Source organism: Streptomyces sp. NBC_01116 (assembly GCF_041435495.1).
Classification (GTDB): Bacteria; Actinomycetota; Actinomycetes; order Streptomycetales; family Streptomycetaceae; genus Streptomyces.
This window is the reverse complement of sequence record NZ_CP108644.1, coordinates 1947097-2062439: the sequence shown is the minus strand read 5'-3', so window position 1 is coordinate 2062439 and position 115343 is coordinate 1947097. Positions and strand designations below refer to the sequence as shown.

General features: G+C 72.6%; 109 protein-coding genes and 1 riboswitch (2 of these 110 only partly in view). Of the genes, 73 read left to right on the top strand and 36 right to left on the bottom strand.

The window, feature by feature from the left end; all coding sequences use genetic code 11:
- Window positions 1-1287, bottom strand: partial view of a long-chain fatty acid--CoA ligase gene (locus OG245_RS08995; protein ID WP_371622995.1) — the 5' portion only. It extends 510 nt beyond the left edge of the window; only the first 1287 of its 1797 coding nucleotides appear in the window; the start codon lies at window positions 1285-1287; the stop codon falls past the left edge of the window.
- 278 nt (window positions 1288-1565) lie between these two features.
- Here OG245_RS08995 and OG245_RS08990 point away from each other — a divergent pair, with 278 nt between their 5' ends.
- From OG245_RS08990 to OG245_RS08965, 6 genes are all read left to right on the top strand, one after another.
- Window positions 1566-2372 carry a metallophosphoesterase gene (locus OG245_RS08990; RefSeq protein WP_371622994.1) on the top strand — a complete coding sequence of 269 codons (807 nt, stop codon included), beginning with the start codon at window positions 1566-1568 and terminating at the stop codon, window positions 2370-2372.
- A 109-nt stretch (window positions 2373-2481) separates the two neighbouring features.
- A complete protein-coding gene (locus tag OG245_RS08985; protein WP_371622993.1) occupies window positions 2482-2931 on the top strand; it encodes an SRPBCC family protein in 450 nt (149 codons plus the stop codon).
- 5 nt (window positions 2932-2936) lie between these two features.
- Window positions 2937-4124, top strand: coding sequence for an ArsA-related P-loop ATPase (locus OG245_RS08980; protein ID WP_371622992.1), 1188 nt, complete (start codon window positions 2937-2939; stop codon window positions 4122-4124).
- 71 nt (window positions 4125-4195) lie between these two features.
- Window positions 4196-4675: a DUF5304 domain-containing protein gene (locus OG245_RS08975; protein WP_018957441.1), complete on the top strand. Its 480-nt coding sequence runs from the start codon at window positions 4196-4198 to the stop codon at window positions 4673-4675.
- Window positions 4676-4794: 119 nt separating this feature from the next.
- Entirely contained in the window at window positions 4795-5736 is a 942-nt protein-coding gene (locus tag OG245_RS08970; RefSeq protein ID WP_371622991.1) for an ROK family glucokinase, read from the top strand.
- Window positions 5737-5913: 177 nt separating this feature from the next.
- Window positions 5914-6666 carry an endonuclease/exonuclease/phosphatase family protein gene (locus OG245_RS08965; protein ID WP_371622990.1) on the top strand — a complete coding sequence of 251 codons (753 nt, stop codon included), beginning with the start codon at window positions 5914-5916 and terminating at the stop codon, window positions 6664-6666.
- Window positions 6667-6669: 3 nt separating this feature from the next.
- Here the strand turns inward: OG245_RS08965 and OG245_RS08960 are convergent, their stop codons facing one another.
- The gene (locus tag OG245_RS08960; protein ID WP_371622989.1) at window positions 6670-7365 is read right to left on the bottom strand and encodes a hypothetical protein; all 696 of its coding nucleotides are present in this window, start codon (window positions 7363-7365) and stop codon (window positions 6670-6672) included.
- Entirely contained in the window at window positions 7358-8137 is a 780-nt protein-coding gene (locus OG245_RS08955; RefSeq protein ID WP_371622988.1) for an alpha/beta hydrolase, read from the bottom strand. The genes OG245_RS08960 and OG245_RS08955 overlap by 8 nt, the downstream gene beginning before the upstream one ends.
- A 220-nt stretch (window positions 8138-8357) precedes the next feature.
- On the opposite strand from OG245_RS08955, the gene OG245_RS08950 reads away from it, so the two are divergent.
- The 4 genes from OG245_RS08950 to OG245_RS08935 all read left to right on the top strand — a co-directional run bounded on the left by OG245_RS08950 (window position 8358) and on the right by OG245_RS08935 (window position 12253).
- Window positions 8358-9149 (top strand): lysophospholipid acyltransferase family protein, encoded by a 792-nt coding sequence (locus OG245_RS08950; RefSeq protein ID WP_371622987.1) that lies wholly within the window; start codon window positions 8358-8360, stop codon window positions 9147-9149.
- Window positions 9150-9182: 33 nt separating this feature from the next.
- Window positions 9183-10436, top strand: coding sequence for a MacS family sensor histidine kinase (gene macS / locus OG245_RS08945; protein WP_371622986.1), 1254 nt, complete (start codon window positions 9183-9185; stop codon window positions 10434-10436).
- An 83-nt stretch (window positions 10437-10519) separates the two neighbouring features.
- Complete coding sequence (locus OG245_RS08940; protein ID WP_371627843.1) at window positions 10520-11164, top strand: response regulator; 645 nt, start codon at window positions 10520-10522, stop codon at window positions 11162-11164.
- 93 nt (window positions 11165-11257) lie between these two features.
- Window positions 11258-12253 (top strand): 2-hydroxyacid dehydrogenase, encoded by a 996-nt coding sequence (locus OG245_RS08935; RefSeq protein ID WP_371622985.1) that lies wholly within the window; start codon window positions 11258-11260, stop codon window positions 12251-12253.
- Between the two features lie 46 nt (window positions 12254-12299).
- On the opposite strand, the gene OG245_RS08930 is transcribed toward OG245_RS08935, so the two are convergent.
- On the bottom strand, window positions 12300-14201 hold the full coding sequence (locus tag OG245_RS08930; protein WP_371622984.1) for an anthranilate synthase family protein: 1902 nt from the start codon (window positions 14199-14201) through the stop codon (window positions 12300-12302).
- Window positions 14202-14325: 124 nt separating this feature from the next.
- On the bottom strand, window positions 14326-14394 hold the full coding sequence (locus tag OG245_RS08925) for a trp operon leader peptide (RefSeq protein ID WP_215104550.1): 69 nt from the start codon (window positions 14392-14394) through the stop codon (window positions 14326-14328).
- 103 nt (window positions 14395-14497) lie between these two features.
- Here OG245_RS08925 and OG245_RS08920 point away from each other — a divergent pair, with 103 nt between their 5' ends.
- On the top strand, window positions 14498-15844 hold the full coding sequence (locus tag OG245_RS08920; RefSeq protein WP_371622983.1) for a class II 3-deoxy-7-phosphoheptulonate synthase: 1347 nt from the start codon (window positions 14498-14500) through the stop codon (window positions 15842-15844).
- Window positions 15845-16005: 161 nt separating this feature from the next.
- The gene (locus tag OG245_RS08915) at window positions 16006-16251 is read left to right on the top strand and encodes a bacterioferritin-associated ferredoxin (protein WP_371622982.1); all 246 of its coding nucleotides are present in this window, start codon (window positions 16006-16008) and stop codon (window positions 16249-16251) included.
- Window positions 16252-16269: 18 nt separating this feature from the next.
- Here OG245_RS08915 and bfr read toward each other — a convergent pair whose 3' ends face one another.
- Window positions 16270-16749 carry a bacterioferritin gene (bfr, locus tag OG245_RS08910; RefSeq protein WP_215104479.1) on the bottom strand — a complete coding sequence of 160 codons (480 nt, stop codon included), beginning with the start codon at window positions 16747-16749 and terminating at the stop codon, window positions 16270-16272.
- A 157-nt stretch (window positions 16750-16906) separates the two neighbouring features.
- On the opposite strand from bfr, the gene OG245_RS08905 reads away from it, so the two are divergent.
- Window positions 16907-17539, top strand: coding sequence for a sulfite oxidase-like oxidoreductase (locus OG245_RS08905; protein WP_371622981.1), 633 nt, complete (start codon window positions 16907-16909; stop codon window positions 17537-17539).
- Here the strand turns inward: OG245_RS08905 and OG245_RS08900 are convergent.
- From OG245_RS08900 to thiO, 5 genes are all read right to left on the bottom strand, one after another.
- A complete protein-coding gene (locus tag OG245_RS08900) occupies window positions 17506-18402 on the bottom strand; it encodes a deoxyribonuclease IV (protein ID WP_371622980.1) in 897 nt (298 codons plus the stop codon). The two genes, OG245_RS08905 and OG245_RS08900, sit on opposite strands and share 34 nt — an antisense overlap.
- 6 nt (window positions 18403-18408) lie before the next feature.
- Window positions 18409-20334: a Stk1 family PASTA domain-containing Ser/Thr kinase gene (gene pknB / locus OG245_RS08895; protein ID WP_371622979.1), complete on the bottom strand. Its 1926-nt coding sequence runs from the start codon at window positions 20332-20334 to the stop codon at window positions 18409-18411.
- Between the two features lie 178 nt (window positions 20335-20512).
- Window positions 20513-21307, bottom strand: a complete 795-nt coding sequence (locus OG245_RS08890; RefSeq protein ID WP_371622978.1) for a thiazole synthase — start codon at window positions 21305-21307, stop codon at window positions 20513-20515.
- 2 nt (window positions 21308-21309) lie between these two features.
- Entirely contained in the window at window positions 21310-21582 is a 273-nt protein-coding gene (gene thiS, locus OG245_RS08885) for a sulfur carrier protein ThiS (protein WP_371622977.1), read from the bottom strand.
- Window positions 21579-22763 carry a glycine oxidase ThiO gene (gene thiO / locus OG245_RS08880; RefSeq protein WP_371622976.1) on the bottom strand — a complete coding sequence of 395 codons (1185 nt, stop codon included), beginning with the start codon at window positions 22761-22763 and terminating at the stop codon, window positions 21579-21581. The genes thiS and thiO overlap by 4 nt, the downstream gene beginning before the upstream one ends.
- A riboswitch (TPP riboswitch) is annotated at window positions 22761-22873 on the bottom strand. (Overlaps the previous gene by 3 nt.)
- Window positions 22874-22924: 51 nt before the next feature.
- On the opposite strand from thiO, the gene OG245_RS08875 reads away from it, so the two are divergent.
- From OG245_RS08875 to OG245_RS08850, 6 genes are all read left to right on the top strand, one after another.
- On the top strand, window positions 22925-23266 hold the full coding sequence (locus tag OG245_RS08875; protein WP_371622975.1) for a hypothetical protein: 342 nt from the start codon (window positions 22925-22927) through the stop codon (window positions 23264-23266).
- A gap of 90 nt (window positions 23267-23356) precedes the next feature.
- Window positions 23357-24598, top strand: coding sequence for an NAD(P)/FAD-dependent oxidoreductase (locus tag OG245_RS08870; protein ID WP_371622974.1), 1242 nt, complete (start codon window positions 23357-23359; stop codon window positions 24596-24598).
- An 81-nt stretch (window positions 24599-24679) separates the two neighbouring features.
- A complete protein-coding gene (locus tag OG245_RS08865; RefSeq protein WP_371622973.1) occupies window positions 24680-25045 on the top strand; it encodes an Rv2175c family DNA-binding protein in 366 nt (121 codons plus the stop codon).
- A 75-nt stretch (window positions 25046-25120) separates the two neighbouring features.
- Window positions 25121-25771 carry a thiamine phosphate synthase gene (gene thiE / locus OG245_RS08860; RefSeq protein ID WP_371622972.1) on the top strand — a complete coding sequence of 217 codons (651 nt, stop codon included), beginning with the start codon at window positions 25121-25123 and terminating at the stop codon, window positions 25769-25771.
- A 125-nt stretch (window positions 25772-25896) separates the two neighbouring features.
- Window positions 25897-26814 carry a methylenetetrahydrofolate reductase [NAD(P)H] gene (metF, locus tag OG245_RS08855; RefSeq protein WP_371622971.1) on the top strand — a complete coding sequence of 306 codons (918 nt, stop codon included), beginning with the start codon at window positions 25897-25899 and terminating at the stop codon, window positions 26812-26814.
- A gap of 49 nt (window positions 26815-26863) precedes the next feature.
- Entirely contained in the window at window positions 26864-27793 is a 930-nt protein-coding gene (locus OG245_RS08850; RefSeq protein WP_371622970.1) for a hypothetical protein, read from the top strand.
- 69 nt (window positions 27794-27862) lie between these two features.
- Here the strand turns inward: OG245_RS08850 and OG245_RS08845 are convergent, their stop codons facing one another.
- The 5 genes from OG245_RS08845 to OG245_RS08825 form a co-directional block, all read right to left on the bottom strand.
- Entirely contained in the window at window positions 27863-29377 is a 1515-nt protein-coding gene (locus OG245_RS08845) for a phytoene desaturase family protein (protein WP_371622969.1), read from the bottom strand.
- Between the two features lie 31 nt (window positions 29378-29408).
- Window positions 29409-30026 carry a DUF4126 domain-containing protein gene (locus tag OG245_RS08840; RefSeq protein WP_371622968.1) on the bottom strand — a complete coding sequence of 206 codons (618 nt, stop codon included), beginning with the start codon at window positions 30024-30026 and terminating at the stop codon, window positions 29409-29411.
- Between the two features lie 391 nt (window positions 30027-30417).
- A complete protein-coding gene (locus OG245_RS08835; protein WP_371622967.1) occupies window positions 30418-31029 on the bottom strand; it encodes a TetR/AcrR family transcriptional regulator in 612 nt (203 codons plus the stop codon).
- A 41-nt stretch (window positions 31030-31070) separates the two neighbouring features.
- Window positions 31071-33158 carry a YhgE/Pip family protein gene (locus tag OG245_RS08830; protein WP_371622966.1) on the bottom strand — a complete coding sequence of 696 codons (2088 nt, stop codon included), beginning with the start codon at window positions 33156-33158 and terminating at the stop codon, window positions 31071-31073.
- Window positions 33151-33888 carry an ATP-binding cassette domain-containing protein gene (locus OG245_RS08825; RefSeq protein ID WP_371622965.1) on the bottom strand — a complete coding sequence of 246 codons (738 nt, stop codon included), beginning with the start codon at window positions 33886-33888 and terminating at the stop codon, window positions 33151-33153. The genes OG245_RS08830 and OG245_RS08825 overlap by 8 nt, the downstream gene beginning before the upstream one ends.
- Before the next feature lie 166 nt (window positions 33889-34054).
- Here OG245_RS08825 and OG245_RS08820 point away from each other — a divergent pair, with 166 nt between their 5' ends.
- From OG245_RS08820 to OG245_RS08810, 3 genes are all read left to right on the top strand, one after another.
- Window positions 34055-34582 carry an SAV_6107 family HEPN domain-containing protein gene (locus OG245_RS08820; RefSeq protein ID WP_371622964.1) on the top strand — a complete coding sequence of 176 codons (528 nt, stop codon included), beginning with the start codon at window positions 34055-34057 and terminating at the stop codon, window positions 34580-34582.
- 164 nt (window positions 34583-34746) lie between these two features.
- Window positions 34747-35505, top strand: coding sequence for a methyltransferase (locus OG245_RS08815; RefSeq protein WP_371622963.1), 759 nt, complete (start codon window positions 34747-34749; stop codon window positions 35503-35505).
- Window positions 35506-35752: 247 nt separating this feature from the next.
- Window positions 35753-36157 (top strand): DUF3040 domain-containing protein, encoded by a 405-nt coding sequence (locus OG245_RS08810; protein WP_032791794.1) that lies wholly within the window; start codon window positions 35753-35755, stop codon window positions 36155-36157.
- 229 nt (window positions 36158-36386) lie between these two features.
- On the opposite strand, the gene OG245_RS08805 is transcribed toward OG245_RS08810, so the two are convergent.
- The 4 genes from OG245_RS08805 to OG245_RS08790 form a co-directional block, all read right to left on the bottom strand.
- Complete coding sequence (locus tag OG245_RS08805; protein WP_371622962.1) at window positions 36387-38807, bottom strand: DUF3488 and DUF4129 domain-containing transglutaminase family protein; 2421 nt, start codon at window positions 38805-38807, stop codon at window positions 36387-36389.
- On the bottom strand, window positions 38804-40171 hold the full coding sequence (locus OG245_RS08800) for a DUF58 domain-containing protein (RefSeq protein ID WP_371622961.1): 1368 nt from the start codon (window positions 40169-40171) through the stop codon (window positions 38804-38806). Before OG245_RS08800 ends, OG245_RS08805 begins: the two co-directional genes overlap by 4 nt.
- Window positions 40171-41223 carry an AAA family ATPase gene (locus OG245_RS08795; RefSeq protein ID WP_371622960.1) on the bottom strand — a complete coding sequence of 351 codons (1053 nt, stop codon included), beginning with the start codon at window positions 41221-41223 and terminating at the stop codon, window positions 40171-40173. The genes OG245_RS08800 and OG245_RS08795 overlap by 1 nt, the downstream gene beginning before the upstream one ends.
- A 251-nt stretch (window positions 41224-41474) precedes the next feature.
- A complete protein-coding gene (locus tag OG245_RS08790; protein WP_351054498.1) occupies window positions 41475-42038 on the bottom strand; it encodes a carbonic anhydrase in 564 nt (187 codons plus the stop codon).
- A 428-nt stretch (window positions 42039-42466) separates the two neighbouring features.
- Between OG245_RS08790 and rsmH the strand changes: the two genes are divergently transcribed.
- The 16 genes from rsmH to OG245_RS08710 all read left to right on the top strand — a co-directional run bounded on the left by rsmH (window position 42467) and on the right by OG245_RS08710 (window position 60453).
- A complete protein-coding gene (rsmH, locus tag OG245_RS08785) occupies window positions 42467-43432 on the top strand; it encodes a 16S rRNA (cytosine(1402)-N(4))-methyltransferase RsmH (protein ID WP_371622959.1) in 966 nt (321 codons plus the stop codon).
- A gap of 64 nt (window positions 43433-43496) precedes the next feature.
- Window positions 43497-44030: a septum formation initiator family protein gene (locus OG245_RS08780; protein ID WP_371622958.1), complete on the top strand. Its 534-nt coding sequence runs from the start codon at window positions 43497-43499 to the stop codon at window positions 44028-44030.
- Window positions 44031-44034: 4 nt separating this feature from the next.
- Window positions 44035-46023, top strand: coding sequence for a peptidoglycan D,D-transpeptidase FtsI family protein (locus OG245_RS08775; protein ID WP_371622957.1), 1989 nt, complete (start codon window positions 44035-44037; stop codon window positions 46021-46023).
- Window positions 46024-46063: 40 nt separating this feature from the next.
- Entirely contained in the window at window positions 46064-47782 is a 1719-nt protein-coding gene (locus OG245_RS08770) for a UDP-N-acetylmuramoyl-L-alanyl-D-glutamate--2,6-diaminopimelate ligase (protein ID WP_371622956.1), read from the top strand.
- A gap of 4 nt (window positions 47783-47786) precedes the next feature.
- Window positions 47787-49208, top strand: coding sequence for a UDP-N-acetylmuramoyl-tripeptide--D-alanyl-D-alanine ligase (gene murF / locus OG245_RS08765; RefSeq protein ID WP_371622955.1), 1422 nt, complete (start codon window positions 47787-47789; stop codon window positions 49206-49208).
- Complete coding sequence (gene mraY, locus OG245_RS08760; RefSeq protein WP_371622954.1) at window positions 49205-50275, top strand: phospho-N-acetylmuramoyl-pentapeptide-transferase; 1071 nt, start codon at window positions 49205-49207, stop codon at window positions 50273-50275. The genes murF and mraY overlap by 4 nt, the downstream gene beginning before the upstream one ends.
- Entirely contained in the window at window positions 50257-51702 is a 1446-nt protein-coding gene (gene murD, locus OG245_RS08755) for a UDP-N-acetylmuramoyl-L-alanine--D-glutamate ligase (RefSeq protein WP_371622953.1), read from the top strand. Before mraY ends, murD begins: the two co-directional genes overlap by 19 nt.
- Window positions 51703-51766: 64 nt before the next feature.
- The gene (ftsW, locus tag OG245_RS08750) at window positions 51767-53203 is read left to right on the top strand and encodes a putative lipid II flippase FtsW (RefSeq protein WP_371622952.1); all 1437 of its coding nucleotides are present in this window, start codon (window positions 51767-51769) and stop codon (window positions 53201-53203) included.
- 6 nt (window positions 53204-53209) lie between these two features.
- Entirely contained in the window at window positions 53210-54298 is a 1089-nt protein-coding gene (murG, locus tag OG245_RS08745) for an undecaprenyldiphospho-muramoylpentapeptide beta-N-acetylglucosaminyltransferase (RefSeq protein ID WP_007451369.1), read from the top strand.
- A 62-nt stretch (window positions 54299-54360) separates the two neighbouring features.
- On the top strand, window positions 54361-55155 hold the full coding sequence (locus OG245_RS08740) for a cell division protein FtsQ/DivIB (protein ID WP_371622951.1): 795 nt from the start codon (window positions 54361-54363) through the stop codon (window positions 55153-55155).
- A 276-nt stretch (window positions 55156-55431) separates the two neighbouring features.
- Window positions 55432-56655 (top strand): cell division protein FtsZ, encoded by a 1224-nt coding sequence (ftsZ, locus tag OG245_RS08735; protein ID WP_371622950.1) that lies wholly within the window; start codon window positions 55432-55434, stop codon window positions 56653-56655.
- Window positions 56652-57392 (top strand): peptidoglycan editing factor PgeF, encoded by a 741-nt coding sequence (gene pgeF, locus OG245_RS08730; RefSeq protein ID WP_371622949.1) that lies wholly within the window; start codon window positions 56652-56654, stop codon window positions 57390-57392. Before ftsZ ends, pgeF begins: the two co-directional genes overlap by 4 nt.
- A gap of 6 nt (window positions 57393-57398) precedes the next feature.
- Entirely contained in the window at window positions 57399-58118 is a 720-nt protein-coding gene (locus OG245_RS08725) for a YggS family pyridoxal phosphate-dependent enzyme (protein ID WP_371622948.1), read from the top strand.
- A 125-nt stretch (window positions 58119-58243) separates the two neighbouring features.
- Window positions 58244-58867, top strand: coding sequence for a cell division protein SepF (locus OG245_RS08720; RefSeq protein WP_371622947.1), 624 nt, complete (start codon window positions 58244-58246; stop codon window positions 58865-58867).
- 91 nt (window positions 58868-58958) lie between these two features.
- Window positions 58959-59243, top strand: a complete 285-nt coding sequence (locus tag OG245_RS08715) for a YggT family protein (RefSeq protein WP_006123846.1) — start codon at window positions 58959-58961, stop codon at window positions 59241-59243.
- 49 nt (window positions 59244-59292) lie between these two features.
- Complete coding sequence (locus tag OG245_RS08710) at window positions 59293-60453, top strand: DivIVA domain-containing protein (protein ID WP_371622946.1); 1161 nt, start codon at window positions 59293-59295, stop codon at window positions 60451-60453.
- A gap of 365 nt (window positions 60454-60818) precedes the next feature.
- On the opposite strand, the gene ileS is transcribed toward OG245_RS08710, so the two are convergent.
- Window positions 60819-63962, bottom strand: a complete 3144-nt coding sequence (gene ileS / locus OG245_RS08705) for an isoleucine--tRNA ligase (RefSeq protein WP_371622945.1) — start codon at window positions 63960-63962, stop codon at window positions 60819-60821.
- Between the two features lie 561 nt (window positions 63963-64523).
- On the opposite strand from ileS, the gene OG245_RS08700 reads away from it, so the two are divergent.
- The 5 genes from OG245_RS08700 (at window position 64524) to OG245_RS08680 (ending at window position 69172) form a co-directional block, all read left to right on the top strand.
- The gene (locus tag OG245_RS08700; protein ID WP_371622944.1) at window positions 64524-65360 is read left to right on the top strand and encodes a TraR/DksA C4-type zinc finger protein; all 837 of its coding nucleotides are present in this window, start codon (window positions 64524-64526) and stop codon (window positions 65358-65360) included.
- 58 nt (window positions 65361-65418) lie between these two features.
- Window positions 65419-66009 (top strand): signal peptidase II, encoded by a 591-nt coding sequence (lspA, locus tag OG245_RS08695; RefSeq protein ID WP_371622943.1) that lies wholly within the window; start codon window positions 65419-65421, stop codon window positions 66007-66009.
- A 43-nt stretch (window positions 66010-66052) separates the two neighbouring features.
- A complete protein-coding gene (locus OG245_RS08690; RefSeq protein WP_030583383.1) occupies window positions 66053-66994 on the top strand; it encodes an RluA family pseudouridine synthase in 942 nt (313 codons plus the stop codon).
- The gene (locus OG245_RS08685) at window positions 66991-67476 is read left to right on the top strand and encodes a GNAT family N-acetyltransferase (RefSeq protein ID WP_371622942.1); all 486 of its coding nucleotides are present in this window, start codon (window positions 66991-66993) and stop codon (window positions 67474-67476) included. The genes OG245_RS08690 and OG245_RS08685 overlap by 4 nt, the downstream gene beginning before the upstream one ends.
- 109 nt (window positions 67477-67585) lie before the next feature.
- Window positions 67586-69172, top strand: a complete 1587-nt coding sequence (locus tag OG245_RS08680) for a Na+/H+ antiporter (protein ID WP_371622941.1) — start codon at window positions 67586-67588, stop codon at window positions 69170-69172.
- 18 nt (window positions 69173-69190) lie between these two features.
- Here the strand turns inward: OG245_RS08680 and OG245_RS08675 are convergent, their stop codons facing one another.
- Window positions 69191-70339 carry a mechanosensitive ion channel family protein gene (locus OG245_RS08675; RefSeq protein ID WP_371622940.1) on the bottom strand — a complete coding sequence of 383 codons (1149 nt, stop codon included), beginning with the start codon at window positions 70337-70339 and terminating at the stop codon, window positions 69191-69193.
- A 49-nt stretch (window positions 70340-70388) separates the two neighbouring features.
- Between OG245_RS08675 and OG245_RS08670 the strand changes: the two genes are divergently transcribed.
- Window positions 70389-70967, top strand: coding sequence for a dienelactone hydrolase family protein (locus OG245_RS08670; protein ID WP_371622939.1), 579 nt, complete (start codon window positions 70389-70391; stop codon window positions 70965-70967).
- 70 nt (window positions 70968-71037) lie between these two features.
- Here the strand turns inward: OG245_RS08670 and OG245_RS08665 are convergent, their stop codons facing one another.
- From OG245_RS08665 to OG245_RS08655, 3 genes are all read right to left on the bottom strand, one after another.
- On the bottom strand, window positions 71038-71853 hold the full coding sequence (locus tag OG245_RS08665) for a DsbA family protein (RefSeq protein WP_371622938.1): 816 nt from the start codon (window positions 71851-71853) through the stop codon (window positions 71038-71040).
- A gap of 65 nt (window positions 71854-71918) precedes the next feature.
- On the bottom strand, window positions 71919-72647 hold the full coding sequence (locus OG245_RS08660) for a hypothetical protein (protein ID WP_371622937.1): 729 nt from the start codon (window positions 72645-72647) through the stop codon (window positions 71919-71921).
- Window positions 72648-72733: 86 nt separating this feature from the next.
- Entirely contained in the window at window positions 72734-74059 is a 1326-nt protein-coding gene (locus tag OG245_RS08655) for a DUF2252 domain-containing protein (protein ID WP_371622936.1), read from the bottom strand.
- A gap of 214 nt (window positions 74060-74273) precedes the next feature.
- Here OG245_RS08655 and dnaE point away from each other — a divergent pair, with 214 nt between their 5' ends.
- A complete protein-coding gene (dnaE, locus tag OG245_RS08650; RefSeq protein ID WP_371622935.1) occupies window positions 74274-77810 on the top strand; it encodes a DNA polymerase III subunit alpha in 3537 nt (1178 codons plus the stop codon).
- A gap of 104 nt (window positions 77811-77914) precedes the next feature.
- Here the strand turns inward: dnaE and OG245_RS08645 are convergent, their stop codons facing one another.
- Window positions 77915-78094 (bottom strand): hypothetical protein, encoded by a 180-nt coding sequence (locus OG245_RS08645; protein WP_007456121.1) that lies wholly within the window; start codon window positions 78092-78094, stop codon window positions 77915-77917.
- Window positions 78095-78461: 367 nt separating this feature from the next.
- Between OG245_RS08645 and OG245_RS08640 the strand changes: the two genes are divergently transcribed.
- The 4 genes from OG245_RS08640 to OG245_RS08625 all read left to right on the top strand — a co-directional run bounded on the left by OG245_RS08640 (window position 78462) and on the right by OG245_RS08625 (window position 82576).
- Window positions 78462-79727: an NYN domain-containing protein gene (locus OG245_RS08640; RefSeq protein WP_371622934.1), complete on the top strand. Its 1266-nt coding sequence runs from the start codon at window positions 78462-78464 to the stop codon at window positions 79725-79727.
- Between the two features lie 117 nt (window positions 79728-79844).
- Window positions 79845-80828 carry an ABC transporter ATP-binding protein gene (locus OG245_RS08635; protein ID WP_371627842.1) on the top strand — a complete coding sequence of 328 codons (984 nt, stop codon included), beginning with the start codon at window positions 79845-79847 and terminating at the stop codon, window positions 80826-80828.
- A gap of 124 nt (window positions 80829-80952) precedes the next feature.
- A complete protein-coding gene (locus OG245_RS08630; RefSeq protein ID WP_371622933.1) occupies window positions 80953-81795 on the top strand; it encodes an ABC transporter permease in 843 nt (280 codons plus the stop codon).
- 67 nt (window positions 81796-81862) lie between these two features.
- Entirely contained in the window at window positions 81863-82576 is a 714-nt protein-coding gene (locus OG245_RS08625; RefSeq protein ID WP_371622932.1) for an ABC transporter permease, read from the top strand.
- Window positions 82577-82925: 349 nt separating this feature from the next.
- Here the strand turns inward: OG245_RS08625 and ybaK are convergent, their stop codons facing one another.
- The 4 genes from ybaK to OG245_RS08605 all read right to left on the bottom strand — a co-directional run bounded on the left by ybaK (window position 82926) and on the right by OG245_RS08605 (window position 87070).
- Window positions 82926-83423, bottom strand: coding sequence for a Cys-tRNA(Pro) deacylase (gene ybaK / locus OG245_RS08620; RefSeq protein ID WP_371622931.1), 498 nt, complete (start codon window positions 83421-83423; stop codon window positions 82926-82928).
- A 16-nt stretch (window positions 83424-83439) separates the two neighbouring features.
- The gene (locus tag OG245_RS08615) at window positions 83440-84204 is read right to left on the bottom strand and encodes an LON peptidase substrate-binding domain-containing protein (protein WP_371622930.1); all 765 of its coding nucleotides are present in this window, start codon (window positions 84202-84204) and stop codon (window positions 83440-83442) included.
- Between the two features lie 5 nt (window positions 84205-84209).
- Window positions 84210-85250, bottom strand: a complete 1041-nt coding sequence (locus tag OG245_RS08610; protein ID WP_371622929.1) for a hypothetical protein — start codon at window positions 85248-85250, stop codon at window positions 84210-84212.
- 218 nt (window positions 85251-85468) lie between these two features.
- Complete coding sequence (locus tag OG245_RS08605) at window positions 85469-87070, bottom strand: oxidoreductase (protein WP_371622928.1); 1602 nt, start codon at window positions 87068-87070, stop codon at window positions 85469-85471.
- A 185-nt stretch (window positions 87071-87255) separates the two neighbouring features.
- Between OG245_RS08605 and hisD the strand changes: the two genes are divergently transcribed.
- The 13 genes from hisD (at window position 87256) to OG245_RS08540 (ending at window position 100673) form a co-directional block, all read left to right on the top strand.
- A complete protein-coding gene (hisD, locus tag OG245_RS08600) occupies window positions 87256-88578 on the top strand; it encodes a histidinol dehydrogenase (RefSeq protein WP_371622927.1) in 1323 nt (440 codons plus the stop codon).
- Window positions 88575-89705, top strand: coding sequence for a histidinol-phosphate transaminase (locus OG245_RS08595; RefSeq protein WP_371622926.1), 1131 nt, complete (start codon window positions 88575-88577; stop codon window positions 89703-89705). The genes hisD and OG245_RS08595 overlap by 4 nt, the downstream gene beginning before the upstream one ends.
- The gene (gene hisB / locus OG245_RS08590; RefSeq protein ID WP_371622925.1) at window positions 89702-90298 is read left to right on the top strand and encodes an imidazoleglycerol-phosphate dehydratase HisB; all 597 of its coding nucleotides are present in this window, start codon (window positions 89702-89704) and stop codon (window positions 90296-90298) included. The genes OG245_RS08595 and hisB overlap by 4 nt, the downstream gene beginning before the upstream one ends.
- Window positions 90295-90462: a hypothetical protein gene (locus OG245_RS08585; RefSeq protein WP_003969742.1), complete on the top strand. Its 168-nt coding sequence runs from the start codon at window positions 90295-90297 to the stop codon at window positions 90460-90462. Before hisB ends, OG245_RS08585 begins: the two co-directional genes overlap by 4 nt.
- Before the next feature lie 13 nt (window positions 90463-90475).
- On the top strand, window positions 90476-91120 hold the full coding sequence (gene hisH / locus OG245_RS08580) for an imidazole glycerol phosphate synthase subunit HisH (RefSeq protein ID WP_371622924.1): 645 nt from the start codon (window positions 90476-90478) through the stop codon (window positions 91118-91120).
- Window positions 91120-91845 (top strand): bifunctional 1-(5-phosphoribosyl)-5-((5-phosphoribosylamino)methylideneamino)imidazole-4-carboxamide isomerase/phosphoribosylanthranilate isomerase PriA, encoded by a 726-nt coding sequence (gene priA, locus OG245_RS08575; protein ID WP_018957513.1) that lies wholly within the window; start codon window positions 91120-91122, stop codon window positions 91843-91845. Before hisH ends, priA begins: the two co-directional genes overlap by 1 nt.
- Window positions 91842-92264, top strand: a complete 423-nt coding sequence (locus OG245_RS08570) for a RidA family protein (protein WP_371622923.1) — start codon at window positions 91842-91844, stop codon at window positions 92262-92264. The genes priA and OG245_RS08570 overlap by 4 nt, the downstream gene beginning before the upstream one ends.
- Window positions 92261-93016: an imidazole glycerol phosphate synthase subunit HisF gene (gene hisF, locus OG245_RS08565; RefSeq protein ID WP_371622922.1), complete on the top strand. Its 756-nt coding sequence runs from the start codon at window positions 92261-92263 to the stop codon at window positions 93014-93016. Before OG245_RS08570 ends, hisF begins: the two co-directional genes overlap by 4 nt.
- Window positions 93017-93216: 200 nt before the next feature.
- A complete protein-coding gene (locus OG245_RS08560) occupies window positions 93217-94161 on the top strand; it encodes an alpha/beta hydrolase (RefSeq protein ID WP_371622921.1) in 945 nt (314 codons plus the stop codon).
- A 145-nt stretch (window positions 94162-94306) separates the two neighbouring features.
- On the top strand, window positions 94307-97240 hold the full coding sequence (locus tag OG245_RS08555) for a LuxR C-terminal-related transcriptional regulator (RefSeq protein WP_371622920.1): 2934 nt from the start codon (window positions 94307-94309) through the stop codon (window positions 97238-97240).
- Between the two features lie 182 nt (window positions 97241-97422).
- Window positions 97423-98694 carry a PucR family transcriptional regulator gene (locus OG245_RS08550; RefSeq protein ID WP_371622919.1) on the top strand — a complete coding sequence of 424 codons (1272 nt, stop codon included), beginning with the start codon at window positions 97423-97425 and terminating at the stop codon, window positions 98692-98694.
- Between the two features lie 89 nt (window positions 98695-98783).
- A complete protein-coding gene (locus OG245_RS08545) occupies window positions 98784-99371 on the top strand; it encodes a helix-turn-helix domain-containing protein (protein WP_371622918.1) in 588 nt (195 codons plus the stop codon).
- A gap of 27 nt (window positions 99372-99398) precedes the next feature.
- Entirely contained in the window at window positions 99399-100673 is a 1275-nt protein-coding gene (locus tag OG245_RS08540) for an MFS transporter (RefSeq protein ID WP_371622917.1), read from the top strand.
- A gap of 42 nt (window positions 100674-100715) precedes the next feature.
- Here OG245_RS08540 and OG245_RS08535 read toward each other — a convergent pair whose 3' ends face one another.
- Complete coding sequence (locus OG245_RS08535) at window positions 100716-101348, bottom strand: TIGR03085 family metal-binding protein (RefSeq protein WP_371622916.1); 633 nt, start codon at window positions 101346-101348, stop codon at window positions 100716-100718.
- A gap of 84 nt (window positions 101349-101432) precedes the next feature.
- Here OG245_RS08535 and hisI point away from each other — a divergent pair, with 84 nt between their 5' ends.
- From hisI to lgt, 11 genes are all read left to right on the top strand, one after another.
- Entirely contained in the window at window positions 101433-101813 is a 381-nt protein-coding gene (gene hisI / locus OG245_RS08530) for a phosphoribosyl-AMP cyclohydrolase (RefSeq protein WP_361867406.1), read from the top strand.
- 9 nt (window positions 101814-101822) lie between these two features.
- The gene (locus OG245_RS08525) at window positions 101823-103316 is read left to right on the top strand and encodes an anthranilate synthase component I (protein ID WP_371622915.1); all 1494 of its coding nucleotides are present in this window, start codon (window positions 101823-101825) and stop codon (window positions 103314-103316) included.
- A 104-nt stretch (window positions 103317-103420) separates the two neighbouring features.
- On the top strand, window positions 103421-104095 hold the full coding sequence (locus OG245_RS08520) for a TIGR02234 family membrane protein (protein ID WP_371622914.1): 675 nt from the start codon (window positions 103421-103423) through the stop codon (window positions 104093-104095).
- Window positions 104096-104207: 112 nt separating this feature from the next.
- Window positions 104208-104459 carry an HGxxPAAW family protein gene (locus OG245_RS08515; RefSeq protein WP_018957525.1) on the top strand — a complete coding sequence of 84 codons (252 nt, stop codon included), beginning with the start codon at window positions 104208-104210 and terminating at the stop codon, window positions 104457-104459.
- 95 nt (window positions 104460-104554) lie between these two features.
- Window positions 104555-105151 carry a DUF2752 domain-containing protein gene (locus OG245_RS08510; protein ID WP_371622913.1) on the top strand — a complete coding sequence of 199 codons (597 nt, stop codon included), beginning with the start codon at window positions 104555-104557 and terminating at the stop codon, window positions 105149-105151.
- 136 nt (window positions 105152-105287) lie between these two features.
- Complete coding sequence (trpC, locus tag OG245_RS08505) at window positions 105288-106097, top strand: indole-3-glycerol phosphate synthase TrpC (RefSeq protein ID WP_010064524.1); 810 nt, start codon at window positions 105288-105290, stop codon at window positions 106095-106097.
- 16 nt (window positions 106098-106113) lie between these two features.
- Complete coding sequence (gene trpM, locus OG245_RS08500) at window positions 106114-106326, top strand: tryptophan biosynthesis modulator TrpM (protein WP_371622912.1); 213 nt, start codon at window positions 106114-106116, stop codon at window positions 106324-106326.
- A 139-nt stretch (window positions 106327-106465) separates the two neighbouring features.
- Entirely contained in the window at window positions 106466-107752 is a 1287-nt protein-coding gene (trpB, locus tag OG245_RS08495; RefSeq protein WP_371622911.1) for a tryptophan synthase subunit beta, read from the top strand.
- Window positions 107749-108561: a tryptophan synthase subunit alpha gene (trpA, locus tag OG245_RS08490; RefSeq protein WP_371622910.1), complete on the top strand. Its 813-nt coding sequence runs from the start codon at window positions 107749-107751 to the stop codon at window positions 108559-108561. The genes trpB and trpA overlap by 4 nt, the downstream gene beginning before the upstream one ends.
- A 75-nt stretch (window positions 108562-108636) precedes the next feature.
- Window positions 108637-109503, top strand: coding sequence for a DsbA family protein (locus OG245_RS08485; RefSeq protein ID WP_371622909.1), 867 nt, complete (start codon window positions 108637-108639; stop codon window positions 109501-109503).
- Between the two features lie 98 nt (window positions 109504-109601).
- Window positions 109602-110588, top strand: coding sequence for a prolipoprotein diacylglyceryl transferase (gene lgt / locus OG245_RS08480; protein ID WP_371622908.1), 987 nt, complete (start codon window positions 109602-109604; stop codon window positions 110586-110588).
- 62 nt (window positions 110589-110650) lie between these two features.
- On the opposite strand, the gene OG245_RS08475 is transcribed toward lgt, so the two are convergent.
- The 5 genes in view from OG245_RS08475 to OG245_RS08455 are tightly spaced (each overlapping or abutting the next) and all read right to left on the bottom strand, a layout consistent with a single transcriptional unit that may run on beyond the window.
- Window positions 110651-111517, bottom strand: coding sequence for a CoA ester lyase (locus OG245_RS08475; protein ID WP_371622907.1), 867 nt, complete (start codon window positions 111515-111517; stop codon window positions 110651-110653).
- The gene (locus OG245_RS08470; protein ID WP_371622906.1) at window positions 111514-112713 is read right to left on the bottom strand and encodes a CaiB/BaiF CoA transferase family protein; all 1200 of its coding nucleotides are present in this window, start codon (window positions 112711-112713) and stop codon (window positions 111514-111516) included. Before OG245_RS08470 ends, OG245_RS08475 begins: the two co-directional genes overlap by 4 nt.
- Window positions 112710-113594, bottom strand: a complete 885-nt coding sequence (rbsK, locus tag OG245_RS08465) for a ribokinase (RefSeq protein WP_371622905.1) — start codon at window positions 113592-113594, stop codon at window positions 112710-112712. The genes OG245_RS08470 and rbsK overlap by 4 nt, the downstream gene beginning before the upstream one ends.
- A complete protein-coding gene (locus OG245_RS08460; RefSeq protein WP_371622904.1) occupies window positions 113591-114958 on the bottom strand; it encodes an ADP-ribosylglycohydrolase family protein in 1368 nt (455 codons plus the stop codon). The genes rbsK and OG245_RS08460 overlap by 4 nt, the downstream gene beginning before the upstream one ends.
- Window positions 114955-115343: the 3' portion of an ADP-ribosylglycohydrolase family protein gene (locus OG245_RS08455; protein ID WP_371622903.1), read on the bottom strand. 805 nt of this gene lie beyond the right edge of the window; the window shows 389 of its 1194 coding nt (coding positions 806-1194); the start codon falls outside the window, past its right edge — the gene reads right to left on this strand; the stop codon is at window positions 114955-114957. The genes OG245_RS08460 and OG245_RS08455 overlap by 4 nt, the downstream gene beginning before the upstream one ends.

Sequence of the window (115343 nt, the reverse complement as noted above, 5' to 3'; positions counted from 1 at the left end):
CGACTCGTTCTTCCAGTAACCGGTGAACAGGTGCTCGCCGTGCAGCAGCACCTCGCCGTCGTCCGCGATCCGCACGACCGAACCGGGCAGCGGCTGGCCGACCGTGCCGATCTTCTGCCGGTCCCACGGGTTGAACGCGGTCGCCGCGCAGGTCTCGGTCAGGCCGTAGCCCTCCAGGACCGTGAAGCCGATGCCCCGGTAGAAGTGGCCGAGCCGCTCGCCCAGCGGAGCGCCGCCGGAGATCGCGAACTCGCCCCGGCCGCCGAGCACCGCGCGCAGTTTCCCGAAGACCAGCTTGTCGAAGAGCTTGTGCTTGAGCCTCAGCCCCAGCGAAGGGCCGCCCGGGGTGCTCAGAGCGCGGCTGTAGGCGATCGCCGTGTCGGCGGCCCGGTCGAAGATCTTGCCCTTGCCGTCCGCCTGCGCCTTGGCGCGGGCCGCGTTGTAGACCTTCTCGAAGACGCGGGGCACGCCCAGGATCAGCGTCGGCCGGAACGAGGCCAGCTCGTCGGTGAGGTTCTTGATGTCCGGCACACAGCCGAGCTTGATCGGGGCCATCACCGAGGCCACCTCGACCAGCCGGCCGAAGACGTGCGCGGCGGGCAGGAACAGCAGCACCGAGCACTCGCCCGTACGGAAGAGGGGCTTCAGCCGCTCCACCACGTTGCCGCACTCCGCGAAGAAGCTGCGGTGGGTGAGCACACAGCCCTTGGGGCGGCCGGTGGTGCCCGAGGTGTAGACGATCGTCGCCGGGTCGTCCGCCTTGGCGCTGTGCGTCCGCAGCTCCATGGTCTCGTCCGAGACCTCGGCCCCCGCCTCGCCCAGCGCCTCCACCGCGCCCGCGTCGATCTGCCAGACGTGCGCGAGATCCGGCAGCGCGTCCCGTACGGAGGCCACGGACGCGGCGTGCGCCTCGCTCTCCACGAGCACCGCCACCGCCCCGGAGTCGCCGAGGATCCACTGCACCTGCTCGGCGGAGCTGGTCTCGTACACCGGCACGGTCACCGCGCCCGCGCTCCAGATCGCGAAGTCCAGCAGCACCCACTCGAAACGGGTGCGCGACATCAGGGCGATCCGGTCACCGGGCTGCACGCCCGAGGCGATCAGGCCCTTGGCGGCGGCTCTCACCTCGGCCAGGAACTGCGTGGCGCTGACGTCCGTCCAGACGCCGGCCACCTTGCGGCTCATCACCGCGACGTCGGGATGCTGAGCGGCATTGCGGCGGATGAGATCCGTCAGGTTGCCGTCCGTCGGGACCTCGTACAGGGCCGGAAGGCTGAACTCGCGCAAGACTGCTGCTCCTCATCGGGCTCCGGTGCCACGGCTCTGTGTGACGCACCGGCTGCGGTCCAAGATTGGCGGGTGCTCAGTGGGGTGAGCACGACTGGACTGCCCGGACGTTACCCACCGGTACTCGATTCCGGATAGGGGGTTCCGGCCAGATGTCTTATGCATCACACATATAAATGGCCCTTTCGCGCACAGTAGTCCACTGCCGTCCCGACGTGGAAGTAACCGCAGGTCCGGACGGTCTACCAGCGACGGAGGCGGCACCCTAGGGTGATCCCATGCGAGGCAGCGAACCGGACAGCCGGGACCGGGCCGGGGAGACGACCCGGATCCACGTGGTCAGCGACGTGCACGGCAACACCGAGGCCCTGGCCCGCGCCGGGGACGGTGCCGACGCCCTGGTCTGCCTCGGTGACCTGGTGCTCTTCCTCGACTACGCCGACCACTCGCGCGGCATCTTCCCCGACCTGTTCGGCAAGGAGAACGCCGACCGCATCGTGGCCCTGCGCACCGCCCGCCGCTACGACGAGGCCCGCGCCTTCGGCCGCGAGCTGTGGGCGGGCCGCGACCGCAACACCGAGATCCTCGGCGCGGTCCGCAAGCAGTACGCCGAACTCTTCGCCGCCTTCCCCACTCCGACGTACGCCACCTACGGCAACGTCGACGTCCCCGACCTCTGGCCCGAGTACGCCCGCCCCGGCACGACCGTGCTCGACGGCGAACGCGTCGAGATCGGCGGCCGGGTCTTCGGCTTCGTCGGCGGCGGCCTGAAGACCCCGATGAACACCCCGTACGAGATCAGCGACGAGGAGTACGCCGCCAAGGTCGAGGCGCTCGGCCCGGTCGACGTCCTCTGCTCGCACATCCCGCCCGAGGTCCCCGAGCTGACGTACGACACCGTCGCCCGCCGCTTCGAACGCGGCAGCCGCGCCCTGCTGGAGGCGATCCGCGCCACCCGCCCCCGGTACGCGCTTTTCGGCCATGTTCACCAGCCGTTGGTCCGCCGGATGCGCATCGGGACCACCGAGTGCGTCAACGTCGGCCACTTCGCCTCGACCGGAACGCCCTGGGCGCTGAGCTGGTGACCGCGGGCGGCCGGGGCGTGGACCGGAGCGCCCCGGGCACGCGATAGCCTGCACAGCGGCAGGCTCCTGCCGAACGCGACCGGAAACACCGCACTGGAGGGCCACGGCGATGGCTGAACACACCAGCTCGAGCATCACGATCGAGGCGGCACCGGCCGACGTCATGGGCGTGATCGCCGACTTCGCCCGCTACCCGGAATGGACCGGCGAGGTCAAGGAGGCCGAGGTCCTCTCCACCGACGACCGGGGCCGCGCCGAGCAGGTCCGCCTCGTCCTGGACGCCGGAGCGATCAAGGACGACCACGTCCTCTCCTACACCTGGACCGGCGAGAGAGAGGTCAGCTGGAGCCTCGTCAAGTCCCAGATGCTGCGCTCCCTGGACGGCACCTACGCCCTCACCCCGCTCGGCGGCGGCGAGCGCACCGAGGTCACCTACAAGCTCGCCGTCGACGTCAAGATCCCGCTGCTCGGCATGATCAAGCGCAAGGCCGAGAAGGTCATCATCGACCGCGCCCTCGCCGGTCTGAAGAAGCGCGTCGAGTCCGCACCGGGGAACTGAGGGCCGTGCGCACGGTCCTGGTCACCGGCCTGGGAGGCGCGGGCCGCAGCACCGTCGCCGCGGCCACCGCACTGGCCTCGGCCGCGAGCGGCAGCCGTACCCTGCTGGTCTCCGCCGAGGCCGTACCCGGCTTCCCGGCCGCCCCGGAGCCGACCCGGGCCGCGGACGGCCTCGACCACGCCCGCATCGACTCCGGCGAGCACTTCCGCGCCGAACTCACCGAACTCCAGAAGCGCGCCTCCGGCGTCCTGGACCTGCTCGGCGCGGGCCGGCTCGACGGCGAGGAGCTCACCGAACTCCCCGGCTCCCCGCAGCTCGCCCTGCTGCACACCCTGCGCCGGGCCGCCGGGGGCGACTGGTCCGGCTACGACACCCTCGTCGTCGACCTCCCGCCGCTCACCGAGGCCCTGGCCCTCCTCGCGCTGCCCGAACAACTGCGCCGCTACCTGCGCCGGCTGCTCCCCGCCGAACGTCAGGCCGCCCGCGCCCTGCGCCCGGTCCTCGCCCAGCTCGCCGGGGTCCCGATGCCCGCGCAGTGGCTGTACGAGGCCGCCGCCCGCAAGGACGCCGAGCTGGCCGCCGTCCAGGCCCTGGTCGAGGACCGGGCCACCACGCTCCGCCTCGTCGCGGAGCCCGGCCCCGCCGCCGAGGACGCCCTGCGCGCCGCCCGCACCGGCCTCGCCCTGCACGGACTGCGCGCCGACCTCCTGGTCGCCGCCCGCGTGCTGCCCCGGCACTCGCCCGACCCCTGGTTCGCCGCGCTCGCCGCCCAGCAGGAGAAGTGCCTGGACCACTGGCGCCAGGACATGGCCCCGGACCTCCCCGTGCACGAGGCCGCCCACCTGGGCCGCGACCCGCAGGGCCCGGCCGACCTGGCCGCGCTGGAGATACCCGCCCCCGACGACCGGACGCCCGGCCCGGCCGGCGACCCCTGGTGGACCGAGGAGGACCCGGACGCCGGGGACGGGACCCTCACCCTCACCTGGTGCCTGCCCCTGCCCGGGGCCGCCAAGGAGGAGCTGCGCCTGGTCCGCCGGGGCGACGAACTGCTCCTGACCGTCGGCCCCTTCCACCGGATCGTGCGGATCGCCTCCGCGCTGCGCCGCTGCACCGTCTCCGGCGCGGCCCTGACCGACGGGGTGCTGCGGGTGCGGTTCACGCCGGATCCGGCCCTGTGGCCGCGCACCTCCTGAAGGGCCCGCGGCCATTCGGGTAACGTCGGTAGTACGTGAACCGCAGGCCGCCCGCGTCGCAGGAGTCCGCCATGAGTGAAGCCACCGATCGTCCCGTCGACGGCGACGCGTGGGCCGACGCCTGCGCCGAGGACCTCGCGGCCGAGAAGGCCCGCCGCCGCGCCCAGTACGGCCCCCAGCCCGGATCCGCCGCCGAGGAACTGCGCAAGCTGGTCGACGCGGTCGCCGACAAGGTCTCCTCGCTCCAGACGCCGCTGCTGGGCGCCGCCGCCCAGGGCGCGGTCCAGCAGGCCATCCGGCAGGCGAAGTCCGCCGTCGAACCGGTCATCGAACGCAACCCGCAGCTCTTCGACCACCTCGCCGCCGCGGGCAGCGAACTGCTGGCCGCCTACCGCTCCGCGGTCGAGGGCCAGGAGAGCCGCTGGACCCGCACCACCGAGGGCGCGTCGGGCGCCGCGCGCCCCGCGGACCCCTCCAAGAAGGCCGCCGACGACCCGTCCGACCCTCGCGACGAAGGCCCCTCCGGCACCGAACGCATCGACCTGGACTGACCGGACGACCGGCCGGTACCGGCCGCACACATCGGCCGGGACCCACCGTCCCCGGCCGGGCCGGGCCACGCCTCGGGTACGGTTGCCCCTAGCGGGGCTCGACCGAAACTGAGGGATTCATGGGACTCACCATCGGCGTCGATATCGGCGGCACGAAGATCGCGGCTGGAGTGGTCGACGAAGAGGGCCGGATCCTCTCGACGTTCAAGGTGGCGACCCCGCCGACGGCCGAAGGCATCGTCGACGCGATCTGCGCGGCGGTGGCCGGGGCGAGCGAGGGACACGAGGTGGAGGCCGTCGGCATCGGCGCCGCCGGCTACGTCGACGACAAGCGCGCCACCGTGCTCTTCGCACCGAACATCGACTGGCGTCACGAGCCGCTCAAGGACAAGGTCGAGCAGCGCGTCGGCCTGCCCGTCGTCGTCGAGAACGACGCCAACGCCGCGGCCTGGGGCGAGTATCGCTTCGGGGCCGGCCAGGGCCACGACGACGTCATCTGCATCACGCTCGGCACCGGCCTCGGCGGCGGCATCATCATCGGCAACAAGCTGCGCCGCGGACGCTTCGGCGTGGCCGCCGAGTTCGGCCACATCCGGGTCGTCCCGGACGGTCTCCTCTGCGGCTGCGGCAGCCAGGGCTGCTGGGAGCAGTACGCCTCCGGCCGCGCGCTCGTCCGGTACGCGAAGCAGCGCGCCAACGCCACCCCCGAGAACGCCGCCGTGCTGCTCGGTCTCGGCGACGGCTCGGTGGACGGCATCGAGGGCAAGCACATCAGCGAGGCCGCCCGCCAGGGCGACCCGGTGGCCGTCGACTCCTTCCGCGAGCTGGCCCGCTGGGCCGGCGCCGGACTGGCCGACCTCGCCTCGCTGTTCGACCCGTCCGCGTTCATCGTCGGCGGCGGGGTGTCGGACGAGGGCGAGCTCGTCCTCGACCCGATCCGCAAGTCGTTCCGGCGCTGGCTGATCGGCGGCGAATGGCGCCCGCACGCCCAGGTGCTGGCCGCCCAACTCGGCGGCAAGGCAGGGCTCGTGGGCGCGGCCGACCTGGCCCGCCAGGGCTAGGTCCTGTCGTCGAACCGCCGTCGTCGCCCGGAGGGCGGCCCTGCGGGGTCAGGCGGCAGTTCGGCGACAGGGCCTGGGGAGTCGCCCGGACACCCCCAGCACCCCTTCCGTACGACGCACGCACGCCCGCCGCCGCCCTCCGGGGCGGCGGCGGGCGTCCGTCGTATCGTGGCTCGCATGGCCCTGACGCCCCTGCCCGTCTCCCGTTCCGAGCCGGACGGTTCAGCCGTCATCAGAGTGCTGAGCTACAACGTCCGGTCGATGCACGACGACACCGCCGCGCTGGCCCGCGTCATCCGCGCCTGCGCGCCCGACCTGGTCCTCGTCCAGGAGGCCCCGCGCTTCTTCCACTGGCGCAAGGCCGCGGCCAGGCTCGCGAAGAGCAGCGGCCTGGTGGTGCTGAGCGGCGGGGCCACCGCCGCCGGACCCCTGCTGCTGTGCTCGCTCCGGGTGACCGTCGAGCGCACCGAGGACGTCCTGCTGCCGCTCACCCCCGGCCTGCACCGCAGGGGCTTCGCCACCGCCGTGGTGCGGATCGCCGGGACCAGGCTCGGGGTGCTGAGCTGCCATCTCAGCCTTCAGCACGACGAGCGCCTCGCCCAGGCGGACCTGCTGCTGGAACGGCTGGCCGCGATGGGCGTGGAGCACGCCGTGGCGGGCGGCGACCTCAACGACGTACCGGCCGGGAAGGCGTTCCGGCACCTGGCCGGGCCCCTCCAGGACTGCCGGGACGTCGCTCCCTGGGGCGGCGAGCTGACCTTCCCGCCCGACGAACCCCGCAAGCGCATCGACGCCGTCTTCGCGACCCCGGGCATCGAGGTGCTCGGCTGCGGAGTGCCGACCGGGCTGGACGGCGTGAGCGAGGACGACCTGAGGGCGGCCACGGACCATCTGCCGGTCCTGGCCGCCCTCAGGGTGCCTGTCGCCTGACGATCACACGACCGCGCCGCGCCCCGGGTCGCCGTAGGTGTCGTCATCGTCGTCGTGCGGCATCCGGGCCACCAGGGTGGCGAAGCCGCCGAGGAAGCCGCCGACGCAGAGCGTGGTCAGCCACCACGTCATTTCCCACCGGAGCAGCACCGCGAGGAGCATCAGGACCGGTCCGCCGATCACCGCGAGCCAGGCGAACTTCGCCGTGACGTCGGCCTCCGGCAGCGGCGGCGGCTCCGGGGGCACGAAATGGCCCTCGTCCCCGTCGTCCGGCTCGCCGACGCCGTCGTCCTTGGACCCGGGCAGCTCGTAGTCGCGGGGACCGGCGACACCGGGCGCGAAGACCACGGAGCTGCCGAGCGGCTTCTTCTCCGGCGGCTTCGGGGGCGTCTTGCCGGACCCCTTGTCCGCCGGATCACCGGCGGAGCCGTCCTTCGGCCCCACCACATTGCGCTGATCGTCCTCCAGGAGCGCCAGGTCGTCGACGGACTTGAACGGCTTGGCGCCCGGCGGGTCCGGCGGCTCCTCCCCGTACCCCTCGACGATCGCGGCCCACGCCGCCTCCTCGTCGATCGCCCGCTCCTGCTCCGCTCCCTCCGCCCCCGCCGGCTTCGTCCCCTCGGGGACGGCCGCGGGCTCCGTGGGGCGCGGTTCGCGCTCCTCGTCGCTGCCTGTGCGTTCCGCGTCGTGCTCAGCCACCGGACGTGCTCCCCTTCATCCCGACGCTCGGTGCGAGACGGCCGATGAACCGGTAGCTCTCATCGAAGATCCGCTCCGCATCATGGTCCAACGTCGCCACGTGGTAGCTCTGTTCCAACAGGATCTCCGAGACGTCCGTGGAGGAGATCCGGCTCAGGATCCGCGCGCTGTCCGCGGGCGGCACGACATGGTCCTGCGGGCTGTGCAGCAGGACCACCGGCTGGGTCACCTGGGGCAGCTCGCCGTCGACCAGCCGGAAGAACTGCCGCACCGAGTGCGCGGCGTGCAGCGGCACCTTGTCGTAGCCGACCTCGTGCGAACCCGGGAGCGCGATGTCGTCGGCCAGGCCCTTGGTCGTCCGCACCAGATGACGTGCCACCGGCAGCGCGTACGCGGAGAGGCCGTGCACCTTGTTGGCCGGGTTGACCAGCACCAGGCCGCTGATCGCGTTCCCGTGCTTGGCCGCGAGCCGCAGGCTCAGCGCGCCGCCCATGGACAGACCGAAGACGAAGACCCGCTCGCACTTCTCCCGGAGGACCCGCAGCTCCCGGTCCACCTCCGCGTACCAGTCCTGCCAGCCGGTGACCGCCATGTCCTCCCAGCGGGTGCCGTGGCCCGGCAGCAGCGGCAGCGAGACCGTCAGCCCGCGCTCGGCGAGATGGTCCGCCCAGGGGCGCAGCGACTGCGGCGATCCGGTGAAGCCATGACAGAGGAGGACGCCGACCTCTCCGCCCTCGTGGCGGAACGGCTCGGCTCCGGGGAGGACCGGCACCAGGGTCTCCTGTTCGTGGGACGGGGTGGGCGGGCACCTGGGGGAGTGCTTGACGGATGACTTCACCGTACGCGACCGGACCGACACCGACCAGGGCCGTCACGCCCCCCGGGGCCGCCCCGCACGGCCCGTCCGGGCAGCCGGTCCTCCCATGCCGGGCACCGGCCGCGACGACCTCACAGGTTAAGGTCTCAACGACAGCACACAGGAGGCACAAGAGTTGATCTACGGCGCAATGAAGTTCTCCATCGGCGGGTCCCTGAAGCTCGCCTTCCGGCCGTGGGTGGAGGGCCTGGAGAACATCCCCGAGCGCGGTCCGGCGATCCTCGCGAGCAACCACCTGTCGTTCTCCGACTCGTTCTTCCTCCCGGCCGTGCTGGACCGCAAGGTCACGTTCATCGCCAAGGCCGAGTACTTCACCGCCCCCGGGGTCAAGGGCAAGCTCACCGCCGCCTTCTTCAAGGGAGTCGGCCAGCTCCCCGTCGACCGCTCCGGAGCCCGCGGCGCGGGCGAGGCGGCGATCAGGGCGGGCATCCAGGTCGTCGAGAGCGGCGGCCTCTTCGGCATCTACCCCGAGGGCACCCGCTCGCCCGACGGCCGCCTCTACCGGGGCAAGCCCGGCGGTCTGGCCCGGGTCGCGCTGGCCACCGGAGCGCCCGTGATCCCGGTCGCCATGATCGACACCGAGAAGATCCAGCCGCCCGGCCAGGTGATGCCCAAGCTGATGCGCCCCGGCATCCGGATCGGCAAGCCGCTGGACTTCAGCCGCTACCAGGGCATGGACGGCGACCGCTTCATCCTGCGCTCGGTGACCGACGAGGTCATGTACGAGATCATGAAGCTCTCCGGCCAGGAGTACGTGGACGTCTACGCCACCGCCGCCAAGCGCCGGCTCGCCGACGAGGCGAAGGCCCGGGCGGAGGAGGCGAAGGCCAGGGTCGAGGCGGCCAAGCGCGCCCAGAAGCAGGCCGCCGCGAGCGACGAGAACGGAACGGAACGGTCCGGCGCGTAACCGCGTCGTTCACCGTCCGGGGGGTGGGGGGCCATGGCCAAGCGTGAGCGGGTCGTACGGATGTCGGTCGAGCTGCCGCTCTGGCGCGCGCTGACGGGCTACCGCGTCCTGACGATGATCTACGCGGTGCTGCTCGCGATCTTCGGGAAGGACAACGCCGGCCAGCAGAGGTTCGAGCGCCCCTGGGTGGCCGTCGCGTATCTGGCGTTCCTCTGCGTCTGGACGCTCGCCACCCTCCCCAAGGTCCGCTCGGCGGCGAACTGCACCAAACGCTTCCTCGTCGCGGACCTGGTCGTCGCGCTGACCGGCATCCTGCTCACCCCGCTCGCCGACTTCGACTCCCAGTCGTTCGACGGCCCGACGCTGCCGTCGATCTGGACGGCCGGATCGGTCCTCGCCTTCGCGATCAAGGGCGGCTGGCGGTGGGCGGCCTTCGCCTCCACCTTCGTCGCCGTCGCCAACATCATCCAGCGCGGCGAGCCCAGCCGGGACACCTACCACAACGTCCTGCTGGTCTGGGTCGCCTCCATCGCCATCGGGTACGTCGTCGAGGTCGCCCGCGCCAGTGAACGCACCCTGGCCCGCGCCCTGGAGATCGAGGCCACCACCCGCGAGCGCGAACGCCTCGCCCGCGACATCCACGACAGCGTGCTCCAGGTCCTCGCCATGGTCCAGCGCCGGGGCACCGCCCTCGGCGGCGAGGCGGCCGAGCTGGGCCGGATGGCCGGGGAGCAGGAGGTCGCCCTGCGCACCCTGGTCTCCAGCGGCCTGGTCCCACCGACCCGGGTCTCCGAGGACGCCGCCGAGGGGGCCGTGGTCCGCACGGTCGACGTGGACGACGACGAAGGCCCCGGCGACGGGGCCGCCTGCGACCTGCGCACCCTGCTCGCCCCGCACGCCGGGTCCCGCACGAGCTTCGCGGAGCCGGGCGCCCCGGTGCTGCTCCCCGCCGAGTCGGCCCGGGAGCTGGCCGCCGCCGTCAGCGCCGCGCTGGACAACGTGGCCGTGCACGCCGGTCCGGACGCCCAGGCGTGGATCCTGGTCGAGGACGAGCCGGACGAGGTGATCGTCACCGTCCGGGACGACGGCCCCGGCATCCCGGAGGGGCGGCTCGCCCAGGCGGAGGGGGAGGGGCGGCTCGGGGTCGCGCTGTCCATCCGGGGCCGGCTGCGCGACCTGGGCGGCACGGCAGAGCTGATCTCGGTGCCCGGACAGGGCTGCGAGGTCGAGTTGAAGGTTCCGAAAGCACCGAAGGTTTCCCGGGGGAAGGCAGGATCGGCCCGATGAGCACACAGAACGCAGCAAACGCAGCACACGCGGCAAACACGGCACAGGGCGAGCAGGGGGCCGCGGACCGGCCCATCAGGGTCATGGTCGTCGACGACCACCCCATGTGGCGCGACGCGGTCGCCCGCGATCTGGCCGAGTCCGGCTTCGACGTCGTCGCGACCGCCGGGGACGGCCCGCAGGCGGTCCGCCGGGCCAAGGCCGTGAGCCCGGACGTCCTCGTCCTCGACCTGAACCTCCCCGGCATGCCCGGCGTCCAGGTCTGCAAGGAGCTCGTCGGCTCCCACCCGGGCCTGCGGGTCCTGGTCCTCTCCGCGAGCGGCGAGCACGCGGACGTCCTGGAGGCGGTGAAGTCCGGGGCCACCGGCTATCTCCTGAAGTCCGCCTCCACCCAGGAGCTGACGGACGCCGTCCGCTCCACCGCGGCGGGCGACCCCGTCTTCACCCCGGGCCTGGCGGGCCTGGTCCTCGGCGAGTACCGCCGGCTCGCCTCCGACCCCGCGCCCGTGGCGTCGAACGAGCCCAAGGCCCCGCAGCTCACCGACCGGGAGACCGAGGTGCTGCGGCTGGTCGCCAAGGGACTCTCGTACAAGCAGATCGCCGAACGCCTGGTCATCTCGCACCGCACCGTGCAGAACCACGTGCAGAACACCCTCGGCAAGCTCCAGCTGCACAACCGCGTGGAGCTCGTGCGGTACGCCATCGAGCGCGGCCTCGACGACGTCTGACCGGCGGGTCCGGGGGCGGAGCCGTATATTCGCGTTGTCCGGCCCCAGTTCGCGACGTTCGTCCCCGCCCGCGGAAACAGATCGGGAGTAGCCGTGGAAATCCTGGCCTTCGGTGTGCAGTCCGACGAGAAGCCCCTGATCGAGAAGGCCTTCGAAGGGCTGCACGACGTCCGCTGCCTGGACGTCTTCCTGAACCGGGACACCGCCCCCATCGCGGCCGGCTACGAGATCGTCTCCACCAGCGTCAACGCCGACCTCGGCTCCCAGGTGCTCCAGACGCTCGCCGCCGGCGGCACCCAGATGATCGCCCAGCGCTCCACCGGCTTCAACAACATCGACCTGGAGGTCGCCGAGCGCCTCGCCCTGCGCGTCGCCCGGGTCTCCTACTACTCCCCGTACTCGGTCGCCGAATTCGCCTGGACGCTCGCCATGGCCGTCAACCGGCGCATCATCCGCGCCGCGAGCCGCACCCGGGACTTCGACTTCCGCCTGGACGGGCTGCTCGGCCGGGACATGCGCGGCCGGACCGTCGGGGTGCTCGGCACCGGGAAGATCGGCGAGGCGTTCACCCGGATCGCCCACGGCTTCGGCATGAAGCTGCTCGGCTGGGACGTGGCCCAGAACCCGGCCTGCGTCGAGCTGGGCATGGAGTACGTCGACAAGGAGCGGCTGTTCGCCGAGGCCGACCTGATCAGCCTGCATGTGCCGCTCCTGCCCAGCACCCAGCACATCATCGACGAGGCCGCCCTCAAGGCGATGAAGGACGACGCGATCCTCGTCAACTCCAGCCGCGGCGGCCTCATCGACACCGCCGCCCTGGTCACCGAGTTGCGCGCGGGCCGCTTCCTCGGCGTCGGACTCGACGTGTACGAGGCGGAGGCCGGGCTGTTCTTCCTCGACAAGTCCCTGGAGGGCATCGACGACGACACCCTCGCCCGGCTGGTGACCTTCCCCAATGTCGTCGTCACCTCCCACCAGGCGTACTACACCGAGGACGCGGTGGGCCAGATCATCGACGCGACCGTCAAGAACGTCACCGACTACCTGGCCCGCCGCACCAGCGAGAACGTCCTCGTGCCGAGGACGTGAAGCCGCCTCTCAGAGGCTGTCGGGCGGACTCGGGGCGGACAGCCTCTCAGCTCGGCACCACCGGCAGCCCCGCCAGCAGCTCCGTCACGATCACCGAGCCCCGCACCGTCAGCACCGACTCCGGGTGGAACTGCACCGAGGCGAAACCGGGACCGCGCAGCGCGTGCAGCTCGCCGCTCTCCTCGTCGCGGCTCACCTCGATCCCGTGCGCGGCCAGCTCGACGGCGGCCGGACCGTCGCACCGCCCGGTGAAGCTGTTGTAGAAGCCCACCGTCTCCGGCCGGCCGAACAGCTCGATCCGGGTCTGCGCCCCCTGGTACGGCACGGCCTTGCGCACGATCTCCAGACCCAGCTCCGCCGCGATCAGCTCGTGCCCGAGGCAGACCCCCAGCAGCCCGTGCCGGTGGTCCCGCACCAGCTCCGCGGTGATCTCCCGCAGCAGCCGCATCTTCGGGTCGGTGAGATCGCCCGGATCGCCCGGACCCGGGCCCAGCACCACCGGCCCGTCATGCGCCCGGACCACCTCGCGCAGCCCCGGCTCGTCGTAGCGGCGCACCGAGACGTCCAGACCGGACGACCGCAGCAGATGGGCCAGCATCGCGGTGAACGTGTCCTCGCCGTCCACCACCAGCGCGTGCCCCGAAAGATCCCGGGTGCGCTCCTGCATCCGCAGCCAGAACGGCGCGAGTCCTCCGCGCCGGTCGTCCAGCGCCGCCTGCACCCGCGGGTCGGACGCCAGCCGCGGGCGGTCCGCCTCCGCCCCCGGCCGGCCCGGCCGCACCCCCAGCGCGGCCAGCACCCCGGCCGCCTTGGCATGCGTCTCGGCGACCTCGCTCGCCGGGTCCGAGTGGCGGACGAGGGTGGCCCCGACGGGGACCTCCAGCGAACCGTCCGGGGCGATGTCGGCCGTACGGATCAGGATCGGCGAGTCCAGCGTCTGCGCCCCGCTCGCGTCCCGGCCCAGCAGGGCCAGCGCGCCCGCGTAGTAGCCGCGGCCCCCGGACTCGTACCGCTCGATGACCCGGCAGGCGTTCTGCACCGGGGAGCCGGTGACGGTCGCCGCGAACATCGTCTCGCGCAGCACGTCCCGCACGTCCAGCGAGGACTTCCCGCGCAGCTCGTACTCGGTGTGCGCGAGGTGGGCCATCTCCTTGAGCCGGGGGCCGACCACCACCCCGCCCATGTCGCCGACGGTGCACATCATCTTCAGCTCCTCGTCGACCACCATGGACAGCTCCTCGCTCTCCTTGCGGTCCCCGAGGAAGGCCAGCAGGCTTTCCGCGGTGGGCCCCTCGGCCGGGTAACGGTAGGTCCCGCTGATCGGGTTCATCACGACCGTCCCGCCGGACATCCGCACATGCACCTCCGGGCTCGCCCCCACCAGCGTCCTGGCTCCGGTGTGGACGACGAACGTCCAGTACGCGCCCCGCTCGCCCGCCAGCAGCCGCCGGAACAGCGCCAGCGCGTCCGCCCGCCCGAACCCGGGGATCCCGCCCCGGAACGTCCGCCGGATCACGAAGTTCGCGCCCTCGCCCCGCCCGATCTCGTCCCGGATCACCCGCCGCACGATGTCCGCGTACTCCCCGTCCTCCACGTCGAAGCCGCGGTCCTCCACCGTCACGTCATGGGCGGGCAGCGCCGCCAGCACCTCCGCGAGCTCCAGCTCGTGCGTCTCCTCGGCGACCAGCACGCTCAGCGGGGTGCCGTCGTCGCGCACGTCGAATCCGCGCTCGGCGATCTGCCGGAACGGCACCAGGGCCAGCGCGGGCGCCGCGCCCACCGGCAGGTCGGCCAGCCGGTCCACCTCCCGCACCCCGCCGATCAGCAGTTCGACGTGATCGTGGTCACGGCCGGGCGTGCGCCGGCGCAGCAGGGCGAACGGCGGGGCGTCCTCGGCCAGCAGGCGGCGGATGAGACCGGAGGCGGAGCGGGATGAGGTCTGCGACATGGGAGCGGGTTCCTTCCGGGCGGTCCGTACGGGCATCCGTACGGGTTCACAGGGGGGAGGAACGGCTCCGCAACGCAGAAAGGCCGCCCCTCGGGCGGCCTTCGCGAAGTGTCAGCGCGATGAATCAGCGGGCCGCCGGATGAGCGGTCCACCACCAGTTCTGGATCGAGGTCTCGATCAGTCGCGTCGACATGCCCCGACCCTAGCGGAACGGTCCGGCCATCGGAGCGGGTGTCTCATCTGTTGAGCGCACGGCTGGACGCTCCTTCCGACCCCGTAATGTTGTGCTCGTGACCGTGAACGCCAATACCTCCGTCGCCGGTGGCAACACCTGGCGAGACCTTCCCGCGGCGCAGCAGCCCGAGTACCCCGACTCCGAGGCCCTGCGCGATGTACTCGCGGACCTCGCGTCGTATCCGCCGCTCGTCTTCGCCGGCGAGTGCGACCAGCTGCGCGCCCGCATGGGAGCCGTCGCCAAGGGCGAGGCGTTCCTGCTGCAGGGCGGCGACTGCGCCGAGGCCTTCGACGCCGTGTCCGCCGACCACATCCGGGCCAAGCTGAAGACGCTGCTCCAGATGAGCGCCGTCCTGACCTACGCGGCCTCCGTGCCCGTGGTGAAGGTCGGCCGCATCGCGGGCCAGTACTCCAAGCCGCGCTCCAAGTCGACCGAGACCCGCGACGGCGTGACCCTGCCGACCTACCGCGGCGACTCGGTGAACGGCTTCGCCTTCACCGAGGAGGCCCGGATCCCGGACCCCGCCCGGCTGAAGCAGATGTACCACGCGTCCTCCTCCACGCTGAACCTGGTGCGCGCCTTCACCACCGGCGGCTACGCCGACCTGCGCCAGGTCCACGCCTGGAACCAGGACTTCGTGAAGTCGTCCCCCTCCGGTCAGCGCTACGAGGCGCTGGCCCGCGAGATCGACAACGCGCTGAACTTCATGAAGGCGTGCGGCACCGACCCGGCCGAGTTCAAGGCGGTCGAGTTCTACGCCTCGCACGAGGCGCTGCTGCTGGACTACGAGTCGGCGCTGACCCGTACGGACTCGCGCACCGGCGAGCTGTACGACACCTCCGCGCACATGGTGTGGATCGGTGAGCGCACCCGCCAGATGGACGGCGCGCACATCGAGTTCGCCGCCCGGATCCGCAACCCGATCGGCATCAAGCTCGGCCCGACGACCACCGTCGACGAGGCGCTCGGCTACATCGACCGCCTCGACCCCGAGCGCGAGCCGGGCCGGCTGACCTTCGTCGTCCGGATGGGCGCCGACAAGGTCCGCGACAAGCTCCCCGAGCTGGTCGAGAAGGTCACCGCCTCGGGCGCGACCGTCGCCTGGGTGACCGACCCGATGCACGGCAACACCTTCGAGGCCGCCTCCGGCCACAAGACGCGCCGCTTCGACGACGTCCTGGACGAGGTCAAGGGCTTCTTCGAGGTCCACAAGAGCCTCGGCACCCACCCGGGCGGCATCCACGTGGAGCTGACCGGCGACGACGTCACCGAGTGCGTGGGCGGCGGCCACGAGATCTTCGTGGACGACCTGCACCAGCGCTACGAGACGGCCTGCGACCCCCGGCTCAACCGCAGCCAGTCCCTCGACCTGGCCTTCCTCGTCGCCGAGATGTACCGCGACCAGTAGCGGTTCCCGCTGGACGCGGCTGTGGGGCACGGATCCATGTGATCCGTGCCCCACAGGCGTATCCGGGCTTTTGCGCCGGTTGAGCGACGGGTAAGGTTAGGTTAGCCTCACCGTGGAAATCGGGGCGGCACCCGTGACCGACCCGCAGGGAGGTGAACCGCATGTACGTCTGCTCCTGCTTCGGCATCACGGAAGCGCAGGTCAAGAAGCATGCGGACGCCGGAGCCTGCACCCCCCGGCAGATCGCGTCGGCCTGCAAGGCCGGGACGGACTGCGGTGGATGTGTGCGCCGCATCCAGGCACTGCTGGGCCGGGGCGACTGCGCCCGCCGCGAGCTGCTCGACCAGCGGCAGGAACCCGCCGCCGTGAGCGCGTTCGGGGACGTGCACCTCCCGGAAGCCGCCTGACGGCCCGCTCTCCGGCCCTCAGCTCTCCGGCTGCTCGATCAGCTGGGCGATGTAGAGCGGCTCACCGAGCTTCTCGACCAGCTCCAGCTGGGTGTCGAGATAGTCGATGTGGTGCTCCTCGTCCGCCAGGATCGACTCGAAGATGTTCGCGGACGTGATGTCGCCCTTGCCGCGCATCACCTCGATACCGCGCTTGAGGCGGTCGATCGCCTCCACCTCGACCTGGCGGTCCGCCTGGAACATCTCGGTGACCGTCTGGCCCACCCGCACATGGAAGAGCCGCTGGTAGTTCGGCAGCCCTTCGAGGAACAGGATCCGGTCGGTGAGGATCTCGGCGTGCTTCATCTCGTCGAAGGACTCGGCCCGGGTGTATTTGGCGAGCTTCGTCCACCCGAAGTTGTCCTGCATCTTGGCGTGCAGGAAGTACTGGTTGATGGCAGTCAATTCGGCGGTCAGCTGCTCATTGAGAAACTCAAGGACCTCGGGGTCGCCCTGCATGGCAAAGGCTCCTTCCAACCGGTGATCGATTCTGCGAGTTGGCGAGATCCTCGCACCGCGCCCGGCGGCCGTCCAGTAAGTGCACGCTTAGTACGAGTTGCCCGGATGGGGTACTCCCTGGTCATGACCACCCCTGCCTGTCTGTCACCATGGAGGCATGGGTCAGCCGGAAAGCCGGGAGAACCGCGAGACAGAGCAGCCCGAGCTTCCGCCGGGACAGCGACTGCAACGCGGATGGCCGGTCACCCATTACGGGCCCGTTCCCAAGTTCAAGCCCGACCGCTGGGAGTTCCGGGTCTTCGGGGCCACCGCCGACGGTGACAAGCACTGCTGGAACCACCAGGAGTTCTCGGCGCTGCCGTTCTCCTCGGTCGTCGCCGATCTGCACTGCGTGACGAAGTTCAGCATGCTCGGCGCCGAATGGGGCGGAATCCCCGCCCGTACGGTCCTCGAACTGGCGCCGCCCGCACCCGACGCCACCCATGTGATGGTCTGGGCCGAATACGGCTTCTCATCGAATCTGCGCCTCGCCGACTTCGCCTCCGAGCGCACCCTCTTCGCCACCCACAAGGACGGCGAACTCCTCACCGCCGAGCACGGCTTCCCGCTCCGCCTCGTCGTCCCGCACCTCTATGCCTGGAAGGGCCCGAAATGGGTCCGGGGCATCGAGTACATGACGGCGGACCGGCGCGGATTCTGGGAGGAGCGGGGCTACCACAACATCGGCGACCCCTGGGGCGAGCAGCGCTACTCCTATCAGGAGGAGCCCGGGGACGGCCCCGAGCTCTGACGCGGCTTCCGCAGCTCCTTCAGCCGGGCCACGTCCGACGCGTGCCCCTCCTTGCCGCCCGGCGTCTCGATGATCAGCGGCACGCCTTCGGTCGCCGGATGCGCGAGCAGCTCCCGGAAGGGCTCCACCCCGATGTGACCGGCGCCGATGTTCTCGTGCCGGTCCTTGTGGGCGCCCACCACGTCCTTGGAGTCGTTGGCGTGGATCAGCTTGAGCCGGCCCTTCCCGACCGTGTCCACCAGCAGGTCGAGTGTCTGCCGCATCCCCGAGGGGCCGGCCAGATCGTGCCCGGCGGCGTAGATGTGGCACGTGTCCAGGCAGACGCCCAGCTTCGGGTGGGAGTCCAGCGCCTCGAAGTAGGGACCGAAGTCCCAGGTCCGCGAGCAGAGCGAGAAGCCCTGGCCGGCCGTCGACTCCAGCAGCAGATCCGGGGAGTCGTCGTGGGTCAGCTCGTCCAGCAGCGGGCGCATGTGCTCGCGCACCTGGGCCAGCGCCTCGGCGCGCGGCCGTCCGCCGGTCGCCGAACCGGTGTGCACCACCACGCCCAGCGCGCCGATCTCGCGGGCCCGCCGCAGTGAGTGGCGCAGGGACTCCACGGACCTCTCGACCGTCGCCCCGGTGTGCGAGCCGAAGTTGATCAGATACGGGGCGTGGACGTACGCCGGGATGGATTCAGCCGCGCACGCGGCCCGGAACAGCTCGTCCTGCGCCGGGTTCCCGGCGGGTGTGGCCCAGCCGCGCGGATTGGCCACGAAGACCTGCACGGTCTCCGCCGCCAGCTCCCGGGCGTACGCCAGCCCGACCTTGGCCAGACCGCCGGCCACCGGGACGTGTCCGCCCACCGGATTGCGCGGAGCGTGCATCTGGTTCTAGAACCCCTTGGTCTTGATCGTGATCGTGGACCCCTCGGGGGCCTGCTCGCCGCCGTCCACGGACTGGCTCGCGATCGTGTCGCTGAAGGAGAGGAACGGCCGGTCGACCTTCACGTCGAAGCCCGCCTCCTCCAGGGTGCTCCGCGCCTCCTCGACGTCCCGGCCCGTGACGTCCGGGACGTCCAGCATCCGGGGGCCCTTGGAGACGGTCAGCTCGATCGTGTCGCCCTTCGCGGCCTCGACGCCCTCGCCGGGGGACTGCTCGGCGACGGCGCCCTCGGCCTCGGCGGAGTGGATCCGGCCGGGCAGCACCTCGGCCTTCAGCCCCTCGGCCGCCAGTTCGGCGGTGGCCTCCTCGGCGGAGAGTCCGGTGACGTCCGGGACGTCGATCGGGGCGCCCTTGCTGACGACGAGCGCCACGGCCGTGTCCGGGTTGCGGTCGGTGCCCGCGCGGGGATCCGTGCGGATCACCTCGCCGCGGGCCACGTCCTCGCTGAACTCCCTGGTCACCATCCCGGGGACCAGGCCCACCTTCTTCAGGGAACGCCGGGCGTCCGCGAGGGAACGGCCCACCACATCGGGGACCCGCACGATCTCCGGACCCCGCGAGACGACGAGCTTCACCGAGCCGTTGCCCCGGATCCTGTCGCCCGAGGCGGGGTCGCTGCCCACGACCGAGCCCCGCTCGACGGTGTCGCTGAAGACCCGCTGCACGCCCTTGAGCCCGAGCCCCTCGTCGGAGAGCCGCTTCTCGGCGGTCTGCTGGGTCTGGCCCAGCAGCGAGGGGACCTGGGTGAACTGCCCGGAGTTGATGTACCAGACGCCCGTCCCGATGCCCAGCGTCAGCAGTACGGCGGTGACCACCATGATCAGCTTGCGGTGCGGCCCGCCGAACGGGCCGCGACGGCCGGTCCCGCGCCGGGGAGCGGCGGGTCCCGCGGGCGGCATCTCCAGCCGGCTGGTGCGGTGCACGCCGTCGCCGTCCGCCGGGAGGGCCCGCGGGATCACGCTCGTACGGTCGTCCGCGCCGTCGTGGGCATCGGACAGGGCCCCCGGCGGCACGGCGTCCAGCTCGGCGTCGGTCAGCGTGGCACGGGCCTCACGGGACTCGGCCAAGAGCAGCACCGCGTCGTGCGGGCGCACCTCGGGATTGCGGGCGGTCGCGCTCGCCACCAGGCTGTCCAGCGCGACCGGGAGCCCCGGTACGACGGCGGACGGGGCGGGGACGTCGGCGTTGAGGTGCCGGTAGATGACCTGGGCCGCGTTCTCGCCGGTGTGCGGCTTGGCGCCCGTCAGCATCTCGTAGAGCACGACCCCGCAGGCGTACACGTCGCTGCGGGTGTCGGCGCTGCCGTGCTCGATCTGCTCGGGGGCCAGGTACGACACGGTGCCCAGCAGGGAGCCGGTCGTGTCGGTGGCCGTGCCGACCGCCCTGACCAGGCCGAAGTCGGCGACCTTCACCCGGCCGTCGTCCCCGATCAGGACGTTCTCCGGCTTCATGTCGCGGTGCACGAACCCGGCCCGGTGCGCGGCGCCGAGCGCGGCGAGGACCGGCTCCAGGATGTCCAGCGCCGCCCGGGGCTGCAGGGCCCCGCGCTCGCGCAGCACGTCGCGCAGGGTGCAGCCCGCCACGTACTCCATCGCGAGATAGACGTACGCGCCCTCGGCGCCCTGGTCGAAGACCGCGACGACATTGGGGTGCGCCAGACGGGCCACCGACTTGGCCTCACGGATGAAGCGCTCGACGAACGAGACGTCGGTGGCGAGCGCCGGGTGCATCACCTTGAGGGCGAGCACCCGGTCCAGGCGGGTGTCCACGGCCCGGTAGACCGTGGCCATCCCGCCGACGGCGATGCGCGCCTCAATGCGATACCGGCCGTCGAGCAGCTGCCCGACGAGAGGGTCCTGGAGGGTCGTGTCCACCCCGAGAGTCTACGAGCCGCCGCCGACACCCCGGACGGGCCGGGGCACTCCCGGGGCCGTTCCCTTACCGACCTGTGACAGGCACACGCCCCAGGTGACGGGCGTGGGCCGGGTCCCGAACGCCTAAGGCTGTCCCGCGATTCCCGGCGGGCGATTGCGGGACAGCCCTTGGCGGCGCTCAGAACGCCGGGCGCTCCGGGTCGAGTGCCGCCCGCCCGTCCACCGGCGACGAGGCCTCGGCGAAGTGGCGGCGCGGGATGCGGCCCGCCCGGTACGCCAGGCGCCCGCCCTCCACCGCGTGACGCATCGCACCGGCCATCAGCTCCGGCTCCTGGGCCCGGGTCACCGCCGAGGCGAGCATCACGGCGGCGCACCCCAGCTCCATCGCCTGCGCCGCGTCCGAGGCGGTCCCGGCCCCCGCGTCGAGGATCACCGGCACCCCGGCCCGTTCGACGATCAGCTCGAAGTTGTGCGGGTTGCGGATGCCGAGCCCGGAACCGATGGGGGAGCCGAGCGGCATGATCGCCGCACACCCCACGTCCTCCAGCTTCCGGGCCAGGACCGGATCGTCGTTGGTGTAGGGCAGCACGGTGAACCCGTCGTCGACCAGGACCTCCGCCGCGTCCAGCAGCTCGATCGGATCGGGCAGGAGGGTCCGCTCGTCGGCGACCACCTCCAGCTTCACCCAGTCGGTGCCGAGCGCCTCCCTGGCCAGCCGGGCGGTCAGCACCGCCTCGCCCGCGGTGAAGCAGCCGGCTGTGTTCGGCAGGACCTGGATGGAGAGCCGCTCCAGCACCGAGAGCACCGACCCCCGCACGGTCGGGTCCAGCCGGCGCATCGCGACCGTGGTCAGCTCGGTGCCGGAGGCGATCAGCGAGCGCTCCAGCATCTCCAGGCTCGGGGCCCCGCCGGTGCCCATGATCAGCCGGGAGCCGTACGTGGCGGGCCCCAGGGCGAAGACGTCGTCCGACATGGTCAGCCTCCCTGTACGGCGGTCAGGACCTCGACGCGGTCGCCCTCGCCGAGTGTCGTCGCGGCCCACTGGCCGCGCGGCACGACGCTCTCGTTGACGGCGGCGGCGACTCCGGAGCGGGCCGGGGTCAGCGTGGCGACGAGGGCGTCCAGGTCCGTCCCGGCGGGAACGGCGCGGACTTCGCCGTTCACCGAGACGGAGACGGTGGCGGAGACGGACACGACGGACGCGGACACGGTGGCGGTGGATTCCGGTACGGCGGGCTGCTGGGTCATACGGGCTGCTCCTGGAGTACGGGGGCGGCGGCGGGCGCGAAACGGCCGGGGGCGAAGGGGCGGGCCGTCTCGGGCAGCTCGCCGGTGGTCAGGACGTCGGCCATCGCGTCCCCGGTGACGGGCGTCAGCAGGACGCCGTTGCGGTGGTGGCCGGTGGCCAGCAGCAGCCCGGGCAGGGCGGTCGGGCCGAGCAGCGGGGCGTTGTCGGGCGACGCGGGACGCAGACCGGCCCGGGTCTCGGTGAGCGGCAGCTCGGTGATGCCCGGCACCAGCTCGTGGGCGTCGCGCAGCAGCTCGTACACGCCACCGGCGGTGACCGTGGTGTCCCAGCCCATCTCCTCGCTGGTGGCGCCGACGACCAGCTCGCCGTTCTCGCGCGGCACGAGGTAGAGGTGGCCGCCCCGGACCACGGCGCGCACGGTGCGGCTGAGGAAGGGGGCGTACGCCCGGGGCACGGTGAGCCGGAGAACCTGGCCCTTGACCGGGCGCACCGGCGGTACGAGCTCCGGCGGGAGCCCGGCCAGCCTGCCGCTGAGACTGCCCGCGGCGAGTACGACCTGATCGGCCGCGAACTCCGTACCGTCGCCGAGCAGCGCCCCGGCGGCCCGGCCCCCGGCGACGGTGAGCCGCTCGGCGGTCGTCCGGCGGAACCCGACCCCGGCCCGCTCGCACGCGGCGAGCAGCGCCGCGGCGAGGCGGCGGGGATCCACCTGGTGGTCCCCGTCGACCCGGAGGCCGCCCCGGACGCCCGGGGCCAGCATCGGCTCCAGGCGGCGGCACTCACGGCCGGTCAGCCAGACCGACTCCAGGCCCGAACGCTCCTGGAGGGCGTGCAGTTCGCGCAGATGCGCCCGGTCGTCGGAGTCCATCGCGACGGCGAGCGTGCCGCAGGTCCGGAAGCCGGTGTCCCGGCCGCTCGCCTCCTCCAGCTCGGCGACGAACGAGGGATAGCGGGCGGCGGAGGCGAGGTTGAGCCCGAGCAGCATCTGCTCGCCGTAGTGCAGTTCGGTGACGGCGGCCAGCATGCCCGCCGCGACCTGGGCGGCGCCGCCGCCCGGTTCCGGGTCCGCGACCGTGACGCGCAGCCCCCGCTGGGCGGCCCGCCACGCCGTGACCAGGCCGATGATTCCGCCCCCGATGACGAGGACGTCGGATCCGGAGGTCTTCCCCGAGACGCGCATGAGTGTCCAGCCCCTCCCTTCGCCGGCATGACCCGGAGCAGGTTCGTACGGTCGGAGGCCGTCCAGCCTCCCTCTCAGCCCGGTGCGTCCGGGCTCCCGCGAGTGTTCTACCTTGGCCACCCTAAACCCAGCCGCCCCCGGCCAGTAGAGGAGCAGCCGCCATGGCCCGTTCGCTCGACGGACTCGTCCTGTCACCCGTCGCCGACCAGGCCCCGGGCCAGGTCGGCACCAGCACCCGCTTCACCTACCACGAGTCGGACGGCCGGATCTGGGCCGAGTACGCGGGCGGCGACGTGGTGCGCGGCCATCTCGTCGGCACCCGCGACGGGGACGCGCTGGACTTCCGCTACGTGCAGCTCAAGCAGGACGGAACGACCTCGTCCGGGCACTGCCTCTCCACGGTCGTCGACCTCGCCGACGGCCGGGTGCGGCTGGAGGAGCGGTGGGCCTGGGAGTCCCAGGAGGGCAGCGGCACGAGCGTGGTGGAGCAGCTTCCCTCCTGAGCTCCCCCCGAGGTGCTTTCCCGGTTTCCTCCCGGGCCGCTTTCCCGCACCCCCCTACCTGACGATGCGTCAGGTGATTAAGGTGGACGGGTGAGCGAGCAGACGGAACAGCGGGCGGCGCGGCAGGCACGGCACGTCGTGGTCGTCGGAGCGGGCATGGCGGGCGTGCAGAGCGCCGTGGCCCTGCGCGAGGCGGGCTTCACCGGACCCGTCACCCTGATCGGCGCCGAACCCCACCAGCCCTACGACCGCCCGCCGTTGTCCAAGGCCGTCCTGCTGGGCAAGGCCGAGGACTCCGCCTTCGACGTCGACTTCGAGGCACTCGACATCACCCTGCGCCTCGGCCTGGACGTCACCGCCCTGCGCGCCGCCGACCATGTGCTGGACACCGCCGACGGGCCGGTGTCCTACGACGTCCTGATCCTCGCGTCCGGCGCGGAGCCCATGACCCTGCCCGGCTCCGAGGGCGTGCCCGGCGTCCACCTCCTGCGCACCCTCGACGACGCCGCCCGGCTGCGGCCCGTCCTGGACCGGCAGCACGACGTGGTCGTCGTCGGGGCGGGCTGGATCGGCGCGGAGTTCGCCACCGCCGCCCGCGCCGCGGGCTGCACCGTCACCGTCGTCGAGGCCGCCGCCCGCCCGCTGGCGGGCACCCTGCCCGCCGAGGTGGCCGCCCCGATGGCCGCCTGGTACGCCGACAGCGGCGCCGAGCTCCTCACCGGCGCCCGGGTCGACCGCGTCGAGGAGGGGGCCGTCGTCCTCGCGGACGGCCGGGTCCTGCCCGCCGGGGCCGTCGTCGTCGGCATCGGCGCCCGCCCCGCCACCCGCTGGCTCGCCGGCTCCGGGGTCGCGCTCGGCCCGGACGGCTCGGTCACCGCCGACAGCGCGCTGCGCACCTCGCTGCCCGATGTGTACGCGGTCGGGGACTGCGCCTCCTTCCCCTCCACCCGCTACGGGGCACGCCTGCTGGTCCACCACTGGGACAACGCCCTCCAGGGCCCGCGCACCGCGGCCGCCGCGATCATGGCCGCCCAGGACGGGGAGCCGCTCCCCGTCTACGACCCCGTCCCGTACTTCTGGTCCGAGCAGTTCGGCCGCTTCGTGCAGTACGCCGGACACCACGCGGACGCCGACACCCTGGTGTGGCGCGGCGACGGGGCGGACGCCGCCTGGTCGGTGTGCTGGCTGCGCGACGGCGCGCTGGTGGCCGTGCTCGCCGTGGGCCGCCCGCGGGACCTCGCCCAGGGCCGCAGGCTCATCGAGTCGGGGGCCGTCCTCGACCCGGAGAAGGTGGCCGACCCCGCCGTGCCGCTGAAGTCCGCCGCCCTGTGAGAGGCCCGGGCTCCCTGTCGACGACCCCCGTACGGGCGGCCCGGCTACCGGCTGTCGGTCCTGGATGGCACGCTTGTCCCTGTGACCGAGATTGACGCAAAGACCGATGCTCTCGTCCCCGCCTGGCTCCACCTTCCCGACATCGCGGAAATGCTCGATGTCCAGGTGACGCGCGTACGGCAGCTGGTCAAGGAAGGCCAGCTCATCGCCGTACGCCGTGGTGAGAACCGGACGCTCCAGGTGCCCGCCGCCTTCATCGACGGCGACAAGGTGGTCAAGGGCCTCTCCGGCACCCTGACCCTCCTGAGGGACGACGGCTATTCCGACGAAGAGATGCTGGAGTGGCTCTTCACTCCCGACCCGACCCTGCCCGGCACCCCCGCGCAGGCCCTGAGCGAGAATCGCGGTACGGAGGTGAAGCGCCGCGCCCAGGCGCTCGCCGTCTGACCGACATGACAGGAAGCGGTGCACGGGCGGCCCGGCGCGGCCCGTGCACCGTCACGACCACGGGGGAGTCCACCCATGTCCACGCCTCGCGAGCAGCTGTCCGATGCCCGGCTCTACCTGTGCACGGACGCGCGCAAGCGCCAGGGTGACCTCCCCGCCTTTCTGGACGCCGTGCTCGCCTCCGGCGTCGACATCGTCCAGCTCCGGGACAAGGGCATGGAGGCCGCCGAGGAGCTGGAGCACCTCGCCGTGTTCGCCGACGCCTGCCGCAGGCACGGCAAGCTCCTCGCGGTGAACGACCGCGCCGACGTCGCCCACGCCGTCGGCGCCGACGTCCTCCACCTCGGCCAGGGCGACCTCCCGGTCCCCGCCGCCCGGGCGGTCATCGGCGCCGACCGGCTGATCGGCCGTTCCACGCACGCCGAGGCCGAGGTCGACGCGGCGCTCGCCCAGGACGGTGTGGACTACTTCTGCACCGGCCCCTGCTGGCCCACCCCCACCAAGCCCGGCCGCCACGCTCCCGGCCTCGACCTCGTGCGTTACGCCGCCTCCCTCGGCGGGTCGCGCCCCTGGTTCGCGATCGGCGGGATCGACGTGGGCAATCTGGACGAGGTGCTGGACGCCGGAGCCCGCCGTGTCGTCGTCGTCCGGGCCATCACGGAGGCCGACGATCCCGCCGCCGCCACCGCCGACCTGGCCCGACGCGTCAGGGCCCGCGCGCTCTGACGCGCCGCGCGCCGATGAGGGACATCCCGGGCAACCGTCCGAGGGATGGACAACAGTCCGGCAAAATGAGACAAAGTCGGCCGCTCTGGTTGGGGGAGCGTCCACCCCCTGGTTAACCTCCCTTTATGGCCCTTGGCACACCCTCCACCAGGACGGATCACGCGCGTACCGTGCGTGACCTGCTAGCGACCGGCAAGACGTCGTACTCCTTCGAGTTCTGGGCGCCCAAGACGGAAAAAGGCGAGCGGAACCTCTGGAACGCGCTCCGCCGCGTCGAGGCGGTCCGCCCGAGCTTCGTCTCCGTGACGTACGGCGCCGGTGGCTCCACCCGCGCCGGGACGGTCCGGGCCACCCAGCAGATCGCCGCCGACTCCACCCTCACCCCGGTCGCCCACCTCACCGCGGTGAACCACTCCGTCGCCGAGCTGCGCAACATGGTCGGCCAGTACGCCGACGCGGGCATCAGGAACATCCTCGCGGTCCGCGGCGACCCGCCGGGCGACCCGATGGGTGAGTGGGTCGAGCACCCGCAGGGGGTGCGCTACGCCGCCGACCTCGTCCGCCTCATCAAGGAGTCGGGCGACTTCTGCGTCGGTGTGGCGGCATTTCCCGAAATGCACCCCCGGTCGTCCGACTGGGAGACGGACATCGGCCATTTCGTGGACAAGTGCCGGGCCGGCGCGGATTACGCGATCACCCAGATGTTCTTCCGCCCGGAGGACTATCTCCGGATGCGTGACCGCGTGGTCGCCGCGGGTTGCGAAACGCCGGTGATCCCCGAGGTCATGCCCCTCACCAGCGTGAAGCAATTGGAAAAGTTCTCCCAGCTCAGCAACGCGACCGTGCCCGCGTCGTTGAAAGAGCGCATCCTCGCGGCCAAGGACGATCCAGCCGCTGTACGCTCCATTGGCATCGAGTTCGCAACGGAGTTCTGCGCGAAGCTGCTGTCCGAGGGTGTGCCCGGACTGCACTTCATCACGCTCAACAACTCGACGGCTACGCTCGAGATCTACGAAAAACTCGGACTGCACAAGCAGTCGTGACCGGTCGTACCCGCCGCCGAAGCGGCTACGGCCGAAGGAGGGGGCGGGCGTGGGCTGGACGGTCCTCTACATCGCTTTCGGTCTGGTGGCCCTGTGGCTGCTCGGCGAGGTGCTGTTGCAGTACAAGGCACGACTGCGCTGGCGGCTCCTCGCCTTCGGCGGCTTCCTCGGCGTGGTGGTCGGGGTGCTGCTCGCCTCCGTTCCGGTCATCGTCGTCGGGACGCTCGCCTTCGCCACCGGCCAGACCTTCGTGACGCTGTCCTTCCGGCGCGGCTTCTCCACCGGCTGGGCCATAGGCGGCAGCCCGGGCGAGAGCCGCCGCCGCAGGGGCGGCGGCGAGGGCGCCGCCGTGAAGGAACCCACGCTGGAGGTCTCGGACCTGGAGGTCGCCGGACCCGGGTTCGACCAGCCCCCGGCCGCCCCGCCCGCACAGTCCGTCTACGAACCGCAGCCCCTGCCCGACGACACCGGCCAGTACGGCGTGTACGGGAGCACGGGCCATGACGCGAACGGCGGCCCCCGCCAGGACCACGGCCACGAGGGCGACCCCTCGGCCCAGCCGCAGTACGCCGCGTACGACCCCTACACCGGCTACGAACAGCCCCCGGCCCAGGACCCCTACGCCGGGACGTACGACTACGGCACCGGCCCGCAGAGCTACGCCGCCTACTCCGACCCGTACATCGGCACCACCAACGGGGCCTCCTCCTACGGCGGTTACGACGACTACGGCCAGGGCGGCGGCGACGGCTACGACAGCCAGGGCGGACAGCAGCAGGGCTACCCCGACCCCTACGCCGAGGGCTACGTCGCGGACACCCCGCCCGGCGGCGTCTGGGTGCCGCAGCAGCGCGACGCCGAGCAGTACCCCCCGATGCCGCCGGAGCAGCCCGCGACACCCGCCCCCTACGGCAACGGGAACGGCAACGGCAACGGGAACGGCTACGACACCGGTCAGAACGAGCAGTACCGCTACTGAGGCCGCGCCGCTGCCGGGGGAGGGCCCCGTCGGCAGCGGCGCCCGCGACCGCTCCGCTCCTGCTTCCGCTCAGCGCGAGCCGCGGAAGTCGTCGCCCTCCACGACCAGCCCGGCCACCAGCGTCCCCGACATCCCGGCGTGCGCCAGTCCGCCGCCCGGGTGCGACCAGCCGCCCGCGAGATACAGCCCCGGCAGCCGCGTGAGGTTGCCCGGATGCAGATACGCGCCGCCGGCCCCGGCCAGCGCGGGCGGCGGCACGGCACCGCCCTCGGCACCCGTTTCGGCCTCGGTCTCCGCGGGCGTGCGGACCTCGGTGTGCAGGATCCGCTCCCGCAGCCCGGGAACGGCCGCGGCCGCCCGCTCCACCAGGACATCGGCGAACCGCCGCCGCACCCCGGCGTCGCGCCAGTCGACCGGCCCCTGCGGAGCCACGGTCGCGGTGAGCGTCACCGCCTCGTGCTCCGCGTCCGGGCGGGTCGCCGGATCGTCGGGGCGCAGCACCGACACCGTGGGGTGCCCGGCGACCCGCCCCCCGAACACCGCCTCCTGCTCCGCCGTCCCGTCGGCGCCGTGCACCACGGTCCGGTGCACCGCGTCCGCCTCCCGGGCCCCGCGCAGCGACAGCAGCACCGTGAACCGGCCCGCCGCACCCGCACCGGAGCCCGGCCGGACCGTCACATCGCCCGCGCCCCAGGCCCGTTGACCCGGCACCAGCCCCGGGCGCGGCCGGACGCCGAGCACCACACGGTCGGCCTCGGCCATCTCACCGTCCGCCAGCTCCACGCCCGCCGCCCGGCCGTCCTTCTCGACGACCCGGACCACCTCGGCCCCGAAGACGAACCGCACCCTGCGGGCCACGCACCGCTCGTACACCGCCCGCGCCAGCTCGCGCATCCCGCCCATCACGTACCAGCTGCCGAAGGTCTGCTCCATGTACGGCAGCAGCGCGGCGCTCGCGGGGGCGGTGCGCGGGTCGAGGCCGTGGGACAGCGCGTACGCGTCGAGCAGGGCGGCGAGCCGCGCGTCGGCCAGCTCCCACGCGCCGATCTCCGCGACCGTGCCCGCCTGCCGGGAGGCGCGCAGCAGACGGCGCTGCCGCACCGCCGGATACGGATCGCGCCCCAGCACCTCGTGGTCCGCCCGCAGGGGCTCCTCCAGGAGCGGCCGCCGCGACCGGTCCCAGGCGTCCCGGGCCCGGTCCATGAAGTCGCTCCAGCGCGCCCCGGCGCCCGTGCCGAGCGCGTCGTCCAGGGCGGTGGCCACTCCCGCCCGGGAGGCGTTGGGCAGGGACACGGCCGTGCCGTCCGCGAAGAGATGGCGGCTCGCCGGATCGACCTGCGTCAGCGTCACGGACTGCTCCAGCGACTCCTTGCCGGTCTTCACGAAGAGGTCCCGCTGGACGGCGGGGAGGTGCAGCAGTCCGGGCCCGGTGTCGAAGACGAAGCCCTCGTGCTCATGGCGGCCGACCGAGCCGCCGTAGCTCGCGGACCGCTCGTAGACCGTCACCGTCTCGCCCGCCACGGCGAGCCGGGCGGCCGCCGCCATCGCGCCCGTCCCGGCGCCGATCACCGCAATTCGTGCCATGCCGGTGACTTTATCGACCGGCGCGGACAGCTCAGCCGTCAGGCCAGGGACCACCCGTCCCGGTCAGGCGCTTCTCCTCGCGCAGCTGGGCCCGGCGGCGCAGGAAGCGGCGGATCCGCGAGGCCAGGAAGAGCACGGTGACGATGCCCAGCACCAGCAGCACGGCCGCGATCACGGCGGCCGCCACCGGGTTGAACAGGGCGAACGTGATGACTCCGGCGACCCCGAGGTCCTCGGCGATGCTCATCCCGATGTTGCTGAAGGGCTCCGGGGAGGTGTTGACGGCCATCCGCGTGCCGGCCTTCACCAGATGGCTCACCAGCGCCGTGGACCCGCCGATCGCACCGGCCGCCAGCTCCGGCAGCGAACCGCTCTCCCCGGCCAGCAGCGCGGCGATCACCGCCCCGGCCACCGGCCGGATCACGGTGTGCGCGGTGTCCCAGACCGAGTCGACGTAGGGGATCTTGTCCGCCACCGCCTCGCAGAGGAACAGCACACCGGCCACGATCAGGACGTCGGTGCGCTGCAGGGCGGCGGGCACCTCGTCGGAGACGCCGGTCGCGCCGAACAGGCCGAGCAGCAGGACCACCGCGTACGCGTTGATCCCGCTCGCCCAGCCGCTGGTGAAGACCAGGGGGATTACCGACACGCAGGCGATCGTAACGACCCCGCGAGGGACCCGGGTGGGGTTCGGCACTAAGCCCTGAGTATCCGTACTCAGGGACGGAGATGAGTAGCTACGCGGATAGGCCCCCACCTGCGGGGACGGCAGAGTGATGACCACGGAAGGGGCGCTGGGCCAGGACCGCCGGCACGGGGCGGCGGAACGGTGCGGCTCCCCCGACGGAACGGGGGTGCACGACGGGGGCCCGGGGACCACGGGGGACATACGGGGTCACGGGGAACGGGTTTCCGGAAGCACGGAAGACGCCGGTCCGGTGAGGTTCGCGGGGGATGCGAACGTCACCGGCCGGCGTCTTCGGCTTTCCCGCCACGCTTCCGGACCCGGACGTCCCCGGACCCGGAGCACCCGGCGGGTCTCAGTGCCCGCTGACCCGCCCGTGCAGCAGCAGGGACAGCGCCGAGTGGACCTCGTCGATCGAGCGCTCCGGCTGGAACGCCTGCCAGTCCAGCGCCGCCACCAGCACCATCCCGACCAGCGCGGCCGCCGTCAGCGGGATGTCGATCTCCTCGCTCAGCTCACCGCTGCCCACGGCCTCCCGCAGGACGTCCTCGACGACCGCGACGGCCTCCTGACGTACCACCAGCAGCGTGGACTGCCAGGCGCGGTTGGTGCGCCACAGCTCGGCCACGTACAGCTGGGTGAAGGCCGGGTAGCGGTCGATGAAGGCGAGCCCGGCCCGGATCATCGCGTCCAGCGCCTCGACCCGGGTGCCGCCGCGCTCCTCGGACTCCTCGGCCGCGGCCCGCAGCGAGGCCGTGAGCAGCCCCACGCCGTGCCGGAGCAACTCCTCGAACAGCTCGGTCTTGCTCTTGAAGTTGTAATAGACCGTGCCCTTGGCGACCCCGGCCCGCTCGGCGATCTCGTCGACGGTGGTCGCCGAGAAACCCTTCTCGGCGATGAGCGTCACCGCCGCCTCGTAGAGCTTCTGCCGGGTGGCCTGGCGGCGCGTGGTGCCACTGCTTTCCATGGGGCCGATTCTTCCAGGCCCCGCCGCGCTCACGGGCGCGCTCACAGGCTCAGCTCCGGGTGCAGCCTGCTCAGGCTCCACACCTGCTTGCGGCGGGCGGTGAACGCGGTCAGGGCCAGCGCGCCGACGGTGAAGGCCCCCAGCACCGCGCAGCCCAGCCACACCGGGCCGAGGGGCCCGCCCGTGATCAGCCTGCGCAGCCCCTCGACGACGTACGTCATGGGGAGGTACGGATGGATCGCGCCGAAGAAGCCGGGGCTGGTCTGGACGGGGTACGTGCCCCCGGCCGAGGTCAGCTGGAGCATCAGCACCACCAGCACCAGGATCCGCCCGGCCGCCCCGAAGCAGGCGTTCAGCCACTGCACGATCGCGGCGAAGCAGCAGGTCACCAGCGCCAGGAAGCCGATCGTTCCGGCGGCGTGGGTCAGCTGGAGGCCGAGGCCCCAGTGCAGGACGGCCATCAGTGCGCCGGCCTGGAGCGTGCCGATGGCGGCGACCGGCAGCCAGCCGGCGAGCGCGATCCGCCACGAGGAGGCCCCGGCGGCGAGCGCCCGCTTGTTGAGCGGCTGGATCAGCATGTACGCCACCATCGCGCCGACCCACAGGGACAGCGGGATGAAGTACGGGGCGAAGCCGGTGCCGTAGTTGGGGGCCTCGTGCAGCGCCCTGGAGGCCAGCTGGACGGGGTCGGCCATGACGTCGGTCCGCGCGTCGCGGTCCTTCTCGTCGTAGTCCGGGATCTTGTCGACGCCGTCGTTGAGGCCCTGGGCCAGCTCGGTCGAGCCGTCGCCGAGCCGGAAGAGCCCGCCGTCCAGATTCTCCGCGCCGGTCTTCAGCTTGCCGACACCGGTGTCCAGATCGCTGGAGCCGGTCTGCGCGCCGCCGAGTCCGGTGTGCAGCGCCTGGGCCCCCTTGGCGACCTTCCGGGCGCCGGTGTTCAGCTCATTGACCTTGGCCACGGCCGTCGCCAGGTCGTCGTCCAGCGTCGGCGCGCGCTTCGCGAGGTCGTCGGCCTGCTTCTGGAAGGCGGTCAGCTGGGTGCTCAGCCTCTTCAGGTCGCCGTTCTGGTTGGCGACCAGGGTGTTCACGTCGGCGGATATCTTCGCGACGTCGACGGCGGCGACCTTCGCGCGCTCCAGCGGGGGGCAGACCGCGGCGTCGGGCTCCTCGGCCTCCTCGCATTGGGTGCGGTGGATCTCGGTCAGTTCGTCGGCCGCCTCCCTGGCGCCGGCGGCGGCGGTGGGCGCGCTCTTCACCAGCACGTCGAGGTTGTGCCGTACGGCTCCGGAGGTGTCGGCGACCAGGCGGGCCGTGTCGCGGATGGACTTGCCGTTGTCCTGGAAGAAGGGGCGTACGTCATCGGCGATCCCGTTGACCTTGTCGGCCAGGACCTGGGTGCCGCCCGCGACCTGGGCCGAGCCCGTGGCGAGATCGCGCGATCCCTGGTTCAGCTTGACGATGCCGTCGGAGAGCTTCTTGCTGCCCGCCTTGGAGTCCTTGAGGCCGTCCGCGAGGTCCTTGGAACCCTGCTTGGCCTTCGAGATGCCGCCCTTGAGGTCGTCGGCGCCCTTGGCCGCCTCGGCGGTCTTGTCGTGCAGGTCGGAGAAGTTGATGAAGATGCGGTCGAGGAAGCCCCGGGAGGCGTTCGTGGAGGCGGCGTTGCGCACCTCTCCGAAGACCGTCCTGGAGATCTGCCCGACGATGTAGTTGTTCGCGTCGTTCGTCCGCACCTGGAGTGCGCCGGTCTCGGGGGAGTCCCCGCCACTGGACGCGATCTTCCTGCTGAAGTCCGACGGCATCGTCAGCGAGAGGTAGTACGTGCCCTCCTCGACGCCCTTCTCGGCCTCGGCGGAGCTGACCTCGTGCCAGTCGAACACCTTGGAGTCGAGCAGCTTCTCGCTGATCTCGTCCCCGGCGGCGACGCGCTTGCCGTCGTCGGTCGCCCCCTTGTCGTCGTTGACCAGGGCGACGGGCAGCCTGTCGAGCTTCCCGTACGGGTCCCAGAAGGAGTACAGGTACAGGGCGCCGTAGAGCAGGGGCAGGAGCAGCAGGGCCACCAGCGCGGCGGCCGGCAGCCTTCCCCGGCCGAACCGCTTCAACTCGAGCGCGGCGAGCTTCGGGCTACGCATCGGCCGTCTCCTCCTCGGTGGCGGACTCCTCGGTGACGGGCGCGGTACGCACGACCAGGGCGTCCTTCGGGGCCTCGCTGCACACGGCGAGGACGGTCGTCCCTGCGTCGGCCACGGAGCGCAGCAGCTCCCAGGCCCGGTCGCGTTCGGCGTCCCGGAGCTTGAGATCGGTGTCGTCGACGGCCAGCAGCCGCGGCTCGCCGATCAGCGCCAGCGCCACGGACAGCCGCAGCGCCTCAAGACGCTCCAGGTCCCGTACGGAGGTGCGCCCCGCCTTGGGCAGCGTGGCGAGGTCGAGGCCCGCGGCCTCAAGAGCCTTGTCGACCCGCGCCGCCGCCACGGCCCGGCGTTCGGCGCGCGGGCGCAGGAGGGCGCGCAGGGAGGCGCCGTAGCGGCCCTGGAGGAGGGCGCGTTCGTTCAGGTGCTCGGCGACCGTGAAGGCCGGGTCCAGCTCACTGACCCCCGGGACCGGACCCAGGGCGGCGATCCCGCGGACGGCTGCGGCCTGCCCGGGCAGTCGCGGACCGCCGGTCCGCGCATGACCCTCGGTGGTGCGCATCCGGCCCGTCAGGGCGAGCAGCAGGCAGGTGCGGCCCGATCCCGACGGTCCCTCGATGGCCACCAGCGACCCTGGTTCGGCACTGAACGTCACGTGCCGGAAGACCCAGCCACGTGGTCCCTCCAGTCCGAAGTCCTCGGCGGCGACAGCCGCGCCGTGCGGGCTCTCCACAGACCCTCCCCTTTTTACACTGACCAGTCAGTGCAAAAAGGTAGTGCGAACGCGCGCTTGAAGCAAAACGGCAGGTCAAAGGCGCATCGAGGTCGATTGTCAGTGGGGCCCGTCACCATGGACACAGACGGCCACGGAGCCGTCACACGACGACAGGAGGTTCGTCATGGCCAGCTCGTCCGCAGCCGCCGCCCCGCGGCGCCGCGCAGGCAGCCCTGCCCCCTCACTGACCGGTCCGGCCGCCGACGTCCACCCCGTGCTGCGCCGCAGCACGGCCCCGCCCGCCGCTCTCGAACTGCTCGCCAAGGCCCGCTCCGGCCTCGACGAGGCCGCCGTGCTCCACGAGCCGAACGAGCGGTACGCCACCGCGCACCTCGCCGCCCTGCGCACCGCGGCGGCCGTGCTGGCCGCCCGGGGCCGCCCCGAGACGAACAAGCGCCGCCGCGAACGTATCCGCAGTACCTGGGAGGTCCTCCCGGAGATAGCGCCGGAACTGACCGAATGGAGCGCGCTCTTTGCCGCGGGCGCCGTGCGCCGGGCCCGTGCGGAGGCCGGCATGCCGGGAGCCGCCGGCGCACGCGACGCCGACGACCTGCTGCGCGACGCGGCCATGTTCCTGCGCCTGGTGGAGCGGCTCCTGGCCCTCCAGCCGGTGCTCCCGCAACCACGACCGGAGCGGTCGGGCGGCGGGTGACGCCGGCCCGGCGCCGGACCGGTGCCCGCCGGGCGACGGCGCCGGGCCGACGCCGGGCCCCGGGACGGCGGTGCGAGGCAATAGGGTGGTGACCGCTCACCTCACCACCCGCACTGTTCACGCTCCGCCGTCCCCGGCGGCACGTTGCCGAGGAGTCATCTGCCGTGTCGGACCAGCCGCGCCCCCGCGCCTCTCTCCGTACCGCCGTGGTCTGGGAGGTCCTCAAGGACGCTCTGGACCGTCAGGTCAAGGCGACCGGCAGGGACGCCCTGGATGTTCTGGACACCGGCGGCGGCACCGGCAACTTCGCCGTGCCCGCGGCCCGGCTCGGCCACCGGGTCACCGTCGTCGACCCCAGCCCCAACGCGCTCTTCGCGCTGGAGCGCCGCGCGGCCGAGGCCGGGGTCGCCGACCGGGTCCGGGGCGTCCAGGGCGACATCCTCGGACTGTTCGACGTCGTGGAGCGCGACGGCTTCGACGCGGTGCTCTGCCACGGCGTCCTGGAGTACGTCGACGAGCCCGCCGCGGGCGTGCGCAACGCGGTCGAGGCGCTGCGGCCCTCCGGCGTGCTCAGCCTGCTGGCCGCCGGCCTGGGCGGAGCCGTCCTGGCCCGCGCGCTCGCCGGTCACTTCACGGAGGCCCGGCAGGCGCTCACCGACCCGGCCGGCCGCTGGGGCGAGGGCGACCCGGTGCCCCGCAGGTTCACCGCCGAGCAGCTCTCCGACCTGGTCTCCTCGGCCGGTCTGGAGATCGCCGCGGTGCACGGCGTGCGGGTCTTCGCCGACCTCGTGCCGGGCGTCCTGGTGGACACCGAACCCGGCGCCGTGGAGGCGCTCCTCAAGCTCGAAGCGGCCGTCGCCGAGCAGCCCGCGTTCCACTCCGTCGCCACCCAGCTCCACGTTCTGGGCGAGAAGCACCGCTGATCAGCAACGCAAGCGCGGACGGAGTGGGACTCAGGACCCCCGTACGGGGCGTACGCCCCGTATGATCGGGTGACACCATCCGGCATGACGGATCGGTCGTCGGGGAATCTACGCCTCAACAGCCGAGCCGACATAGCGGTCCGGACTGGCTGAGCGCTAGAGGGCGGGTTTCACGGGGGCGAATCCCTGCCTATCCTGGAAGGGCCGCATACCGGTCGCCCCCGCGGCCGACGACGAGGAGGATCCCGTGCCGCTCTCGGAGCACGAGCAGCGCATGCTCGAGCAGATGGAGCGAGCGCTGTACGCCGAAGATCCCAAGTTCGCGACAGCGCTCGAGGGAAGCGGACTGCGTACGTACACCCGGAAAAGGGTCTACCAGGCGGTCGCTGGCTTCCTGGTGGGTATCGCGCTCCTCATGGCCGGAATGGTCGCCCAGCAGATCTGGATCAGCGTGGTGGGGTTCCTCGTCATGCTCGGCTGCGCCGTGCTCGCGGTCACCGGATGGCGCAAGGCGCCCAAGCCCGGTGAACAACAGCCGGCCGCCGCGGGCGGCGGGGACAGCGGCGCAAGCCGCCGACCGAGACAACGCCGGTCGATGATGAACCGCATCGAGCAGCGGTGGCAGCGCCGCCGCGACGAACAGGGCCAGTAGACGCCTGGGCCCGGCTCTTCTCCGCAGGGCCGGGCGATGGCACGTGACACCGATGGGTGAGGGGTGGCCGCGTTTTCCGCGGCCGCCCCTCAGCCGTTGCCCCACGGCGACCACGGCTCGGCCGAAGCGTCGGCCGTAGCGCCGCACCACGACAGCGAGAAGCCTCCGGTCCCGCCCCTTCCCGGGGTCGGGGCCGGAGGCTCTGTCGTGCGTCGCCGCCCTGACCGCCTCAGCCGTGCTGGCGGGTGAGACGGCGCAGCCGGGCCGTCCAGCGCCCCGCTCCCGGGCGGTTCTCCCACCGCTCCGCGAGCGCCGTCCGGCGCTCCGTGAGGGCCCACACCACCCGGACGGACGATCGGGGAAGGAGCATCGCCCGCAGCCGGGTGCCGCGGCCGGCCGCGGCCCGCAGACCCGCCCGTACCGCCAGAGCGTCCTCGGCCAGTCCGGCCGCGGGACGCGGCTCGGGGGCGTACAGCACCTGCTCCACCGAGCCGGCGATCCGGTGCACCGCCTCGGCGGTGGTGGTGTCGAGGCGGCCCAGCCGCACGATCCTGGCCGCCGCCTTCCGGGGCGTCAGCGACTCGTCGGGCGCGATGCCGTGGTCCCAGGCCGTGTCGGTGATCTCCCGCCAGGCGGCCAGCGTCCGGGCGGCGGCGGCCTCGGGCGTCCGGCCTCCGGAGCCCAGCCGGCGATTCCGCGTCCGGATCCGCCACAGCAGCGGCGACAGCACCAGCGCCGCCACCACCAGGACCGCCGCGTGAACCGCCAGCAGCACCTTCCAGAGCGGGGTGCCCCGGTCGGTCGGCAGGGCCGCACCCGGCTCCTGCGAGGGACCGCACCCGCCTTCCTGGCGCAGCTGCGGCGGGCAGCTGTCCTCGGCGGAGGGCGCCGCGGACGGCTCGGCGGAGGTGCCCGCGGAGGGCTGGGCCGCGTCGCTCGCGCTGTCCGTGGGGACCTCGGGCCGGGTCCACGAGGGAGTGCTGCCCCGACTGGGGGTGGGCTCGAACCGGGTCCACCCGACCCCCTCGAAATACAGCTCGGGCCAGGCGTGCGCGTCGCGCAGCCCGACCGAGATCGCGCCGTCCGTCTTCATGGTGCCCGGGGTGAAGCCCACCGCCACCCGGGCCGGGATGCCCAGCGTCCGGGCCATCGCGGCCATCGAGAACGAGAAGTGGACGCAGAAGCCCTCCTTGTCGCGGAGGAACCGGGCGATGGCGGACGACCCCGTCCCGGAGGTGACCGTCGTGTCGTAGGTGAAGCCGCCGTCGGACGCGAACCAGTCCTGGAGCTTCACGGCCTGCTCGTAGGCGTTGGACGAGCCCTGGGTGACCTGCTCGGCGGTGTCGGCGACCACTTTCGGCAGGGAGCCGGGCACCTGGGTGTACTCGCGGACCAGCTCCTGGGGCGGCGGGCCCGCGGCCGCGAGCTGGTCCGCCGTGGGTTCGACGACCAGACTGCCGACCTCGTAACTCGCGCCGCGCGTGGTCTGCCCGTCGTCGCCGACCAGGGTGCGGCCCTCGGGCTCGTACCGCCAGCGGCCGCCGACGCGGACCTCGCTGGCCGGGTAGGGGAGCGGCAGATAGGTCTGCTGGTAGGAGCGCGAGGCGGAGATGTTCGTCCGGACCTCGGTGACGGAGACGTCCCTGCCGAGACCCGTGGGCTGCGGCAGGCGGTCGGGAACGTCCGTCAGCCGTCGGGTGGAGGAGCGCCACTCGCTGCCGTTGAACTCGTCCAGGGCCAGAATCCGGAGATAGAGGCTCTGCGGGTCCTCGATGTTGCTGCGGTACGTCATCACCTCCCGGTTGTCCGGCTGGTTGAGGTTGTTCTGGAGCGAGACCAGCGGATTCACCGCGGAGATCGTGCCGCCGCCGCTGCCCTTGCCGTTCCCCGGACCGTCGCCGCCCAGCAGGCCGCTGTCCAGGGCGGGCAGGGTCAGGGGGGCCACCAGGGCGATGCCGAGCGCCAGCACGCCGATCCGCCGCCCGGTCCGCACGGGGGAGGTGCCACCGCTCACCCCGGCCAGTCCGTCGGCCAGACCTCCCGAAGTCCGTGAGGCGCCGCCGAAGACGCGGCCCCACTGGGAGAGCCGGTCCCGGCCCTCCGCCAGCAGGAGCAGCAGATAGCCGGAGGCGGCCAGTAGGAACCACAGCCAGCTCGCCCCGCCGTCGGAGAGACCGGCCGCGACCGAATACAGGGCGAGGAGGGGCAGTCCGGCCGGGGCCGCGCTGCGGAAGGTCACCGCCAGGGCGTCGACCACGAGGCCGATCAGGACCACCCCGCCGACCACCATCAGCTTGATGCCGTCGGTCATCGGCGCCGGGATGGCGTACGTGCCGACGTCCTCCCCGCCCTCCACCAGCAGCTCACCGAGCCGCATGAGGGCCCCCGGCCCGGGCAGCACGCCGAACAGGGCGTGGTCCCGGACGAAGACCAGCGTCAGCAGCAGCAGGGTGACCAGTGTCTGGACGCCGACGGTCAGCGTCCTCGCCAGCGGAACCCGGCGCGCGAGGGCGCCCACCCCGCTCTGGACGCCGAGCAGCACCGCCGCCTGCGCCAGCCAGCCGACCCCCTCCACCAACGGGATCAGCGCCCCCGCCGCCAGCAGCGTCGCCGCGTAGGCGCACAGCGCCAGCCTGGCCCGCCCGCTCATGACCATCCCCCCGTGAAACCTGTCGCGCCGCCGCCCGTGGCCGACGGCGAATCCGTGCGCATCCCGCCCGCCAGCTGCCACAGCGCGGGCAGTTCGGCCCCCGGCTCCACCGGCACCGCGACCCAGCCCGACTCGCGCAGCCGCCGCAGCCGGTCCTCGGCCACCTGCGCCGTGTCCTCGTCGCCTGCCCAGGCGGAGCTGTCCAGGACGAAGGCGACCCCGGCCCCGGCCCGCTGGCGCATCCGGGCCGCGACCGCGGCCTGTTCCTCGTCCAGATCGCCGAAGAAGGCGATGAGCAGTCCCTCGTTGCCGCCGCGCAGCACGTCATGGGCGCGCGAGAGGCCCCCGCCGTCGGAATGGCCGACCACCGCGAGCGTGTCGAGCATCAGGCCCGCCGAGTCCGCCGACTCCTGGGTCGAGCCCGCGAAACCGCCCGATCCCTCGCCGGGCACCGCGTTCCCGTCGTCCGTGAGCAGCCGTACGGCGAAGCCGCGCTCCAGCATGTGCACGAGTGCGGAGGCCGCCCCCGAGACCGCCCACTCGAACGCCGAGTCGGGCCCGGCGCCCTGGTACCCGATCTCCCGGGTGTCCAGCAGGACCGTGCACCTGGCCCGCTGCGGCTGTTCCTCGCGGCGCACCATCAGCTCGCCGTGGCGGGCGGTGGAGCGCCAGTGGACCCGGCGCAGGTCGTCGCCGTGCCGGTAGCCGCGCGGAATGATGTCGTCCTCACCGGCCAGCGCGAGGGACCGCTGCCGGCCGTCGCCGTATCCGGAGGCCTCGCCCGCCAGTCGCAGCACGGGCAGCGGCACCGTGCGCGGAATGACGACGAGGGTGTCGTACGCGCTGAAGGAGCGCGTCAGCTCGCACATCCCGAACGGGTCGCTCAGCCGCAGCTGCAACGGGCCCAGCGGATAGCGGCCGCGCAGGTCGGAGCGGACCCGGTAGGACACCTCGCGCCGGCCGGCCGCCTCCACCCGGTCCAGGACGAAGCGGGGGCGTGGGCCGAGGACGTACGGAACACGGTCCTGGAGCATCAGCAGTCCGGTGGGCAGCCGGGAGACGTTCTCCATCCGCAGGTGCACCCGGGCCTCCGCGCCCGCGGGCACCCGCGACGGCGAGAGCCGCCGGGTGCCCGTCACCCGGTAGCGGGTGCGGTAGAGCACGGTCACGCAGACCAGGGGCAGCACGGCCAGCAGCAGCCCGACCCGCAGCAGATCGCCCTGGCCCAGGACGTAGGCGCAGACGGCGGCGGCGAGACCGGCGGCCAGGAACGAGCGTCCCCGGGTGGTCAGTCCGCCCAGGGCCGCCCGGAGGCCGCCCTTCCTGTCGCCGTCCTCCACGGCGCCGGGCTCGCCGGCCGCCATCACAGCCGCCGTGCCCCGGGCTGCTGCTGGTGGTACAGCGGGCGGCCCGGCTCCTGTCCGACCGGCGCGGGCGGCGCGGTGCCGCCGGCCGAGGTCGGTACGGGGGTGCGCTGGATGATCTCCAGGACCACCTGCTCGGCCGTGCGGCGGTTCAGCTGGGCCTGGGCGGTGGGCAGCAGCCGGTGCGCGAGGACCGGGGTCGCCAGCGCCTGCACGTCGTCCGGCAGGGCGTAGTCGCGCCCGCTGAGCGCGGCGGACGCCTTCGCGGCGCGCAGCAGGTGCAGCGTCGCGCGCGGGGAGGCGCCGAGTCTGAGGTCGGGGTGGCTCCGGGTGGCCCCGACGAGTTCCACGGCGTAGCGCCGCACGGCGTCGGCGACGTGCACCGTACGGACGGCGTCGATCAGCTTCACGATGTCGTGGGCGTGGGCGACCGGCTGGAGGTCGTCCAGCGGGGAGAGGCCCCCGTGCACGTCGAGCATCTGGAGCTCGGCCTCCGGGCTCGGGTAGCCGATGGAGACCCGGGCCATGAAGCGGTCGCGCTGGGCCTCGGGCAGCGGGTAGGTGCCCTCCATCTCCACCGGGTTCTGGGTGGCCACCACCATGAAGGGGTCGGGCAGCTCATAGGTGTGCCCGTCGATGGTGACCTGGCGCTCCTCCATCGACTCCAGCAGCGCGGACTGCGTCTTCGGCGAGGCGCGGTTGATCTCGTCGCCGATCACGATCTGGGCGAAGATCGCGCCCGGCTTGAACTCGAAGTCCCGCCGCTGCTGGTCGAAGATCGAGACACCGGTGATGTCCGAGGGCAGCAGGTCCGGTGTGAACTGGATCCGTCGCACCGAGCAGTCGATGGACCGCGCCAGCGCCTTGGCCAGCATGGTCTTGCCGACGCCGGGGACGTCCTCGATGAGGAGGTGCCCCTCGGCGAGGAGCACCGTCAGCGATAGCCGTACGACCTCGGGCTTGCCCTCGATCACACCCTCCACCGACCTGCGTACCCGCTCTGCTGTGGTGGTCAGATCCGTGAGGCTCGCTCGATCGTCATAGGTCGTCACCCGGCCCTCCTCGGCCCTTTTGCGCAGGGGCCGTCGCGCGTACCCGCGCGGCCCACCCCGAAAAATCGGACACTCCGCCGGAAGGCCCGGGGATGTCACACCCGCATTCTTGTTGCCGTTACCGCTTCGTGTCACTCGCCTGTGGATAAGTGGGTGTGAAAAGTCAGCGTCTGTCGTGATTTCGGCACCGCGAGACGCGGTGATGCGTGCGTGAGGTGCGGCGGAGGGCCGGGCAGCGAGGTCGGGTGCGTTCAGGAAGCGGAGTGGATCTCGCGCAGCAGGCCGGTGGTCACGTCGAACACGAACCCGCGCACGTCGTCGGTGTGCAGCAGGAAGGGCGAGGTGCGCACGCGCTGCATCGACTGGCGCACGTCCTGGTCGGCGTCCGTGTAGGCCTCGACGGCCCACGCCGGACGCTGGCCCACCTCGCGCTCCAGGTCCTGGCGGAAGTCCTCGGTGAGGGACTCCAGGCCGCAGTTGGTGTGGTGGATGAGGACCACGCTGCGGGTGCCGAGGGCCCGCTGGCTGATGGTCAGCGAACGGATCACGTCCTCGGTGACCACGCCGCCGGCGTTGCGGATGGTGTGGCAGTCGCCGAGCTCCAGGCCGAGCGCCGCGTGCAGGTCGAGACGGGCGTCCATGCAGGCGACCACGGCGACCTGGAGGACGGGGCGCGCGTCCATGCCCGGATCGCGGAAGTCCTTCGCGTAACCGGCGTTCAGCGCGACGAGCCGGTCGGTGACCTGGCCCCCCTCGCGGACCGCCGCAGCGGTGGACGTCACGGACTCGGCGGGGGAGTGAGCAGAAGTCGACATGGATACGACGTTAGCCTTCCCACCTGGCCCGGGCGGGCTGTGAGAGCGGACAAAAAACGTCAACTCGGCTTGTTGTGAGCTAACCCACAGGACGCGCGGGGATGCACCCGTTCGGGTGGGTTCTCCGCATCCGGACGGGTGGCGCGACTCGCTGCCCGGTTCGTTGATCGCGAATCGATCGAATGGCAGGGTGGACTAAAGTAACGCGAAGTCACCAACCACCTTCCCCGCCCACTGCCCCACCGCACCCCTGCACCTCCTGCATATTCCGTATTTCCCCCGTGATGTGCGGCGTACGTGCGACCCGGCCCTCTCCCGCTCTCGGTCGGCCGACGCCTCTTCCCCGGCGCCGGCGGACCTCCCCTTCAGAGCGGGCGGGGACCAGGACGTACGTGCCGGCCGCGCGGTACAGAGCCTGAGAGGGCGCCTTGAGCCAGACCCGACACGTCCCCGTGATGCTCCAGAGGTGTCTGGACCTGTTGGCCCCGGCTCTCCAGGACCCGGCCCACCCGGAGCCCGTGGTCGTCGACTGCACCCTCGGCCTCGGCGGTCACAGCGAGGCGCTGCTCGCCTCCTTCCCCACCGCCCGGCTGATCGCCCTGGACCGTGACAAGGAGGCGCTCCGCCTCTCCGGTGAACGGCTCGCCCCCTACGGCGACCGCGCCACCCTCGTCCACGCGGTCTACGACGAACTCCCCGACGTCCTCGCGCGGCTCGGGATCCCGAAGGTCCAGGGCGTCCTGTTCGACCTCGGCGTCTCCTCCATGCAACTGGACGAGGCCGACCGCGGATTCGCGTACGCCCAGGACGCCCCGCTCGACATGCGGATGGACCAGAGCACCGGCATGGGCGCCGCCGAGGTGCTCAACACCTACCCGCCCGGCGAACTGGTCCGGATCCTGCGCGCGTACGGCGAGGAGAAGCAGGCCAAGCGGATCGTCTCCGCCGTCGTGCGCGAGCGCGAGAAGGAGCCGTTCAGCAACAGCGCCCGGCTCGTCGAGCTGATCCGCGACGCGCTGCCGCAGGCCGCCAAGCGCACCGGAGGCAACCCCGCGAAGCGGACCTTCCAGGCCCTGCGCATCGAGGTCAACGGCGAGCTGAGCGTCCTGGAGCGGGCCATTCCGGCCGCCGTCCAGTGCCTCGACGTCGGCGGCCGCATCGCCGTGCTGTCCTACCACTCGCTGGAGGACCGGCTGGTCAAGCAGGTCTTCGCGGCCGGCGCCGCCAACACCGCGCCCCCCGGACTGCCCGTCGTCCCCGAGCGCTACCAGCCCCGGCTGAAGCAGCTCACCCGGGGCGCCGAGCTGCCCACCGAGGAGGAGGTCGCCGAGAACCGGCGCGCCGCACCCGCCCGGCTGCGCGGCGCCCAGCGCATCCGCGCGGAGGAGCGATGAACGTCACCCGGCGTCGCCCGGCGCGAAGCGGCCGCCCGGTGCCGGGCGACAGGGGAGCCGTGCGGTGAGCAGACCGGCCGCACCGCTGAAGGGGCGGGCCGCACGGCTCGCCCGGCTGATGCCGTCCACCGGGCCCAGCACCGCGGCCCGCACCCCCTTCGTGCTGCTGGTCGTCCTGCTCCTGGGCGGCGGCCTCATCACCCTGCTCCTGCTGAACTCCGCGCTCAACGAGGGATCGTTCAGGCTCAGCGAGCTGAAGCGGGACACCACCGAGCTCACCGACGAGCAGCAGGCACTCCAGCGCGACGTCGACAGCCGGTCCCAGCCCGACGCCCTGGAACGCCGGGCCCGGGAGCTGGGCATGGTCCCCGGCGGCGCCCCCGCCTTCCTGAACCCCGACGGCACGGTCCGCGGCAACCCCACCGAGGCCACCGCCCCGCCGCCGAGCCCCAGCCCCACGCCGAGCCCCAGCGCCGCCCCGGACCCCGACGCCTCCGGCTCCGCTTCGCCCTCCGGATCCGTATCCGCGACCGAGCCCGACCCCGCGACCGACCCAGCGGCGGAGAGCTCCCCGCCCCCGACGAGCCCCGGCAGGTGACGCAGTGCCGCCCAAGGAACCGCCGCGCCGCCGCGTACCCGGACCGGCCCGCCCCCGTAACGGGGCATCAGGCTCCGGCCGCTCCGGCGCGCGCCCACCGGCCCGCCGCCCCCGTCCCGCCCCGGGGCGCACCGGCGCGCGCCCAGGCGCACAGCGCTCCCTGCGCCTCGGCAGCCCCCGCCCCCGGCTGCGGCTCGTCAGCCTCGGGCTGACGCTGGTCATGCTCGCCTTCGTGGCCCGCCTGCTCCAGGTCCAGGCGGTCGACGCCAGCGCGTACGCGGCCAAGGCCGAGAAGAACCGCTACCTGGAGTACACGGTCGCCGCCGAGCGCGGCGAGATCACCGACCGCAAGGGCGTCGCGCTCGCCACCAGCGTGGACGCGCACAACATCACGGCCGACCCGAAGATGTTCACGCCCGAGGACAGCAAGGCCCCCGACGCGCCCCAGCAGGCCGCGGCCCTGCTCGCCCCGATCCTCGGCAAGGACGTCGACGAGCTGGTCGAGAAGCTCTCCGCGCCGGGCGCCCGCTACACCGTCCTCGCCTACCGGCAGACCCCCCAGGTCTGGAAGCAGATCAAGGACCTCAAGTCCGTCTTCGCCGAGAAGGCGTACGAGGACAAGCTGAAGGGCGGCCCGGGAGCCAACGTCCTGGCCGGCGTCCTCCAGGTGCCGACCACCAAGCGCGTCTACCCCAACGGGGACCTCGCCGCCGGAATACTGGGATTCGTCAGCGCCGACGGCAAGGGCGGCGGCGGCCTCGAATCGCAGCTGAACAAGGAACTCGCGGGCGAGGACGGCAAGATCCGCTACGCCCAGGCCGGCGGCCGTCGGGTTCCCACCGCGGGCGGCAGCGAGATCCCGGCCGTCCCCGGCTCCGACATCGAGCTGACCATCGACCGCGACATCCAGTGGGCCGCCCAGAAGGCCATCAGCGACCAGGTCGAGAAGTCCCGGGCCGACCGCGGCTACGTCATCGTGCAGAACACGCGGACCGGCGAGCTGCTGGCCATGGCCAACTCCCCCGGCTACGACCCCAACGACCTCTCCCAGGTGACCTCCGCCTCCCTCGGCAACGCCGCCCTCCAGGACGTGTACGAGCCCGGCTCCACCAGCAAGGTCATGTCCATGGCCGCCGTACTGGAGGAGAAGGCCGCCACGCCCGGCACCCACGTCACCGTCCCCAACCGGCTGCACCGCGGCGACCGGCTCTTCAAGGACGACGTGGACCACCCCACCTGGTACCTCACGCTCAACGGGGTCCTCGCCAAGTCCAGCAACATCGGGACCATCCTGGCGACCGGTCAGCTCGGCAGGACCCAGGCCGAGTCCAACCGGGTCCTCTACTCCTACCTGCGCAAGTTCGGCCTCGGCTCCAAGACCGGACTCGGCTACCCCGGCGAGTCGCCGGGCCTGCTGGCCCACCCCAAGGACTGGTCGACCTCGCAGCAGTACACGATCCCCTTCGGCCAGGGCCTCTCGCTCAACGCCGTCCAGGCCGCCTCGGTCTACTCCACCATCGCCAACGGCGGCGTACGGATCGCCCCCACCCTCGTCCGCGGCGCCAAGGGATCCGACGGGCGCTTCACGGCGGCCGAGGCCCCCGAGGAGAACCGGGTGGTCAGCGAGAAGACCGCCAAGACCCTGGCGACGATGCTGGAGTCCGTCGTCGACGACCGGGAAGGGACCGGCACCAAGGCCGCCATCCCCGGCTACCGGGTCGCGGGCAAGACCGGCACCGCCAACCGGGTCGACCCCGTCCGCGGCGTCTACAAGGGCTACACCGCCTCCTTCGCCGGCTTCGCCCCCGCCGACAATCCGCAGGTCACCGTCTACTGCGCGATCCAGAACCCCACCAAGGGCAGCTACTTCGGCGGCCAGATCTGCGGCCCGATCTACAAGCAGGTCATGGAGTTCGCGCTCAAGACGCTCCAGACCCCACCGTCCGGCAGCAAGCCGCCCCGGCTGCCGGTGTCCTTCAAACCCGGCGAGTGAACACGGGGATGCGCGAGCATCTCCTCCAAGGGAACCCTCAGTGACAACCATCACCCCCGACCCCGGGAACCGGAACGAGAACCGCCGGAACCAGGGTCCCTCGCTTCGCGAGAGCCCGCACCGGCCCGGTACGCTCACCGCCGTGCCCCACGCTGATCAGTCCCAAACCTCTCAGAAGGACGCGCCTGTGACCTACCCGGGAGCGCCCCGACCGGACCGGCTCCGGCCCACCCCTCTCGGTGAGCTGGCAGACCGGCTCGGCGTCGAAACAGCGGGCTCCGGTGAGATCACCGGAATCACGCACGACTCGCGGGCCGTGCGCCCGGGCGACGTGTACGCGGCCCTGCCCGGCGCCCGCTTCCACGGCGCCGACTTCGCGGCCCAGGCCGCGGGCCTCGGCGCCGCCGCCGTCCTCACCGACCCCGCCGGCGTCGAACGCGCCGCGGCCACCGGCCTGCCGGTGCTGGTCACCGAGGACCCGCGCGCCGTCATGGGCGAGCTGGCCGCCGACATCTACGGGCGGCCCGGCATCGGCCTCCTCCAGCTCGGCATCACCGGAACCTCCGGCAAGACCACCACCGCGTACCTCGTCGAGGGCGGACTGCGCGCCGCCGGACGCTCCACCGGGCTGATCGGCACGGTCGAGATGCGGATCGGCGACGAGCGCATCAAGTCCGAGCGCACCACCCCCGAAGCCACCGACCTCCAGGCCCTGTTCGCCGTCATGCGCGAACGCGGCGTCGAGGCCGTCGCGATGGAGGTCTCCAGCCACGCCCTGGTGCTCGGCCGGGTCGACGGCTGCGTCTTCGACGTCGCCGTCTTCAACAACCTCAGCCCGGAGCACATGGAGTTCCACTCCGGCATGGAGGACTACTTCCAGGCCAAGGCCCAGCTCTTCACCCCCGAACGCAGCCACCGCGGCGTCGTGAACTTCGACGACGAGTACGGCCGCAGGCTCCTGACCGAGTCCGGGGTGCCGGTCACCAGCTTCTCCGCCGAGGGCCACCCGGACGCCGACTGGCACGCCGAGGACGTCGAGGTCGGACCGCAGGACAGCACCTTCACCGCCGTCGGCCCCAAGGGCGAGCGGATCACCGCCCGCGCCCCGCTGCCCGGCCCGTTCAACGTCGCCAACACCCTCGCCGCGATCGTCACGCTGGCCGTCGCGGGCGTCGACCCGCAGACCGCCGCCGACGGCATCGCGGCCGTCCCCGGGGTCCCCGGCCGGCTGGAGCGGGTGGACGCCGGACAGCCCTACCTCGCCGTCGTCGACTACGCGCACAAGACCGACGCCGTCGAGTCCGTCCTGCGCTCCCTGCGCAAGGTCACCGAGGGCAAGGTGCACATCGTCCTCGGCTGCGGCGGCGACCGCGACACCACCAAGCGCGGCCCGATGGGCGCGGCGGCCGCCCGGCTCGCCGACACCGCCGTGCTGACCTCCGACAACCCCCGCTCCGAGGACCCCCTCGCGATCCTCGCCGCGATGCTCTCCGGCGCCGCCGACGTACCCGTCCACGAGCGCGGCGACGTGCTGGTCGACGCCGACCGAGCCTCGGCCATCGCCGCCGCCGTCGCCCGCGCGGAGGCGGGCGACACCGTCCTCGTCGCCGGCAAGGGGCACGAACAGGGCCAGGACATCCACGGGGTGGTACGCGCCTTCGACGACCGCAAGGTCCTGCACGCAGCCATCGAGCGGTCCCTGACGCGCCCCGGCGCCGCGGACCGTGCCCCTCACCTCGAGAACAACAGTCAGGGATGACCAAGTGATCACCCTTTCCCTCGCCGAGATCGCCGAAATCGTCGGCGGGCAGTCGCACGACATACCGGATCCGGCAGTCACCGTGACCGGACCCGTCGTCATCGACTCCCGCGAGGTCGCGCCCGGCAGCCTGTTCGCCGCGTTCGCCGGCGAACGGGTCGACGGCCACGACTACGCCCGGCGCGCCGTGCAGGCGGGTGCGTCGGCCGTGCTGGCGGCCCGCCCCGTCGGCGTTCCGGCGATCGTCGTGGACGACGTCGTCGGCGCGCTCGGAGCCCTCGCCCGTGCCGTCGTGGAGCGCCTCGGCACCACCGTCGTCGGACTCACCGGATCCGCCGGCAAGACGTCCACCAAGGACCTGATCGCGCAGCTCCTCCAGCGCAAGGGCCCGACCGTCTGGACGCCCGGCTCCCTCAACAACGAGATCGGCCTGCCGGTCACGGCCCTGACCGCCACCGCCGAGACCGAGCACCTGGTCCTGGAGATGGGGGCCCGCGGCATCGGCCACATCCGCTACCTGGCCGACCTCACCCCGCCCCGCATCGGCCTCGTCCTCAACGTCGGCTCCGCGCACCTCGGCGAGTTCGGCAGCCGGGAGGCCATCGCCCAGGCCAAGGGCGAGCTGGTCGAGGTCCTGCCCGAGGACGGCTGCGCCGTGCTCAACGCGGACGACCCGCTCGTCCGCGCCATGGCCTCGCGCACCAAGGCCCGCGTGCTGCTCTTCGGAGAAGCCCCGGAAGCGGACGTACGGGGCGAGAAGGTCAGGATGACCGCCGACGGGCGGCCCGCCTTCGAGCTCCACACACCCACCGGGTGCAGCGACGTGACCATGCGCCTGTACGGTGAGCACCACGTGTCGAACGCGCTCGCCGCGGCCGCCGTCGCCCATGAGTTGGGCATGTCCGTGACCGAGATCGCCGAGGCGCTCTCGGAGGCGGGCACCCTCTCCCGCTGGCGCATGGAGGTCACCGAGCGTCCGGACGGTGTGACCGTCGTCAACGACGCCTACAACGCGAACCCCGAATCCATGAGAGCCGCACTGCGTGCGCTGGCTGCCATGGGCCAGGCCCGAGGGGCCGACGGGGGGCGCACCTGGGCGGTGCTCGGTCAGATGGCCGAGCTCGGTGACGCGTCGCTCGCCGAGCACGACGCGGTCGGACGGCTCGCCGTCCGGCTCAACGTCAGCAAGCTCGTCGCTGTCGGGGGGAGAGAAGCCTCCTGGCTGCAACTGGGCGCATATAACGAGGGTTCGTGGGGTGAGGAGTCGGTGCACGTGTCCGACGCACAGGCGGCCGTCGACCTGTTGCGCAGTGAACTGCGCCCGGGAGACGTCGTGCTGGTGAAGGCGTCCCGGTCGGTCGGCCTGGAGAAGGTCGCCCAGGCACTGCTGGAGAACTCGACCGAGGGCGAGGTCGCCGGCCGATGAGGCAGATCCTCTTCGCGGGGGCCATCGGGCTCTTCCTGACCCTGGTCGGTACCCCGCTGCTGATCAAGCTGCTGGCCCGCAAGGGATACGGGCAGTTCATCCGGGACGACGGCCCGCGCACGCACGGCAGCAAGAAGGGCACGCCCACGATGGGCGGCATCGCCTTCATCATGGCGACGATCATCGCGTACCTCCTCGCGAAGGTCATCACGGGTGAGGACATCCGCTACTCCGGCGTCCTCGTGCTGTTCCTGATGGCGGGCATGGGCCTCGTCGGGTTCCTCGACGACTACATCAAGATCGTCAAGCAGCGTTCGCTCGGTCTGCGGGCCAAGGCGAAGATGGCGGGACAGCTGATCGTCGGCATCGCCTTCGCGGTGCTCTCGCTCCAGTTCCCCAACTCCATGGACTACACCCCGGCCTCCACCCGGCTCTCGTTCGTCGAGGACTTCGGCTGGTCGATCGGCCCGGTGCTGTTCTGCGTCTGGGCGCTGTTCATGATCCTCGCCATGTCCAACGGAGTGAACCTCACCGACGGCCTCGACGGGCTGGCCACCGGCGCCTCCGTGATGGTCTTCGGCGCCTACACCTTCATCGGCCTCTGGCAGTTCCAGGAGTCCTGCGCCAACGCGGACAACCTGACCAACCCGAGCGCCTGTTACGAGGTACGCGACCCGCTCGACCTCGCCGTCGTCGCCGCCGCCCTGATGGGCGCCTGCTTCGGCTTCCTGTGGTGGAACACCTCGCCCGCCAAGATCTTCATGGGCGACACCGGCTCGCTCGCCCTCGGCGGGGCCCTCGCGGGCCTCGCGATCCTGTCCCGCACCGAGTTCCTGCTCGCCATCCTCGGCGGCCTCTTCGTGATGATCACCATGTCCGTGGTCATCCAGGTCGGCTCGTTCAAGATGACCGGCAAGCGGGTCTTCCGGATGGCGCCGCTCCAGCACCACTTCGAACTCAAGGGGTGGTCCGAAGTCCTTGTCGTGGTCCGCTTCTGGATCATCCAGGGCATGTGCGTGATCGTCGGCCTCGGCCTCTTCTACGCGGGATGGGCAGCCAAGAAGTGAGCAGCACCGTGGACTGGCAGGGCAAGCACGTCACCGTCGCCGGGCTCGGCGTCAGCGGGATCCCCGCGGCCCGCGCCCTGCACGAGCGCGGCGCGCTCGTCACCGTCGTCAACGACGGCGACGACGAGCGCGCCCGCGCGCAGGCGGCCGAACTGGAGGCGCTCGGCATCACCGTGCGCCTCGGCGACGGCGCCACCCTGCCGCCGTCCACGGAGCTCGTCGTCACCGCCCCCGGCTGGCAGCCGGACAAGCCGCTCTTCCTGGCTGCCGCCGAGGCGGGCGTCCCGGTCTGGGGCGACGTCGAACTGGCCTGGCGCCTGCGCGGTGACGACGGGCGTGCGCCCGCGCCCTGGCTCGCGGTCACCGGCACCAACGGCAAGACCACGACCGTACGGATGCTGGCCTCGATCCTTGAGGCGGCGGGCCTGCGCACCGCGGCCGTCGGCAACATCGGCGTATCGCTGCTGGACGCGGTGCTCGGCGAGACCGAGTACGACGTCCTCGCCGTCGAACTCTCCAGCTACCAGCTGCACTGGGCGCCCTCCCTGCGCGCCCACTCCGCCGCCGTCCTCAACCTGGCCCCGGACCACCTCGACTGGCACGGCTCGATGGCGGCGTACGCCGCCGACAAGGGCCGCGTCTACGAGGGCAACACGGTCGCCTGCGTCTACAACGCGGCCGACCCGGCCACCGAGGACCTGGTGCGCGAGGCCGACGTCGAGGAGGGCTGCCGGGCCATCGGCTTCACCCTCGGCGCCCCCGGCCCCTCGCAGCTCGGCGTGGTCGACGGCATCCTCGTCGACCGGGCGTTCGTCGCCAACCGCCAGAAGCAGGCCCAGGAACTGGCCGAGGTCACCGACGTCAACCCGCCGGCCCCGCACAACATCGCCAACGCCCTCGCCGCCGCGGCCCTCGCCCGCGCCTTCGGCGTGGAACCGGCCGCGGTCCGCGACGGGCTGCGTGCCTTCCGGCCGGACGCCCACCGCATCGAACACGTCGCGGACGTCGGCGAGGTCGCCTACGTGGACGACTCCAAGGCCACCAACACCCACGCCACCGAGGCGTCCCTCGCCGCCTACGACTCCATCGTCTGGATCGCGGGCGGACTGGCGAAGGGCGCCACGTTCGACGAGCTGGTCACCGGTGCGGCGAAGCGGCTGCGCGGGGTCGTGCTGATCGGCGCCGACCGGGCGCTGATCCACGAAGCCCTGACGCGACACGCCCCCGAAGTCCCGGTGGTCGACCTCGACCGGACCGACACTGGAGCGATGTCCGAAGCGGTCGCGCGGGCGGCCGGGCTCGCCCGGCCGGGGGATACGGTACTGCTGGCCCCGGCCTGTGCCTCGATGGACATGTTCACCAACTACAACAAGCGGGGCGAGGCGTTCGCGGACGCGGTCCGCGCACGCGCCGACGAGAGCGCCTGACCGACCGGGCCTCCGCACCCGGGGTCACGGGCCCCTGGCCCGAGCAGTGGAGGGGACAGCGACAATGCCGGCCGACGAGAGATTCGCCGTACGGCGGGACCGCGCACGGACCTCGGTTCCCCGCCCCCTCACCGCGTCGCCCGCGCCCTCCGGAGTATCGCTGCCGGACGGGCTCGCCCTGCGCGGGCGCCTCGCCACCGGGTCCCGGCGTCCGGAGACACCCCGCGGGGCCGGACGCGGCGGCACGGGACCGCGCACCGGGCGCGGCGGCGGACCTCGCCGCACCTACGAGCGGGCACGACGGGCCTGGGACCGGCCCCTGACGGCCTACTACGTGATCCTCGGCTCCAGCCTCCTGATCACCGTGCTGGGCCTGGTGATGGTCTACTCCGCCTCGATGATCAAGGCGCTGGACATCAGCAAGCCCGCGACGTACTTCTTCGGAAAGCAGTTCCTCGCCGCCGTCATCGGCGGTGCGCTGATGCTGCTCGCGGCCCGGATGCCCGTGAAGCTCCACCGGGCGCTGGCCTACCCGATACTGATGGTCACCGTCTTCCTGATGGTCCTGGTCCAGGTGCCGGGGATAGGGATGTCGGTCAACGGCAACCAGAACTGGCTCTACCTGGGCGGCCCGTTCCAGCTCCAGCCCAGCGAGTTCGGCAAGCTGGCCCTCATCCTGTGGGGGGCGGACCTGCTGGCCCGCAAGCAGGACAAGCGGTTGCTGACGCAGTGGAAGCACATGCTCGTGCCGCTCGTGCCGGTCGCCTTCATGCTGCTCGGGCTGATCATGCTCGGCGGCGACATGGGGACCGCGATCATTCTCACGGCGATCCTGTTCGGCCTGCTCTGGCTGGCCGGCGCCCCCACCCGGCTGTTCGCCGGGGTGCTCGGCTTCGCCGCGGTCATCGCGTTCCTGCTGATCAGGACCAGCCCCAACCGGATGTCCCGGCTCGCCTGCATGGGCGTGAGCGAGCCCGATCCGGAGGGCGGCTGCTGGCAGGCCGCACACGGGATCTATGCTCTGGCGTCCGGCGGATGGTTCGGTTCCGGGCTGGGTGCGAGTGTGGAAAAATGGGGTCAACTCCCGGAACCTCACACCGACTTCATCTTCGCCATCACCGGCGAGGAGCTGGGTCTGGCGGGGACGCTGTCCGTGCTCGCCCTGTTCGCGGCCCTAGGCTATGCGGGTATCCGCGTGGCCGGACGCACGGAGGACCCCTTCGTGAGGTTTGCCGCGGGAGGCGTGACCACGTGGATCACGGCCCAGGCCGTGATCAACATCGGTGCGGTGCTCGGCCTGTTGCCGATCGCCGGGGTCCCGCTCCCGCTGTTCTCCTACGGGGGTTCGGCCCTGCTGCCGACGATGTTCGCGGTCGGGCTGATGATCGCCTTCGCACGGGAGGACCCAGCCGCCAAGGCGGCCCTGGCCATGCGGAAGCCCGGGGTGAGATGGAAGACGATGAGACGGCGCGTCAAGAAGCGTCCGTCCGGAGAGCGGTGAATTTCGGTGCATGTCGTACTCGCCGGCGGGGGGACCGCCGGACACATCGAGCCCGCGCTTGCCCTCGCAGACGCCCTGCGCAGGCAGGACCCGACCGTGGGGATCACTGCCCTCGGCACGGAACGCGGACTGGAGACCAGGCTCGTGCCCGAGCGGGGGTACGAGCTCGCGCTCATCCCCGCCGTGCCACTGCCCCGTAAGCCCACGCCCGAACTGATCACCGTCCCGGGCCGGCTGCGCGGCACGATCAAGGCCGCCGAGCAGATCCTGGAGCGCACCAAGGCGGACTGCGTGGTCGGCTTCGGCGGTTACGTCGCGCTGCCCGGCTACCTGGCCGCCAAACGGGCCGGCGTGCCGATCGTGGTCCACGAGGCCAACGCCCGCCCGGGCCTGGCCAACAAGATCGGTTCGCGGTACGCCCACGGGGTCGCCGTCTCCACCCCCGACAGCAAGCTGCGCGGCGCCCGCTACATCGGCATCCCGCTGCGCCGCACCATCGCCACCCTGGACCGCGCCCGGGTCCGCCCGGAGGCCCGCGCCTCCTTCGGCCTCGATCCCAACCTGCCCACGCTGCTGGTCTCCGGCGGCTCGCAGGGCGCGCGCCACCTCAACGAGGTGGTCCAGCGGGTCGCGCCGCTGCTCCAGCGCTCCGGGATCCAGATCCTCCATGTGGTCGGCCCGAAGAACGAATTGCCGCGGATCGACAACATGCCCGGGATGCCGCCCTACATCCCGGTACCGTACGTGGACCGGATGGACCTCGCGTACGCCGCGGCCGACATGATGCTCTGCCGCGCGGGCGCGATGACCGTCGCCGAACTCTCCGCCGTCGGGCTCCCCGCCGCCTACGTCCCGCTGCCCATCGGCAACGGCGAACAGCGGCTCAACGCCCAGCCGGTGGTCAACGCCGGCGGCGGCCTGCTGGTGGACGACGCGGCGCTCACCCCGGAGTGGGTGCAGGGCAACGTCCTGCCGGTACTGTCGGACCCCCACCGGCTGTACGAAATGTCCCGGGCCGCCGCCGAGTTCGGCCGGCGCGACGCCGACGACCTGCTCGTCGGCATGGTGTACGAAGCGATTGCCGCGCGCCGCTAGGCGTCCGGCGCGATGCGGTGCGGACCCGGGGCGGGAGCCCCGGGTCCGGCGAAGGAGCGAGCGTGGCCGGACCGACGACCGCCCAGCGCGGCGCACCCGGACGGGCGGACACCTCCGCCCGTCCGCCGCACATCGGCCCCGAGGGGCCCCGGATCGGCCGCCGCACCCTGCTGATCCTCATCGGCGTCGCGACCGCCCTGCTCGCCGCGTTCGTGATCTGGGTGCTCTACGGCTCCTCCTGGCTCCGCGTCGAGAAGGTCAGCACGAGGGGCGTCGAGGTCCTGACCCGCGAAGAAGTGGAAGCGGTTGCCGCCACACCGATCGGCGCCCCGCTGGTCTCCGTGGACACCGACGCCATGGAGCGCCGATTGCGCCAGAAGTTGCCTCGTATCGACACGGTTGATGTCGTTCGGTCCTGGCCGGACGGCATCGGCCTTAAGGTGACCGAACGGAAGCCGGTCCTGCTGGTCGAAAAAGGCGGCGCGTTCGTGGAAGTGGATGCGAAGGGCGTGCGCTTCGCCACCGTGGACAGGGCGCCGAAGGGCGTGCCCCTGCTGGAGCTGACTCCCGAACCGTCCGCGAGCCTTCGCCGCTTCGGCGGTGACGGTCTGTTGCGGGAAGCGGTCCGGGTCGCCGGAGACCTTCCGGCGGGGGTGGCCGAGGACACCGAGGTCGTACGGGTCACCTCGTACGACGCGATCTCCCTGCGGCTCACCCGGGATCGTGTGGTGACCTGGGGGAGCGGCGAGGACGGGCCGGTGAAGGCCAACGTCCTCGTCGCCCTGATGAAAGCCGCGCCCAAAGCGGCACAGTTCGACGTAAGTGCTCCCACCGCCCCGGCGGTATCGGCGAGTTGACGGGTATTTGTGCTGGCCAGCACCCTGGTTGGTCAGCGCTACGGGTGATCACATAGGGTGAAAAGAAAAACGGGAGGTTCGGCGTGTTCGTTGAACGTGCGCCACTTGTCGACTTAGTGTCCTGTTCGGAAGAGTCCAGGAAGCAGACACACTGGTAACCCTAAACTTCAACGTTAGGGTTTGGGTCGGCGTTCGGACCGTCCCCATCGACATCAGTCGTCGCCGCGGGGCTACCGCAGAGCGACGACACGTAACTCGAGGCGAGAGGCCTTCGACGTGGCAGCACCGCAGAACTACCTCGCAGTCATCAAGGTCATCGGTGTCGGCGGCGGTGGTGTCAATGCCATCAACCGAATGATCGAGGTCGGCCTCAAGGGCGTCGAGTTCATCGCGATCAACACGGACGCACAAGCCCTGTTGATGAGCGACGCCGACGTCAAGCTCGACGTCGGCCGCGAACTCACCCGGGGCCTCGGCGCCGGGGCGAACCCGGCCGTCGGTCGTAAGGCGGCAGAGGACCACCGTGAGGAGATCGAGGAGGTCCTCAAGGGGGCCGACATGGTCTTCGTCACCGCAGGAGAGGGCGGCGGCACCGGCACCGGCGGCGCACCCGTCGTCGCCAACATCGCGCGCTCGCTCGGCGCCCTGACGATCGGCGTGGTCACCCGCCCGTTCACCTTCGAGGGCCGGCGACGCGCAAACCAGGCGGAGGACGGCATCGCCGAACTCCGCGAAGAGGTCGACACCCTCATCGTCATTCCCAACGACCGACTGCTGTCCATCTCGGACCGCCAGGTCAGCGTGCTCGACGCGTTCAAGTCGGCCGACCAGGTGCTGCTCTCGGGTGTCCAGGGCATCACCGACCTCATCACCACCCCGGGTCTGATCAACCTCGACTTCGCCGACGTCAAGTCGGTCATGTCCGAGGCCGGATCGGCGCTCATGGGCATCGGCTCGGCGCGCGGCGACGACCGCGCGGTGGCGGCCGCGGAGATGGCGATCTCCTCGCCCCTCCTGGAAGCCTCCATCGACGGCGCCCGCGGCGTCCTCCTCTCCATCTCCGGCGGCAGCGACCTCGGTCTCTTCGAGATCAACGAGGCCGCCCAACTGGTGAGCGAGGCGGCGCACCCCGAGGCCAACATCATCTTCGGCGCCGTCATCGACGACGCCCTGGGCGACGAGGTGCGGGTCACCGTGATCGCGGCGGGCTTCGACGGCGGACAGCCGCCGGCCCGCCGGGAGAACGTCCTCGGCGCGAGCAGCAACAAGCGCGAGGAGCAGGCCGCTCCGGCCAGGCCCTCCGCCGAGTCCACGCGCCCGACGGGCGGACTCGGTTCCGTGCCTCCGCGCGAGGAGAGCCCGGCCCCGGCCGAGCCCGCCCCCGCGTCGGCTTCGCAGGAGAGCGCGCTCGGGCCGGTCTCTCCGCCGCACGTCCCGCCGGCCCGTCCCTACCAGGACACCCAGGCCGAAGAGCTGGACGTTCCGGACTTCTTGAAGTGATAGCTCAGCACCGGGCGGTACCCGTCACGGGCAGCGCTCACTTCGCCTTCACCGACCGGTGGGGCGGAGTGAGCGCCGCTCCGTACGGTGAGCTCAACCTCGGCGGCGCGGTCGGCGACGACCCCGCCGCCGTCGGCGCGAACCGGGAGCGTGCGGCCCGTCGCCTCGGTCTCGACCCGGCCCGCGTCGTCTGGATGAACCAGGTGCACGGCCGGGACGTCGCCGTGGTGGACGGACCCTGGGGCGCGGACGCGGAGATTCCGGCCGTGGACGCGGTGGTGACCGCCCGTCGCGGACTGGCGCTCGCGGTCCTCACCGCCGACTGCACTCCCGTTCTTCTCGTCGACCCGGCCGCCGGGATCGTCGGGGCGGCGCACGCCGGGCGGCCGGGACTGGTCGCCGGGGTCGTTCCGGCGGCGGTCGAGGCCATGGTCGCGCTCGGCGCACACCCCTCCCGGATCACCGCGCACACCGGACCGGCCGTCTGCGGGCGGTGTTACGAAGTGCCGGAGGCGATGCGGGCCGAGGTCGCCGACGCCGTCCCCGGCACCTGGTCCGAGACCAGCTGGGGAACGCCGGCGGTCGACGTCACCGGCGGAGTCCACGCCCAGCTCGCCGCCCTCGGGGTGACGGACCGGCACTCCTCGCCGTACTGCACCCTGGAATCGGGCGACCACTTCTCGTACCGCCGCGACCGCACCACCGGGCGGCTCGCCGCATATGTCTGGTTGGACTGATAGGGCATGACGGATCGTAAGGCTGAACTCGCCGCGAATCTGGCACAGGTGGAGGAAAGGATCGCCTCCTCCTGCGCCGCGGCCGGTCGAAAGCGCGAGGAAGTGACCCTGATCGTGGTCACCAAGACCTACCCCGCGAGCGATGTGCGGATCCTGCATGAACTCGGTGTGCGCCATGTCGCGGAGAATCGTGACCAGGACGCGGCCCCCAAAGCCACCGCTTGTGCGGATCTTTCGCTGACATGGCACTTTGTCGGACAATTGCAGACGAACAAGGTTCGGTCTGTGACCGGTTATGCCGATGTCGTGCAGTCGGTGGACCGCGCCAAGCTGGTCACCGCCCTCTCCGCCGCCGCGGTGCGCGGGGAGCGTGGACTCGGCTGCCTGATCCAGGTCGCCCTGGACGCGGAGAGCGGCGAGCGCGGTGAGCGCGGCGGCGTCGCCCCGGACGGGGTCGAGGAGTTGGCGGCCGCGATCGGCGCGGCTCCCGGACTCCGGCTCGACGGACTGATGACCGTGGCGCCGCTGGCAGGGGAGTACGCGGGCCGGCAACGGGCCGCGTTCGACCGGCTGATGGAAATCTCGTCCCGCCTGCGCGCCGGTCATCCGGCTGCGAACATGGTCTCCGCGGGTATGAGCGGGGACCTGGAGGACGCGGTGGCGGCCGGAGCGACACATGTACGCGTCGGTACGGCGGTACTCGGAGTCCGACCCAGGCTCGGGTAACGTCGCGAAGCAAGTCGGACCACAGCAGAAAATATGGTCATTACCGCTCACAGCGGGTAGGCCACCGTGGATCGCGGGCACTTGGTGACGAATGCCGATCCACCACAGAGCGGAGGACTCGGAGCATGGCCGGCGCGATGCGCAAGATGGCGGTCTACCTCGGCCTCGTGGAGGACGATGGGTACGACGGTCCGGGGTTCGACCCCGATGACGAATTCGAACCTGAGCCGGAGCCCGAGCGCGACCGGCGGCGGCATCAGCCCCCGCACCAGGTGGAGCGGGAACGCGAGCGCGAAAGGGACGAACCGGTACGAGTTGTACAACCGCCCGCCCAGCGCGAGCCCGTTCAGCTCCCCGCGGAAAGCCCGCGACCCGCCCGGATCGCCCCCGTGGCATCCATCACACCTGAACGCCCGAACATGGAGAAGAACGCACCGGTGATCATGCCCAAGGTCGTGTCCGAGCGGGAGCCGTACCGCATCACCACGCTGCACCCCAGGACCTACAACGAGGCCCGTACCATCGGGGAACACTTCCGTGAGGGCACTCCGGTGATCATGAATCTCACGGAGATGGACGACACGGACGCGAAGCGACTTGTCGACTTTGCCGCGGGACTCGTCTTCGGTCTCCATGGCAGCATTGAACGCGTGACGCAGAAGGTGTTCCTGTTGTCGCCTGCTAACGTCGATGTCACGGCGGAGGACAAGGCCCGCATCGCAGAGGGCGGATTCTTCAACCAGAGCTGAGAACACGACACCGGGAACAACCCGGCCGAGAGGCCGGTGCCGGCCACGAGGCCGGAGCTGACGAGAGCCAGGGGAGAGGGAACAGCGGGACATGGGCGTCGCACTGGATGTGGTCTATATCGCGCTGATGTGTTTCCTCATCGTGCTGATCTTCCGGCTGGTCATGGACTATGTCTTCCAGTTCGCACGTTCATGGCAACCCGGCAAGGCGATGGTGGTCGTACTTGAGGCCACCTACACTGTCACCGATCCACCGCTCAAGCTTCTGCGGCGGTTCATTCCGCCGCTGCGTCTCGGGGGCGTGGCACTCGACCTGTCCTTCTTCGTTCTGATGATCATCGTCTACATCCTGATCAGCGTTGTGGTCAGGTTGTGAGCGATACGGTCTTGCCGACTGCCGACGACTACGTAGAGGTGAAGAAGAGATGCCGTTGACCCCCGAGGACGTGCGGAACAAGCAGTTCACGACCGTCCGCCTCCGAGAAGGCTATGACGAGGACGAGGTCGATGCCTTTCTCGACGAGGTCGAATCGGAGCTGACCCGTCTGCTCCGTGAGAACGAGGACCTGCGCGCCAAGCTGGCCGCCGCGACGCGTGCCGCCGCGCAGAACCAGCAGCAGCAACAGCAGCAGCAGGGTATGCGCAAGCCTCCGGAGCAGCAGGATCGCCCGGGTGCTCCCGTTCCCGCCGCCATATCAGGACCGCCGCAGCAGCAGCAGCCCCCGCAGATGGGTCCGCCCCAGCTGCCCGGTGGCGCGCCGCAGCTGCCCGCAGGTCCCAGTGGCCACGGCCCCCAGGGCGGCCACGGCCCCGGTCCGCAGGGCCCGCACGGCCCCGGCCCGATGCAGGGCGGTCCCATGGGTGGCCCGATGGGCGGCCCCATGGGTCAGCACCCCCAGCAGCAGCAGCAGATGCAGCAGATGCAGCCGCCGCAGATGCAGCAGCAGGGGCAGGGCCCCGGCGGCGACAGCGCCGCCCGTGTCCTCTCGCTCGCACAGCAGACCGCCGACCAGGCGATCGCGGAAGCCCGTTCCGAGGCCAACAAGATCGTCGGCGAGGCGCGCAGCCGTGCCGAGGGCCTGGAGCGCGACGCGCGTGCCAAGGCCGACGCCCTGGAGCGGGACGCGCAGGAGAAGCACCGCGTGGCGATGGGCTCGCTGGAGTCGGCCCGCGCGACGCTGGAGCGCAAGGTCGAGGACCTGCGTGGCTTCGAGCGCGAGTACCGCACGCGGCTGAAGTCCTACCTGGAGAGCCAGCTGCGTCAGCTGGAGACCCAGGCGGACGACTCGCTCGCCCCGCCGCGGACTCCGGCAGCCGCTTCGCTGCCGCCGTCCCCCTCGCTGGCCCCGGCCGGCGCGGGTGCGATGGGTCACTCCATGGGCGGCTCCAACCACGGTGGCCACGGCGGCCAGCAGATGGGTGGCGGCCCGTCCACGATGGGCGGCGCGCCGTCCTACGGTGGCCAGCAGCAGATGTCGCCCGCGATGACGCAGCCGATGGCACCGGTTCGGCCGCAGGCGCCGCAGCCGATGCAGCAGGCGCCTTCGCCGATGCGCGGGTTCCTGATCGACGAGGACGACAACTGAGCGGTTCGCGCTCGCTGAGCGCGTAGCCGTCGGCAGGCAGAGGGCCGGGCCCCGGGATTCCCCGGGGCCCGGCCCTTTGGCGTGGGCTCGGCCGCCCTTGCCGGGCCGGGTGCGGGTGGGGCGCCTGCGGCGGGCTGTTCCCCTACCCATCCCCAAGCTCTCGACTTCGTTCGAGCAGGGGAGGCCCCACTCTTCCCGAGACCGGGGCGCTGCCCCGGACCCCGCTCCTCAATCGCCGGAGGGGCTTGAGTGGGCCCGGCCCACTTCTCAGGCGCGGGGGTTCGGGGGCGGAGCCCCTGAGGGGGACAGCGAAGGGCCCGGCCGACGTGTTGCGTCGGCCGGGCCCTGGGTCCTGCGGGCTACCGCTACCGCTTGCGCAGGCGGAACCTCAGCTCCAGGCCCTCGTCCGCGAACACCTCGCCGTAGGTCTCGTCCGCCTCACCCTCCGCGTAGTCCGGGGCGAGCACCTCCTCGGAGATCAGCGGGGTGTGCTCGGTGAGGGCCTCCACCGTCGCCGGGGACGTCGAGGTCCAACGGACGGCGATGCGGTCCGCGACGTCCAGGCCGCTGTTCTTGCGGGCCTCCTGGATCAGGCGGATCGCGTCACGGGCCAGGCCCGCGCGGCGCAGTTCCGGGGTGATCTCCAGGTCCAGGGCGACGGTCGCGCCCGAGTCCGAGGCGACCGACCAGCCCTCGCGCGGGGTCTCCGTGATGATGACCTCGTCGGGGGAGAGGGTGATCCGCTCGCCGTCGACCTCCACCGCCGCCGTGCCCTCGCGGAGTGCCAGGGAGAGGGCGGCCGCGTCCGTGTTCGCCACCGCCTTGGCCACCGCCTGGACGCCCTTGCCGAACCGCTTGCCCAGGGCGCGGAAGTTGGCCTTCGCCGTCGTGTCGACCAGGGAGCCGCCCACCTCCGAGAGCGAGGCCAGCGACGTGACGTTCAGCTCCTCCGTGATCTGCGCGCGCAGTTCGGGGGAGAGGTCGGTGAAGCCCGTCGCCGCCACCAGCGCACGCGACAGCGGCTGACGGGTCTTCACTCCCGACTCGGCGCGCGTGGCCCGGCCCAGCTCCACCAGGCGGCGCACCAGCGCCATCTGCGTGGAGAGCGTCGGGTCGATCACCGACAGGTCCGCCTTCGGCCAGGAGGACAGGTGGACCGACTCCGGGGCGTCGGGCGTGACCGGCGCCACCAGGTCCTGCCAGACCCGCTCCGTGATGAACGGGGTCAGCGGGGCCATCAGCCGGGTCACCGTCTCGACGACCTCGTGCAGCGTGCGCAGCGCCGCCTTGTCGCCCTGCCAGAAGCGGCGGCGCGAGCGGCGTACGTACCAGTTGGAGAGGTCGTCCACGAACGCCGAGAGCAGCTTGCCGGCGCGCTGGGTGTCGTACCCCTCCATCGCGACGGTCATCTGGTCGACCAGCGCGTTCAGTTCGCTGAGCAGCCAGCGGTCCAGGACCGTGCGGTCCGCCGGGGCCGGGTCGGCCTCCGAGGGGGCCCAGCCCGACGTGCGCGCGTACAGGGCCTGGAAGGCGACCGTGTTCCAGTAGGTGAGGAGTGTCTTGCGGACGACCTCCTGGATCGTGCCGTGGCCCACGCGCCGTGCCGCCCACGGGGAGCCGCCCGCCGCCATGAACCACCGCACCGCGTCCGCCCCGTGCTGGTCCATCAGCGGGATCGGCTGGAGGATGTTGCCCAGGTGCTTGGACATCTTGCGGCCGTCCTCGGCGAGGATGTGGCCCAGGCAGACGACGTTCTCGTAACTCGACTTGTCGAAGACCAGGGTGCCGACCGCCATCAGCGTGTAGAACCAGCCGCGGGTCTGGTCGATGGCCTCCGAGATGAACTGCGCCGGGTAGCGGCTCTCGAAGACCTCCTTGTTCTTGTACGGGTAGCCCCACTGCGCGAACGGCATCGAACCCGAGTCGTACCAGGCGTCGATGACCTCCGGGACGCGGTACGCCTCCAGTTGGCAGTTCTCCCGCGTGCAGGTGAAGCTGATCTCGTCGATGAACGGGCGGTGCGGGTCGAGGGCCGACTGGTCGGCGCCCGTGAGTTCCGTCAGTTCGGCGCGTGAGCCCACGCAGGTGAGGTGGTCGTCCTCGCAGCGCCAGATCGGCAGCGGCGTGCCCCAGTAGCGGTTACGGGAGAGCGCCCAGTCGACGTTGTTGTTCAGCCAGTCGCCGAAGCGGCCGTTCTTGACCGAGTCCGGGAACCAGTTGGTCTTCTCGTTCTCCTCAAGGAGCCGGTCCTTGATCGCCGTCGTCCTGATGTACCAGGACGGCTGCGCGTAGTAGAGCAGCGCCGTGTGGCAGCGCCAGCAGTGCGGGTAGCTGTGCTCGTAGGGGACGTGGCGGAAGAGCTTGCCGCGCGCGTCCAGGTCCGCGGTGAGCGCCTCGTCGGCCTTCTTGAAGAAGACGCCGCCCACGAGGGGGAGGTCTTCCTCGAACGTGCCGTCCGGGCGGACCGGGTTGACCACCGGCAGGCCGTACGCACGGCAGACCGCGAGGTCGTCGGCGCCGAACGCGGGGGACTGGTGGACCAGACCCGTACCGTCCTCGGTCGTGACGTACTCGGCGTTGACGACGTAGTGCGCCTCGGCCGGGAAGTCGACCAGGGCGAACGGGCGCTCGTAGCTCCAGCGCTCCATCTCCGCGCCGGTGAACGACTGGCCGGTGGCCTCCCAGCCCTCGCCCAGGGCCTTCTCCAGGAGCGGCTCGGCGACGACGAGCTTCTCCTCGCCGTCGGTCGCCACGACGTAGCGGACCCCGGGGTGGGCGGCGACCGCCGTGTTGGAGACCAGCGTCCAGGGGGTGGTCGTCCAGACCAGGAGGGCCGCCTCGCCGGCCAGCGGGCCGGAGGTGAGCGGGAAGCGGACGAAGACCGAGGGGTCGACGACCGTCTCGTAGCCCTGGGCCAGCTCGTGGTCGGACAGGCCGGTGCCGCAACGCGGGCACCAGGGGGCGACACGGTGGTCCTGGACCAGCAGGTCCTTGTTGAAGATCTCCTTGAGCGACCACCACACGGAGTCCACGTACTCCGGGTCCATCGTGCGGTACGCGTCGTCCAGATCGACCCAGTAACCCATGCGGGTCGTCAGCTCGGCGAAGGCGTCGGTGTGCCGGGTCACCGACTCGCGGCACTTGGCGTTGAACTCGGCGATGCCGAACGCCTCGATGTCCTTCTTGCCGTTGAAGCCCAGCTCCTTCTCGACCGCGAGCTCGACCGGCAGGCCGTGGCAGTCCCAGCCGGCCTTGCGGCCGACGTGGTAGCCCTGCATGGTGCGGAAGCGGGGGAAGACGTCCTTGAAGACGCGGGCCTCGATGTGATGGGCGCCCGGCATGCCGTTGGCGGTGGGCGGGCCCTCGTAGAAGACCCACTCGGGGCGGCCCTCGGACTGGTCGAGGCTCTTGGCGAAGACCTTGCTCTCGCGCCAGAAGTCGAGCACGGCGTGTTCGAGCGCGGGCAGGTCGACCTGGGCGGGTACCTGGCGGTACTGCGGCGATGTCATGTGCGGCTTCCTCCGGCGGACGTCTTCCACTTCCGTCGGAGGGACGAGAGCGTCTCGGCTCCCGCGGTACCACCCTCCTTGGCCCCGGGCACAGGCCCGTGGCCCCCTCATTGGGGTCGCGATGCCGGGTCTAGTGACCTTGCGCCGACGGGCGGGGCCCACGGTTCAAAGCGTTCTTCCGGCGACTCCGGGGTGATCTTCACGACGCGCTCGCCCCCGGGCTCCCACCGTCCCCGGGTCGCTGCTGGCTGCGTACGGCGCTACTCGTCCCATCCAAGCCTCTCGCTGGGCCCAGTGTACGGGCCCGTACGGGCGACGGCCGACCGGTTATCGGCGGCGCGCGGGCGTGACCCGAGTGGCGGGACGGGGTAGAAGGACTTCCCGGCGCTGCCCGAGGCCGGATTACCGGACGGGGAGCTGGGAACAACGGAGGCAGGCACGCCACGACCGGACACGGGGAGGGCGCGAAGGCGGCGTGCCCCGTTGCCGCGGGGCTGGAGTCGATTTATCGTCCCAGCACGATTCGCGAGCAAGATCACAATATGTGAAGGGGCCGCGGCCATGGTGGCGAAGAAGACGGCGGAAGAGACCGCGGCCGAGCACGACGGCACCCACGAGCCACCGGTCGGACAGGGGGCCGCGCCCGCGAAGAGCACGGAGGAGGAGACCGCTTCCGGGAAAGCCGCTCCCAAGAGGGCCGCTCCCGAGAAAGCGGCGGCCAGGAAGACGGCTGCGAAGAGGACCACGGCGAAGAAGACCGCGTCGAAGAAGACCGCGGCCAAGAAGACGGCGACCGGCGAGAAGCCCGCCGCGAAGAAGAGCACCGCCAGGAAGAGCGCGGCCAAGAAGGCGTCGAGAACGGCCGCGGTCGCGGCCACGGAGGCGGCCCCGGCCGCCGAGCAGACGGGAGCCCACACGGTGGTAGCCAAGAAGAGCGCGAGTCGTCACGCAGCAGGCGCACAGGCCACGGCGCCCGTGCCGCCGGCCCGCGCCGCCGCCCCCGACGAGCTGGCCGTCCGGCCCGGGGAGGACCCCTGGACGCCCGAGGAGGTCACCGAGGCGCGCACCCTGCTGACGAGCGAGACGCTGCGGCTCCGCAGCGAGCTGGAGGCCTCCGGGGCCGCGCTCGCCGGGCTCATGCGGGACTCCGGGGACGGCGCGGGCGACGACGAGGCCGACACCGGCACCAAGAACATCACCCGCGAGCACGAGCTGTCGCTGGCCGCCAACGCCCAGGAGATGCTGGAGCAGACCGAGCGGGCGCTCGCCCGGCTGGAGGCGGGGACCTACGGGCTCTGCGAGGTCTGCGGTAAACCGATCGGCAAGGCGCGGATGCAGGCCTTTCCCCGGGCCACCCTGTGCGTCGAGGACAAACAGAAGCAGGAGCGGCGCGGCTGATCCGCACAGGTGTGTCGTACCCTCATCCTCAGGCAGGCACCTAGGTTGAGGGACTCACGTGGCAGAGGCGGAGCGCATCATCGGTACGCCGGACAATCCCGAGGCCGAGGGCGCGGACGAAGGCGGCAGCGCGGCAGCCGACGCGGCCGTGAACGCGGGCCGGGGCAAGCGGAAGGTCCTCGTTCTCCTGAGCGTGGCCGTCGTGGCCTATCTGCTGGACCTGGCCACCAAGATGATCGTGGTCGCGAAGCTGGAGCACCAGCCGCCGATCGACATCATCGGCGACTGGCTCCAGTTCCGGGCGATCCGGAACGCGGGCGCCGCGTTCGGGTTCGGCGAGGCGTTCACGGTGATCTTCACCATCATCGCCTCCGGAGTGATCGTGGTGATCATCCGGCTGGCCCGCAAGCTCTACAGCCTGCCGTGGGCCATCGCCCTGGGTCTCCTCCTGGGCGGTGCGCTCGGCAACCTCACCGACCGGCTCTTCCGGGCCCCCGGGGTGTTCGAGGGCGCGGTGGTGGACTTCATCGCCCCCAAGCACTTCGCCGTCTTCAACCTCGCCGACTCCGCCATCGTCTGCGGCGGCATCCTCATCGTGATCCTCTCCTTCAAGGGCCTGGACCCCGACGGGACCGTGCACAAGGACTGACCGGGCTGCGCGGAGAGCGTTCCGCGCAAGGCATACTCGACAGGTGAGTACGCACCCCGAGATCCGCACCCTGCCCGTACCGGACGGCCTGGAAGGCGAGCGCGTCGACGCCGCCATCTCCCGGATGTTCGGTTTCTCCCGCACCAAGGCCGCCGAGCTGGCCGCAGCCGGGAAGGTCCAGGTGGACGGTTCGGTGGCCGGGAAGTCCGAGCGGGTCCACGGGGGCGCCTGGCTGGAAGTCGAGATGCCGGGGGCGCCCGCTCCCGTCCAGATCGTCGCCGAGCCCGTCGAGGGCATGGAGATCGTCCACGACGACGACGACATCGTCGTCATCATGAAGCCGGTCGGCGTCGCCGCCCACCCCAGCCCCGGCTGGACCGGGACCACCGTCATCGGCGGCCTCGCCGCCGCCGGCTACCGGATCTCGACGTCCGGCGCCGCCGAGCGCCAGGGCATCGTCCACCGCCTCGACGTCGGCACCTCCGGCCTGATGGTCGTCGCCAAGTCCGAGCGCGCGTACACCCTGCTCAAGGCCCAGTTCCGCGACCGGGTCGTCGACAAGAAGTACCACGCGCTCGTCCAGGGCCACCCGGACCCGATGAGCGGCACCATCGACGCCCCCATCGGACGCCACCCCAACCACGACTACAAGTGGGCGGTCACCGCCGAGGGCAAGCCGTCGGTGACCCACTACGACCTGATCGAGGCCTACCGCGCCGCCAGCCTCCTCGACATCAAGCTGGAGACCGGCCGCACCCACCAGATCCGGGTCCACATGTCCGCCCACCGCCACCCCTGCGTCGGCGACCTCACCTACGGCGCGGACCCGACGCTGGCCAAGCGCCTCGGGCTGACCCGCCAGTGGCTGCACGCCGTGCGCCTGGGCTTCGAGCACCCGAGCGACGGCGGCTGGGTGGAGTTCTCCAGCACCTACCCGGCCGACCTCCAGCACGCCCTCGACACCATCTCCGCGGAGAGCCAGTGACCTCGGCCCCCTCCCCGTACAGCACCCGCAGGGCCGTCGAGGAGAGCGACCTCCAGGCCTGCTTCCAGGTGCGCAAGGAGGTCTTCGTCGGCGAGCAGAACGTGCCCGAGGAGCTGGAGTACGACGCCCACGACGCGACCGCGGTGCATGTCCTGGCCGTCGCGGCGGACGGTGTCGCGCTCGGCACGGGCCGGCTGCTGCACGGCGCGGACGCGGCCGGGAAGACCGGCGGCGACCCGGCCGTCGGCTCGCTGGGCCGCCTCGCCGTCAGCCGCCAGGCGCGCGGCCTCGGGGTCGGCGCGGCCCTCGTGCGGGCCATCGAGGACGAGGCGCGGGCGCTGGGCCTGGCCGCCGTCGACCTGCACGCCCAGACGCACGCCCTCGGCTTCTACGAGCGGCTCGGATATGTCGCGTACGGCCCCGAGTTCCCCGACGCGGGCATGCCGCACCGGGCCATGCGGCGGGAGATCCGACCGGCCTGAGTGCCGGTAGCGGGGGGTATCGGCCGAATCGCGCACCCCGCGTGGCAGGGTGGGAGCCCTGTTCGGCCGCTCGTGGTGTGCCGGAACCCCATGCTCCGGAAGGCGCCTCGTGGAACAGATGTCCCTGCTGCTCCTGCTGCTGCTCGGAGCCGTGGTCACGGTGCCGCTCGGCGACCGGCTGGGGCTGCCGGCGCCGGTCCTGATGACCCTCATCGGCATCGCGATGGCGTTCATGCCGTTCGTGCCGAACGTCGACATCCCGCCGGAGATCATCCTCCCCGCACTGCTTCCGCCGCTGCTCTACGCCACCGTGCAGCGCACCTCCTGGCGGCAGTTCGCCGCCAACAGACGCCCGATCTTCCTGCTGGCCGTGGCCCTCGTCTTCGTCACCACGGCCGCCGTCGCCGCGGTCGCGAACTCGATCGTGCCGGGGCTGCCCATCGCCGCCGCCGTCGCCCTCGGCGCGCTCGTCGCCCCGCCCGACCCGGTCGCGGCGACGGCCGTGGCGGGCTCCGTGGGACTGCCGCGCCGACTGGTGTCGATCCTGGAGGGCGAGGGGCTCTTCAACGACGTGACCGCCATCGTGCTCTACCACGTGGCCATCGCCGCCGCCGTCAGCGGCACCTTCTCGCTCCCCGAGGCCTTCGGGATGCTGGTCCTCTCCGCCGTCGTCGCGGTCGCCGTCGGCCTCGCGATCGGCTGGCTCACCATCAAGCTGATGAACCTGCTGGGCGACGCCACCCTCCAGGTCGGGCTGACCCTGCTGGTGCCGTTCGTCGCCTACGTCCTCGCGGAGGAGCTGATGGGCTCCGGCGTGCTGGCCGTCCTGACCGTCGCGCTGTTCCTCGCCGAGCACACCGCCGACGCCGACGACGTGCTGGGCCGGCTCACCGGAGTCACGTTCTGGGACATCGTCGACACCCTGGTCACCGGAGTGGCCTTCGGGCTGATCGGTCTGGAGCTGCACAGCGTGTTCGGCACCGCCGACGGGCACGCCCTGGAGATGGTCGGCTGGGGGCTCGCGATCGTCGCCGTCGTCGTCGGCGTACGGCTGCTGTACCTGCTGCCGGCTACCTGGCTGGCCAAGCGGCTCCACACCCGCCGCGACGTCAGCGAGGAGATCCCCACCAGCTGGCGGGAGACCGTCGTGATGTGGTGGGCCGGGATGCGCGGGGTGGCCTCGGTCGCCCTGGCGCTGGCGATCCCGCTGGAGACCGACGACGGGCGGCCCTTCCCCGGCCGTGACGAGATCATCTTCATCGCCTTCGCCGTGATCATGGCCACCCTGGTCTTCCAGGGGCTCACCCTGCCCTGGCTGGTGCGCAAGCTGAGGGTCCGGGCCGACACCGAGGCCGAGGAGGCACTGGAGCGGGACCTCGCCGTACGGGCCGCCAAGGCCGCCAAGTACCGCCTCAAGGAGATCCAGGAGGTCGAGGAGTTCCCCGAGGAGGTCATGGAGCGGCTCCAGCGCGCCGCGTACGACATCGGCGCCCGCATCAGCCCGGACATGGTCGACGAGGAGCGGCGCGAGGCCTACGCCCAGCGCGCGGAGCGCTTCAAGGCGATCGGCCGGGTCCAGCGCGAGATGATGTCGGCCGCCCGCCACGAGGTGCTCTCCGCGCGCAGCGAGCCCGGCTCCGACCCGGAGGTCGTGGACCGGGTGCTGCGCTACCTGGACTTCCGCTCGCTGCGCTGAAGATCCTCGCGGGCGGCCTCAGCCCCGGCCCGTGCGCGGGGCCTTGGAGTCGTCCCCGTCGAGGGCCATCGCCTTGTCGAGGCCCGTCCGGGGCCCCGCGCCCGTCAGCTCCGTCCACTGCTCGCCCGGCGGCAGTGCGGCGGGGGAGGTGGCGACCCGCGGGAGCGCGTACGGGTGGTGGTCGCGCAGCCAGCCGATCAGCTGCTCGCGCACCGCGCAGCGCGCCGTCCAGATGTCGTCCGCGTCCTTCGCCGTGACCACCGCGCGCACCTCGATCGTGGTCGGCGTGGTGTCGGTGACCGCCAGCGACCAGTCCCGGCCGTCCCAGGCGGCGATGTCCCCGAGGAGCTCCCGCAGCTTCGTCCGCATCGCCGCGACGGGAGCGGAGTGGTCGAGGTGGAAGTAGACCGTGCCGGTCATCTGCACCCCGCCGCGCGACCAGTTCTCGAACGGCTGGCTGGTGAAGTAGGAGACCGGCATCGTGATCCGCCGGTCGTCCCAGGTCCGTACCGCCAGGAACGTCAGGGTGATCTCGTCGATCGTGCCCCACTCGCCGTCCACCACCACGGTGTCGCCGAGCCGCACCATGTCACCGAACGCGATCTGGAACCCGGCGAAGAGATTGCCGAGCGTCGACTGGGCGGCGACACCCGCGACGATGCCGAGCAGACCGGCCGAGGCGAGCATCGACGTGCCGACCGCCCGCATCGGCGGGAACGTCAGCAGCATCGCCGCGACGGCGACCACCGCCACCACCGCGATGACCACCCGCTGGATCAGCGTGACCTGCGTACGGACCCGGCGGACCCGGGCCGGGTCGCGGCCGGCCGTCGCGTACCGCGCGTAGCTGGCCTCCACGACCGTCGCCGCGATCCGCACCACCAGCCAGGCGGACGCGCCGATCAGCACCAGGGTCAGCACCTGGCCGATCCCGGCGCGGTGGTCACGAATCCAGTCGACGCCCATCTGGCGGTAGCTGCTGCGCAGCAGCGCCGTGATGAGCACCACCTGCAAGGGAGGCCGACAGCGCCGCAGCAGCCCCCACAGCGGGGTCTCGTGGTGACGGCTGTCGGCCCGCCGCAGCAGCCGGTCGACCAGCCAGCCGACCAGCAGGGTGATCACCACGGAACCGCCGATGACGATCAGCGGGCGCAGCACGCTCTCCATTCCCTCGTCCTCCAAGCTGTAGGGCGGCCCTCAGCGCACGAATGGCACCATGGGCCTCATGAACATCATGCTTTTCCACTCGACGTACGGGCTCAGGCCCGCCGTGCACGCCGCGGCCGCGCGCCTCAGGGACGCCGGCCACGAGGTGCGCGTGCCCGATCTGTTCGAGGGGCACACCTTTGACACGGTGGAAGAGGGCATGGCCCACAAAGAGGAGGTCGGCAAGGAGGAGCTGCTGAGGCGCGCCGTGCTGGCCGCCGCGCCCTACTCCGACCAGGGGCTCGTCTACGCCGGCTTCTCCCTCGGGGCGGCGACCGCGCAGACCCTGGCGCTCGGCGACGCGAAGGCCCGCGGGCTGCTGCTGTTCCACGGCACCTCGGACATCGCCGAGAACGCCTCGGTGGACGAGCTGCCCGTGCAGCTGCACGTCGCGGACCCGGACCCCTTCGAGTCCCACGACTGGCTGAACAGCTGGTACCTCCAGATGCAGCGCACCGGCGCGGACGTCGAGGTCTACCGCTACCCCGGGGCCGGGCACCTGTTCACCGACCCCGATCTGCACGACTACGACCAGGCGGCCGCCGAGCAGACCTGGAAGGTCGCGCTCGGCTTCCTGGCCACCCTGTAGAACGCGCGACACCCGGCGCCCCGGGCGGTCGGCCCGCCCGGTGCGCCGGGTGCCGCGGAAGGCGGAGGCGTTACGCCTTGAGCGCCTTGTCGATGGCCTTCGTGAACTCGTCGGCCGTCATCGGGGCGTTCTCGCTGCCCTCGGCCGTGACCTTCTTGTCGCCCATCTTCAGCGTCGGTGTGCCCTGCACACCGCTCTCGTCGAACGACTTGGACATCTTCATGGCCCAGGCGTCGTACGTGCCGTCCTCGACGTCCTTCTGGAAGTCCTTGTTCCCCTTCAGCGCGTCGACCGAGTCCGCGACCTCGATGAGATAGCTGTCCTTGGCGAACTTGTCGTCGCTCTCCTCGGGGTGGAACTCCGCCGAGTACAGCGCGGCCTTGTACTCCATGAACGCCTCGGGGCTCACGTCCAGCGCCGCGCCGAGAGCGCTCAGGGCGTTCTTGGAGCCCTCGCCGTTGTCGGTGTTGTCGATGAAGGTCGCGCCGACGTACCTGACCTTGTACTTGCCGGCCTCGACGTCCTTCGAGACGGTCTCGCCGACGCCCTGCTCGAACGTGGCGCAGACCGGGCAGCGCGAGTCCTCGTACAGCTCCAGGGTCTTCTTCGCGCTCGACTCGCCGATCACCACGGTGGTGCCGTCGTCGCCCGAGGTGTTCTTCGGCGCGGTGACGTTCTTCGCGTCCGAGGCCGCCTCCCAGGCGTCCGGCTTGTTCAGCTGCATCACGCCGTAGCTGATGCCGCCGACCACGGCGAGGGCCGCGACGACCGAGACCGCCACGACGAGCTGCTTGCGGGTCTTGTCCTTCTTGGCCTGGGCCTCGCGCTCGGCGCGCAGCCGATCGCGGGCCGCTGCCTTGTTCGCCTGGGTGTTGCGCTTGCTCATGGTCATTCTCCGTGGGTACGTGTGTGGGGAGTGGGCGGTCCTGCCGTCGTCGTGTCGCCGTGCCCTCAGGCAGCGGCGTACGTCACGAGCGGCGGGCCCCTGCGTCCCACGCAGTGCACGAGGAAGCGGGCGCTGAGCGGCGGGTGCGGACGCCCGGCGGGCCGGGGGCGGCGGGCCGCGGCCCGGACGCCCGCGCGCACCACGGCGACCGCGACCAGCAGCGGCCGGAACGCCAGCAGGGCCGCCGCGCGCAGCAGCCCGGCCAGGGCCGCCTCGCCGCGCCGCAGCCAGGCCGCGGCGAGCAGCCCGACCGCCACGTGGGCGACGAGCAGCAGCCAGGGCACGGCCGGTCCCGGCTGCGCCAGCAGGGCCGCCGCACGGTCGCCCGCACCGGCCACCTCGGCCAGCGGGGTGCCCACCGCGCCGACGCCGGCGATCCGGGCCCCGCCCGCGCCGACCTCGCCGCCGCCGCACAGGACGTCGAAGCCCACCGCGCGCAGCGTGCCCGCGACCGGGCCGCCGGCCGCCCCGTAACAGAGGTGCTGGCCCGTGGTGAAGAGCGTGTCGGCGGCCAGCTCCAGCGGGACCAGCAGGCCCGCGATCGCCCCGAAGCCGCGCTCCCGGCCGGCCAGCGCGTACGCCACCGCGAAGACCGCGGCGGCGAGCAGCACGACCGCGGTCAGCGGCAGCGGGACCCGGGAGAGCAGCACATGGGATGCCGTGGACAGGGTGACGACGAGCGCGGTGAAGACCGCCGCGCGCGCGACCCTGAGCTGCGTCCCTGAAATGTCCATCGCCGGAAAGTGTGTCATGCGCCGAGGTATGCGGACCTTAAAAGAGGCTGAGAGTCCCCGGGCGGCCTCCGGGGACTCCGACGCCCCTACAGACCCGGGATCCGGCCGTTGCGGAAGAGGTCCACGAAGATCTGGTGGTCCGCGCGGGCTCTCGCCCCGTAGCTGTGCGCGAAGTCGACCAGCATCGGCGCGAAGCTCTCCTCGTCGGCCGCGATGGCCGCGTCGATCGCCCGCTCGGTGGAGAACGGCACCAGCGAGTGCCCGCTCTCGTCGTCGGCGGCCGCGTGCATCGTGGCCGTCGCCCGGCCCAGATCCGCGACGACCGCCGCGATCTCGTCCACCTCGTCGATGTCGGACCAGTCCAGGTCGACCGCGTACGGCGAGACCTCGGCGACCAGCTGACCCGAACCGTCCAGCTCGGTCCAGCCCAGCCACGGGTCCGCGTGCGCCTGGAGCGCGCGCTGCGAGATCACCGTGCGGTGCCCCTCGTGCTGGAAGTACTCCCGCACGGCGGCGTCCGTGATGTGCCGGGAGACCGCCGGGGTCTGCGCCTGCTTGAGGTAGATCACCACATCGTTCTCCAGGGCGTCGCTGTTGCCCTCCAGCAGGATGTTGTACGAGGGGAGCCCGGCGGACCCGATGCCGATGCCCCGGCGGCCCACCACGTCCTTGACCCGGTAGGAGTCGGGACGGGTCAGGCTCGACTCCGGCAGCGTCTCCAGATAGCCGTCGAACGCGGCCAGCACCTTGTAGCGCGTCGCGGCGTCCAGGTCGATCGACCCGCCGCCGTCCGCGAACCGGCGCTCGAAGTCCCGGATCACCGTCATCGAGTCCAGCAGCGAGAAACGCGTGCGCGACCGGGCGGCGCGCAGCGCGCCCAGCAGCGGGCCGTCCGCGGTGTCCAGCGTGAACGGCGGCACCTCGTCGTTCTTCGCGCCCGTCGCCAGCGCGCGGATCCGCTCGCGGTAGGAGTCGGCGAAGATCGTCACCAGCTCGCTGATCTGCGCGTCGGCCAGCGCCTTCGCGTAGCCGATCAGCGCCACGGAGGCGGCGAAGCGCTTCAGGTCCCAGGTGAAGGGGCCCACGTACGCCTCGTCGAAGTCGTTGACGTTGAAGACGAGGCGGCCGTTGGCGTCCATGTAGGTGCCGAAGTTCTCCGCGTGGAGATCGCCGTGGATCCACACCCGGCCGGTCCGCTCGTCCACGAACGGGCCGCCGTGCCGCTCCCGCTCCAGGTCGCCGTAGAACAGGCAGGCCGTGCCGCGGTAGAAGGCGAAGGCCGAGCCCGCCATCTTGCGGAACTTGACCCGGAAAGCCGCCGGATCGGCGGCCAGCAGCTCCCCGAAGGCGGTGTCGAAAACGGCGAGAATCTGCTCCCCGCGCTGCGCTGCGCCGGTCTGCGTTTCCGACATTTCTTGCTGCCTCCTGCTGTAGCTGGCGTGTCCGGCCGGACCGTGGGGCAACCCCGTCGAGCCCTGACCGAGTGCATGACAAAACGGACAGGTGTCCCGCCCTCTCCAACGCTCGGCGGAAGCCGGGAGTGCCCGTCGTTCGAGTCCGTCACGTCGTAGACTTCCACGCTGTCCCCCCGTCCGTCATCGCCCGACTTCCCGGAGGCCCGACGCCGTGACCAAGCCGCCCTTCACGCACCTGCACGTTCACACCCAGTACTCGCTGCTGGACGGTGCGGCGCGGCTCAAGGACATGTTCGAGGCCTGCAACGAGATGGGCATGTCGCACATCGCGATGACCGACCACGGCAACCTCCACGGGGCCTACGACTTCTTCCACTCGGCGACGAAGGCGGGCGTCACGCCGATCATCGGCATCGAGGCCTATGTCGCCCCGGAGTCACGCAAACACAAGCGCAAGGTGCAGTGGGGACAGCCGCACCAGAAGCGCGACGATGTGTCCGGATCCGGTGGTTACACCCACAAGACGATCTGGGCCTCCAACAAGACCGGGCTGCACAACCTCTTCCGGCTCTCCTCCGACGCGTACGCCGAGGGCTGGCTCCAGAAGTGGCCCCGGATGGACAAGGAGACCATCTCCCAGTGGTCCGAGGGCCTCATCGCGTCCACCGGCTGCCCCTCCGGCGAGGTGCAGACCCGGCTGCGGCTCGGCCAGTTCGACGAGGCCGTCCAGGCGGCCTCCGACTACAAGGACATCTTCGGGGCGGACAAGTACTTCCTGGAGCTGATGGACCACGGCATCGAGATCGAGCGCCGGGTCCGCGACGGGCTGCTGGAGATCGGCAAGAAGCTCGACATCCCGCCGCTCGTGACGAACGACTCCCACTACACGTACGCCAACGAGGCCACCGCCCACGACGCCCTGCTCTGCATCCAGACCGGCAAGAACCTCTCGGACCCCGACCGCTTCCGCTTCGACGGCACGGGCTACTACCTCAAGACGACGGACGAGATGTACGCCGTCGACTCCTCCGACGCCTGGCAGCAGGGCTGCGCCAACACGCTCCTGGTCGCCCAGCAGATCGACACCACCGGCATGTTCGAGGCGAAGAACCTCATGCCGAAGTTCGAGATCCCGGACGGCTTCACGGAGATCACCTGGTTCCAGGAGGAGGTCCGGGTCGGCATGGGCCGCCGCTTCCCGAACGGCGTCCCCGACGACCGGCAGAAGCAGGTCGAGTACGAGATGGACATCATCATCCAGATGGGGTTCCCGGGGTACTTCCTGGTCGTCGCCGACTTCATCATGTGGGCCAAGAACAACGGCATCGCGGTGGGCCCCGGCCGCGGCTCCGCCGCCGGTTCGATCGTGGCGTACGCGATGGGCATCACCGACCTCGACCCGATCGAGCACGGGCTGATCTTCGAGCGGTTCCTCAACCCCGAGCGCGTCTCCATGCCCGACGTCGACATCGACTTCGACGAGCGTCGGCGCGTCGAGGTGATCCGGTACGTGACCGAGAAGTACGGGGCCGACAAGGTCGCCATGATCGGCACCTACGGCAAGATCAAGGCCAAGAACGCCATCAAGGACTCCGCCCGCGTGCTGGGCTACCCGTACGCGATGGGCGACCGGCTCACCAAGGCCATGCCCGCCGACGTCCTCGGCAAGGGCATCGACCTCAACGGCATCACCGACCCCAAGCACCCGCGCTACAGCGAGGCGGGCGAGATCCGGGGGATGTACGAGAGCGAACCGGACGTCAAGAAGGTCATCGACACCGCCAAGGGCGTCGAGGGCCTGGTCCGGCAGATGGGCGTGCACGCCGCCGGCGTCATCATGTCCAGCGAGCCGATCGTCGACCACGCCCCCGTCTGGGTCCGGCACACCGACGGCGTCACCATCACGCAGTGGGACTACCCGCAGTGTGAGTCGCTCGGCCTGCTCAAGATGGACTTCCTGGGCCTGCGCAACCTGACGATCATGGACGACGCCATCAAGATGGTGAAGTCCAACAAGGGCATCGACCTGGAGATGCTCGCCCTGCCGCTGGACGACCCCAAGACCTACGAGCTGCTCTGCCGCGGCGACACGCTCGGCGTCTTCCAGTTCGACGGCGGGCCGATGCGCTCCCTGCTGCGCCAGATGCAGCCCGACAACTTCGAGGACATCTCCGCCGTCTCGGCCCTCTACCGGCCGGGCCCGATGGGCATGAACTCGCACACGAACTACGCGGAGCGCAAGAACGGCCGCCAGGAGATCACCCCGATCCACCCGGAGCTGGAGGAGCCCCTCAAGGAGGTCCTCGGCCTCACCTACGGCCTGATCGTCTACCAGGAGCAGGTCCAGAAGGCCGCCCAGATCGTCGCCGGGTACTCCCTGGGCGAGGCCGACATCCTGCGCCGCGTGATGGGCAAGAAGAAGCCCGAGGAACTGGCGAAGAACTTCGTCCTCTTCGAGGCGGGAGCCAAGGAGAAGGGCTTCTCCGACGCGGCGATCAAGGCGCTGTGGGACGTCCTGGTGCCGTTCGCCGGATACGCGTTCAACAAGGCGCACTCCTCGGCGTACGGTCTGGTCACCTACTGGACCGCCTACCTCAAGGCGAACTACCCCGCCGAGTACATGGCCGCCCTGCTGACCTCGGTCAAGGACGACAAGGACAAGTCCGCGGTCTACCTCAACGAGTGCCGCCGCATGGGCATCAAGGTGCTCCCGCCCAACGTCAACGAGTCGCTGTCCAACTTCGCCGCCCAGGGCGACGACGTGATCCTCTTCGGCCTGACCGCCATCCGCAACGTCGGCCAGAACGTCGTCGACTCGATCATCCGGTCGCGCAAGGCGAAGGGGAAGTACAGCACCTTCCCCGACTTCCTGGACAAGGTCGAGGCGGTCGTCTGCAACAAGCGCACCGTGGAATCGCTCATCAAGGCCGGCGCGTTCGACGAGATGGGCCACACCCGCAAGGGCCTCGTCGCCCACCACGAACCGATGATCGACAACGTGGTGCAGGTCAAGCGCAAGGAGGCCGAGGGGCAGTTCGACCTCTTCGGAGGCGGCGAGGAGGAGAGCGGCGAGCCGGGATTCGGGCTCGACGTGGAGTTCTCCGACATCGAGTGGGAGAAGGCCTACCTGCTCGCCCAGGAACGGGAGATGCTCGGCCTGTACGTCTCCGACCACCCGCTGTTCGGCCTGGAGCACGTGCTGTCCGACAAGGCCGACTCCTCGATCTCCCAGCTCATGAGCGGGGACTACGGCGACGGCGCCATCGTCACCGTCGGCGGCATCATCTCCGGCCTCCAGCGCAAGATGACCAAGCAGGGCAACGCCTGGGCCATCGCGACCGTGGAGGACCTGGCGGGCTCCATCGAGTGCATGTTCTTCCCCGCCACCTACCAGCTGGTCTCCACCCAGCTCGTCGAGGACACCGTCGTCTTCGTCAAGGGACGGCTCGACAAGCGCGAGGACGTGCCGCGGCTGGTCGCCATGGAGATGCAGGTCCCCGACATCTCCAACGCCGGGACCAACGCGCCCGTCATCCTCACCATCCCCACGGTGAAGATCACCCCGCCCATGGTCACCCGGCTCGGCGAGGTGCTCAGCCACCACCGGGGCGACACCGAGGTGCGCATCAAGCTCCAGGGCCCCCGCAAGACCACGGTGCTCCGGCTCGACCGGCACCGCGTCAAGGCCGACTCGGCCCTCTTCGGCGACCTGAAGGTGCTGCTCGGCCCGGCCTGCCTGGCCGGCTGAGCGGGCGCCACCGGCGACGAGAACGGCAGGAGGGGCGTCCCGCACACGCGGGACGCCCCTCTCGCTGTCTCCAACGCCAGTCTCTACCGCGAGCGGCCGACGGGTCAGTTGTGGCCGAAGCGCCGCTGATGCTTGCGGGCCACGTCGGACGGGCTGCCCTGGGCCTGCGCCTGCGGCTGGTTCTGCGACTCGTACGCCGTCGACTTGGCCTCCTCCGCGCTACGCTCCGACGCGGACGCGCGGTCGTGCTGGCTGCCCTGCTTGCGGTTCTTGTTCTTGGCCATGGTGAATGCCTCCTGTGGGGAATCCTGGGGGGCCAGGACCGTTGTCAGATTCACATGGCGCCGCAAAGGCCGCATGTTGGATCATTACCGTGCGTAGCGGTTTCCGCGGCGAGGCCCCGTTACGGGGTCCGCGCCGCCCTTTCCCCCGGCCTTTCCCCGGCCTCCACCGTCCTTTCGCCGTAGCTTCTCCCGTCCTCGCTCCCTTTCTTTCCTCTTCCTCCGCTCTTCCTTTCCGGATCCGCCACGCCGATGATCCAGTTCCGGCCGTTAACCCCTGTGCGGTCGGGCAGACTCGAAGGAAACCCTGGGTAAGCGGACCCGGTCATCGAGGAGCGGGCCGCTGAACCGTTCCCGAATTCGGAAGAGGGTGGAACGCGTGGACCGTTGCGTCGTCCTGGTGGACGCCGGCTACTTGCTGGGCGCAGCCGCGAGTCTGCTGGCCGGAGAGCCCGCCCGTTCCCGCATCACCGTCGACCACGCGGCCCTCATCCAGGGGCTGCGCGAGCGCGCCGAGGCGGACACCCAACAGCCCCTGCTGCGCATCTACTGGTTCGACGGCGCCCCCGACCGGGTGCCCCAGCCCGAGCACCGCCGGCTCCGCGTGATGCCCCGCGTGACCGTCCGGCTCGGCGCCCTGACCCGCAGCGACGGACGCTGGGCGCAGAAGGGCGTCGACGCCGCCATGCACGCCGAGCTGACCGAACTGGCCAGGAACCGGGCCTGCTCGGACGTGGTCCTGGTGACCGGCGACGGCGATCTGCTGCCCGGTCTGATGTCCGCCAAGGAACACGGGGTCGCCGTCCACCTCTGGGCCGTGCAGGCCGCCGACGGCGACTACAACCAGTCCGAGGACCTCGTGGCCGAGGCCGACGAACGGCGGGTCCTCGACCGGGCCTGGATCACCAAGGCCGTACGCGCCAAGGACCTCGGCGGCACCTGCGCCCCGCCGCCCGTCCCGCGCCCCGAGATCGCCGCGATCCTCTCCGCACCGCTGCCGGAGGCCGCCCTCGCCGCCTCCGCCGAACGGGCCTCCGAGGCCCAGGCCGCAGCGGCCCGGGGTGGCACCGCCGCCCCCGACGAGGACGCCGCGGCCCCCTCGTCCGGCACCCCGTCGGCCCCCGGTCACAAGGGCGTCCCCACCCCCAAGGACCTGGCCGCCCTGCGCGCCCACGCCACGCACCCGGACCGCCAGCACCCGCCCCAGCCCGCGAGCGCCACGCTGCGCTGGTCCTCCGACAGGGGCTGGGTGGAGCGCGGCGGCCCCCTCGGCGAGCCGGCGGAGACCGCGTCGCTGCCGACCCTCGCCCAGGTCACCAGCGCCGAACAGCGCTGGGCGGACCGGGAGGAGGACATCACCACCGTCGGCGGCGACCCCTTCGAGGTGGGCCAGGTCTTCGCCCGCCGCTGGATGGAGCGCCTGCCGGAAACCGTCCACCTGCAGAAGCTCTCCACCATGTACCCGCGCATCCCGCACCGGATCGACGGCGAACTGCTGCGGTACGCGGCCCGCTTCGGGCTCCTCGCCCACAAGGACGACCAGATCGACGAGCACGACCGCTACGCGATCCGGGCCGGCTTCTGGCGGGAGATCGACGTGCGTGCCGCGGCCGAGCACGTGCCGGCGGGGGAGTAGCCGGCCGCGCCGCCCGGCGACGCGGGGTGGCCCCGGACGCGAACCGGGGCATGTGACCCCGTACCCTCGTACCTCGTGAGTACGGGCACAGCACAGGCGCAGAGGGACACCGGCACCGTGTGCGCGGTGCGTGATCTGGTCAAGACCTATCCCGCCGTCCGGGGCCGCCGGGGCGCCCCGGCGACTCCCGAGGTCCGCGCCACGGACGGCATCAGTCTCGACGTCGAACGCGGTGAGATCTTCGGACTGCTCGGCCCCAACGGCGCCGGCAAGTCCACGCTGGTCCGCCAGCTCACCGGGCTGATGCGGCCCGACTCCGGCAGCGTCGAGGTGCTGGGCCACGACCTCGTACGCCACCCCGAGCGGGCCTCCCGGCTGATCGGCTACCTCGGGCAGGAATCCACCGCCCTCGACGAACTGACCGTCTCGCTCGCCGCCGAGACCACCGGACGGCTGCGCGGTCTCGCCGTCCGGGACGCGCGCGCCGAGCGCGACGCGGTCCTGGAGGAGCTGGGCCTCACCGCGATCGCCGGGCGGCCGCTGAAGAAGCTCTCCGGCGGTCAGCGCCGGCTCGCCTGCTTCGCCGCCACCCTGGTCGGCGACCGGCCCGTCCTCGTCCTCGACGAGCCGACCACCGGAATGGACCCGGTCGCCCGCCGCGCCGTCTGGGCCGCCGTCGACCGCCGCCGGGCGGAGCGCGGGGCCACGGTCCTGCTGGTCACCCACAACGTGATCGAGGCCGAGACCGTCCTCGACCGGGTCGCCGTCCTCGAACGCGGCCGGGTCATCGCCTGCGACACCCCCGCCGGGCTCAAGGAGCAGGTCGCCGGGGAGGTGCGCGTCGAGCTGGTGTGGCGCGAACGGGCCCCGCTGGACGTCCCCGAGGTGGCAGCCCTCCTGCCTTCCGCCCAGGAGTCCGGGCGGCGCTGGGTGCTGCGTCTGGGGCCGGACGAGGCGCGGGCCGCGGTCGCCGCGGTGACCGGCGGCGCGGCCTTCGCCGCGCTCGACGATTTCACCCTGGCCACGCCCAGCCTGGAGGATGTCTATCTCGCGCTCGGGGGAGACGCGGTCAATGCGACCAAGGGGCTGGTGAAGGCGTGAGAGGCGTGAGAGAGGCGAGAGGCGTGGGGAGCGTGAACGCGGTGAACGCGGGAGACGTGCGCGGCAGGTTGGACGTGTTGGACGTGTTGAGCGGGTTGGACGTGTCTCAGGGGAGCGGCCGCAGGTGACGAGCATCATTCCGGCCCGGACCGCGCCGTCGCCCGTCCGGCCCGCGTCCGGCTCCGCCGCCACGGGCCCCGCCCGCACCGTCGCGGCTCCCCTCGCGCCGCGCGCCCGGCTGTTCCCCTCGCTGGCCGCCGTCTACCGGGCCCAGCTCTCCCGGGCGCGGGTCGCCCGGATCCCGCTGCTCTTCGTGGCGACCTTCCAGTCCGTCGGGATCATGGTCCTGATGCGGGGCGTCGTGGACGGCGGCGCGGAGGCCCGCGCGGTGGTCGCGGGGTCCAGTGTCCTGGTCGTCGCGTTCGTCGCGCTCAACCTGCTCGCCCAGTACTTCGGGCAGTTGCGGGCGGGCGGCGGGCTCGACCACTACGCCACCCTGCCCGTGCCGCCCGCCGCGGTGGTGCTCGGAGCGGCCGCCGCGTACGCCTCGTTCACCGTGCCCGGCACGGTCTTCACCGCGATCACCGGGAGCGTCCTGTTCCAGCTGCCGATGACCCATCTGTGGGTCCTGGTGGCCGTCGTCCCGCTCTCCGGCGCGGCCCTGGCCGGTCTCGGCGCGGCCCTCGGGCTGCTCGCCCCGCGCCCGGAGCTGGCGACCCTGCTGGGCCAGCTGGGGATGTCCGCCGCCCTGCTGCTCGGGGTGCTGCCGGCCGACCGGCTGCCGGAGCCGGTGGGGTGGGCGCGCGACCTGCTGCCCTCGACGTACGGGGTCGAGGCACTGGCCCGGTCCTTCGACGCCCGCCCGGACTGGGGGCTCATCGCCTTCTTCCTCGCGATCTGCGCGGCGGTGGGGGTTCTCTCGCTGGCCGTGGCGACGTGGGCGTACCGGCGGGCCGCCGTACGCTAGCGGCGCCAAGGCGGCCGGGTGCGCATCCGGTGAGGCGCCTCACCGGGGGGCCTGGCACGATGGCACGGTGACCGCACCTCTGACGCCGCCCCACCAGCCCGGCCCCCACGACCCGTGGCAGGCCCCGCCCTCGGGCTCCCACCTCGCCGCGCCTTCGGCGGGCGATCCGGACGACCCGGACACGGCCACGGAACTCCGCCAGGCCGCCGCCGTCCTCGTCCTGGTCGCGCTCGCGGGCATCGTGCTCGGGCTGTTGTGGCTGTGGCTCGCTCCGCGCGTTCCGCTGGTCTCCGACGACACGGCCGTCTTCCTCAAGAACAGCGAGGGCGAGGAGGCGATCGGTGCGGACGGGACGTTCGTCCTGCTGGCCATCGGCTTCGGCGCGCTCTCGGCCGCCGCCGTCTTCTGGCGGCTGCGCCGCGGGGGAGTCCTGGTGGTCGTGGGGCTGGCGCTGGGCGCGCTGCTCGCCTCGCTGGTGGCGTGGCGGGTCGGCGTCTGGCTGGGACCGTCCTCCGATGTGGTGGCGCGGGCCCGGGAGGCCGGCCAGGGCGTGACGTTCGACGCGCCGCTGGAGCTGCACTCGGTGTGGGTGGCGATGCTGGCGTGGCCGTTCGTGGCGATGGGGATCCATCTGCTGCTCACGGCGGCGTTCGGGCCGCGGGACGTGGAGCCGGACTGGTCGGGGTACGCGGAGTACTACGGGCCTGTGCAGGGGCCCCTGGCGGGGCCGGGGTCCGGGGCGTCGCCGTCGTCGCCTGCGGGTGGTGCCGGGCCGGGCTAGGGCGTGTTTCGAAAGTAGCGCCGTCCGCCCGGAGGGCGGGCTCGGCGGCGTCTGGTGCGTGCGATCGCAAGGCGGAGGGTCGCCCCGATACTGGATGTATCGGGGTGATCCCGACAACGCGGCGAGCGTGCGTGCCAGGCGTCGCCGAGCAGGCGGGACTTTCGAAACAGGCCCTAGGTCGCCTGCGGCGGGCTCGTTCCCCTGCCCATCCCCAAGCTCTCAGCTTCGTTCGACCAGGGGAGACCCACTCTTCCCGAAGCCGGGGCGCTGCCCCGGGCCCCGCTCCTCAAGCGCCGGAGGGGCTGAATTTTCCCCCGGCCCCGCTTCTCAAGGGGCGGAGGGGGCTGGACTACGCCCGCGCGATCTCCGCGAACACCGCACCCGTCAGCTCCGCCAGGTCCGTCGCCGCCAGCTCGACCTCCAGGCCGCGGCGGCCCGCCGACACGCAGATCGTGGCGTGGGCGCGCGCCGACGCGTCCAGCACCGTGCGCAGGCGCTTGCGCTGGCCCAGGGGGGAGATGCCGCCGCGTACGTAGCCCGTGGTGCGTTCCGCCGCGGCCGGGTCCGCCATCGCGGCCCGTTTGCCGCCCACCGCGGAGGCCAGGGCCTTGAGGTCCAGGGAGCCGGCCACCGGGACCACCGCGACCGTCAGAGCGCCGTCCACGTCCGCCACCAGGGTCTTGAAGACACGGTCCGGGGAGACGCCGAGGGCCTCGGCGGCCTCCTCCCCGTAGGAGGGGGAGGAGGGATCGTGGTCGTAGGCGTGGACCGTGAAGGCGGTGCCCGCCGCGGTCAGGGCGACCGTGGCGGGGGTGCCGCCCGACTGCTTCTTCGGCTTCTTCGCCACCGTGAGGGGTCCTCGGTCAGTTGGGGTGGGTGGGGGCCCGGGTCAGGTCGGTCGCGGGCAACGAGGGCAGGTGCCGGATGACCGCGGTCTCCTTGCGCAGCAGCGCCAGCTCCTCGCGCAGCCGGGTCGCGGTGTCCGGGGCCTGGAGCAGACGCTGCTTGGTGGGGACGTCCAGGACCGTGGCCGCGGCGACCAGGTAGGAGATCACGGACGGGTCGTCGGGGAGGTCGGCGCCGGTCGCCAGCGACCGTTCGCTCGCCCCGGCCAGCCGCTTCTGGTAGGCGCGGAAGGCCCGCAGGACGCCCTCGGCGAGTGCTCCCGCCTCGTCCCCGTCGTCCTCGCCCGGCGGTTCCTCGGACAGCTCCTCGACCTCGGCCGTCAGATACGGGCCGCTCGCCTCGACGGACAGCAGCCTGACCCGGGTGGTGCCGGTGGCCAGGATCTCGAAGCTGCCGTCGGCGCGCTCGCGGATCGTCGCCGCGTCGGCGACGCAGCCGACCCGGTGGAAGGTCTGGATCGGATCGGGGCCGAAGCCCTCCGCCGGGGCGCGCTCGGGGGGAGGGGCGGCCGCGACGGTGTCCGGCATGCCGGTGGCCGTCGGGGCGGTCTCGCGGCCGTCGCGGATCGCGACCACGACGAAGCGGCGAGGTTCGTCCTCGTCGCTCTTCAGCAGCTCCCGCATCATGGCGCGATATCGCTCTTCGAAGACGTTGAGCGGCAGCACCAGGCCGGGGAACAGCACCGCGTTGAGCGGGAAAAGGGGAAGGCGGGCGGTGGTCACAACGCTCAAGCGTAATGGCCTCGGGGGCGGCCGTGGTCGGCCCGGTTGCGCAACGGGGTCAGGGAGGCCGCGTGGAGCCGTGCGTCGTCCCGCGCGTCCAGGAAACGGCCGAGCGCGTCCTCGGACACCGAGGCCCACGGGAACGACGTCGCGTGCAGGCCGATCAGGTTGAACTGGTGCAGCGCCTCCGCCCAGCGCCCTCGGGCGAGCAGGACGTACGCGAGGAGGTTGCGGACCTCGGCCGGCCAGGGATCGCCGGGCCGGTAGACGGCGGAGAGCCTGATCGCCAGGTCGGCCGCCGCGTCGATCCGCTCCTCCAGCACGGAGGTGGTGCGGCCCGCCGCCTGGGAGTCCAGGAGCAGGGCGAAGGCGGCCCGGACGGGGAGGGCCTGCACCAGGGAGTCGGGCAGCGCGTCCTCGGCGGCCCGCTCGGCGAAGTCGAAGCACTCGCGGTGCGAGCCGTACCAGGCGGCGGAGAGGTAGCGCAGGGCCGCCACGTGGCAGCCGTAGTGGTGCGCGGAGCGCCGTACGGCCTGCTCCCACAGCGCCTCGAAGGCGGTGTGCGTGGCGTGGGTGCCGCGGGCGTGGTCCAGGGCGAGCCGCCACGGCACGGGGTCGCGCGGGTCCGCGTCGGCGGCGGCGGTGATCAGCGGGCCGACCTCGCGGAGCCGTTCCGCGCGGGCGGGCGACTCCCAGGCCCGGTGGACCGACAGCTCGGCCTTGACCAGCAGCGCGTCCGGGTCGCGCGGGGCGGCGGCCAGCCAGTCGGCGAGCCAGCCGTCCCGGCCGCGGGCGAAGGCGACGAGCCGGCCGAGATAGCGGTCCCGGTTCTCCCAGTCGGCGGCGTCCCGCGTCGTGGCGAGCAGCTTGGCGGCGGGTTCGTAGTCGCCCAGGGCAGCGGCGACCAGCGCGGGAGAGAGCCGCTCGTCGGGGGCGTCGAGCAGCACCGTGTCATCCGCGGACGGTCCGGCGGACAGCGGAGGGCTGTGCCGGATCATGCGCGCGGTACTGAGCAGAGCGCGAAGGAATGCCATGGTGCAGACCATTGAAAAGCGCTGGTGGGGGCCGCGCCAGAGGCGTGCTGTGAAGCTTCTGTGCCGAGTGGATGGGTTGTATCGGACCGGGTCAAGAAAGGGCAAAGGAAATGTCCTTCGCTGGCTTGATCGCACCCTCCCGTGACGCTCGTCCGGCCCTCCGGTCACGCGGTGCGGGCGGCCGGACCCTGGCCCCGGCCGCCCACCGCCGCACGAGTGCCCCTCCGAGGTCAGCCCCTGCGCAGCATCCTCGACGCCCCCGCCGCCACGGTGGTGGCCAGAACCCACCCCACCAGCACCAGACCGGCCGCGGTCCACTGCCAGGCGTCCTCCATCCGCCAGTAGCCGTCCTGACCGAGGTTGATCACCGGGATCAGCAGGTCCAGCGCGTACAGGGCGGGGTTCCACTGCGGATGCTCCTCGCCCTTGATGGAGGGCGGGACGTGCTGCGCGAACGCCGCCGTGCCCGCCGCCCACAGCACCGCCATCCACACCGCGGCCCGCCCCGGCCGGTAGCCGTACGCCACCGTCCAGTCCTGGAGGTAGCCCCACGCCTTCGCGGCGGGCGGCAGCGTCTCGCGGCGGCGGCGCTGCTTGGCCAGCAGCACCTCGCGCGCGTCCGCGTCCTCGCCGCAGCTGCGCATCACCGTGGCCAGCCGCTCGTACGGCTCGGGGACGTACTCCGGGGTCGCGGCCTGCACCCACTCCAGCCGCCGGGAGAGCGGGAAGTGGCCGTAGGGGACGAGGTTCTCGTAGACGAAGCCGCCCATCGCCAGGCCCCCGGGGCCCGGCCAGCTCGTCGACAGGTCGATCAGGGTCACCACCTTCGCGCCGTTCAGGACGACGCGGCCCTCCTCCGGCCGCTCCGCGTTGAACCGCAGCTCCGGCGTCACGATCCGGCGCAGCGACAGCTCCTCCTGCCGGGTCATGGTGAACCGGGCCTTGTGCAGGTCCACCGCGTCCCCGAACCGCCCGTCGTCGAGGCGCACCCCGCCCCGGCACTCGAAGATCTGCGAGCGGGTGCCGCGCGCCGGGGTCGGGGCGTAGACCACGCCGTACGGGGGAGTGGTGCCCTGGTTCCCCGTGTCGACGCTCACCCACGCCTCGGTCATGTAGAGCGTGCGCTCCACCGTCAGCTGCGGGGCGTTCAGCGCGCGACGGTCCTCCGCGGCGCGCAGCCGGCTGCCGCGCAGGCTCAGCGAACCGCCCACCTTCGCCCCGCGCAGGCTCAGCTCGCCGAGCGTCTCGATCATCTCGGCCTGGAGGTCCTGGGCGACCGCCATGCCGTCCCCGACGATGGCCCGGCCGTGCCGGTCCGGGCCGACGCTGAGCTGGTTGATCAGCAGATCCGTGCCGATCTGGGCGTCGGTCAGCCGGATGCCCCGGTCGATCCGGCAGCGCGGCAGATGCAGATCGCCCTCCGTGTGCAGCCGGGCGGCCTCCAGCCGGGGCAGCGCGCACCCCACCAGCCGCAGGGTCGTGAAGTGGCACTCGGGGAGCACCACCTCCTGCTCGAAGCGGCAGCCGGTCAGCTCCACGTACGGAGCCACCCGGCCGCCCGCCAGGTCCAGCTTTCCGGTGATCCGCACCCCGCGGAGCTTCAGCGCCGCCACCCGGCCGGGCCGGGCCGGTGGGCCGCTCAGCAGCAGCCGTGCCACCGTGCGCGCGCCGACGCTCCGCTCGGGCCCCCACACCTGCGGGGCGAACGGATCGTTGTGCGCCGGGTCGTAGCTGCGTAAGTCGTAGGTGGTCCCGTTGCGGAAGGACTGCCACATGCCCAGCTCCGCTGCGCTGAGGCCGTCCGGGATGTCGCCTTCGTGCGGCTCGGTCACGGCCGCTCCCTCCGTGCACACATGCTGTAGTGCTGTTCTTCCCTCTGTGTGACGTCGTGAAAGCTAGCGGTCAGCAGTGACAGTCGGACATGGCCGAGACGCGTATCGGCCAGTGGTACGGACGACCGGTATCAGCCAGTGATACGGGCGACCGGCCGCTCGGACCGGTCTGAGAGAATTGCCGTGTGATCTCTCGAATCGATCTGCGCGGTGACGTCCTCCCCGAGGGCGCCGCCCTGCGCGACCTGCTGCCCCGTGCCGAGTTCGACGTGGAAGCCGCCCTGGAGACGGTGCGGCCCATCTGCGAGGACGTACGCCATCGTGGCTCCGCGGCAGTGATCGACTGGGGCGAGAAACTGGACGGTGTCCGGATCGAGTCGGTCCGGGTGCCCGCCGACGCCATCTCCCGCGCCCTGGCGGAGCTGGACCCCGCCGTCCGGGCGGCGCTCCAGGAGTCGATCCGCCGCGCCCGCCTCGTCCACCGCGAGCAGCGCCGCACCACGCACACCACCCAGGTCGTCCCCGGCGGCACCGTCACCGAGAAGTGGGTGCCCGTCGAGCGCGTCGGGCTCTACGTCCCCGGCGGCCGCTCGGTCTACCCCTCCTCCGTCGTGATGAACGTCGTCCCCGCCCAGGAAGCGGGCGTCGAGGGCGTCGCCGTCGCCTCCCCGCCGCAGAAGGACTTCGGCGGACTGCCGCACCCCACGATCCTCGCCGCCTGCGCCCTGCTCGGCGTCGACGAGGTGTACGCCGCCGGCGGCTCCCAGGCCGTCGCGATGTTCGCCTACGGCACCGAGGACTGCCTCCCGGTCAACCTGGTCACCGGCCCGGGCAACGTCTACGTGACCGCCGCCAAGCGCCTCCTCAAGGGCCGCATCGGCATCGACGCCGAGGCCGGGCCCACCGAGATCGCGATCCTCGCCGACGCCACCGCCGACCCGGTGCACGTGGCCGCCGACCTGATCAGCCAGGCCGAGCACGACCCGATGGCCGCCGCCGTCCTCGTCACCGACTCCGAGGAGCTGGCCGCCGCCACCGAGGCGGAGCTGGCCCCGCAGATCGCGGCCACCAAGCACATCGCCGACCGCATCGAGCCCGCCCTCGCCGGCCGCCAGTCCCGAATCGTCCTGGTCTCCTCCGTCGCGGACGGCCTCAAGGTCGTCGACGCGTACGGCGCCGAGCACCTGGAGATCCAGACCGCCGACGCGGCCGCCGTCGCCGACCGGGTCCGCAACGCCGGAGCGATCTTCGTCGGCCCCTGGTCGCCGGTCTCGCTCGGCGACTACTGCGCCGGCTCCAACCACGTCCTGCCCACCGGCGGGTGCGCCTGCCACTCCTCGGGCCTGTCCGTGCAGTCCTTCCTGCGCGGCATCCACATCGTCGACTACAGCCGCGACGCGCTCGCCGAGGTCACCCACCACGTCGTGACCCTCGCCGAGGCGGAGGACCTCCCCGCCCACGGCGCGGCGTTGAAGGCCAGGTTCGGCTGGAAGGTTCCGCAGCAGTGACGTACGACAGCACCGCCCCCCGCAACCCCTGGGACGAGCTCCCCATCCGCGACGAACTGCGCGGCCAGTCCCCGTACGGAGCACCCCAGCTCGACGTCCCCGTACGCCTCAACACCAACGAGAATCCGTACCCGCTCCCCGAAGCCCTGGTCGACCGGATCGCCGAGCGGGTCCGCGAGGCCGCCCGCGGCCTCAACCGCTACCCCGACCGGGACGCCGTGGAGCTCCGCACCGAGCTGGCCCGCTACCTGTCCCGCACGGCGGGACACCCGGTGAGCAGGGCCAACGTCTGGGCCGCCAACGGCTCCAACGAGGTGCTCCAGCAGCTCCTCCAGACCTTCGGCGGGCCCGGCCGCACCGCGATCGGCTTCGAACCCTCGTACTCCATGCACGCCCTGATCTCCCGGGGCACCGGCACCGGCTGGATCTCCGGCCCGCGCAACGACGACTTCACCATCGACGTGGACGCCGCCCGCGCCGCCATCGCCGAGCACCGGCCCGAGGTCGTCTTCATCACCTCGCCCAACAACCCCACCGGCACGGCCGTCGACGCGGAGACCGTCCTCGCCCTGTACGACGCCGCCCAGGCCGCCGGACCCTCGATGGTCGTCGTCGACGAGGCGTACGGCGAGTTCAGCCACCACCCCTCGCTGCTCCCGCTGATCGAGGGCCGCCGCAACCTGGTCCTCTCCCGGACCATGTCCAAGGCGTTCGGCGCGGCCGGACTCCGCCTCGGCTACCTCGCCGCCGACCCGGCCGTGGTCGACGCGGTCCAGCTGGTGCGGCTGCCGTACCACCTCTCCTCCGTCACCCAGGCCACCGCGCTCGCCGCCCTGGAGCACACCGATACGCTGCTCGGGTACGTCGCGCAGCTCAAGAGCGAGCGCGACCGGCTGGTGGCCGAGCTGCGCGCCACCGGCTACGAGGTCACCGACTCGGACGCCAACTTCGTCCAGTTCGGCCGCTTCGACGACAGCCACGCCGTCTGGCAGCAGATCCTCGACCGGGGCGTCCTGGTCCGGGACAACGGCGTACCGGGATGGCTGCGGGTCTCCGCGGGCACCCCGGCAGAGAACGACGCGTTCCTCGATGCGGTACGCGAACTGAAGAAGGAGCACGACGCATGAGCCCCCGCGTAGGCCGCGTGGAACGCACCACGAAGGAAACGTCCGTGCTCGTCGAGGTCAACCTCGACGGCACCGGCAAGGTCGATGTCGCCACCGGGGTCGGCTTCTACGACCACATGCTCGACCAGCTCGGCCGCCACGGCCTCTTCGACCTCACGGTCAAGACCGAGGGCGACCTGCACATCGACAGCCACCACACCATCGAGGACACCGCGCTCGCGCTCGGCGCCGCCTTCAAGCAGGCCCTCGGCGACAAGGTCGGCATCTACCGCTTCGGCAACTGCACCGTTCCGCTGGACGAGTCGCTCGCCCAGGTCACCGTCGACCTCTCCGGCCGCCCCTACCTCGTGCACACCGAGCCCGAGAAGATGGCGCCGATGATCGGCGCGTACGACACGACGATGACCCGGCACATCCTGGAGTCCTTCGTCGCCCAGGCGCAGATCGCCCTGCACGTCCACGTGCCGTACGGGCGCAACGCCCACCACATCGTCGAGTGCCAGTTCAAGGCCCTCGCCCGCGCCCTGCGCTACGCCTGCGAGCACGACCCGCGCGCCGCCGGCATCCTGCCCTCCACGAAGGGCGCGCTGTGACCGGCCTCAACACCATCCTGATCGTCGTCGGCCTCTTCCTGGCCGGCGGCGTCTACTCCTTCGCGAAGCAGGGGATGCCCAAGGGCGTCATCGTGCTGCTGTCGATCGGCTCCGTGATGTGCCTGGTGGCGGGCATCCTGCGGATCCAGGGACTGTGGGACTGAGGACAGACACGTCATGACTGAGAACAAGAAGAAGGTCGTCGTCTTCGACTACGGCTTCGGCAACGTCCGTTCCGCCGAGCGCGCCCTCGCCCATGTCGGAGCGGACGTCGAGATCACCCGCGACTACGACCGCGCGATGAACGCCGACGGGCTGCTCGTCCCCGGCGTCGGCGCGTTCTCCGCCTGCATGGACGGGCTGAAGCGGGCCCGCGGCGACTGGATCGTCGGCCGCAGGCTCTCCGGCGGCCGTCCCGTCATGGGCATCTGCGTCGGCATGCAGATCCTGTTCGAGCGCGGCATCGAGCACGGCGTGGAGACCGAGGGCCTGGACGAATGGCCCGGCACGGTCGGGCCGCTGAAGGCCGACGTCGTCCCGCACATGGGATGGAACACCGTCGAGGCCCCCGAGGACTCCCGGCTCTTCGCGGACCTGGACGCCGACGCCAGGTACTACTTCGTGCACTCCTACGCGGCGCACGACTGGTCCCTCGAAGTGACCAACGCCAAGATCCGTGCCCCCAGGGTCACCTGGGCCACGCACGGCGAACGGTTCGTGGCCGCCGTGGAGAACGGCGCGCTGTGGGCCACCCAGTTCCACCCCGAGAAGTCCGGCGATGCCGGCGCCCAGCTGCTGACCAACTGGATCGAGACGCTGTAATGCCGAAGCTTGAACTGCTCCCCGCCGTCGACGTCCGCGACGGCCAGGCCGTCCGCCTCGTGCACGGCGAGTCCGGCTCCGAGACCTCCTACGGCTCCCCGCTGGAGGCGGCCCTCGCCTGGCAGCGCGCCGGCGCCGAGTGGCTGCACCTCGTCGACCTGGACGCCGCCTTCGGCACCGGCGACAACCGCGCCCTGATCGCCGAGGTCGCCGGGGCGATGGACATCAAGGTCGAGCTGTCCGGCGGCATCCGCGACGACGCCTCGCTCGCCGCCGCCCTCGCCACCGGCTGCCGCCGGGTCAACCTCGGCACCGCCGCCCTGGAGACCCCGGAGTGGGTAGCCAAGGTCATCGCCGAGCACGGCGACAAGATCGCCGTCGGCCTCGACGTCCGCGGCACCACCCTGCGCGGCCGCGGCTGGACCCGCGACGGCGGCGACCTCTACGAGACCCTCGCCCGCCTCGACGCCGAGGGCTGCGCCCGCTACGTCGTCACCGACATCGCCAAGGACGGCACCCTGGAGGGCCCCAACCTGGGCCTGCTGCGGGACGTCTGCGCGGCCACCGACCGCCCGGTCGTCGCCTCCGGCGGGGTCTCCTCCCTCGACGACCTCCGCGCGATCTCCCTCCTCGTCCCCGAGGGCGTCGAGGGCGCGATCGTCGGCAAGGCGCTGTACGCGAAGGCGTTCACGCTGGAAGAGGCCCTCAAGGCGGTCGCCGCATGACCGAGGCTCCCGAGCCCACCGCCGCTTCCGCCGTACGCCGGATCTCCACCGGCGCCCCCTGGGAGGAGAAGTTCGGCTACTCGCGCGCGGTCGAGCTGCCGGGCGGGCTCGTCCTGGTGGCCGGCTGCACCTCCGTGATCAACGGCCAGATCTCCGCGGGCTCCCCGTACGAGCAGGCCATCACCTCCTTCGACGTCGCGTTCGCGGCGCTGGAGCAGGTGGGCCTCACCCGCGAGGACGTCGTCCGCACCCGGATGTACATCACGCACGCCCGGGACGTGGAGGACATCGGCCGCGCCCACAAGGAGCTGTTCGACGCCGTGCGCCCCGCCGCCTCGATGATCATCGTGTCCGGTTTCGTGGACCCGAGCCTGGTCGTCGAGGTCGAGGTCGAGGCCTACCGGGGAGGCGCGAAGTGAGCCTCGCCGTACGGGTCATCCCCTGCCTGGACGTCGACAACGGCCGGGTCGTCAAGGGCGTCAACTTCCAGAATCTGCGCGACGCGGGCGACCCGGTCGAGATGGCCAAGCTGTACGACGCCGAGGGCGCCGACGAGCTGACCTTCCTCGACATCACCGCCTCCAGCGGCGACCGCGAGACGACGTACGACGTGGTCCGCCGCACCGCCGAGCAGGTCTTCATCCCGCTCACCGTCGGCGGCGGCGTCCGCACCCCGGACGACGTCGACAAGCTGCTGCGCGCCGGGGCCGACAAGGTCGGCGTCAACACCGCCGCCATCGCCCGCCCCGGCCTCATCCGTGAGATCGCCGAACGCTTCGGACGCCAGGTCCTGGTGCTCTCCGTCGACGCCCGCCGCACCCCGGAGGGCACGTTCGAGGTCACCACGCACGGCGGCCGCAAGGGCACCGGCATCGACGCCGTCGAGTGGGCCCACCGGGCCGCCGAGCTGGGCGCGGGCGAGATCCTGCTCAACTCGATGGACGCCGACGGCACGAAGGACGGCTACGACACGGAGATGATCGAGGCGGTCCGCCAGCACGTCACCGTCCCCGTCATCGCCTCCGGCGGCGCGGGCCGGCTCGCCGACTTCGCCCCGGCGATCGGGGCGGGGGCCGACGCGGTGCTCGCCGCGTCCGTCTTCCACTTCGGCGACCTGCGGATCTCCGAGGTCAAGGGCGCCCTGCGGGAAGCGGGCCACCCGGTCCGCTGAGCCCGTACGGAGCCCGAGGCGGTATCACCGGTCTGCCGGGACCGGTGATACCGCCGATGCGCGTCCAGGGGGCGCACCGTGAGAGTGGCGAACGCCGACGGACGACGTCGGCGGCCACGCGGCGCACCCCGAGCCCCCGGACGACGGGCTTCGAGGGCCTCGCGTGGTGTGGTTCCGCCACCACCGAGAGGATCCCCCTCGTGCAGCAGCACCTCCTCCCCTCGCACCAGCACCCCCCGCACCCGAGCCGCCCCCGTACGTCCACGGGCCGCCCCCGTACGCTCACGGGTCTCCTGACCGCCGTCGCGGCCACCGCCGGTCTCCTGATGACCGCTCTGGTCCCGGGCGCCCAGGCCGCCGACAACCCCTACGAGCGCGGACCGGCCCCCACCAACGCCTCCATCGAGGCGAGCCGCGGCTCCTACGCCACCTCGCAGACCTCCGTCTCCTCGCTGGCCGTGAGCGGGTTCGGCGGCGGCACCATCCACTACCCGACGTCCACCGCCGACGGCACCTTCGGCGCGGTCGTCATCTCGCCCGGCTTCACCGCCTACGAGTCCTCCATCGCCTGGCTCGGCCCGCGCCTGGCGTCCCAGGGCTTCGTGGTCTTCACCATCGACACCAACACCACCCTCGACCAGCCCGACAGCCGGGGCCGCCAGCTCCTCGCCGCTCTGGACTACCTGACCCAGCGCAGTTCGGTGCGGACCCGGGTCGACGCCTCCCGGCTCGGGGTGATGGGGCACTCGATGGGCGGCGGCGGCAGCCTGGAGGCCGCCAAGAGCCGCACCTCGCTGAAGGCGGCGATCCCGCTGACCGGCTGGAACACCGACAAGACCTGGCCCGAACTGCGCACGCCCACCCTCGTGGTGGGGGCGGACGGGGACACGGTCGCCCCCGTCGCCACGCACTCCGAGCCGTTCTACGAGTCGCTGCCCGGCTCCCTGGACAAGGCGTACCTGGAGCTGCGCGGCGCCACGCACTTCACGCCGAACACCTCCGACACGACGATCGCGAAGTACAGCATTTCCTGGCTGAAGCGGTTCATCGACAACGACACCCGCTACGAGCAGTTCCTCTGCCCGCTCCCGCGGCCGGGCCTGACCATCGCGGAGTACCGGGGCAACTGCCCGCACACCGCGTAGTCCCGGCGTCCCCGGCCCTGCCGCACTGTGCTCCGGCACAGCGCGGCAGGGCTCCGGCTGGGAGCGCGCACCGCACCGGGCCGTCCCCGGCGGGGACCCGGACGCGGCGCTTCCACCCTCGACGACACGACCGTACGGTGCCGGTGTGAACCCATCGACGACCGTGCGCAGTCCGCTCCGGCTGTACGGCCGGGACGATGAACTCGCCACGGTGACAAGCCTGTTGGAGCTGTCGTGGCGGGGCGGCGGAGGTGTGCTCGTGCTGGCCGCGCCGCCGGGCCTCGGCCGTACGGCGCTGCTGCGCGCCGCCGCCGACGCACACCGCGACCGGGGCCCCGTGCTGTACGCCACGGCCGCCTCCGCCGGACGGTCCGTGCCGGGTGGCGGGCCGGTCGCCCCGCTCGGCCCGTCCCTCACCACCGGCCCCTCGCCCGCCGCCCCGTACCCGGTCATCACCCCCGAGGCGCTGGCCCGCCGACTGCGGGAACCGGGCACCGGACCGCCCCTGTTGGTCTGCGCCGACGACGCGCACACCTGGGACCCGGCGTGCAGGTCCGCCCTCGCCCGCGCGGCCCGCGGGCTGGGCCCGGGCAGCCGGACCGCCGTCCTCCTCTCGGCCGCCGACGGCACCGCCTTCGCCGGACTGCCCACGCTCCACCTCGCACCCCTGGACGAGGGCGCGGCCTCGGCGCTCCTGGACCGGCTGGCCGGGGGCGCGGCTCCCGGTGAGGGTCTCGGGCCGGCTCCCGGTGCGGACCCCGGCGCGCTCGTCGGTAGGGCTGCTCCCGGAACGGCTGATCCGGGAACGGCTGTCGTTACGGGGGAACTCGACCCGGTCGTGCGCGCCGAGCTTCTCCGCGAGGCGGCCGGAAACCCGCGCCTGCTCGCCGGGCTCACGGGCCGTCTCACCTCGGACCAGCTCGCCGGCCGCACCCCGCTGCCCTATCCGCTGCCCGGCGGCGAAACGGTGCTCGCCGCCCACGCCGAACGGCTCGACGGCCTCCCGGACCGGACCCGCACCCTGCTCCTGCTCGCCGCCGCGGCCCAGGAGCACGAACCGGAGGGCGCCGGGGCGGACGCCCTGCTCCTGCTGCGCGCGGGCACCCGCCGCGGACTGCCCCGGGACTTCCTGGACCGGGCCCTGTTCGGCACGACGGTCACCGAGGGCCTCCTCCAACGGGCGGGCAGCCGCGTCCACTTCGCCCACCGCCTCGCCGCCCGCGCCGTACTCCACCACGCCCCCTGGTCCCACCGCCGCGCGGCCCACGAACTGCTCGCCACCCTGCTGACGGAGACCGCGGACCGGGCCTCCCCGGACGCCTCCTCCCCGCCCCTTTCGGAGGCCCCGGCCGCATCGCCCCCGCCCGGCCCGCTCGCGGCCCTCGTCCAGTGGGCCTGTGCCGCGTCCGGGCCGGACGCCGCGCTGGCCGCCCGGCTCGAAGAGGCCGCCGGCGCCCCCTTCCCGCACGCCGAACGCTCCGCCGCCCTGGCCCGCGCCGCCCTGCTCACCACCGAACCCACGCTGCGGGCGGCCCGCCTCGCCGCGGCGGCCGAGCAGGCGGGGCTCGCGGGCGACCCGGCCCTGGCGCGGACCCTGCTGGCCAGGACCGGGCCCCGGGCCCCCGGCGCGGCGGGGCCGGCCGCCGACCGGGCGCGGGGCCTCGCCTCCTACGTCCACGGCATGCTGGCCCTGCGCTCCGGGCCCGCGGCCGACGCCCACGAAGTGCTGCTCGCCGCCGCCGCGCTGCTCGGCCCGCACGATCCCCGCCGGACCCTCGACGCCCTCCTCGGCGCGGCCGAGGCCGCCTGGGCGGCGGGGGACGCGCTCGGCTACCTCGACGCCATGAACCGTCTCGCCCGCACCCCGCTGGAGGCGGGCCTGGAGCACTACCGGGCCGGGATGTGCGCCGTGCTCGCGGGCCGCACCGCCGAGGGCCACGCCCTGCTCCGCCACTGCCTCGACCCCGCCGGGGAGCCCGGCGCCCCGGCCGCGCTGCTCCGGGCCGGGGTCGCGGCCCTGGTCCTCGGGGACGTCGCCGCCGCCTGCCGCGCGGGGGCCCGCGCGCTCGCCGCCGTACGGACCGGGGGCCCCGACGCGCTGCTGCCCCAGGCCCTCGAACACCTCGCCTACGCCGAGCTGCGGGCCGGGCGGCACGCCGGTGCGCGGGCGCACGCCCTGGAGGGGCTGCACGCCGCCCGCCGTACGGCGCAGCCCAACAGCTCCGCCCGTCTGCACGCCGTGCTCGCCCTCGCCGCCTCCGTGGAGGGCCCCGCGGAGGCGTGCGCCGCGCACGCCGACGCCGCGCTGACCGGGGCGGGGCCGCACGGGCTGGCCCAGGCCGTCACCCTCGCCACCTGGGCACGGGCCCGCGCGGACCTGGCCTCCGGGCGGCCCGGCGAGGCGGCCGCCCGGCTGGCCCCCCTCGTCGGGACCGGCCCGGGCCGGGGCCACTTCGCCGCCCGGATGCTCGCCGTCCCCTGCTGGGTCGAGGCCGTGGTCCTGGGTGGCCGGCAGCCCGAGGAGTCCCACGGACTCCAGGCGGCCGTGGACGAGTTCGCGTCCTGGGCCGCCCGGACCGCCGACCCGGGCGCGCCCGCCCAACTGGCCCGCTGCCGGGCCCTGCTGGCCCCCGCCGACGAGGCCGAGGCCCGCTACGCCGAGGCCCTGGCCCACCACGGCCGGGCGGGCGGCGCCTTCGAGCGGGCCCGCACCCAACTGCTGTACGGGCAGTGGCTGCGCCGCCGCCGGCGCACCCGCGAGGCCCGCGGCCCGCTGCGCGACGCCCTGGTCGCCTTCCAGCGCTGCTCGGCCCGTGCCTGGGCGGACCGGGCGGCCGGGGAGCTGCGGGCGGCGGGGGAGCCGGTCGGGGCCTCGCGGAGCACGGCGGGCGGACCGCTGGCGGCGCTCACCCCGCAGCAGCAGCGCATCGCCCGCTGCGTCGCCGAGGGGGCCACCAACCGAGAGGTGGCGGTGCGCCTGTCGCTCAGCCCCCGCACGGTCGACCACCACCTCCGCAACGTCTTCGCCGCCCTCGGCGTCCGCTCCCGCACCGAACTGGCCCGGCTGCTGGGCCCCTGACCCCCTGCGCGGCCGGGAGGTTGCCGGACCGTGATGAGGAGTTCCGCGCAGACCCCTAGGTACCGACTGGGCGGTATGCCATTCTGCGGGCGTCAGGATCGTGTCGCCGCGCTCGCGCCCCGCCCGGGCCGGGTGCCGGGCCCGCCGCTCGCGCGGCCGGCCGATTCCCGGTGGAGGCCGCCATGCCACAGGTCGTACGTTCGCGGATCGGGGCGCCGCACGGCCCGTCCCCGGCAACCCCGTTGCCGCACCGCTTCCGGTCCCTGGCGGACCGCGAGGCCGTCGAGGTGCTGCACCGGGCCGCCAGGGTCCTCGTCGCCTCGCTGCCGGCCCTCACCGACCGGCTGGTCGAGGCCCTGTACGCCCAGGAGCCCGGCTACCGGGCGGCCATCGACTCCGGCCGGGCCGAGGTGTGGCAGGAGGTCCACCACTCGCTGCGGCACAACGTCGGCTCGCTGATCCAGCCCCGGGAGTTCCGGGAGTCCGCCCACCGCACCTCCCGCTGGATCGGTGAGATACGCGCCGAGCAGGGTGTGCCGCTCGACGCCGTCCTGCACGCCTTCCGGATGGGCGGCGCGATGGTCTGGCAGGACCTCGTGGACGAGACCGCCCGCCGCGACCCCGACGACGTACGGCTGCTCGTCCATGTCGCCGCCGACGTGTGGAACTTCGTCGACGAGCACTGCGGGATCGTCGCGGACGCCTACCGGCAGGCCGAGCGGCGGCTGTCCTGGAGGCGCGAGAACCGGCAGCGGCTCATGGTCGCCGCGCTGCTGGACGGGACCGCCCGGATCGCCGACCTCGCCGAGGCGGCCGCGATGCTGGGCCTGCCGGAGCAGGGCCGCTACGCCGTGCTCGCGGTGGCCGCCGCCCCGCGCGGTCCGGGGTCGCCCGCCCGCCCGCCGCTGACGATGCCCGACGCCCCGGAGCTCTGGCACCCGGGCCCGGCCGCGGAGTTCGCGATCCTGCCGCTGTCGGGCTCGCCCGGCGAGCTGAACGAGCTGGCCGCCGCGCTGGACGTACCGGCCGGCGTCCGGGCCGGGATCGGCTCCGCCGTCGAGGGTCTGGCCGCCCTCGGCGACGCCCGGCGGCTCGCGGAGACCGCGCTGCGCGCCTGCCCCGCCTCCGGGGGCACCGTCCTGCTCGACGAGCACCTTCCGGACGCCCTGGTCGTCTCCTCCCCGGCGCTCGCCGGGGCGCTCGCCGACCGGGTCCTGGGCCCGCTGGACCGGCTGGACCCCGCCGACCGGGACGTCATCGTGGAGACCCTCACCGCCTGGCTGGACGCGGACGGCTCCGCGCAGCGGGCCGGTGCGCGGCTCTACTGCCACCGCAACACCGTCCTCAACCGCCTCCGCCGCTTCGAACAGCTCACCGGCCGCTGCCTCACCCGCCCCCGGGACGCGGTCGAGGTCTCCCTCGCCCTGGCGGCGCGGCGGCTGCTCGGCGGGTGAGGGAAGGCTCCGAGCCCAGAGGCAGATACACAGCTTTTCTTGCGCAATAAATATTGCGCAAGAAAAGCTGTGTATCTACCGTGATCGTCATGCCAAGCAAGGAAACCCGTCGCGTCTCCGACCTCGCCACGCTCAAGGCGTTCGGCCACCCGCTGCGTATGAAGCTCTACCGCGCCCTGTTCATCGCCCGCCGGGCCACCGCCTCCCAACTGGCCGAACAGGTCGACGAGGCCGTCTCGCTGGTCAGCTACCACCTGCGCAAGCTGGCCGACCACGGCCTGATCGAACCGGCCGAGGGCGACCGCGCCGACGGCCGTGAGCGCTGGTGGCAGCCCTCCTCCCAGGGGTTCAGCTTCCGGGACGAGGACTTCAACGACGCCCCCGAGAAGAGCGCCACCTACGCCGCCGTGGGCCGTCTCTCCTTCGACCAGCACACCGAGCTGTACCGGAGCTTCCTCGACGCCTTCCAGAGCTGGTCGGCCGAGTGGCGGGGCGCCGCCTTCCGCTCCGAGTACCTGGCCCGGCTCACCGCCGAGGAACTGGCCCAGCTCGGCAACGAGATGCACGAGCTCGTGCGCCGCTACGAGAACGCGGGCCAGGCCCGCGAAGAGGCCGGCGAGAGCGAGGGCCGCGAGAACGTCGCCCTGCACCTGTACGGATTCCCGTTCCACGCCTGAGATCCGCCGCCCCGGAAGGACCCCGTCTTGACCGCCGCCCCGGTGACCGAAGTCCCCGAACGCCCCGCCCACCGCGACCCCAACGTGCTGCGCTGGCTCGGCGCGTACACCGCGTCGATGATCGGCGACAGCATCTACTTCATGGCCCTCGCCTGGGCCGCCGCCCGCACCGGCAGCGCCTCCGGCACCGGCCTGGTCCTCGCCGCCGGCTCCATACCCCGGGCCCTCCTGATGCTCGGCGGGGGAGTGCTCGCCGACCGGCTCGGGCCCCGCCGCGTCGTCATCGGCAGCGACGCCGCCCGCGCGCTGCTCGTCCTCGGACTCGCAGCGACCCTGCTCCTCACCGCGCCCACCGTGGGGGTCCTGGTGGTCGTCGCCCTGCTCTTCGGCGTGGTCGACGCCCTGTTCCTGCCCGCCGTCGGGGCCCTGCCGCCCCGGATCAGCCCTCCGGGCCAGCTCGCCCGGATCCAGGGCCTGCGCGGACTCGCCGCACGGGGGGCGTCCATCGTCGGCGCGCCGCTGGGCGGCGTCGCCGTGGCCACGGGCGGTCCCACGCTCGCCTTCGCCGCCGCCGGTGTGCTGTTCGCGCTGTCCCTGCCGCTGCTCCTGAGCCTGCGGATCAGCCCGCTGCCCGCGCCGGCGGGCGGGACGGCCGAGGCGCGGGAGGCGCCGGCGGACGGCGCGGGGAAACCGAACGCCTGGCAGGACCTCGTCGGCGGGCTCCGGCACATCCGCCGCCACCCCGTGCTCGGCCCGCTGATGATCGTCATAGCCCTCAGCGATCTGGGCTTCGTCGGACCGCTCAACCTCGGGCTGATCCTGCTCTCCGAAGAGCGCGGCTGGGGCGCGGCCGGCATGGGCTGGATCGTCGCCGGATTCGGCTCCGGTGCGGCCGGGGCCGCCCTCTTCCTCGCCGTCCGGGGCCGGGTGCCGCGCGCCGGGCTGGTGATGAACCTGACCGCCCTCGTCGGCGCGACGGGCATCGCCGCCCTGGCCCAGGTCCCCTCGGTGGCCCTCGCCGCCGCGGCCGCCGCGTTCGTCGGCCTCGTCGGCGGACTGGCCAGCGCGCTGTGCCGAGCCCTCGTCCAGACCACCGCCGATCCGGCGTACCTGGGCCGGGTCACCTCCGTATCGACGTTATTCACCTACGCGCTCATCCCGCTGAGCTACCCCGTCACGGGGGCGGCCATCGCGCTCTGGGGCACCGGGCCGGTCTACGCCGTCAGCGCGGCCGTGTGCGCGACCGGCGGCGCGGCGGGCCTCGCCTTCACCGCACTCCGCCGCGCCGAACTGCCCCGCTGACCCGGCACCCCCGGATGCCCCGGCACCCCCGAGCCCCGGGGCCTACATGCCCAGCTCGGCCGCCCTGAGCCGCTCCACCGCCGTCCGATCGCCCTCCACCTCGACGTCCGCCGCGTCCTGCCGGCCGAACGCGTACAGCAGCAGCTCGGCGGGCTCCCCGGTCACCGTCACCACCGGGGTCCCCTTGTGGGCCACCGCCGTCTGGCCGTCCGGGCGGCGCAGCACCAGCCCCACCGGGGACCTGCGGCCCAGGAGTCGGGCCGTCTTCTCCGTCCGGGACCACAGGACGTCGGAGAAGACCGGGTCCAGCTCGCGGCGCGACCAGTCGGGCTGGGCCCGGCGCACGTCCTCCGCGTGGACGAAGAACTCGACGGTGTTCGCCGCCTCGTCGATCTGCTTGAGGGACATCGGGGAGAACCGGGGCGGACCGGTGCGGATCAGCTGGATCAGTTCCTCGTACGGCTTCGCCGCGAACTCCGCCTGCACCCGCTCCAGCCGGGCCTTCAGCGCGCTCACCAGCAGCCCGCCCGCCGCGTCCGCGCGGCGTTCGCGGACCACCACATGGGCGGCCAGATCGCGGGTCTTCCAGCCGTCGCACAGCGTCGGGGCCTCGGGACCTGCCGCTTCCAACAGATCGGCGAGCAGAAGACGTTCACGCTTCGCATGGGTCGACATGTCCGCCAGCGTACGACCGTCACCCCTGGTCCGCCCAGTGGACGTCCGCCCGGAACGCCTCCGCGACCACGGCACAATGGGCCCATGACGAGCACGCCCGGCGCCACGCCGCCCGCCAGCAGCCTCGACCCGGCCATCGCCGCCCGCCTCAAGCGCGGCGCCGACGGCCTCGTCCCGGCCATCGCGCAGCAGTACGACACCGGCGAGGTGCTGATGCTCGGCTGGATGGACGACGAGGCGCTCCACCGCACCCTCACCACGGGCCGCTGCACCTACTGGTCGCGCAGCCGCCAGGAGTACTGGGTCAAGGGCGACACCTCCGGTCACGTCCAGCACGTGAAGTCCGTCGCCCTGGACTGCGACGCCGACACCGTCCTGGTCAAGGTCGACCAGACGGGCGCCGCCTGCCACACGGGCGACCGCACGTGCTTCGACGCCGACGCCCTGCCCCTCCTCGACAGCTAAGGTCCGGCCATGGATCTCGACACCTTCCGCAAGCTGGCCGTCGACCGCCGTGTCGTCCCCGTCAGCCGCCGCCTCCTCGCGGACGGCGACACCCCGGTCGGCCTGTACCGCAAGCTCGCCGCCGAACGCACCGGCACCTTCCTCCTGGAGTCCGCCGAGAACGGCCGGACCTGGTCGCGCTACTCCTTCATCGGCGTCCGCAGCGACGCCACCCTCACCGCCCGCGACGGCGAGGCCCACTGGCTCGGCACCCCGCCCGTGGGCGTCCCCGTGGCCGGCGACCCGCTGGACGCGCTGCGCGCCACCGTCGAGACCCTGCACACCCCGCGCGACCTGGTCGGCGACGAGGGACTGCCGCCGTTCACCGGCGGCATGGTCGGCTACCTCGGCTACGACGTCGTGCGCCGCCTGGAGAAGATCGGCGAGCACGGCGGCGACGACCTGAAGCTGCCCGAGCTGACCATGCTCCTCACCTCGGACCTCGCCGTCCTCGACCACCGGGACGGCACCGTCCTGCTGATCGCCAACGCGATCAACCACAACGACCTCGACACCGGCGTCGACGAGGCGTACGCGGACGCCGTCGCCCGCCTCGACGCGATGGAGCGGGACCTGCGCCTCCCGGTCCGCAGCGCCCCCGCCGTCCTGCCCCCGTCCGAGCTGCCGCCGTACACCGCGCTCTGGGGCGGCGAGGCCTACAGGGACGCCGTCGTGGACATCAAGGAGCGCATCAGGGCGGGCGAGGCCTTCCAGGTCGTCCCCTCCCAGCGCTTCGAGACCCCGTGCACGGCGAGCGCCCTGGACGTCTACCGGGTCCTGCGGGCCACCAACCCGTCCCCGTACATGTACCTCTTCCGCTTCGACGGCTTCGACGTCGTCGGCTCCAGCCCCGAGGCCCTGGTCAAGGTCGAGGACGGCCGGGCCATGGTCCACCCGATCGCCGGGACCCGGCACCGGGGCGCCACCCCGCAGGAGGACCAGGCGCTCGCCGACGAACTCCTCGCCGACCCCAAGGAGCGCGCCGAGCACCTGATGCTCGTCGACCTCGGCCGCAACGACCTGGGGCGGGTCTGCGAACCCGGCAGCGTCGAGGTCGTCGACTTCATGTCGATCGAGCGCTACTCCCACGTGATGCACATCGTCTCCACCGTCACCGGGCGCGTCACCGGGGACCGCACCGCCTTCGACGTGCTCACCGCCTGCTTCCCCGCGGGCACCCTCTCCGGCGCCCCCAAGCCCCGCGCCATGCAGATCATCGAGGAGCTGGAGCCGAGCCGCCGCGGACTGTACGGGGGCTGCGTCGGCTATCTCGACTTCGCCGGGGACTCCGACACCGCCATCGCCATCCGGACCGCCCTGCTCCGCGACGGCACCGCCTACGTCCAGGCCGGAGCCGGGGTCGTCGCCGACTCCGACCCGGTCGCCGAGGACACCGAGTGCCGCAACAAGGCGGCGGCCGTGCTCCGCGCCGTCCACACGGCCAACCGGCTCCACGAACGCTGAACCGCCGACCGCCGACCGCCGACCGCCGACCGCCGACCGCCGACCGCCGACCGCCGACCGCCGACCGCCGACCGGCTCCACGGGCGTCGGGGCGGTAGGGGATAGTGGAGGGCGTGAGTGCTGTCCCCGTACCCCAGCCCCGTGCCCGAACCGCCGACTCCGCGTCCGGCGCCGCGCCCGACTCCGCAGGGAGCCGTCGCAGTCTCGCGGCCGGTCTGCTCCTCGGCGCGGCCGGTGCGACCGTCGTCCTCCTCGCCTCCGGGCAGACCTGGGCCGAGGGCGACGCGGCCACCGGCGGCGGCGCCCTCCCGCTGAGCGTCGACGGCCAGGCCGTCACCGGAGTCCCGGCCGCCCTGGCCGTCGTCGGACTCGCCGCGCTCGTCGCCGTCTTCGCCGTACGCGGCGCCGGCCGCCGGATCGTCGCCGCCCTCCTCGCCCTCAGCGGTCTCGGAGCCACGGTCAGCGCCTGGGCCGGCGGGTCCGACAGCACGGCCCTCGACGAGGAGGCCGCCAGGACGACCGGCGACGCGGCGGCCACCATCCACGCGATCGACCACACCGCCTGGCCCTACGTCACGGCCGCCGGCGGCCTGCTGATCCTGCTGGCCGGGCTCCTCGCGCTGCGCTACGGCAGCCGCTGGCCCGCCATGTCCGGAAAGTACGAGCGCGACGGCACCCCCCGCCCCGGCAAGGCGCCCCGCACCGCCCCCGACCCGGACCGGCCCGAGGACCTGTGGAAGGCCCTGGACCGCGGCGAGGACCCGACGCGCGAGGCGTGACCCCCACGCTCACCTCCCGTTGCCCCGTACGGGACAATGGACCCGAGCCGTCCCCGGGCGGCGGCCACACGTACAGCGCCACCCACGGCGCAACACCAACGAGGAGCAACTCATGGCGGGCACGAGCCACGGACACACCCCGGCCGCCTGGACCGGTGTCATCATCGCTTTCATCGGCTTCTGCGTCGCAGGCGTCTTCATGGTCGCGGCCAACCCGCTCGGCTTCTGGGCCGGGATCGCCGTCATCTTCGCCGGCGGTCTCGTGGGCCTCGCCATGAAGGTGGCCGGCCTCGGCATGCCGAAGGAGTCGGCCGAGCTGATCGAGGCCAGGGAGCGCGCCGGGCGCGCGCAGATCTCCCACTGACCCGGACGCCGGCCCGTCCCGGCGACCGACACGCCGACAGGCGCAGCCCTCACCCGGGGCTGCGCCTTTTCGCGTCGGCGGGGGACAATCAACGGGTGGACGCCTCGCCTACCCCCTCAGCCGCCCAGCCGCCGGACCCGGAGACGGAGCCACAGCAGGGCGTCGGCCCCCTGAACATGCCGCTGACCGTCTGCCCGACCCCCGACATGGCCCGGCCCGCCCCGGCCCGCCCGGCGTTGGAGGACGGAGCCTCCGCCACCCCGGCCCGGACGGGCTGGTCGGGCAGCCCGACGGGCCGGAAGGCGCGTCGGCTCGCCACCCCCATCGGCATCCTCGCCGCCGTCGCGGGAGCCTTCGCGTACGTCGGGGCCGTCGACCCCAACGAGTCCGGCCACTACCCGGTCTGCCCGCTGCTCAAGCTGACCGGCGTCCTCTGCCCCGGCTGCGGCGGACTGCGCAGCGCCCACGCCTTCATCACCGGCGACCTCGGCGCGGCGCTCGGAGCCAACGCGATCGCCACCGTCGGCTACTTCCTCTTCGCCGCGGTCTGGGTCCTCTGGCTGGTCCGGGCCTGGCGCGGACAGCCCCTGCGCATCGGTCTCGCGCCCGTCTGGTGGTGGGGCGTGGGCGCCGTCCTGCTGACCTTCACCGTGGTCCGGAATCTGCCGTTCGGCTCGGCGCTGGCCCCCTGAGCTCCCGGCTCGGGCCGGGCGGATGACCAGGAAGTGGGACGCGACGTGGCCGGATGCGAGCCCCGGGGCATCCTGCGGATACCATCGGTACGGCTGATCCTGTTCACCGTCAACCGTTCGGAAGGGGGCCGCTCGCGTGAGTGTGCTCGACGAGATCATCGACGGCGTTCGCGCCGACCTCGCGGAGCGGCAGGCGCGCGTCAGCCTCGACGAGCTGAAGGAGCGCGCGGCCCGCGCTCCCCAGGCCAAGGACGGAGTCGCCGCCCTGCGCGGCGAGGGCGTGACCGTCATCTGCGAGGTCAAGCGCTCGTCCCCCTCCAAGGGGGCCCTTGCCGCCATCGCCGACCCGGCCGCGCTCGCCGCGGACTACGAGGCGGGCGGCGCGTCCGTCATCTCGGTCCTCACGGAGGAGCGCCGCTTCGGCGGTTCGCTCGCCGACCTGGAGGCCGTCCGCGCCAAGGTCGACACCCCGATCCTGCGCAAGGACTTCATCGTCACCTCGTACCAGCTGTGGGAGGCCCGCGCCTACGGCGCCGACCTCGCCCTGCTGATCGTCGCCGCCCTCGACCAGGAGGCCCTGGTCTCCCTCATCGAGCGCGCCGAGTCGATCGGGCTCACCCCGCTCGTGGAGGCGCACGACGAGGAGGAGGCGGAGCGCGCCGTGGACGCCGGAGCCAAGATCATCGGTGTCAACGCGCGCAACCTGAAGGACCTCAAGGTCGACCGCTCCACCTTCGAGCGCGTCGCCCCCGAGATCCCCGACCACATCGTCAAGGTCGCCGAGTCCGGCGTCCGGGGCCCGCACGACCTGATCGCGTACGCCAACGCGGGCGCCGACGCCGTCCTGGTCGGCGAGTCGCTGGTCACCGGCCGCGACCCGCGCGCCGCCGTCGCCGACCTCGTCGCCGCGGGCGCCCACCCGGCGCTCCGCCACGGCCGCGGCTGACCGGGGACCGACGACCATGACCGACCGTCCCGTGCCCCGCACCCGGCCCGGCCTCCGCCCGGCCGGGGCTCCGGCCCGGGACCCGCACGCCCCGCTGGCGCGCGGCTGCCGCCCCCGTGGCTGCCGCGCCCCCGCCCGGCGCGTGCACGGCCGGCGTGTCCGGTACGTCATCGGCGACGAGCCCGGCCAGGTGAACGGCATGCGATGGCGCCCGGGGTCCGCGCAGTAGGCGAGCCCCGGCCGACGTACCGCAGCACCCCTTCTCGTACGTACGACCGCTCCGCCGCGACCGCATGCCGGTCCCGGTGGCGCTCGCCGCTTCGCGCATACGGTCGACCCATCCGTTGCCATGCCAAGGAGCACGTCGCATGACGTCCGAATTCTTCATCCCGGACCCCGAGGGTCTGATCCCCAGCGCCGAGGGCTATTTCGGCGCGTACGGCGGCAAGTTCATCCCGGAGGCGCTCGTCGCCGCCGTGGACGAGGTCGCCGTCGAGTACGACAAGGCCAAGGCCGACCCCGCCTTCGCCGCCGAGCTCAACGCGCTCATGGTCGACTACACGGGCCGGCCCAGCGCGCTGACCGAGGTCCCGCGCTTCGCCGAGCACGCGGGCGGCGCCCGGATCTTCCTCAAGCGCGAGGACCTGAACCACACCGGCTCGCACAAGATCAACAACGTGCTGGGCCAGGCCCTCCTCACCAAGCGCATGGGCAAGACCCGTGTCATCGCCGAGACCGGAGCCGGCCAGCACGGCGTCGCCACCGCGACCGCCTGCGCCCTCTTCGGCCTCGACTGCACCATCTACATGGGCGAGATCGACACCCAGCGCCAGGCACTGAACGTGGCCCGGATGCGGATGCTCGGCGCCGAGGTCGTCGCCGTGAAGTCCGGCTCGCGGACCCTGAAGGACGCCATCAACGAGGCGTTCCGCGACTGGGTCGCCAACGTGGACCGCACCCACTACCTCTTCGGCACGGTCGCGGGCCCGCACCCCTTCCCGGCGATGGTCCGCGACTTCCACCGCGTCATCGGCGTCGAGGCCCGCCGCCAGATCCTGGAACGCGCGGGCCGCCTCCCGGACGCGGCGGTCGCCTGCGTCGGCGGCGGCTCCAACGCCATCGGCCTCTTCCACGCCTTCCTCCCCGACACCGGGGTCCGCCTGGTGGGCTGCGAACCGGCCGGGCACGGGGTGGAGACCGGCGAGCACGCGGCGACCCTCACCGCCGGGGAGCCCGGCATCCTGCACGGCTCGCGCTCCTACGTCCTCCAGGACGACGAGGGCCAGATCACCGAGCCGTACTCCATCTCGGCGGGACTGGACTACCCCGGCATCGGCCCGGAGCACGCCTACCTCAAGGACGTCGGGCGCGGCGAGTACCGCGCGGTCACCGACGACGCGGCCATGCAGGCCCTGCGCCTGCTGTCCCGCACCGAGGGAATCATCCCGGCCATCGAGAGCGCCCACGCCCTCGCCGGAGCCCTGGACCTCGGCAAGGAGCTCGGCGGGGACGGGCTGATCCTCGTCAACCTGTCCGGCCGCGGCGACAAGGACATGGACACCGCCGCCCGCTACTTCGGGCTCTACGACACCGACGCCGCCGTCGAGGCGGACGCCGACAGCGACCGCGCCGAGATCGAGGGGGACGCCAAGTGAGCGGCAACATCGAGCTGTTGAACACCACCCTGGCCGCCACCAGGGCCGCGGACCGGGCGGCGCTCATCGCCTACCTCCCGGCGGGCTTCCCGACCGTCGACGGCGGCATCGAGGCGGTCAAGGCCGTCATCGCGGGCGGCGCGGACATCGTCGAGATCGGGCTCCCGCACAGCGACCCGGTCCTGGACGGGCCGGTCATCCAGACCGCCGACGACATCGCCCTGCGCGGCGGCGTCAGGATCGCCGACGTGATGCGCACGGTCCGCGAGGCGCACGAGGCCACCGGCGTCCCGATCCTGGTCATGACGTACTGGAACCCCATCGACCGCTACGGCGTCGAGCGCTTCACCGCCGAACTGGCCGAGGCGGGCGGCGCCGGGTGCATCCTGCCCGACCTGCCGGTCCAGGAGTCCGCGCTGTGGCGCGAGCACGCCGACAAGCACGGCCTCGCCACCGTGTTCGTCGTCGCCCCCAGCAGCCAGGACGCCCGCCTCGCCACCATCACGGCGGCCGGGAGCGGATTCGTCTACGCCGCCTCCCTGATGGGCGTCACCGGCACCCGCGCCTCCGTCGGCGCCCAGGCCCAGGACCTGGTGGAACGCACCCGCGCCACCACCGACCTCCCGGTCTGCGTCGGCCTCGGCGTCTCCAACGCGGCGCAGGCCGCCGAGGTCGCCGGGTTCGCGGACGGCGTGATCGTCGGCTCGGCCTTCGTCAAGGCCATGCTGGACGCCCCCGACGAGGCCGCCGGTCTCGCCGCCGTCCGCTCCCTGGCGGGCGAACTGGCCGAGGGCGTTCGAAAGCGCTGAGCCCTTTTGTCACCCGAATGGGTGGATTGTGGACCGGGGAGGCGCGGAGGCGCCTCCCCGGTTCGTTTCCCGGGTGTGAGCGACAAGATCCCTGAGGGAAACAGAAGCGCGCGCGAGCGCCTGGCCCAGCAGCGCGAGCGGGAGAAGGGGCGCGAGAAGCGCCGCCGGACGCTGATCGTTGCCTCGGCGGTGGTCGGGGTGCTCGCCCTGGCCGCCGTGGTCGGCCTGATCGCGGCCAACGCGGGCAAGGACGACGGCGGCGACACCGCCTCCGGCCCCGCGGTCGCCCCGTCCGGCGCGATCGGCGAGGACGCGCTGACGGTGCCGGTCGGCGCCGCCGACGCCCCGTCCACCCTCACGATCTGGGAGGACTTCCGCTGCCCCGTCTGCGCCCAGTTCGAGACCGCCTTCAAGGACACCATCACGGAGCTGGCGGACGACGGCCAGGTCAAGGTGGAGTACCACCTGGCCACGATCATCGACGGCAACCTCGGCGGCACCGGGTCGCTGCGCGCCGCCAACGCCGCCGCCTGCGCCCAGGACGCCGGCAAGTTCGCGCCGTACCACGACGTGCTCTTCGCCAACCAGCCTCCGGAGCCGGACGACGCCTTCGGCAAGAACAGCCGGCTGATCGAGCTGGCCGGAGACGTCGAGGGGCTCGACACGCCGGACTTCCGCGGCTGCGTGGAGGACGGCGAGCACGACAGCTGGGTGAAGAAGTCCGACACGGCGTTCCGCGAGGGCGGCTTCCAGGGCACGCCGACGGTGCTGCTCAACGGGGAGTCCGTCTTCCCGAGCAAGGGCGACGAGCAGATCTCCCCGGAGAATCTGAAGAAGTGGGTCGCCGCCGCCAACAAGGGCAAGAAGCCGGGCACCGCCGCCCCGTCCGCCCCGTCCGCCCCGTCCGCCCCGGCCGACCCGTCGTCGGGTCCCGCTTCCTGACCGCGTCCCGCACCCGCCCGTGAGGTGGTCCTCGTTACCCAGACGTTGCCGGGTGGCTTGCCGTACCCACCGCCCGGCAGGGTAGCGTCGACCTCGCCATGAATCTTGCCTTCATCCCCAGTCCGTCGACCGGCGTGATCGAGCTCGGCCCGATCCCGCTCCGCGGCTACGCGTTCTGCATCATCATCGGTGTCTTCGTCGCCGTCTGGTTCGGCAACAAGCGCTGGGTAGCCCGGGGCGGCAAAGCCGGCACCGTGGCCGACGTCGCCGTCTGGGCGGTGCCCTTCGGCCTCGTCGGCGGTCGGCTCTACCACGTGATCACCGACTACCAGCTGTACTTCAGCGACGGTGAGGACTGGGTCGACGCCTTCAAGATCTGGGAGGGCGGCCTCGGCATCTGGGGCGCCATCGCGTTCGGCGCCGTCGGCGCCTGGATCGCCTGCCGCCGCCGGGGCATCCCGCTGCCCGCCTGGGCCGACGCGCTGGCCCCGGGCATCGCCATCGCCCAGGCCATCGGCCGCTGGGGCAACTGGTTCAACCAGGAGCTGTACGGCAAGCCCACCGACCTCCCCTGGGCGCTGGAGATCAGCGAGGGCCCGAACCGGGTCGCCGGGACGTACCACCCGACCTTCCTGTACGAGTCGCTGTGGTGCATCGGCGTCGCGCTCCTGGTCATCTGGGCCGACCGCCGCTTCCGGCTCGGCCACGGACGGGCGTTCGCGCTGTACGTCGCCGCCTACTGCGCGGGACGCGGCTGGATCGAGTACATGCGGGTCGACGAGGCCCACCACGTCCTCGGTCTCCGTCTGAACGTGTGGACCGCGATCATCGTCTTCGTCCTCGCCGTCGTCTACATCGTGATCTCCGCGAGGATCCGTCCGGGCCGCGAGGAGATCGTCGAGCCCGACCGCGACGCCGCCCCCGCGAAGGGCTCCGACGAGGACGGGGACGGCCCCGACGAGGACGGCTCCCCGGAGGCGGACGCCGACGAGCAGGACGCCGGGGCGAAGAAGGACCCGCTCACGAAGGACGAGCCCGGCAAGGGCGCCACCGCCGAGAGCGCCGGAGCAGCCGAGAAGAGCTGACCGGCCGCGCCCTCTCGGGCGCACCCCCGCACACCTCCCGCTCGCCGGGCGGGCCCGCAGTCTCAGGCCCGCCCGGCGAGCGCGATCGTCCGGCGGGCGGACGCGACCACCGCCGCGTCCACGAACCTCCCGTCCGGCAGCGCCAGCGCCCCCGCCGCCACCTCCGAGGCCGCGACGACCTCCTCGGCCGCCTCGATCTCCTCGGCCGTCGGCCGGAACGCCCGCTCGATCACCGGCAGCTGGCGCGGGTGGATCGCCGCCCGGCCCAGCATCCCGAGCGCCCGCCCCCGCCCGCACGACGTCCACAGCCCGTCCAGGTCCCGCACGTCCGGGAAGACCGACTGGGCGGGCGGCGGAAGAGCCGCCGCCCGGGCCGCCACCACGGCACGGCTGCGCGGCCAGTCGAGCCCGGCGTCCTCCCGTACGCCCAGATCCGCCCGCAGGTCCGCCTCGCCCAGGGCGATGCCGCGTACGGCGTGATGGGCCGAGGCGATCGAGTACGCGTGCTCGATCGCGAGCGCCGACTCCAGCAGCGGATACAGCGCCACGCCCGGGGCCACGGCCGCCACATGGTGCACCGAGACCGCGTGGGTGATCTTCGGCAGCCGGAACGCGGCCAGGCCCGGCAGCTCCGCCAGCGCCCGGATGTCGTCCTCGCCGTGCACCCGGACATGGACCGGCACCGCGTCCGGGGCCGCCGTGACCTGGTCGGCGAGGAGCTCGGCGGTGGCGGAGCGCGCGTACGCCTTGCGGTCCGGGGCGACGGCGTCCTCCAGATCGACGATCACCACGTCCGCCCCGCTGCCCAGCGCCTTGGCCACCACCTCCGGCCGGTCCCCGGGCACGTACAGCCAGGTCAGCGGCGGCCGTCCGGCCGGTGGCGGCGGGCCCTCGGGCAGCGGCGGGGCGGGGATCGGCCGGCCGGTCACAGCGCCCCCTGGTCCCGCAGCGCCGCGATCCGGGTCTCCGTGAGACCGAGGCCGGCCAGGATCTCCTCGGTGTCCGCGCCGTGCGGGCGGCCCGCCCACCGGATCCCGCCGGGCGTCCCCGAGAGCCGGAAGAGGACGTTCTGCATCCGCAGCGGCCCCAGCTCCGGGTCGTCGACCTCGGTGACGGTGTCCAGCGCCCGGTACTGCGGGTCCTCCATCACCTCCCGTACGTCGTGGATCGGCGCGACGGCCGCCTCCGCCTTCTCGAAGCCGTCGAGCACCTCCGCGCGGCTGTGCCGGGAGATCCAGTGGCCCACGGCCGCGTCCAGCTCCTCGGTGTGCTCGGCCCGGGTGGTGCCCGCGCCGAACCACGGCTCGTCGATCAGGTCCGGGCGGCCGACCAGGCGCATCACCCGCTCGGCGACGGACTGGGCGGAGGTGGAGACCGCGACCCAGTGGCCGTCGGCGGTGCGGTAGGTGTTGCGCGGGGCGTTGTTGCGGGAGCGGTTGCCGGTGCGCGGCTGGACGTAGCCGAGCTGGTCGTACCAGAGCGGCTGCGGGCCCAGCACGGTGAGGATCGGCTCGATGATCGCGAGGTCCACCACCTGCCCCTCGCCGGTCTTCTCCCGTCCGGCGAGCGCGGCCATCACCGCGTACGCCGTGGCCAGGGCCGCGATGGAGTCCGCCAGCCCGAACGGCGGCAGCGTCGGCGGACCGTCCGGCTCCCCGGTGATCGCCGCGAAGCCGCTCATCGCCTCGGCGAGGGTGCCGAAGCCGGGGCGGTGGGCGTACGGCCCGAACTGGCCGAAGCCGGTGACCCGGGCCAGCACCAGACGCGGGTTGACGGCGTGCAGCTCCTCGGGGCCCAGGCCCCAGCGCTCCAGGGTCCCGGGCCGGAAGTTCTCGATGATCACATCCGTCCCGGCGGCCAGCTGGAGCAGGACGTCCCGGCCGCCGGGCGCGGACAGGTCGAGGGTCAGGGTGCGCTTGTTGCGGCCGAGCAGCTTCCACCACAGCCCGATCCCGTCCTTGGCGGGCCCGTGCCCGCGCGAGGGGTCCGGTCTGCGGGGGTGCTCGACCTTGATCACATCGGCGCCGAAGTCCCCGAGCATGGTGGCCGCGAGCGGTCCGGCGAAGAGGGTGGCCAGGTCGATGACCTTCAGCCCGGTGAGGGGTCCTGCCGCGGTGGTGCTCATGAGGCCTCGATCTCGCTGCGGAAGGGCATGGACGTGGACGCGCCCGGCTTCTGGACGCAGAGCGCGGCGGCCGAGGAGGCGAACGCCACGGCCTCGGCCACCGGCCGGCCCTCGCCGAGCGCCACGGCCAGCGACCCGACGAAGGTGTCCCCGGCCCCGGTCGTGTCGACGGCGTTCACCGACGGGGCCGCGAAGAGCACCGGCTCGCCGCCCCGGGCCGCGTACAGGCAGCCCTTCGCGCCGAGCGTGACGACGACCTCGGGCACCCGGCGCAGCAGGATCTGCGCCGCGGCGTGCGGCTCGGCCTGCCCGGACAGCTCGGCGGCCTCGTGCTCGTTGGGCACCAACAGGTCGATGTGGTCCAGGAGTTCATCGGGCAGGTGCTGGACGGGGGAGGGGGTGAGGATGGTCGTGACGCCCTGGGACCGGGCCGCGCGGGCTCCCTCGACGACCGCGGACAGCGGGAGTTCGAGCTGCATCAGCAGCAGGTCGGCGGCGGCGATCGCCGCGATCTCCCCGGGCCCGAGCGCGGTGACGACGCCGTTCGCGCCGGGGATCACCACGATCGCGTTGGCCCCGGTGTCGTCCACCACGATGTGCGCGGTGCCGCTGGGGCCCTCGGCGGTGTGCAGGAGGTCGGTGTCGACCCCGGCGTGTTCGAGTCCGTCGCGCAGCAGGGTGCCGTAGGCGTCGTCGCCGACCGCGCCGATCATCGCCACCTCCCCGCCCGCGCGGGCGGCGGCGACGGCCTGGTTGGCGCCCTTGCCGCCGGGGACCGTCCGGAACTCCCGGCCGGTGACGGTCTCGCCGAGCCCGGGGGCGCGGGCGGTGTGGGCGACGAGGTCCATGTTGGTGCTGCCGAGCACCGCGATGCGGGTCATGGGCGCAGAGCCTCCTGGTGGGTCAGTGCGGCGAGGGTGTCGAACCCGGTCCGGTCGAAGCCGGGTACGGAGGTGGCGAGCCGGTTCTTCAGCGGAGCCGTCCAGTGCTCGGGCAGGGCGTCCGGCCCGCCCGCCAGGAGTCCGGCCAGCGATCCGGCCGTCGCCCCGTTGGAGTCGGTGTCCCAGCCGCCGGAGACCGCGAGGCCGATCGACCGGGTGAAGTCGCCGTCGGCGTGGGTGAGGGCGGCGGCCAGCAGCGCGGCGTTGGGCAGCACGTGCACCCAGTGGTGGGTGTCCGCGTAGACGGCGTGCAGCCGGTCCACGACGGTGTCGAACTCCCCTTCCGTACGGGCCGTTTCGATGCCGAGGCGGATCGCGCGGGCGTACCGCGAGCGCGGCGGCACCACCCGCAGCCCGGCGGCCAGGCAGCCGTGCACATCGCTCTCGCCGCCGGCCGCGACGGCGAGCGCGGCGGCGGTGAACATCGCGCCGTACACCCCGTTGCCGGTGTGGGTGAGGACCGCGTCGCGGTGGGCCTGGGCGGCGGCCCCGGCCGGGTCGCCGGGGTGGGTCCAGCCGTGCACGTCGGCCCGGATCTGCGCGCCGATCCACTCCCGGAACGGGTTGCGGTGGCGGGCGGTCTCCGGGGGCTCGACGCCCGCGAGGAGGTTGCCGTACGCGATGCGCTCGGCGGTGAAGGCACGGCCCGCCGGAAGCTCGTCCAGCCACAGCCGGGCGAGGTCGGCAGTGGTGAAGGAGCGGCCGTGCCGCTGGAGCAGCAGCAGGGTGAGCAGGGGGTGGTCGAGGTCGTCGTCCGCCGGCATGCCGTCGATGTTCTCGGCCAGGGACGTGGGGGCCGAGCGGCGGTTCCAGGGGTGCGCGGCCAGCAGTTCGGCGGGTACGCCGTGTGCGGTGAACCAACTGGCCGGGGGCCAGTTCCCGGTGGCGCGGGCCAGGGCGCGGATGCCGTCCAGCGGCAGCTTCTCGACCGGTTTGCCGAGCAGGCAGCCCGCCGCCCGGCCGAGCCACGCCGCGTGCAGCCGGTCCCGGCCGACGTGGGGCGTACCCTCCACCGGGCCCGGCCAGTGCGGGCAGGCGGCCACGATCTCGTCCAGCCCGGTCGGCTCGTCGGCCGCCAACGGCGCGTCCAGCAGCGCGAGTTCGTCGAGAAGCCGTTCGGCCAGCGCGCGCAGGCGCGGCGGTGCGGGCGGCTCGGAGGCGCCGGCCCGGTCCGGGGCGGGCGCGCCCCCGGCCGCGTACCACCGGGCCTCGATCTCCCGGGCGTCCCGGCCGTCCTGCGCGGCCTGCCGCAGCTCGTGGCCGACCAGGTCCTCGGGCTGCACCCAGGTGAGGCGGACGTTCACCGCTCACCGGCCAGCGCGGCGAACGCCTGCTCATGGGCCCGGCGGCGCTCCAGGTCCCGGGCGAAGACCTCCCGGGCCACCTGCGCCAGCACCCTCGCCGGGGCGTCCAGGTCGAGCCGGCTCGCCTCCGCGACCGTGGCGGCCCAGTCCGCGGGTGCCTCGCCGCCCAGCGCGCCCACGATCGCCCCGCTCATCGTCGCGATGGAGTCGCAGTCCCGCCCGTAGTTCACCGAACCGAGCACCGTGGGCCGGTAGGCGCCGCCCCCGACGAGCAGCATCCCGAGGGCGATGGGCAGTTCCTCGACGGCGTGCAGGCGGGAGGGGCGGCGTGCGCCGAGTGAGGGGCTCCGGTAGTCGGGGCCGACCGTGTCGAAGGGCTCCACCG

What these genes read in the sequence shown, in the direction of transcription:
- OG245_RS08990 (WP_371622994.1), top strand. Translation starts at nt 1,566, where the DNA reads ATGCGAGGCAGCGAACCGGACAGCCGGGACCGGGCCGGGGAGACGACC.
- OG245_RS08985 (WP_371622993.1), top strand. Translation starts at nt 2,482, where the DNA reads ATGGCTGAACACACCAGCTCGAGCATCACGATCGAGGCGGCACCGGCC.
- OG245_RS08975 (WP_018957441.1), top strand. Translation starts at nt 4,196, where the DNA reads ATGAGTGAAGCCACCGATCGTCCCGTCGACGGCGACGCGTGGGCCGAC.
- OG245_RS08970 (WP_371622991.1), top strand. Translation starts at nt 4,795, where the DNA reads ATGGGACTCACCATCGGCGTCGATATCGGCGGCACGAAGATCGCGGCT.
- OG245_RS08965 (WP_371622990.1), top strand. Translation starts at nt 5,914, where the DNA reads ATGGCCCTGACGCCCCTGCCCGTCTCCCGTTCCGAGCCGGACGGTTCA.
- macS (WP_371622986.1), top strand. Translation starts at nt 9,183, where the DNA reads ATGGCCAAGCGTGAGCGGGTCGTACGGATGTCGGTCGAGCTGCCGCTC.
- OG245_RS08940 (WP_371627843.1), top strand. Translation starts at nt 10,520, where the DNA reads ATGGTCGTCGACGACCACCCCATGTGGCGCGACGCGGTCGCCCGCGAT.
- OG245_RS08930 (WP_371622984.1), bottom strand. Translation starts at nt 14,201, where the DNA reads ATGTCGCAGACCTCATCCCGCTCCGCCTCCGGTCTCATCCGCCGCCTG.
- OG245_RS08915 (WP_371622982.1), top strand. Translation starts at nt 16,006, where the DNA reads ATGTACGTCTGCTCCTGCTTCGGCATCACGGAAGCGCAGGTCAAGAAG.
- bfr (WP_215104479.1), bottom strand. Translation starts at nt 16,749, where the DNA reads ATGCAGGGCGACCCCGAGGTCCTTGAGTTTCTCAATGAGCAGCTGACC.
- OG245_RS08905 (WP_371622981.1), top strand. Translation starts at nt 16,907, where the DNA reads ATGGGTCAGCCGGAAAGCCGGGAGAACCGCGAGACAGAGCAGCCCGAG.
- OG245_RS08900 (WP_371622980.1), bottom strand. Translation starts at nt 18,402, where the DNA reads ATGCACGCTCCGCGCAATCCGGTGGGCGGACACGTCCCGGTGGCCGGC.
- OG245_RS08890 (WP_371622978.1), bottom strand. Translation starts at nt 21,307, where the DNA reads ATGTCGGACGACGTCTTCGCCCTGGGGCCCGCCACGTACGGCTCCCGG.
- thiS (WP_371622977.1), bottom strand. Translation starts at nt 21,582, where the DNA reads ATGACCCAGCAGCCCGCCGTACCGGAATCCACCGCCACCGTGTCCGCG.
- thiO (WP_371622976.1), bottom strand. Translation starts at nt 22,763, where the DNA reads ATGCGCGTCTCGGGGAAGACCTCCGGATCCGACGTCCTCGTCATCGGG.
- OG245_RS08875 (WP_371622975.1), top strand. Translation starts at nt 22,925, where the DNA reads ATGGCCCGTTCGCTCGACGGACTCGTCCTGTCACCCGTCGCCGACCAG.
- thiE (WP_371622972.1), top strand. Translation starts at nt 25,121, where the DNA reads ATGTCCACGCCTCGCGAGCAGCTGTCCGATGCCCGGCTCTACCTGTGC.
- metF (WP_371622971.1), top strand. Translation starts at nt 25,897, where the DNA reads ATGGCCCTTGGCACACCCTCCACCAGGACGGATCACGCGCGTACCGTG.
- OG245_RS08845 (WP_371622969.1), bottom strand. Translation starts at nt 29,377, where the DNA reads ATGGCACGAATTGCGGTGATCGGCGCCGGGACGGGCGCGATGGCGGCG.
- OG245_RS08835 (WP_371622967.1), bottom strand. Translation starts at nt 31,029, where the DNA reads ATGGAAAGCAGTGGCACCACGCGCCGCCAGGCCACCCGGCAGAAGCTC.
- OG245_RS08830 (WP_371622966.1), bottom strand. Translation starts at nt 33,158, where the DNA reads ATGCGTAGCCCGAAGCTCGCCGCGCTCGAGTTGAAGCGGTTCGGCCGG.
- OG245_RS08820 (WP_371622964.1), top strand. Translation starts at nt 34,055, where the DNA reads ATGGCCAGCTCGTCCGCAGCCGCCGCCCCGCGGCGCCGCGCAGGCAGC.
- OG245_RS08805 (WP_371622962.1), bottom strand. Translation starts at nt 38,807, where the DNA reads ATGAGCGGGCGGGCCAGGCTGGCGCTGTGCGCCTACGCGGCGACGCTG.
- OG245_RS08800 (WP_371622961.1), bottom strand. Translation starts at nt 40,171, where the DNA reads ATGGCGGCCGGCGAGCCCGGCGCCGTGGAGGACGGCGACAGGAAGGGC.
- OG245_RS08790 (WP_351054498.1), bottom strand. Translation starts at nt 42,038, where the DNA reads ATGTCGACTTCTGCTCACTCCCCCGCCGAGTCCGTGACGTCCACCGCT.
- mraY (WP_371622954.1), top strand. Translation starts at nt 49,205, where the DNA reads ATGAGGCAGATCCTCTTCGCGGGGGCCATCGGGCTCTTCCTGACCCTG.
- murD (WP_371622953.1), top strand. Translation starts at nt 50,257, where the DNA reads ATGGGCAGCCAAGAAGTGAGCAGCACCGTGGACTGGCAGGGCAAGCAC.
- ftsW (WP_371622952.1), top strand. Translation starts at nt 51,767, where the DNA reads ATGCCGGCCGACGAGAGATTCGCCGTACGGCGGGACCGCGCACGGACC.
- OG245_RS08725 (WP_371622948.1), top strand. Translation starts at nt 57,399, where the DNA reads ATGACGGATCGTAAGGCTGAACTCGCCGCGAATCTGGCACAGGTGGAG.
- OG245_RS08720 (WP_371622947.1), top strand. Translation starts at nt 58,244, where the DNA reads ATGGCCGGCGCGATGCGCAAGATGGCGGTCTACCTCGGCCTCGTGGAG.
- OG245_RS08715 (WP_006123846.1), top strand. Translation starts at nt 58,959, where the DNA reads ATGGGCGTCGCACTGGATGTGGTCTATATCGCGCTGATGTGTTTCCTC.
- OG245_RS08710 (WP_371622946.1), top strand. Translation starts at nt 59,293, where the DNA reads ATGCCGTTGACCCCCGAGGACGTGCGGAACAAGCAGTTCACGACCGTC.
- ileS (WP_371622945.1), bottom strand. Translation starts at nt 63,962, where the DNA reads ATGACATCGCCGCAGTACCGCCAGGTACCCGCCCAGGTCGACCTGCCC.
- OG245_RS08700 (WP_371622944.1), top strand. Translation starts at nt 64,524, where the DNA reads ATGGTGGCGAAGAAGACGGCGGAAGAGACCGCGGCCGAGCACGACGGC.
- OG245_RS08675 (WP_371622940.1), bottom strand. Translation starts at nt 70,339, where the DNA reads ATGGAGAGCGTGCTGCGCCCGCTGATCGTCATCGGCGGTTCCGTGGTG.
- OG245_RS08670 (WP_371622939.1), top strand. Translation starts at nt 70,389, where the DNA reads ATGGGCCTCATGAACATCATGCTTTTCCACTCGACGTACGGGCTCAGG.
- OG245_RS08665 (WP_371622938.1), bottom strand. Translation starts at nt 71,853, where the DNA reads ATGAGCAAGCGCAACACCCAGGCGAACAAGGCAGCGGCCCGCGATCGG.
- OG245_RS08660 (WP_371622937.1), bottom strand. Translation starts at nt 72,647, where the DNA reads ATGGACATTTCAGGGACGCAGCTCAGGGTCGCGCGCGCGGCGGTCTTC.
- OG245_RS08655 (WP_371622936.1), bottom strand. Translation starts at nt 74,059, where the DNA reads ATGTCGGAAACGCAGACCGGCGCAGCGCAGCGCGGGGAGCAGATTCTC.
- OG245_RS08645 (WP_007456121.1), bottom strand. Translation starts at nt 78,094, where the DNA reads ATGGCCAAGAACAAGAACCGCAAGCAGGGCAGCCAGCACGACCGCGCG.
- OG245_RS08610 (WP_371622929.1), bottom strand. Translation starts at nt 85,250, where the DNA reads ATGGTCTGCACCATGGCATTCCTTCGCGCTCTGCTCAGTACCGCGCGC.
- hisB (WP_371622925.1), top strand. Translation starts at nt 89,702, where the DNA reads ATGAGCCCCCGCGTAGGCCGCGTGGAACGCACCACGAAGGAAACGTCC.
- hisH (WP_371622924.1), top strand. Translation starts at nt 90,476, where the DNA reads ATGACTGAGAACAAGAAGAAGGTCGTCGTCTTCGACTACGGCTTCGGC.
- priA (WP_018957513.1), top strand. Translation starts at nt 91,120, where the DNA reads ATGCCGAAGCTTGAACTGCTCCCCGCCGTCGACGTCCGCGACGGCCAG.
- OG245_RS08570 (WP_371622923.1), top strand. Translation starts at nt 91,842, where the DNA reads ATGACCGAGGCTCCCGAGCCCACCGCCGCTTCCGCCGTACGCCGGATC.
- OG245_RS08550 (WP_371622919.1), top strand. Translation starts at nt 97,423, where the DNA reads ATGCCACAGGTCGTACGTTCGCGGATCGGGGCGCCGCACGGCCCGTCC.
- OG245_RS08545 (WP_371622918.1), top strand. Translation starts at nt 98,784, where the DNA reads ATGCCAAGCAAGGAAACCCGTCGCGTCTCCGACCTCGCCACGCTCAAG.
- OG245_RS08535 (WP_371622916.1), bottom strand. Translation starts at nt 101,348, where the DNA reads ATGTCGACCCATGCGAAGCGTGAACGTCTTCTGCTCGCCGATCTGTTG.
- hisI (WP_361867406.1), top strand. Translation starts at nt 101,433, where the DNA reads ATGACGAGCACGCCCGGCGCCACGCCGCCCGCCAGCAGCCTCGACCCG.
- OG245_RS08525 (WP_371622915.1), top strand. Translation starts at nt 101,823, where the DNA reads ATGGATCTCGACACCTTCCGCAAGCTGGCCGTCGACCGCCGTGTCGTC.
- OG245_RS08515 (WP_018957525.1), top strand. Translation starts at nt 104,208, where the DNA reads ATGGCGGGCACGAGCCACGGACACACCCCGGCCGCCTGGACCGGTGTC.
- trpM (WP_371622912.1), top strand. Translation starts at nt 106,114, where the DNA reads ATGACCGACCGTCCCGTGCCCCGCACCCGGCCCGGCCTCCGCCCGGCC.
- trpB (WP_371622911.1), top strand. Translation starts at nt 106,466, where the DNA reads ATGACGTCCGAATTCTTCATCCCGGACCCCGAGGGTCTGATCCCCAGC.
- lgt (WP_371622908.1), top strand. Translation starts at nt 109,602, where the DNA reads ATGAATCTTGCCTTCATCCCCAGTCCGTCGACCGGCGTGATCGAGCTC.
- OG245_RS08470 (WP_371622906.1), bottom strand. Translation starts at nt 112,713, where the DNA reads ATGAGCACCACCGCGGCAGGACCCCTCACCGGGCTGAAGGTCATCGAC.
- rbsK (WP_371622905.1), bottom strand. Translation starts at nt 113,594, where the DNA reads ATGACCCGCATCGCGGTGCTCGGCAGCACCAACATGGACCTCGTCGCC.